Consider the following 115,343-nt stretch of genomic DNA (forward strand, 5'->3'; position numbering starts at 1 on the left):
GCTAAGTTTTTCGTTTCATATTCAAAATTTTCAATTTCTTGGTTAAGGAACTGAATACCTAAAAAGTCAAAATCTTGTGCGACTGGGCGTCGAGTTGCTTGGTCTTCTAGCGAGCCACTGCGCACTACATCAGCGTTTACATTTTCAACTAAGCTGCCGTCACGGTCAACACGAGGGCGGAAAGAAGTTGCTTCTTGTTTTGTGTAGCTTCCGCTCACAACAAAACCAAATCGACCAGCGTCAAGTTCCCAGTTGTCACCATAAGCGCCTGATACGCGTGGCTGAACACCATCAGTAGTTAGGCTACTGTCTTCACCTTGAACTCGCAGTGAGCCAAGTGTTTCAGTTAATTCTAATGGGCGAATAGTACGAAGGTTTACCGTACCACCTACAGAACCTTCAGTGGTTTTAGCTTGTGGTGATTTAGTGATTTCAACACCTGCTATAATTGCAGCAGAAAGGTCTTCAAAGTTCATTCCGCTTCGGCCTGCGCCTGAGCCTACAGTGCCTGCGCCGTTTAATTCTACACGGTTTGAGTTAGTACCACGGATTTGAACACCTGTACCCACACCAGCGGTACGAGTAATTTGAATACCTGTAACGTTTTCTAATACTTCTGCAAGGTTTTGGTCAGGTAGTTTACCAATATCTTCTGCTTGGATAATTTCAACAATATTGTCAGACGAACGCTTTTCTGTAAGTGCGCTAGTGAGTGCGCCGCGGATACCTGATACTTCGATAATTTCAGTTTCTTGATCTGCACCTTGTTGCGCTTCTTGCGCGCTTGCCATTGTTGCTACATTTAATGCACTTGCCGATAGCAAAGCCAAGGTGATTTTTGAAAGTCTGTGTCCCATAGATAACTCCAGTGTGTGTTTCTATGAACTTGTTCGCATGTATAAGCTGACCATTTTGAAAAGTTCATATTTAATATTTTTGTTAAATACAACATATTCTTCACATCAAGCTTGGCTCGCATTACAAAGAACATACATTATGTTTACAATTAAAATTGGAAAGGTCAACCTTTTTACTTACATTTGCGCTTATTATTTGTTCGACATTGGTCTTACCAAATAGCGAATAATTTTTACAATCATTTAGAAAACACCGCAACACTATGTTTATAAAGCATTTCAATGAGAATGCCGCAATATAAAACGGCAAACTAAACCGTTATTCCAAATTTTTATTTTGTAAATATTTTGTTTCTATTTTTGAACTATTTGAATTTAGGTAAGGCAATTGGTTGACCAATTGCACTTGAACATATACTTTAGATTTACAAATTAAATTAACATTTACTACAATTTGGATGATCAATTTAAAGCCCTCACCTTTCCACGTGAATTGAATTGGTAACATATGAATGTAAAAGACGTATTTTGACGGTAAATTTAGGAGGCTAAATATGCGTGAATCTTGGCGATGGTTTGGACCAAATGACCCTGTTTCAATAAAAGACATTAAGCAAACAGGCGCTACTGATATTGTAAGTGCGCTGCACAGTATACCCACCGGCCAAACTTGGCCCATTGAAGATATTCGCGCTCACCAAGCCTTAATAGAAAAAGACAGAAATGGCAACAGCGGTTTAATATGGAGCGTGGTAGAAAGTATTCCCGTTCATGAAGATATAAAACTAGCCCGCTCTGGCCATCAACAATATGTAGATAGCTGGATAAGTTCAATGGAGAACTTAGCAAAGTGCGGCATTAAAACTATTTGCTATAACTTTATGCCGGTCATTGATTGGACCCGCACTGATTTGCAATACAAGTTGCCGAATGGCGCTTACGCACTTCGCTTTGACCAACAAAAATTTGCTGCCTTTGATTTATTTATTCTTGAGCGAGAAAATGCCGAACTGGAGTATACCTCGGCTGAAATAGTGGAGGCCAGAGTCACATTTGAAGCAATGTCAAACAATGAGAAAACCCAACTCACCCAGAACATCATAGCTGGGTTACCCGGCAAAATGACCGACGCCTACAGCATTGGCGATTTTCGTACCATGCTTGCAAACTATAAAGGCGTATCAAGTAATGATTTACGTCAAAACTTATTTTCATTTTTATCGCAAGTACTTCCTAAGGCTGAGGCATTAGGCGTAAAGCTAGCCATTCATCCTGATGATCCTCCTCGCGACATGCTTGGGCTTCCCCGTATTATTTGCACAGCGGCCGATTTAGATATTTTGTTTGAAGCACTACCTAGCCCATCAAATGGAATAACGCTTTGCGTAGGGACATACAGCAGTAGACCTGACAACGACCTTCCCGCAATGGCAAAACAATTTGGCTCGCGTATTCACTTCTCGCATTTAAGAGGTGTATCTAGAGACCCTTCTGAACAGCGTTCATTTTATGAAGCCAGCCATTTAGATAGTGATATTGACATGATTGCGGTTATTAAAGCGCTGTTAGATGAAGAGAGCGTACGCAAGCAAAATAATAATACTGAAGGTGAGATTTTTATACGACCCGATCATGGCCATCAGATGATGGATGACATAGGTAAAACGGTAAACCCAGGCTATTCAGGTATAGGAAGAATGAAAGGCTTAGCAGAAATTCGAGGAGTGATCAGAGCGCTAAGCGCTGATTTGAGCAAATATTAATTTGCACTTTAGATGGTAATAACAATTTATCGACAAGGCTGTACTTATGATGCAAGTAGAAGGAACTGATACACCCAAAAAAGGGCTTAAACAAAAAATAGCGCAATGCTTGGCACTATTTCTGCCGGGTATATTTTTGTTAGGCTTTAATATTGGAACGGGTAGCGTAACTGCAATGGCCAAGGCTGGCGCTGATTATGGCATGACCTTACTGTGGACTATTGTTGCCTCGTGTTTATGTACCTTCTTCATGGTTAACCTTTATGGCCGCTACACTTTAGTAACAGGTGAAACTGCTCTGCAAGCATTTAGAAAACATATTCATCCGGCTGTGGGCATATTTTTTCTTGTTGCGCTAACTACAGGAGTATGCGGAAGTGTAATGGGCGTAATGGGGATTGTGGCTGATATATGCTACGAATGGTCTAAAACGGTGGTTGAAGATGGAATTGCTCCCATTTACTTTGCCGTGTTTTTTGTATCATTGGTTTATTACATTTTCTTTAATGGCAAAACTGAATTTTTTGAACGCAGCCTTGCTGTAATAGTGGCGGTTATGTCAGCCTGCTTTTTAATTAACTTCTTTATAATGATGCCACCGCCCATGAGCATTTTACAAGGGCTAATTCCTAGCATTCCGCCAGTAGACACTCAAGCAAATAAAGGCCCATTTTTAGTTATTGCATCGATGATCGGAACAACGGTTTTCTCAGGCTTATTTATTATTAGAACAACTCTGGTTAAAGAAGCCGGATGGACTTTAGCCGACTATACCAAACAACGAAATGACGCGATATTTTCGGTTGCGTTAATGTTTGTTATAAGCGCTTCAATTATGGCAGCTGCAGCTGGAACCTTGCATGCTGAAGGAATTGGATTGACAAAAGCGTCGCAAATGATAGGTATATTAGAGCCTTTAGCCGGAAGCTTAGCTACATCAATATTTGCATTTGGCCTTATTGCTGCAGGGGTATCTTCCCAATTTCCCAATATACTCATGTTGCCATGGTTAATATGTGACTATACGGGCCAGAAGCGTGATATGACCCTGACTAAATATCGAGTAATAGTCTTATTAATATCGTTGCTAGGATTAGTAGTGCCTATTTTTGAAGCGCGCCCGGTGATAGTCATGATTGTATCTCAAGCGTTTAACGCGGTAATTCTGCCGGTGACGGTAGCCTGCATCTTTTATTTGGCGAATAGAAAAGACCTTATGAAGTCACATAAAAATACAATATTGGCAAATATAATATTGGCCTTTATTTTTATATTTTCAGTGTTTACTTCAATTACGGGGATTAAAGGTGTTTGGCAAATGCTAGCTATTTAGGAAAATGGTGCATATGAGTAAACAACTTACTCATATGCAATCTAATGAATTAATCAGAATTAGAAATGATTAACATTCTTATGAGTACAATGTACCCCACGATTAGTACAACTAAGGGAAAAAAATATTCCATTAAACAAACCTTTTATTATTTATTTTATTATTAAGTAAATGTTAATTATATTTACAATACGCCAAATTCTTGGCGTTCCTTAGTGTACATATTTGACGTATAAATGCAAATCGTGAATTTTAGGCGCAAAATGTTTATATACTTTAGCATAATCACAACATAAGCGAGCTCAAAAAACATGCGTTTTATGCTTAAAAGGATCTATAAGTTCTTGCGATATTAATGCGTATAAGCGCTCTTATTTTCGCGGCTTCCTTGATGGTTGATATAGCTATATCTTGTACGGTAAGGACGAACAAGCAATATCCCCTCAGCAATAGCATTCAACTCTAGTGTTAAGTCGTATTTGTGATGAGCGCCATTTAATTTATTGCCGCATGCTACAAATACGGTATTGGCTAACGGTACTAGTTTTGCACCGCTAGCGCGCATAGTATATGTGTCTAATTAATCTACTTTAATAGTGAATGAGTATTGATAGTCTCGCCATGGTAATGTGTACTTAAATAATGGTGGTGTCATCCAAGAATCTGTTCCAGCAACGCCACGCTGCTTGAAATCTATGTTCACGTAGGCATTGTCTTTTAATGCAATATCGTGCGTATGAGAACCTGTTTTTTGTAAGGTATCGTAATCAAGAATATCCCGGTATTCAGCATTAAAACCAATAGTCGGTGCACCTGTAAAAGTAATTGCTGGGCTTTTGACTTTATTGGTGGAGAAGCTTACCGAAAAAACATCTGAGCGGTGACCGTTTTCTTGTGGCCTCACGTAGTCATGCCCCAGTTCCTTAATCGGCATTTTATACTGGCCGAAAAATGCCGATAATTTACGATCCCAATAGTTTTCAAACGGCCCCCTGCCAAACCATTCTGCCGCATTATAATTGGCATGTAGTTGAAAGCGGTGGCCTATCCGCGGCAAAGCGGCTTGAAAACGATGAGGCGCCGCTAAAAACCACACCGTTACGTCTAGTGCGCCGCTATTATCGAGCGTATATCTTGTGCGATAGCGGCTTTCAACACTCTCTAAATAATGTTCGGTAGTAACTGTGTAAGCCGTGTTATCCGCATGTGATTTAATTGACAGCAGCTTTGCATGTGCGCTTGCATCTAACCAAACAGCACTTTTTTTAGGAAAACCCTCACCAAAGTCGTTATCGGTAGGCGCTCTCCAAAACCATGGAACAATTGGCGACGCTAAAACTGCAAATTCATCTTTCTTTATTTGACTTAGCCAGCCTGTGCTTGTATCAAAAGAAAAACGGGTATTATTGACGCTTAAAAGCCATTCGTCCTCATTCTTAATTAGCGATGGGTTTTGCGTTTCTGAGCGTGTTACTTGAGCGAGCTCTTGGTAAGGATACGACAACTGAACCGCCGCAACTTCATGACCTTTACTAAGTGCTAATGAGGCTTCTTTAAGCTTAAATTTTAGATTTAAATGGTAGCGTACACCCGCTATTAATGTACTTTTGACCGGCACAATTAGCTGTTCTGAATTACGAGCTTCAGTGGAAAGCTGAGAATTGACGCCACTTTCAACCATCACGCCGTCAGCTAGCAGTTCCCAGCGAAGTGCAACGTCGCCTAAATTTGTAAAAAACCGCCTATTTTCAAGCAATATTATATGCTCATTAGGTGAAACAAAGGTTGCTGTAATATCTTGATAAACATGTTTTACTTCATATGCATGTGGGTGTGGTTTTCGGTTTGCATCAAGTAAGCCATTTGCAGAAAAGTTACCGTCATGGTATTGACCTTCAGGTTCAAAATCTCCGCCGTAGCCTTGAAATTCTAGTCCGGATTCTGTGTGCGTAGTAATAGTTTGATCTACCCAATCCCAGATAAAACCTCCTTGCAATGCTTGATGCTGCCTGATCAATTCCCAATATTCATTGAGGTTACCAACAGAGTTACCCATTGCATGCTCGTACTCACACAATATCATTGGGCGGTCGCTACCAATTTCAACAAAACTTTTCATTAAATCTATCGACGCATACATTTGTGCATACATGTCCGTGTGCGCTCGAAGTTGAGCTTGTTCTGACATAACAGGGAGTGATGTACGTTTTTTTAGCCAGGTATACAAATGTTCAATATTGGGACCATCACCACTTTCATTGCCTAACGATAGCATGACTACAGAAGCGCTGTTTTTACTACCTTCATACATATTACGAATGCGGTCTTCATATGCCGCTGTCCATGATGACATATTAACCATGTGTTTTTTGGGGTCGTAGCTGTGCCCTTGATTTGCAGCGCCTATTCCATGGGACTCAATGTTTGCTTCATCAACCACATATAAACCTAGCTCATCAGCAAGCGCATACCACATAGGATGGTTCGGATAATGCGCATTTCTTACTGAATTGATGTTCAAAGACTTCATTAGCATGATATCTTTGCGCATTGACGCTTCTGAAATTACGTGCCCGCTAATGGGGTCATGTTCATGTCGATTCACACCTTTAAATAACACGGCTTTGCCGTTTATGAGAATATTTTTATTTTTTAATTCACTCGTTCTAAAACCAGACCGCAGCCACACTGATTGCTCAACTTTTCCAAATGAATTTAGTAACTGAATAAGAGTGGGATATAAATGAGGTGTTTCGTGTGTCCAAAACTTTATGTTATTGAGCTCAGTTAAATCAAAGTTAGCGCCCCACTGATTACCACCCTGAGTAACTGCAGCGGTTTGCTTCACAACTACCACGCCATTTTGGTCAAACAGAGTAATTGCTACGCGAGCTTTTTGAGGCGCTTTGCCCGTTACTGCTACAGAGGCTTCAAATTGACCTCGCTTGTAATCTGCAGTTAGCGTTGCGCGGGTATCAATATCTTGAATACGCGTAGTAGGTGTACGATATAAATACACATCTCTTTCTATACCACTTAAACGCCACATATCTTGCAGTTCTAAATAGCTGCCATCTGACCAACGATATACTTCTAGTGCCATTACATTTTGGCCAGCCCTTACCACCTCGCTAACATCAAATTCAGCCGCTGTTTTACTGTCTTGTGAGTAGCCAACATAATGGCCATTAACCCATAATTTAAAAGCCGATTTTACCCCACCAAAGTGTGCAATAACGGTATTTTGCGACCAATCGTCCGGAAGCTCAAAATGCTTTATATACCGACCTGTTGTATTAGTAGCATGAGGAATATCACCTATTTCTACTGTGCTATTTTCTGGTATAAAATCGGCCCTCATATTGACATAATTGGGATAGCCATATCCATTTAATGACCAATTACCAGGCACGGCAATAGTCCCCCAATCTTTGCTGTCGTAATTCTCAGTATGAAAATTTCTGGGACCAGAAAAAGGTGAGTCAGACAAACTAAATGACCATTCACCATTTAACTGTAAATAGTCATCGCTTTCCCAAGGTGTGTGTGCAAACCCGCTTTGATCTGCGATATGCGGATAAAAATGCGAACGAGCAGGTAGCCTATTTTGACTAACTATGGTTGGGTCTTCCCACAATTCACGATCAGCATTATGTTTAATAGTTTGCGCATTAACAAAGCTAATACCTGCCAAAAGTATGTAAAGCAAAAAAATTCGATTTAAAGAGTATTGCAGCGACGGCATAGCACACCTTTTTATATATTATTTATCATATAATATATCGTTAAAAAAATTGTGATGCTACACTTGTGTTAAAAAATAGTGTTTTAAGTAAATTGTTTTAACATTACCAATGATAGGTAAGGCTTGACGCGATATGTTAATTTGGTTTGCTGTATTGTGTAATTGCACTTAGTAAAAAGCACAATAAAAATTATTTTATTAATATAATATCAAGAGGTTACATAAATGCATTTTAAAAAATTTGGCGCTTTTATTTCAATTTTACTGCTAGCAGGCTGCGCGGGAGAAATTCCTACATTAGGAGTGGCAACAGGTAAATTAATGCAATGCCCTGACAAACCAAACTGCGTTAATAGCCAAGAGACTAACGAAGAGCACTCTATTGCGCCAATCGTTGGATATAACACTCAAGCAGATACTAAGCAGCAGCTTATAGATATACTCAACAATACAAGTAATGCTGAAATTAAAGAAGTAAAAGATGATTATATTAGAGCAGAATTTGTATCCAAAGTATTTCGTTTTGTAGACGATGTTGAGTTTTATTTTCCAAAAACAGACTCACAAGAAGTCATCATTCATGTACGCTCAGCCTCTAGAGTTGGACATTCTGACTTAGGTGTAAATAGAGACCGAATAGAAGAAATTCGTAGTCAAATGTAAGCTTAGTAGTTTGATTTGAGCACTCAATAAACGCGTCGTTCTTTAAAAACAAGCGTTTAACACAAAATAACCGGCCGATAGCTATAACACCTTGTTATAGTGAACCAAATTAGTCAAATTGTGGTAAACACCTGTATACATTAAGTAAATTACTATTGTTTGATGCTACTTTCCAAGTGTGAAGCGTTTATCAGCGTCTCTTAGTAAATAAAGAGCAAAACATGCCGCCCACATTGGCCAAGCCGCAAAAAATAGCAAGTGGTTGAATGCGTCGATGTATTGAGAAAATGACGATAGTGTTGACCCACCATGAAGTAAAAAGATTAACCCATAGGTAAATCGCTTGGCAATACCGGCAACGAAAGCCAGAACTAATGCCAGTTGTAGCGCACCTAAAATATATACCGCTACTTCTGGCACACCGCCAATTGAGTAGAAATGTTCAAATATTTTGGCACTGTGGCCTGGGTTAACAAATTTATCTAATGTCCATACAAACATAACAATGAAAACAGAAACACGAAGGGCAAGTAAAGCCCAGCTCAGGCGGTTAGATATGTCGTTGGGTTGTTGAGGTTGCATTATAACTCCTATTTATTTATGTAACCCAATAGAACGAGCTTTACCTTATTAACTTTCAAAAGTTTTCATAAAGATTAAAGAGGCTGCTCATGAAATATTTTCGATTGGGTGTCGGTCTTGTCGAGTACGCAAATTTGTAAGGTGAAAAAAATGAGAAATAATTTTGGGCTGGCTATTAGTGCACTTGCGCTTTCTGTTAGCGATGGGCTTTTGGCTCAACAAGTGGATTCACTTGGCGGCACTGATAAGCCTGAAACCCCAAGTATAGAAGTAGTCAAAGTAACAGGGAACACGCAAGCACTTGACCCACGAAATCCGCAAAACAATACGCTCAATGGTATTTTTGGTTCGGGTTTATCACTAACCAATACACCCCGTTCGGCAACGTCATTACCTGCTGATGTAATAGAAGCTTTAAATATAAACACCTTACACGATATTGTTAAAGCGGCGCCCAATGCATATGCATCTAGCGGCTTCGGTACACCTAGTTTACCCAGTATACGCGGGCAACTAGGCGAATTATTTCAAGATGGCATTCGTCGCCAATCAGGTAATAACGGTTTTGGTTTACCGGTTTCCTTCAACAGTGTTGAACAAATAGATGTAGTAAAGGGCCCATCACCAGTACTTTTTGGAAGTACGCAGCGAAACGGTGGCTTTGTGAATCTGCAAACCAAAACCGCGCCTACCATAGGTAGCAAGGGAAAACTTACCCTTCGAGCAGGTCGTTGGGACCAATACTCAGCCCAGTTAGATTATGGCTCAGCTATAGAAGAAGGTGAAAGCGGTTTACGAATAAGTGCCAAATGGTTAAACCACGGAAGCTTTTACGACTACGCTGAACGTGAAAGTAAAAACTTGTTTATTACTTACAGATACACCCCAAGCACTGAAACCACTTGGGACATTAGCGCAGAATATTACGATGCGCAATATCCTGACATAGCGGGTATTAACCGCCCTACGCAAAACCTGATCGACAACAACATTTATATAACAGGGCAAGGCGTTCAGCCCAGCGGGAGCACTGTTCCAGGAGCGGGAGCACTTATTTCACCCACGGGAGAAGTCGTTATTCCGCGAAGCTCAGTGTATACACATCCAGATGATATAAACGGCGCAGAAACAACCGTATTACGCAGTAACGTCACCCATCAATATTCAAATGCAGTAGTGCTTCGAAACATCACGTATTATCAGCATCTTACTCGCGAAGAAATTGCTCAAAACAGCTTTGTTGAAATAATTGATGGTGCAAATACTTTTGAGAATCGCACCGAGTTAGACCTGCAATGGAATAATAATCAAACCACCACCTTCGGCTTGGCATTGCGTTACAACGATGTGTTAGGTTACAGCCAGTTTACCACCGAGGCCGATAGCCCCGTTGATTTGACTGGCCCTTTGAGTAATCGTGAAATTCCTTTAACTGAAGCCCAGCAAGTACGTTTAATTGAGCTTCGCCCGGGTGTATTTGTGTCGCCGGGCGGCCAGTACGATTTAAATAATGACGGTTTAGGTGACTACAATTTATCTGACACCACCGACTCAAGCACATTTCAAACAGGATTAGCCATTCAGCAACGCTCGCAGTGGACAGAATCGTTTTCAACCATAGCGGGCGTAAGGCTTGACTATTACGATGTTGAAGCACGTGATCCACTTGCTCCTGAAGGCCAAGTCAGAGCCTCGGATACTTATAATGACACGCTTCAAAGTGCGCAGCTTAGCGCGATTTACAGCCTTACGGAATCCATTAACGTTTATGCTGCATGGTCAAAAAATGATGCCACGTCAAACAGTATGGCCGGGGGCACTACTCTTAGCGGCACGAACGAAATTAGCGCGGCTAACTTTGCGACTGAAAATACGCTATACGAAGTAGGCCTTAAATACGCGCCTGATAACAATTGGTACGGTGAAGCCTCGGTTTTTCACCAAACTCGGAGTTTACGAAACCGCGATGGAAGCAACAGCGGCGTGAAAACAAAAGGGGCTGAGCTACAATTGTTTTATCAAGGTGATGACGTATGGCTTAATGCTGCTTACAGCTACCTTGACGCGCGCTTTGATGATTCGGCCGCATTTCAAGATACCGCAGTTGTAGCTGATGCTTTTGATAATAGCCGCTTAGATATTATAAACGGTAATGGTGTGGGCTCGCCCTCTTTTGCTGCATTTGCGCCTTCAAATTCTAAAGTACAAGGTATTCCCTCGCAAATTGTGTCGTTAAATGCCAATTGGCAACTTACCCACTACATGCAAGTAGGTGCATCTGCACTCTATACAAAGTCATTCCCACTGGATTTTTTACAAACCGTATTAATTCGTGATCAAATCAACATTGATGTTAATGCCAGTTATCAAGTTTCCGATGACATGCGCTTACGCGTTGATGTGCTTAATATTACTGACGAACAAAATTGGCAGCCTGTATTTGAAGGCGGATATTTTGGCGCAACCTTGGCTATGCCTAATGTTCCACGTCATATTCAGTTAACCATGCAATACGCGTTTTAAGCGCAATTAAGGAAATATTTATGTTTAAGAAAATTGCACTTGTAGCCGTATTGGTTGCTGCCATTTTTAGCTTTTTTTATTTTAATTTAAACACATACCTAACACTTGAAGGTATGAAAGGTTCGCTTGATACCTTTACCCAACAAATTGAACAAAACCCAATAGTGAGTATTGGCGTTTTCTTCGCTGTATATGTGGCGGTTACGGCTTTGTCGTTGCCTGGTGCAGCAATTCTGACGCTGGCAGCTGGCGCCTTATTCGGCCTAACGCAGGGCTTTATTATTGTATCTTTTGCTTCTAGCGTAGGTGCTACGCTGGCCTTTTTAGTGGCACGTTTTATATTGCGTGACACGGTAAGAAAGCGCTTTAGTGAGAAACTCAAAAAGATTGATGAAGGCGTTGAAAAGCAAGGTGCATTTTACTTATTTACCTTGCGTTTGGTGCCAGTGTTTCCGTTTTTCCTAATTAACATGCTGATGGGCTTAACATCAATTAAAACGTGGACTTTTTACTGGGTAAGCCAGCTAGGAATGTTAGCCGGTACCGTGGTATATGTAAACGCGGGTACACAACTTGCGCAAATAGAAAGTTTGTCAGGGATTGTGTCACCGGGGCTTATTTTTTCGTTTATTTTACTGGGTATATTCCCATGGATTGCTAAAGCCATAGTTGCATTTTTTGAACGCCGCCGAGTGTATAAAGGATATAAAAAGCCGGCCAAATTTGATAGGAACCTTATTGTAATTGGCGCTGGCGCAGGTGGCTTAGTTACTAGCTATATTGCTGCGGCGGTGAAAGCGAAAGTTACTTTAGTTGAAGCCGGAGAAATGGGCGGTGACTGTTTAAATTATGGTTGTGTACCAAGTAAAGCTATTATTAAGTCAGCTAAAGTGGCAAACCAAATGCGCAATGCAGAAAATTACGGTTTGGACAACGTTGAACCTAGCATGTCTTTTAAAACTGTGATGCAAAGAGTACACAATGTAATTGCCACAATTGCACCCGTAGACAGCGTAGAGCGTTACACTAGTTTGGGCGTAGATGTGGTAAAAGGTTACGCTAAAATTATTGACCCATGGACCGTTGAAATTAAGCAAAATGATGGCGGCACGCAAATACTTACTACCAAAAGCATTGTAGTGGCCACTGGCGCAAGCCCTTTTGTGCCCTCATTACCGGGAATTGAACAAAGCGGTTATGTAACATCAGATACTTTATGGAGCCGATTTGCGGAACTTGATGAAACCCCCAAACGCATGATTGTATTAGGTGGTGGTCCCATTGGCTGTGAATTAGCACAAGCATTTGCGCGTTTAGGCAGTAAGGTGACGCAAGTTGAACGCTCAAGCCACCTAATGGGCCGAGAAGATAAAGAAGTGGCTGAGTTTGCAGAATCGGTGCTTCATGACAGCGGCGTAAATGTGTTAACAAGCCATGATGCACTTCGTTTTGAAAATAACAACGGCGTTAAAACGTTAATTGTTGAGCACAATGGTAACGAACAGGCAATAGAGTACGATGAAGTCATTGTTGCGGTAGGCCGTAAGGCACGTCTTAACGGTTTTGGATTAGAAGAATTAGGCGTTCGATTTGATCGCACCATAGAAACCGACGAGTATCTACAAACCTTAATGCCAAATATTTTTGCAGCAGGTGATGTAGTGGGGCCGTATCAGTTTACGCACGTTGCCTCTCATCATGCATGGTACGCTGCAGTTAACGCCTTATTTGGCGTATTCAAAAAGTTTAAGGTAGATTACCGTGTTATTCCATGGACTACCTTTATTGATCCAGAAGTAGCGCGAGTGGGTCTAAATGAGACCGACGCATCTGAAAAAGGCATAGATGTTGAGGTAACCCGTTATGAATTTGAAGAGCTTGATAGGGCTATTGCAGAAAGTGCCAGAAAAGGCTTTATTAAAGTGCTAACACCGCCAGGAAAAGATAAAATTTTAGGCGTGACCATAGTGTCTGAGCACGCCGGTGATTTGCTAGCTGAGTTTGTTTTAGCCATGAAACACGACTTGGGCCTTAACAAGATACTGGGGACTATTCATGCATATCCCACATGGGCTGAGGGCGCAAAGGCAACAGCGGGTGCATGGAAACGCGCAAATCAACCAGAAAAATTATTAAGTTTTGTGGAGAAATTTCACACTTGGCGTCGTGGATAAGGGGTAACAATACAATGAAATTAATTAACGCTTTTAATAAAATGCTACAAATGTTTGTATTAACCGCAGTTCTAATACCATCTTTGACACACGCTGAGGATGAATTACATGCGCCATTTACAAGCTTGCTAGAGAAGTATGTATCACCCATCAACCCAATAGATGCCCCAAACGGCAAAACGTTTGATTTTAAGGGAACTAGCACTGAAGTAGATTACGCGGGCTTTAAATCATCACAAGAGGCACTTAAGGTGTATCTTAAAAGCTTAGCCGGTGTGTCACAACAAACTTTTGACCAGTGGGATAAAGCCAGTCAATTGGCTTTTTTAATTAACGCCTATAACGCTTATACCATTGATTTGATTTTAACTCGCTACCCTGAAATATCTTCCATTCGCGATATTGGTAGCTTTTTTTCATCGCCTTGGAAAAAAGAATTTGCCATGTTACTAGGTGAGAAACGTAGCCTTGATAACATAGAGCATGGGCTTATTCGTGAAGAAGGTGTTTATAGTGAACCGCGCATTCATTTTGCCGTAAATTGCGCCAGCATTGGTTGCCCGGCATTGCGTGAAGAAGCTTACCTTGGCAGCCAATTAGATGAGCAGCTTGAGCAGCAAACCCTGCGGTTTTTATCAGATAAAAGCCGTAATTATGCTAAAGAAAACACTTTGTATGTGTCTAAAATTTTTGATTGGTATACAGAAGACTTTGCTATGCAATGGCGCGGTTCATCAAGCTTGAGTGGTTTTTTAGCGCAATACGAAGATGCCTTGTCGCTTAGCGAATCACACGTAAAATTGCTTAAAGAAGAAAGCAGTAACATCAAGTTTTTAGACTACAACTGGGCATTGAATGATAAACAGTAATGTAAACCTAGCGGTGTTAGTTGTTTTTCTGCGACTAACCCTCTTCCCTTTACTGCTTTCATTTTTATTAACCTTTCCTGCAAAACATGTATATGCAAAGCTTGAGCAGCCAGATGTACATCAACGCACAAAGCAGCCAACCACAGTGCAGTTTCATGCATGGGGCGGCAGTGCGCAGGTCAATAGTTATATTGCGTGGGTCAATGAGCAGGTTTCTGCTCAATACGGCATTACTGTAAACCATGTGAAATTAGCCGATACTAGTGATGCGGTGTCGCGTGTGTTGGCAGAAAAATCTGCGGGAAACCACAGCCAAGGTAGTGTTAATTTGATCTGGATTAACGGTGAAAATTTTGCAGCCATGAAACGCCACGGCCTACTACTTGATAATTGGGTAGCAAGTGTGCCCAACTTTGCACTAACGAACCCGTCTAGAAACCCTGCTATGACAAACGATTTTGGCATACCTACGAATGGGCAGGAGGCTCCGTGGGGAAAGGCATCCATGGTGTTTTATTATAATAGTAAATTGGTAAGTAGCCCACCGCTTAACATCAATGAACTACTATCTTTTGCTGAACAATTCCCGGGCCGCTTTACGTATCCATTGCCTAATGACTACCTCGGCATCAGCTTTTTAAAATACGCGGCTATTACTCTAAATGAAGCCCACCGTGATGTGCTTTATCAACCCGTAAATGCACAAGCACTTGCAACAATTACACCGGCACTTTGGCAATATTTAGATGCACTGCATCCCCTTATGTATAAACAGGGTGATTATATGGTGCGTCAGGCTTCACAACTTCAACAATTAATGGGAACAGGCGAACTCCTATTGGCATTTTCTTTCACCGCCTCAGAGATTCCCAGTGCAGTGAATCGCTACGATCTACCACAAAGTATTCGCACCTACGCAATGCAAAACGGTAGTTTGGCAAACGTACATTTTATTGGTATTACTTACAATACCAGCAATGTGACAGCCGCAAAGCAAGTTGTAAACTTTTTGCTGTCACCCAAGGCGCAAGCCAAAAAACAGCAACTGGCGGTGTGGGGAGATGATTCAGTGCTTGACCGCTCGCTGCTGTCAGCATCAAGCAAAGCCCTATTTGAAGAGCCTACACAGCACCCATCGGCCTTAAACAAGGAAAAGTCTGTACCGCTATTTGCTGAGCCACACAGCAGCTGGACCGACGCACTGCGTCAAGCTTGGTTTGAACGTTACGGTGAGCGTTTCTAATGACAGTATTTGAGCGCCTAACACTAAGCGTGCGGCTATTGCTTATAGCGCTATTAAGTTTACCGGTTTTAGCCGGGCTAATAGGTGTTCTGCTACCCGCTTTTGGGTACTTCCCTGCCCTTGATGCTCATTCATTTACCTTGAATGTTTTTAATCAATTGCTTGCGGTAAAAGGCTTAGTCAGTATGCTAGTGCTTTCATTTACAAGTGGCTTTTTAGCCACCATTATTGCCGTTGCCAGTGCATTTTTATTGTTAGCGGTGTTCTATCGTTCTGCGTTTTTAAATAAGCTACAAAGCTGGTTAAGTCCTTTATTAGTTTTGCCTCATGCTGCGGCCGCAATTGCTTTGTTATTTGTGCTTTCGCCCTCAGGCATTGTTGCCAGTGCGGTAGTAAATATTAGTGAAATATTTACTAATACCATGAGTAACTCAGGTGGCATATTGCCGCCAGTTTGGTACTTTCCTTACGACAAGCAAGGCATCTCAATAATACTCGCCTTGGCGATAAAAGAGCTCCCTTTTATATTTTTAATGGCGGTAAGTGTGTTATCGCAACCCCAGCTGAAAACAAAGTTTGATGGCTACTATAATAGTGCTTGTGCGCTGGGCTACTCGCCGGTTGTTGCGTTCTTCAAAACCATTTTCCCAGTGGTGTATCCCCAAGTTCGTTTACCTATTTTAGCCGTGTTAGCCTACGCAACCGCTAATGTCGAAATACCGTTATTGTTGGGGCCAAACAATCCTCCTACCTTAGCGGTAGCGGTGGTGCAGTGGTTTAATCATGTAGATGTGTCTATGCGCTTTCAAGCATCTGCTGCAGCCATGCTTCAAGTGGCAGTCACCCTGCTAGCCATTGCTACTTGGCGAATAGCAGAGCAATTATTTACATGGTTAAAAGATTGGTTTTTTACCAATGGAAACAGACAAACCGGCCAATGGTTCGCGCAAATATTTGCCTACACAATGGTGACTATTTATGCGCTTTTGGTAATGCTAATAGTTGTAAGCACTCTGCTTTGGTCAGTTGCAGGGTATTGGTCTTTTCCTAGCTTGTTACCACAAGGATTTACCTTACTTCATTGGCAAACCACTTTAAGTGCGCTAGCTGAACCATTTAAAAACACAATGATACTTGCTGTTATCGTTAGCGCATTTTCTGTACTTATAGCTACCTTGGCACTAGAAGCTGAAACCGTAAAAGCACTGCCTAATAAGCACTTGAATAAGCTAAATGGCGGGTCAAGCGCGCTTCTTTCTATCACCTTGTTTCTTCCACTACTTGTGCCGGGTGTAGCTTTTTTATATGGCCTGGTATGGTTTCAATTAGCCTACTTTAATGATGCGGTGTGGCTTCATTTATTTGTTAGTCATATGGTTTATGTATTGCCATATGTGTTTATTTCATTAGCCGTGGCATATCGAAAATTTGAGCCTAAATATATTCAAGTAGCCAATGGTATGGGCAAATCACCATGGCAGGTGTTTATACATATAAAGCTACCTCTGTTGTTTGGGCCTCTAATGATAGCCTTTGCACTAGGGCTTGCCATTAGTTTCAGCCAATATTTACCCACCTTGTTGAGTACCGGCGGGCGCATAGCAACAGTTACCACCGAAGCAGTCGCGGCAGCTTCAGGCAGCAGTACAAGGCTTACCGCTGTGTATGTTGTGGTACAAACGATAATGCCAATATTAGGGTTTTTACTAGCCTGGTGGTTGCCAACGGTTTGTTTTAACCCCATGGGGCGTTTTAATCTTCTGAAAATAAGGAAAGCGGCATCATGACATTAACTTTGAACAAGGTGAGCGTGCTTCGATTTAAGCAGCCCTTACTTAACATTGATACAGTGATAAACGCCGGCGAAGTACTTTCTATTATGGGGCCAAGTGGTTCCGGGAAATCTACCTTATTAAATGCAATTGCAGGGCAATTAAGTGCGCCTTTTTCCCAAACAGGCAGTATATATATCAATAATGAATGCATTGACCATTTACCCGCATTTTCGCGCGGAGTGGGAGTGCTGTATCAAGACCCTCTGCTTTTTGAGCACATGAGCGTAGGGCAAAATATAGCTTTTGCTATACCCACTACGCCCGGTTTTTCAAAGCGCCTGCGCAATCAGAAGGTACGTGAAATGCTTGAACAAGTTGGCCTTGAGGATTTACATGACCGCCCTGTACAAACCTTATCGGGTGGTCAACAGGCGCGCATTGCCCTTCTTCGCACATTGGCCGCATCGCCAAAGGTGGTATTACTTGATGAGCCTTTTAGTAAACTTGATACAGCAACTAAAACACACATGCGAAAGTGGGTATTTGAGCAACTTAAAGCCAGCGGTATTCCAACGGTGTTGGTTACGCATGATATTAACGACACCCAAGCTGCACAAGGCCACTTAATAGAGATACAAACATGTTAGATGCGAACATTACCCCTTATATAAAGCCTCTATTAAGGCCAATTGTTGCTGCGCTCAATAAAGCATGCATAACGCCAAATCAAGTTACAGTAGCCGGTTTTGTTATTGGTTTAGCATCGGTACCCGCAATTATTATGGGGTGGTGGGTGTTGGCATTTTTGTGCATAGTCGCTAACCGAGTATTTGATGGTATTGATGGCGAGCTAGCCCGTTATCAGAACAGTAGTAGCAGCGCGGGTGGGTTTTTAGACATTTGCTTAGACTTTTTATTTTACGCTGCAGTGCCCTTGGCTTTTGGTATTGCGAACCCTACTCAGTGGGGTGTGCCGGCCCTTATTTTATTAACCGCGTTCGTGGGAACAGGCAGTAGTTTTTTGGCGTTTGCTGTTGCGGCAGAAAAATTCAATATTGAAAAGCCGCAGTTTGAAAATAAGAGTTTTTATTACATGCAGGGCTTAACTGAGGGCACTGAAACCATACTCTTATTTTTGGCCTTTTGTATTTGGCCGGCATATTTCCCTATTCTGGCCTACTTGTTTGCTGCAGCTTGCGCTGTAACAATCGTAACGCGAGTATACGGTGGCTTTAAAACCCTAAACGCTGTAGAAGGAATAAATAATGATTGTAGTCGCAAAAAGAGTTAACTGTGGATAATTCTGCATTCATTCGAATAAGTGTTTTTTTAAGCATATTTGCCATTATGGCTGTATTAGAGATATGGCAACCGGCTAGGCAGTCTACGCTTAGCCGGTTGCAGCGTTGGAAAGGCAATTTAGGCATGGTGGTATTAGGCGCGGTGTGCTCAAAACTGGTATTACCCGCAAGCCTGGTTGGCGTAGCGCTGTGGGCGAACAGCGCAGGCATTGGCGTGTTCAACAATGTGGACATAAGCAGTTGGCTCGCAATTTTGCTATGCATAGTTTTGTTAGACATCACCATTTATTGGCAACATCGCTTGTTTCATACCATCCCCTTGTTATGGCGTTTTCACAAAATGCATCATGCCGATAGCCACGTAGATACCACAACAGGCCTTCGGTTTCATCCCATTGAAATTGTATTGAGTTTGTTTATTAAAGCGCTTGTTGTGATTGCTTTTGGCGTACCCGTTATGGCAATTGTTATTTTTGAGGTAGGCCTTAACGGGTTTGCTTTATTTAATCATGCAAACATTCGGCTTCCTCAAAAATGGGATGACAAATTAGGCTTGTTTATCATTACCCAGCGTTTGCACCGTATTCATCACAGCCAAAAAAAGGAAGAGTCAAATACTAACTTTGGATTTAGTGTGTCGTGGTGGGACAAGCTTTTTGGTAGCTTTAAATGCCGGGCAGAGAAAAGTGATGAGCAAATCGCAATAGGCCAATTTGACTACCCCCCCACAAAAGAAAATGCAGGTATAGTGGCGCTGTTAAAAATGCCATTTGATCGAAAACCTCAGTAGTCCTTTCTAAGGTAGCTGAAAAATACAGTAACAGTAAGCGTGTAGGTCAAACCCTGGCATCAATAATATTGATTATTCAGTTTCAAATATGACGGTTAGGCCTTCGGGAATATTAGTTGTAGACGACACATAACCAACCGAAAATTCATTTTCTTTAAGAAAGTCGAGCATAAGCTTTTCATTTTGAAGTTCCACTGGCGAAGTTTTGCGTCCGGTGAAACGCATTTGCGCCCAATACGACTGAATACGTGACTCTGTTAAGCCAATAACCTTCGTATTAAACACCACTCGCGCTTGGTTATTTGGGCTTAAGGCAATCACTTTAAAATCGTAAGGGGATACAATTCCCATAAACATATTACGTACCTGTTGACGATTCAAATGAATCGATTTGTCAGGGGTATTAGCAACCACTATCACAGCCTCAGCTTTGCAAAACACACTAGCCGCAGCAAGACTTAAAAACACAAAACCATGCCAAATCTTCATTAAAACACCCACTCTATGCCAAATTGGTACAAAATGGCTTGTCCGTCAAAGCCGCCTAGGTCTTTAAGAGCGTAGTCATTACTAATGGCATCTTTTCCTTTTACGAATGTCATTTCGCCTTTAATAGCAATATTCGTTCGCCAATCCCACCTAATACCAATTTTGGTGCCATTTGCTTTATCATCAGGAAATGCAGCAAGTACCCCTTGGTATGTATAAGCTAGGGTATCAATCTCGGGTGATAATCCAAAAGGAATTTCATTGGGAATGTGGTCAAAATGTAAGTCTTTTTCACTGTAAGAAAGATAAACAGTATAGGGGTAGAAGTTATAACCAACAGAAACATAGAAACTGTCGATATCAGCCACTAAGCCACCCTTGCCAACCATTTTTGCAATTTCACTTCGCACAAAGTAGTCAAGGTTTTCATAGTTTGCGCTAAATTGATAAAACTGAATTAAGCCATTGGCATTAAGCCAGTCAGCGTTTTTATCAAATCCTAATTGCCGTAATATCTCACCAAATTGCGCGGCTTCGTCTTGCTTTATGTTTACATCGCCCTCGTTGTATGACGCTCGCAAAGTAAAGTTGTTATATCCTAAGGTTGCGTTAAACCCCACTAAGCCTATTACCTTAGTGTCAATTTCAGTACTGGCTAAATAAATTTTATCGTCAAAGCGGCCCCAATAAGCTTCGTAATTTATATATCCACCACTTATAGGAAATTCATAGTTAGCTAAAATACCGTCAAAGGTAGAAAAAAAAGCCGTATCATAAAATTGCTGAGGCAAGGTTAGCCAGGGGTATGCGAAGCCTACATCTAAGCTATCACTGTAATTAAAAAAAGGAATTCGCTGGCGCCCAAACTTTATGCGTAACGCATTGTTGGGTTGATATGTAGCATATAGCCACTCCAAACCTGAGTTTCGTTGGTCCTCGGTGTAGGCAACAAATTGAGTGGTCACAGAAAACTTATTGTTAAAGGTGTAGTCTGCTTGTAAACCAAGCAACGATTGCTTATTTACTGATAACTTGTTTGTGTAGCCTGCATACTCGGCATTTTGGTCATCTAAATGCCCTAGAATAAACCTTCCGAAACCCGAAAAGTGTAGTTTATTATCTTCTTCAGCAAGAGATGGAAGGCAAAATAAGGACTGAAGAACAATAACTATTGAAAGGGTCTTAAGCGTGTTATTTGTCAAAGTTTGGAATTGTGTATAGTGGTCTGATGTATATTTAAAATACTATGCATGCGCTATGTGTCAAGGTTTATTAACGCGGCGCATGCTATAAAACTTTGTTTTACAAAAAATTTAAAACTTGTTAGAGCTTATAAAACCTCTATCGAGATATCTAGGAAAATTAGACCATTGCAGAAGTGCTTTAAATCCAAATAACATGTGTTTAATTTTACTCAGCACGAAAAGGACTGCTCTGTATAACTGAAATTAAAAGCCCGACTTGCTGAACAAGACGGGCTATTATGTGCTAGCGATTATATCGCTATTTTCGCTTTAGTGTTTTTAGTTCAATTGTTTATTTTAAGGCAGTGCATGCTGGCAATGGCTTAGCCAAGCTGCTTTCTAAGCTCTGCCATAAAGGTATTAATACGTTCTGCGTTTTTGCCTAAATCACTTTTACCCACTCGAGACTTACTACGAACATCCACAAGCGTATTGTCGCCCTTTTCAGTCAGCCTGATTACCACATCGTCTTTAAAGCCAAACCATGTTGTGGTATCTGTGGCTTCTAGCGTATTAGGTAGAGCACCAGCGGTAACGTTATCCCAACCAAGTGTCGCTATGGCTTTTTCTGCAGCAATGTACACTTCACTTATAGGTTGAGAAAGTAGCTGCGTTTTAATTTCTGGATACGCTTCTAGCTGTTGCTTAGTAATATCACCACCTTCGTAATTAACATCGTTTGGCGCACCTTCGCGAAGCGGTGCAATAGCAACAAACTCAGGAGGGTTTGTAACATCAGTGGTAATGTCGTGAATAGGAGGTACAGTGCTTGCCTTGCTCATCATACTTACCGGCATGGCAACCGCAATTATCGCTAAAACAGCATATACAGCTGTACTGCCCCAGCTAATATTCTTACGATTTATAATTACGTGAAGTACGATAAGGATAATAGCGGCACCGCCAACATAAACCCCGTAGCGTAATGAGGCAAATGCTGTACCTAAACCCACACCTGTGAACTGATACAGCGGGCCAGGTAGTACAACCATCAAAAAACCAAGGATACTGGTTAGTGCGACTAATATTTTCAAGGGAACTCCATTATTTTTGTTTTATATTTTGGACTACTTTAACAGGCATTTTGGTGTTTTGGATTACTTTATCGAAGATAAATGTGCAATGGTGATCCACTCACTTATAAAGTAGCTGCTCCTCAGTTACTCCTGATAAGATATGCCTATTGAAATGAGAAACCTACGTAACTCGCGGTGTAGAAACAAAAAAGCCCCGAACATTTCTGTTCAGGGCTCTTGGAATAATGGTGCCTCGACCCGGGATCGCGACTTACCGAATGGGCAGGAGCACGTGGATTTTCAATTCTAAAAATCGGTATAATTCAGTCTAACGCACTCTCACGCCATTTAATTAAATTGATCAAAAACATATAGATAAATATCATCTCTTCTAACGATTACTAAAATGGATTCTTTAGTAAATTTGAATGTTTCAACAATTGAGAGTTTACCGATACCAGCAATAAATAGAGCAGAGTATCGAGATAAAAAACTACCAGAGTTACGCTTACGAATCACACCGACGGGAATAAAAACGTTCTCCATTTTTAAACGTGTGCATGGCGGCAAACCGGTTCGAGTAACACTCGGTCAGTTCCCAGCCTTGTCTCCTACTAAAGCAAAAATTCTAACGCAGCAATGTTTAGCCGAGTTGGTTAAGAAATGTAAAAAGTGTCTGACGAAGTGTCTAAGGTAATTAGACCATTACAGATATGCGTATACAGATTTTAGTACCTATATAGTTACATCATTGTGCTCTCTTAATGGCTTTCGCTTAATGACCTTTAAAGCATTGGGCGTAGCTACCTATTTTACTCACATCTAGTAAGTATTTTAGTTTGACATGCAAGTGTTTAGACTGATACGGTTTTAGGACATCGTTGCTTGTCAGTGAATTTTATACATCTCGGCAGACAATTGTCAGAAAGAGCCGCTCATTGAAGAAGCGGTGATTTTGCGAAAGCAAATTGAATATAAAAAGGGATATTATGTCATTACTAAAACTCGCTGTTCTTTTAACTTTCTTTGTCACTTTAACTGGCTGTATCGATAAGTCAGAAGAACTAAAGCTTGTGGAGCTTGGCAATAGAGTATTTCTAATAGAAAATGATACAGGCAATATTTATTGGGTGATTGATGGCAAGAAGCGTCTTGTAACAGACCAATCAAGCTTTGAGTATCCAGTTGAAAGCCAATCAATATTCGAACAAGACTTTTCTTTACCAAATCACTTGTATGTAAAGGGGCTTTTCAGAGTCAGATACTCTGCCGTAGATTATATACTCGAGCTTTATGATGCTGACCACATAAAACTGCAGCAGGGCACTAAGGAAAATGACGACAAGCTATCTGGCGCAAGCTCACCTGATTTAGATAGCAATGCAAATATGAAAGCCGAAGAGCTCTTGGCGAGACTAGAAGATTTCAATCTGATACTTACGGATAAAGATGGGTTTACTGTGGCGACTCACATTGTAGACTTTGCTAATAGTGATTATAGCACATTAACATCACCAGACGGCAGAGGTATAGGAATAAGAGTAGAAGGCATTATAAGTAGTCGTAACATAGACTCTACAAAGGTGAAGTCAATTAGTCGTTCATATACTGGCTTTACTTTAGACAATTCTTAAAACGTCATATAGTCCTACGGGGGGATTTTTTTGAGACCTCAATTATGAATGTGTGTACACGACTTTTACTGTCCATAGTTGGTTGTTATAGGTCTAGTTTGGGTATCCTATCGAGCACGTTCTTTGCCTGCTCAAGGAAGCTCCCGTAAACCTCACTAGAGCCCTTTGTAGCTCTACCTGTAATGTAAGTTCTAATGTCATCATGTTCCTCAAGATCTCTAAACATTGTCTCAATACCGTGTATAAAGGCGTGTGTGGGTGGCCTTCCTTCGCGCCCAAAGCCTTCAATTCTATCAAGGTAAGTTGTGAAAGCTTTACGGAACCCACCAGCAGACGTTTGCTCTTGTGTCTTAGGGTTAACGAACAAAGGGGTATTCTTAGGTTTAGAGCGTGCAAACTTTACGGAGCCTAGGTTGATAAGGCTTACTGGTATAGGTAAGTCTCTAGCGGACGCTGCCTCTTTTACTGTGCCCCAAAATGGTAGCAGAGAATGGGTATCCAGTAGAGTGCTTCGTGAGGTGTCTCATCGAGGCCGGTATATTATACCTAAGGTAATATGTGCCATTACGGTTTATCTTTGGAATAGGTATTTCATATTGCATTAAGTACCACTAGTAATTTGTCTTAGTGCATATAAAAAAAGCCCCTGAGAAAACTCAAGGGCTCTTAGAATAATGGTGCCTCGACCCGGGATCGAACCAGGGACACGCGGATTTTCAATCCGCTGCTCTACCAACTGAGCTATCGAGGCAGGAAATGGTGCAATTTGTTTTCAAAATGCTGTATTTCGCTGTGGGTGCGTATTAAACGGATTTTGAGTGCTTAAGTCAATAGCTTTTTGCGCTTTTTATGCGTTTAAGTGGCAAATTTGTTTCAACTGGCTATTTTGTAGGCGGAACGTAACCTTCAATAGTGGGTTCAACACCCTCAAACAAAAATGCGCTCATTTTTTCTTCTAAAAATTTACGATCGTTCGCTTCCATCATATTTAGCTTATTTTCGTTTATTAGCATGGTTTGTTTTTTTTGCCATAGGCCAAACGCTTCTTTTGAAATATTATCAAAAATACGCTTGCCTAAGTCGCCAGGGTACAGTTGAAAATCTAAACCAGGGGCATTCTTCTTTAAGTGTTCACAGTACACTTCTCTACTCATTTGTGTTTCCATTATTTATTAGCGCTTATGCTTAATTAAAACATAGTTTGCAATTGTTTAAAAATTTTCACTGTGGGGGCGGCTAAACCCACTTCGCTTGCTTGGTGCACATCAAACCACAGTTGCTGGTTCTCGTCATCTACTATTGTAGGCTCATTCACATTATTTGAAGGAGCTGCGCCTAATATCATTAACTCAGGCTGAATATCTAAGTGAAAATGGCTAAATGTATGTCTAAAAGGGCTTAGTGCTTCAAGTTTAGTAGCACTATTGTTAATAAGTTGCTGAATGTGGGCCGGTAACTGCGAAGTATCGGAACTTTCATAAAACCCCCAAAGCCCGCCCCATATTCCACTTTGCGGGCGTTTGGTCATTAGCACCCTGCCTTGATAAAAAGGTATGACCATTTTGGTTGTTTTTACGGGAATCTGCTTTTTAGGTTTTTTATGCGGGTACTCGGCCTGCACACCCTGAGCAAAAGCCATGCAGTGGCTTTGCACGGGGCATTCGTCGCAATTGGGTTTTGAGCGCGTGCATAAGGTGGCTCCTAAATCCATCATAGCTTGAGTGTAATCACCGTAGCGCTCACTAGGTTTAAGTGACTCAGCCAATTCCCACAAGCTGTCTTCTACCTTTTTATTACCTGGCCAACCTTCAATGGTATAAAAGCGCGCTAAAACACGTTTTACGTTACCATCCATAATTACATAAGCTTGGTTGTTAGCCAGTGAAAGCACCGCAGCCGCCGTAGATTTGCCTATACCCGGCAAACCTAGCACTTCATCAAAGGTAGCTGGGAACTCTCCATTGTAGTTGTCACGAACTATTTGGGCGGCTTTATGTAAATTTCTTGCTCGCGCGTAGTACCCAAGGCCAGTCCATAAATGAAGTACTTGGTCTTGCTCGGCGTTTGCTAAATCAGTAATGCTTGGAAATTTTTCCATAAACTTAGTGAAGTAAGGAATCACCGTTTTCACTTGTGTTTGCTGAAGCATTATTTCTGATACCCATACTGAATATCGGCTTTTATTTTGTTGCCACGGCAAATGTTTTCGGCCATGTTCATCAAACCATGCAAGCACTTGCTTGCTAAACTGAAATGGGACCTGCTGGCTTGTCATTGTATCAATTTCACCTTATTTACCGCATAAGCATGTTAAAAATCGTTAATTGGTGTAATGATACTCGTATTCCACAGCAATAGACCAATTTTATGCTCGTAAACACCTCAACCTTGCCTGCTATTAAAGCGCCTGTTATTTTTCTTCCGGGTACGCTTTGCGATGAACGTATTTTTATACCGCTTTGGCAGCAAATGAATTTAGACCACCGCTCGTATGTTCCTTTGCAATGGGCTGACACGCTAGAAAACATGTTGGCGCTTACTGCCGATAGGCTAAATAGCTTTAGTGAAAAAGTACATTTGGTGGCATATTCAATGGGGGCCTACGTAGCGGCCTTAGCAGCACTTGATGGTAAGTTTACCCATAACATAGCTAGCCTAAGTTTTATTGGCTACAACCCCTATGGCTTAAGCGAACAAGAAACTCGTAGCCGTATGCAAATGTTAAAAGCAATTAAACAAAAAAAGTTTACAGGGCTTAATAGCGCCAAGTTGCAACAGTATTTTACTCAAAGTGAAATTGATCAAAGCAATAACAACTCCCCCTTGGTTCAAACAGTTTTAGACATGGAATCTGATTTAGGCGCTAGCGCGCTACACGGGCACATTAGCAGCACCACACCGCGTAAAGATTTAGCAAATAAGCTAGCCAAGTTAAGCATTGCGCAGTGTTGGTTTAGCGCCCGGCATGATGTAATTGCACCGGCTACTAAAATTGAGCAATTTTGCAATACAGCCAAGCAAGCCAAACACCATGATTTTACTGATACCGCCCACATGATGCCTTTAACTCGCCCAAATGAGCTTGCGCAATTACTTACCCAGCACATTTTAGCCCACAGCTAGCGCTTAATTGACATAATCAATTGCATTTACAAGTAGTACTGGGATAATACGCGGCTATTATTTAGCCTTATCACCTACGAGTATTACACCATAATGAGTCGCTTTAATTCTGAAGAAGAAGCCCGTGCCGCAGGCGTTTACATATCTAAAGTTAAAAGCTTTGTAAAACGCGAAGGGCGCTTAACCAAAGCCCAAGCAAAAGCTATTGAAGAAAACTGGCCAAGCATGGGCCTAAGCATTGAGCAAGGCTTACTAAACTTAGATGAAGTATTCGCTCGTAAAGATGACAAAGTTCAACGCATACTCGAAATTGGTTTTGGTATGGGTAAGTCATTAGTTGAAATGGCTGCAAATGCGCCTGATTCTGATTTTATTGGTATTGAAGTTCATCGCCCTGGAGTGGGCGCATGTTTAGCATCAGCCCAAGAAGCAGGTGTTACTAACCTTCGCGTGTTTGAACACGATGCAATTGAAGTGCTTGATAAAAACATAGCCGATGAAAGCCTTGACCGCCTTCAGTTGTTTTTCCCCGACCCTTGGCATAAAACCCGTCATCATAAACGCCGAATAGTACAAACTGAGTTTGTTGCCCATATTCGTACAAAGCTAAAAATAGGCGGTGAATTCCACATGGCAACTGACTGGGAACCCTACGCTGAACATATGCTTGAAGTGATGCAAAATGCACCAGGTTTTGAAAATACATCAGGCACTGGGGATTTTGTACCCCGCCCTAATTATCGCCCTATTACTAAATTTGAAGTACGCGGCCAAAAGTTAGGCCACGGTGTGTGGGATATTATCTTTAAGCGAGTTGCCTAATGATATCGCCTCCTAGCCAAATAGTTCTGCGCAACAGTGAAATTTTTGAACAAGGCAACTGGGCATTTATAAACCCCAGCGACGCTGATGTTTTTACGCAAATAAACAATCCGAACATAGTGGGCCTGCATCAGTTTCATCATCATTATAGTGCCTGTGTTAAACAAGCAAGCCAAGCACAGCATTTCGCCGCTGCGTTTGATTCTAAAGCACTGAAACTACCCGCTTTTGATGGCGTGCTTATTTACATGCCAAAAGCAAAACAACAACTTGATATGCTTATTCAAAACGCCGCAGCTTTATTAAAACCAAAGGGCATGCTGCTGGTAGTAGGTGAAAATAAAGCCGGCATAAAAAGTGTGGCCAAACTACTTGAAAAAGTAGGCGAAACCGTTAACAAAATAGACAGCGCCAAACACTGCGCAATATACGCGGTAAGTGTTAAGCAGCCCAAAGCAAGCTTTGAGCTTGACGACTACGCCACTACCCGTGATTACACCATTAATGGCATTACCATAAGCCTTTATACCTTGCCTGGCGTATTTGGCCACAAGCAGCTTGACCCTGGTACCGATTTATTACTCAAGCAATTTCCGGTAGACCCAGTTATGGCAATGAAAGGCGAGTTTTACGACTTTGCCTGCGGCACAGGTGTAATTGCATGTTACTTTGCAAAGGTAGCGCATACCTACCATAAGCGCTTAAAAGTGAGCATGAGTGACGTATCGGCCTTGGCGGTTTACTGCAGTGAAAAGAACGTAGCCTTAAATGAAGTAGAGGCCACTGTACATGCTTGTGACGGTTTTGTTGATCAGTACAAGCGCTTTGACCATATTGTGTCAAACCCGCCGTTTCACGATGGTATTAAAAACGAGTACACCATTACTGAAAACTTCATAAAACAGGCATTTAGTAGTAGTAACCCCTATGCTAACATGACCTTAGTGGCGAATAGGTTTTTGCCTTACCCCGATATTCTAGACAAGGTATTTAAAGGCTTTAAAGAAGTAGCCGCCACAACTAAATATCGTGTATATTCAGTGACGAAACCTAAAAAATAGACGGTACATTAATGCAAATATTATTTGTCATATCTGAAGTTGAAGACATTATTAAAACCGGTGGCTTAGCCGATGTTGGCAAAGCTTTACCGCTTGCGCTTAAAGATTTAGGCCATGAAGTGGTAATAATAATGCCCTACTACAAGCAAGTAGCCGAAGCCTTTGATTTGATAGATGTAGTACCTGAACAGCGACTACGAGTAAATGAACATCATTACTCTTACCATGTGAAAGAATTAGACTTTCATGGCATTCGAACTTACCTAATTGATCACCCTTATTTTTCAGAAGCACAAAGCCCATACGGGGACACCACCCTAGGCAGCAATGCTGAGCGCTTTACCTTTTTATCGTTAAGTGCGTTAAGCGTAAGTGAAAACATTAGTTTTCAGCCTGATGTAGTCCATTGCAATGATTGGCATACAGCCATGACGCCTTACTTTATGCACAGTAATTACATGGCGCGCCATGAGATCATTGGTGACCCTGAGTTTTTTGCGCAAAGCCAATGCGTAATTACCTTGCATAACGCCGCTTTTCAGGGCGTTGAAATGCTAAACAAAGTTGCTTTACTTGACCCAATTGACGCACAAAAAGTGTATACCGATAACGGCCATGTAAATATGCTGAAAACCGGCATAATGTACGCAAACAAAGTATGTCCAGTAAGCCCTACTTATGCCAAAGAAATTACCTCAGTATTAGGCAGCCATGGTATATCAGATGTAATTAACCAAGCACCTGAAAAAGTCACTGGTGTTTTGAACGGCTGTGATTACAGCCAATGGGATCCCGCCACTGATCCACTCATTTGCGAAAATTATTCCGCCAGTGACACAAGCGGAAAGCTTTCTTGCAAACTTAAATTACAACAAGAAGCTGGCCTACCGGTGGTTAAATCGGTACCTGTAATTGGCATGATATGCCGTGTTACGCGCCAAAAGGGTTTTGACTTTATAATGCCTATTCTTGAACAAGTGCTGCGTCATAAAGTACAAATAGTTATTATGGGCACCGGTGATGAAACCATTACTAGCCAATTACATGGTATGAGGCACGCATTTCCCGACAAATTCGCCTTTGTAGAAGCTTTTAAGCCGCAATGGGCGCATTCAATAGAAGCAGGAAGTGATTTCTTTTTAATGCCGTCTGAATTTGAACCCTGCGGCTTAAATCAAATGTACAGCTTAGCCTACGGAACTTTGCCCATTGTGAGAAAAGTAGGCGGGCTTGCCGACACCATTATTGATGCTAGCCACGACAACGGCACTGGATTTGTATTTGAAGACGCTTCAAGTGCTTCGCTATTAAGTACCATTCGAAATGCATTGTTAACTTATCAAGAATCCCCTGGGCGTATTAAACAAATGATTAATTTGGGCATGCGCACACGATTTACATGGGAAAGTGCTGCCTTGCAATACGAAGCGGTATATTTGAAATAAAAGGGCTTTCGCCAGCCAATAATGTTGCTAGCCATAAGGAAATGTTACTTTTTTGAAAGAATTTTGACTTTATTGCCGATAAAATGTCAATAAACCGAAAATGGACTTTCAAAATGTTGTTTTTTTTGAAATACTGGTAATGCGTATAGTAGATATGTGTTATTGATACTAAAGTAGTGTTTTTGAAAGAGTTTTATTGGCTAAGAATTAGCTTTATCTTGTTAAAATTTAAGCTGAACCTTTAGATAGTAAAACGCTCATAAAACCAATTAAGAACGAAAAGAATAACTCGTTTGAGTCAGTCCTACTTGTAATATTCAAGTGCTTGCTGATTTTTACGAAATCAATGTACGCCTTCAATTAGCAGAACAAGTGTAGAGTCCAAATGCAAACGCCAAATATATTAATAGTAGAAGATGAAATAGTTACACGCACCACCCTTAAAAGCTTGTTTGAAGCAGAAGGGTACAATGTATTTGAAGCCGAAAATGGCGAAGAAATGCATGGTTTTTTCCAAAACAACAATATCAACCTAGTTATAATGGATATCAATCTTCCAGGTAAGAATGGTTTGATATTGGCACGCGAAGTACGTGACCGCAAAAATGTAGGGCTTATTTTCCTAACAGGCCGCGATAACGATGTAGATCGTATTTTAGGCCTAGAAATTGGCGCTGATGATTACTTAACCAAGCCATTTAACCCTCGCGAATTAACTATTCGCGCACGTAACTTGTTGTCAAGAACCAGCAACGCTGCTGAAGATGATGATTTACCAAGTAAAGTGAAATTTAACGGTTGGACGCTTGATGGTGATAGCCGCAGCTTAATTTCACCTTTGAACAAAGAATTCAGACTTCCACGTAGTGAGTTTAGAGCCTTACACTTATTCTTAAGTAACCCTGGCAAAATCTTAACGCGTGAGCAACTTATTATGGAAATGACGGGCCGTGAATTGCGTCCTAATGACCGTACTGTTGATGTAACTATACGTCGTATTCGTAAGCACTTTGAATCAGAGCCTAACGAAGAAGAGTTGATTGTGACTATTCACGGTGAAGGTTATCGTTTTTGCGGCGCTGTAGACTAAACAAGCGCGCTAAAAAACAAGTTAAAAAAAAAGACTCTTACGAGTCTTTTTTTTCGCCTAGTTATTCACACACTAAATAACTAGGCTCCTTAGCAGCAAATGCATGCTAAGTCCTACACACACCTTATTGAGCGCAAATTATATTTGCGCTCTTTGCTTGGTCAAACTTAAACGATATTTCGCTAACACTTAAAGTGAGTGCCTGCGAAGTACTTAGTTGAAATGGTACAACCATGTTTTCAAACTTAATGCCCTTATTTACAAAACAGCGAGTATCCACTGTAAAGGTAGCCCACTCGTTTAACGGCAATTCAGCAAGTTTGTCAGCAATGTTGAGTTGCGTACTACAACTTCCCGCTGGATCGCCCTCGCTTTCACAGCTCATACCTAACATAACGGAACTTGGTACTGCAGACTCCAGTTTAACCATAAATGACAACACGGCGTCATTTTGGGTTTGTGCTAGCATGTCTTCTCTGAAGTAGCTCTTACTTGCTATTTGAACACCACTACCCGCTTCGCTAGGGGCAATAGTTAATCTAAAGGCATCTTCTTGTACTAATCTATCAACCGTTCGGTACTGCACCTGATTGAACGAGGCAGTGCTAGCTTTTACCGCTTCTAGTTCATAACCCGATGTCAGCATTAATTCCCAAGGTTTTTGCATAGTGCCAGTAAAGAGTTTTCTATCTTTTACTTCTTCTTCGCTAGCTTCATAGGTTTCGCTTAAGTCGTCTGCTAGCGTATTTTCATCACCGTATGACAAGCCAAAACCGTAAGGTAGTAGTGGTTCATAATCTTCGTCATGCACATTAACGGTTGCTTGCGAAGGGCTAGCAGGCCATGAGAATGACAAACGCCCCGTGAAATCATACTGAACATTGCCAGAAGCATCTTTGAATAATACATCAGCTACAGCACTACCCTCTGAGCCCGGCAACCAAGCGGCTACGAAAGCATCACTGGCATTTAACTCAGCATTTACCCATAAAGGCCTACCACTAATGAACACAGATACAACAGGTATACCTTGGCTTTTAAGCTTTTTAAGTAGCGCTAAGTCAGATTTAACACCACGTTGGTAATCAACGTGCTCTCGGTCACCATGCCCTTCTGCGTAAGGTTCTTCACCAAATACTACAATGGCTACGTCAGGCTTAGTCGTAAAGCTTGCGTCTTCGCTTAAGGTCACGCTGCCCTTGCCAGCTTCTACATGCTGTTTTATGCCATCATAAATAGAACTGCCACCAGGGAAATCTTCATTAGTGTTATTGGTACCCTGCCAAGTAATGGTCCAACCGCCTGACTGCTTTCCAATATTATTCGCAGCATCGCCTGCTACCAATACATTCATACCACTACTAAGAGGTAAAATGTTCTGTTTGTTTTTAAGCAATACTAATGACTCGCGAACCGCCTGCTTGGCGATATCACGATGGCTTTGCTGGCCAATTAACTCGGTTTTACCTGACAATATACGCTTTGCTGGGCTCGGTTTCTCAAATAAGCCAGCGCGTATTTTTACGCGTAATATGCGCGTTACTGCATCATCAATTCGGCTCATGGCAATTTCACCGGAATTCACCTGAGCGAGCAAGTTTTCATACAAAGGCTTCCACGCATCAGTAGGCACCATATAAATATCAAGGCCCGCATTTACAGCTTGAGCGCAATCACTATTGCTACAACCCGCCACTTGACCATGGCCATTCCAATCACCTACTACAAAGCCATCAAAACCCATGCGATCTTTAAGTACGTCTGTAAGTAGGTATTTGTCACCATGTATTTTTTTGCCATGCCAGCTATTGAATGAGGCCATAACCGATTGCGCACCCGCCGTTAGGCCGCCCACGTAACCTTGCGCATGTAGCTTAAACAAATCGCTTTCATTGGCAATGTTATCACCTTGGTCATCACCTTTAACCGTGCCGCCGTCACCAATAAAATGTTTAATAGTGCTAATTACGCGGCTATCACCTAAAAAGTCTTCACTAGGTCGCCCTTGTAGGCCGCGAACAATAGCTTTTGAGTATTCATAAACAATGTCAGGGTCTTCAGAATAGCTCTCGTAAGTGCGTCCCCAACGATCATCACGCACGGTAGCTACAGTAGGTGCAAACACCCAATCTATGCCCGTAACCATTACTTCGGTAGCGGTTGCCTTAGCGATTTCTTCTATAAGCTCTGGATTATTCGCAGCCCCTAGCCCAATATTATGCGGGAACAAGGTCGCACCAATTACATTATTGTGACCGTGTACTGCATCAGTGCCCCACATGGTAGGAATATTAGAGCCATCAAGGCTGTCGTCAATTGACGCCTGATACAAGCTCTCAGCCAAGTTTATCCAATCTTGCGGCGTAGCGTGTTTGTTGTCATTTGGAAAAGCCCCTCCGCCATTTAGGTAAGAGCCGAAACCATACTTACGCATGTCTTCAACCGTAATATCGCGAATTTCCGGCTGAATCATTTGAGCAATTTTTTGCTCTAGGGTCATCCCTTTTAAAATATCAGCCACTCGTGCTTCTACTTCTTGGCTTTGCTTCACTTCAACATCTAGCTCGGGCCAAATTTCAAGACCTGTTTTTGGCATGTTGTTAGAAACATCAACAGCTTCGTTGTTTTGCTGCGAACAAGCTGCACCTAAGAAGCCTGCAACACTTAATACTAATAATGATTTAGCAAATTTCATGATAAATTCTCAAACTTTAATGGTTAGCTGGCTTTGAGCCAACAAGCCCGTAATAGGCAATAAATAAATAACACAGCATTGGCAATACAAACGAAATTTGTAAACCGATGCTATCGGCAATAAAGCCTTGAAGTAAGGGTAATAAGGCGCCGCCCACTATAGCTAAGCAAAGTAGTCCGGAACCCTGCGCAGTACTTGTACCTAAACCATTTAGCGCTAAGCTAAAAATAGTCGGGAACATAATAGAATTGAATAAACCTACCGCGAGTAAAGACCACATTGATACCGAGCCGTCAAAAGTAACCGCAATGCTCACCAGTAATACAACCATGGCCGAATTAAAGGCAAGTACTTTTCCTGCCGCTATTTTTTGCATAACCACAGCACCTATAAAGCGCCCTACCATTGCACCGCCCCAGTAATAGGCAATAAACTTAGACGCTTGTTCTTCGTTGAGTCCTGCAATTTCAGGTTGGCTTAAAAAGCTCACTAAAAAGCTACCTATGGCTACTTCGGCCCCTACGTACAAAAAGATACCCACCACGCCTAAACGTAAATGTTTATGTTCCCAAGCAGAACCTTCGCTAACAGTATCTGTTTGTTTACGTCCTAAATCAGGTAACTTTAAGTAACTAAAAATAGCAGCTAAGGCTAGTAACGCAGAAGCCAAAATTAAATAAGGAAGTTGTACCAACGATGAAGAATCACCTGCAAGTTCAGTTTCCCCTCCATTGCCGCCGCCAAATATTAAGTAGGCACCAAAGAATGGCGCAACCGTGGTTCCTAAAGCATTAAATGCTTGCGTCATAGTTAGGCGCGATGATGCAGTTTGCGGGCTGCCCAGTACGGTTACAAAAGGGTTTGCCGACACTTGTAAAATAGTGATGCCCGATGCCAATACAAATAAAGCAAACAAGAAGAGCCCGTAGGTATGCAAAGCCGAAGCCGGATAGAACAATGCGCAACCAACCGCGGCAATAAGTAGTCCACTTACTATGCCCTGTTTATAGCCAATTTTTCCCACTAACCAACCTGCAGGAACTGACACCACAAAATAAGCACCGAAGAAGCAAAACTGTACCAACATTGCTTGAGTGTACGTTAGGTCAAAAGCGCCTTTAAGGTAAGGGATTAAAATATCATTTAAGCAGGTAATGAAACCCCACATAAAGAACAGTGACGTCAGAGAAACTAAAGAGAACAGATTATTCTGCTGTGCATTTGTGTTGTTATCTGGTGCTAGGTTCGGCTCAGATAAAGGAATGTTTGACGCCATTTTTGCATCACTCCAAAGATTTATGTTATGCGCCAATACCTAGCGCGTTTACTGAAATAGTTAAGCCGCCAGTTAAGGCGGCTGTTTGTGCTTTATACTTACAAGCTAAATCGTACACCCACCGAGTAGCGTGGCCCGTACTGTCCTGCAAATAAGAATTGCTCTTCAAAACGGCCATAGTGCTGTTCGGTTTCGTTGTTCAGGTTAATACCTTCAAAGAAAACCGTTAAGCTTTCGTTTATGTCATAGTTAACACTCAAATCCCACTGGCCAAATTCTTTAGCAAACTGCGGTGGATTATCTGAAGTCCCCTGCCCTTGGCCTTGGCCAATAAGGTAGCTATCACGCCATGCGTAAGTTAAACGAACCGACAAGTCATCGTCTTCATAGAAGCCGGTGAAGTTAGCCGAGTCAGACAAACCAGGAAGTGCATCTTGCGTTGCTAAAATATACGGGTTGTAGTCAACATCACCATCAACTAATGTGGCGTTAATTGATACACCGAAACCGGTGTCAGCAATCAAATGTTGAACAGCCACTTCCAATCCGTTTGTTTTACGTTCTTCAACGTTTTCAGGTGAGCTTAAGCGCCACGTAATTAACGGGTCACTAGCTGAATCTGGCTCAATTTGGCCATCAGCATTGGCATAACCTAGCGCAATCATTTCGTCAAAAATTGCAGTGTCAGTTGCTTGCTCACCGCGGTCATTAATATTGCCTACCGCTTCATTCCAGCGTGCACCTAGGTAAATATCGTGAAGCCCATCAAACTCTACATCCACGGTAGAAGTCTCAATCCAATCATCAACTTGTTTCCAGAACAAACCTACAGAAGCATAGCTTCCCTCTGCGTAGTAATACTCTAAAGAAATATCTAAGTTAGTTGACTGGTAAGGCTTAAGATTGGTGTTTCCACGTGAGCCCGTTCTAGACCCAATTTTAGGGCTACCCGATAGCGCTAAACCGCCTAATAAGTTGCCTAGTGGCGCACGAGTAATACTCTTACCTAAAGACACACGTGAAACTAAGTCATCAGTTAAATCCACACGAATATCAATCATAGGTAATAGGAGGTCGTAGCCACCTGCATTAGATAATTCCTGAACACCTGAGAACGAAGTTATCCACTCAGAGGCTGCAACCCAGTTAACTTGCTCAGCAATGTTGCTTTGCGAAGGGCTTATTACGTCAGTTTCTTCGTAACGAACACCTGCGTTTATTTGTACGTAGTAGTCTTTTACGTCAAATTCCCAAAGCGTATTAATGTAAAAAGACTTAGTTTCTTCTTCAACGCTTGAGGTAGTGTTGGTTGAATAATATGGGTCAACTACGTATTCGTTGCTTCCCACTACATCGGAGGTTAAGTAAGCTGCTTGACGCGCAATTGCTTCGTCAAAATCATATGTCCAATAATAGTTGGGGCTGAGTGACGAACCACCGCCTGAGAACTGGTCAAGGAAACTACCCGTATCATTTAAGGTAAACATGCTATCAGGGAATATAGCGGTAAAGCTTGGGTTAAAACCGGGTCCACCACGCAAGCCTGACCAACCACTTGTGCCGGTTAACACTTGTTTAGTTTGCCCAATTCCAGCTGTAACCTTTATTAACGAAGGCGCAAAGTCAAAATCAGGTAAATATTCAACATCCGCTTGTATCTGCTCAATATCAGACTCACCCGGTGAATGAATAAACTGGCTAAAGTTAGAGTCAATTTCACTCGCAGTTAGCTGATTAGTACCGTTAGTCCAGGCAATTAAATACGCTGGAATGTCACCATTTAAATACGAATATTCTTTGTAATCAAGCGCGGCTGAGCCCAAAATCACTTGGCCGGCACTTTGTAAACCAGCATCTTGTCCATTATCAATGGTAGATTTAGAATCGTGGTAATCAAACGTGAATTTTAGCTCGTCAGTCGCCTGGAATTCTACATTTAAGCCAAATGACTCCATATCAAACTCTGTGGTACTTCTTGATGCGCTAAATGAGCCATCGTCACCCGATATATTGGCATATAAGGCGGTGCCGTTTTCATCAAGTTGATAACTATTGATGTTGTCACCAAAGTTATTCCAAATACCCCAGCCCACTGTGTTGCTGCCGGCCACTACGTTACTCATGGTGTAATCAGCAGTAAACGTTAGATTTTCAGTAGCTGCAAATTGAATGGTGGCTTGTGCGTTTTGTCTTTCACGTTGCACATCTTCAATGGCATAGTTCATATCTTTGGGAAAGAAATACGCCGCCGTAGATTCAAGTACGCCGTCAGCGTTTGGTGTTAAGAAGTTTTGCACTGCATCACCGTTTGCGTCAACTGCACGCGCATCAGTAAATTGCGATGCATCAAGCTCTGGTAAAGCAACATTAGCTTGCCAACCTTGAATATTGGCTGACTGTTTTTGGTAGTCACGGCGCTGGAATGAGCCAGTTAATGACACACCTAGGCGGTCATCAAAAAACGTTTTGCTTACTAGCGCCGCAACTTCAGGCGTAATATCTTCGCCTACTTCGTTTGACGTATCATGACTTGCCTTAGCTGTTAATGAAAACTGCGTACCCGGGTTTGACAAGGGGCGAGCAGTCACAATATTAACCGTTGCACCTAAACCGCCTGTAGGGATATCGGCACGTGATGTTTTGTACACTTCTAGGGCACTTACACCTTCTGATGCGAAGTTTTCAAAGTTGAACGAACGTGAAAAGCCGGTTGATGGCATTTGGCGGCCGTTTAAGGTCACCATGTTAAAATCAGGGCCAAAACCGCGCACTGTGATTTGGCTACCCTCACCGTTTGCGCGGCTTATTGATACACCTGTAATGCGTTGTAACGATTCAGCTAGGTTGGTGTCTGGGAATTTACCCATGTCTTCTGCCACAATGGCATCAACAACACCTTCACTGCTGCGCTTTATGTCTTGCGCTTGTATTAGTGAGCCACGAATACCTTGTACCGCAATAACTTCAACTTCATCCGCTTGCGCTTCGCTAGCTTCTTGAGCAAACGCTGGTATGGCACTAGAAAGCCCTACAAGCAATGAAACAGCAGATGCTAATTTTGTTTTTCTAAACGTTGTGTTTTTCATATTCTGTATTCTCTTATTGTGCGCGATCAGCAGTTACTACAAGATCTTTGATAATCACCGGAGCGTCATTCTCATTTAAATACATTAGGAATGAACTATAGGTGTTAGCCGCATCTTGGGCTGGGATATCAACCACATAACGCGTTAATGTTGTGCCACTTATGGTGACTGAATCAGTACCAAAACTTGGATCAACATCAGGGAACGGGTTTTTCTCAAACAAGAACCTTACGCTTGTAGCCGCTGCGCCTACAGGAAGTGCCGCGCTAAATTCTATGCGGCCACCAGCTGCAAAGTTAAGCGGATAAGCACTTTCGTTAGTATTGGCAAAGCCGCCCCATACTTCTGAGCCGCTCGGGAAGTTGTATTCACTGCTTGCTACATCAAATTCAGCCCCACCAAAGCCTTCGAAGCTAGCTACGTCTTCATTTTGAGACACAATGATATTTTTAATCACTACAGGTGAATCTTGATCAACTAAGTACAATAAGAACGAGCTGTAAGTATTCTCAGCATCTTGGGGCTCAATGTACACAGTGTAAGTACGCTCGGTTAAACCAGAAACTGTTACGGTTTCAGTACTAAATGCAGGATCTACATCAGGGAATGCATTTTTTTCAAAGCGGAAGTTAAGTGCCACATCAGATTCGCCTGAAGGGATAGATGCGGTAAACGTTACTTTGCCACCTGTTGCAAAATTAAACGGATACAAATCAGCATTTACATTGGCAAAACCGCCCCATACTTCTGCGTTTGATGGGAATATATAGGTGCTTGTAGCCGCATCTACAGATGCATTACCAAAGCCTTCCATTGTGGCATGATTATTAGTCTCAGCTTTTACATCTTGAATGTTAACTGTATTGCCCGCTTCGTTAATGTATAACAAGAATGAAGTGTAGGTATTAGCTGCTTCTTGCGGCGCAATATTAACCGTATACGTTTGTAACTGCGTACCTGATATAGTCACCGTTTCGGTAGTGAAGAACGGGTCTACATCTGGGAAGGGTGCGTTTTCAAGTACAAATCGAATGTCAGTGTCAGCTGCGCCTTCTGGGACAGAAGCAGTGAACGTAAGCAAACCACCATGTTCAAAATTAAGTGGGTACATATCAGTATTGGTGTTTGCAAAACCACCCCATACTTCAGCGCCAAGAGGGTAAGTATAAGCGTTGCCATCAACAGTTGCGCCACCGAAGCCTTCAGTGAATTCGGCATAAACTGGCCCGCTTGCCTCTTCGCCGCTTTCAATAGCTACATTGTCCATTCTGAAAACCGCACCATCGCCCATTCCCCAAGTAGGGAAAACCATGATGACGTCAAGTAAGGTTAAATCAACGCCCGCATCGGCAACAGCTTGCAAAGGAATTTGGTAGGTCATCCACTCATCAACAATCGGCGCATCGCCAAACTCTGTGAGTAAAGCAGCCCATTCATTACTGGAACCAGAATTACCATCCGCTTCTATTTTAAAATTCCATTCGGCGTCTGCATCAAGTGGAGCAGAAGTTACTTTTAGGTCAAAAGTAACATAACCATTTTCAATCATACCTAGTGCATTATGCGGTGAGGCACTAGCACCTACGGTAGGGTCGGGTGAAAGAAATTCTGAACGCGTAATGAAACCAAATACTGTTCCACTATTGCCATTTTCTACTGCAAACTGGTAAACGTTGCCGCGGTCTTCATCATCAGCCACTAGTGCAGGGGTAGAACCACCACAACAGTCCCAAGCAGCCCAGTTGACGTTAAGTTCATCGTCAAAAATGGTAATTGGATTTGCGCCACCACCACTTAAACTTGGTGACGGAGCTTGGCCTTCAACTAAGAAACCACCATCTGCTACGTCAGTTTCATAACCAGGTGCAATTGTTTCGCAGCCTTTTCCAGTAGTTGAGTCAATCGCGCATTCATACACTCTTACATAGTCAACTTCTAAAGCTTGGCCTGCGCCTTCAAAAAAGCTAGTGTTAACGCCCGTTTCATTTACCGAAGCAGGCCAAGTACCGCCTACTGCAACATTTAATATAAGGAAAAAGTCTTGGTCAAACGGCGCAGCGGTATAATTGGTTTCCAATTCACCGGTGGCAATATCATAAAGCTCAGCATACCAACCACGATGAGTTAACCCAACTACCTCGCCTGTTGAACTCACGTTCAAGGCTGATTGTCGCTGAGTCGCAAAAAGCTCATTGTTTACATACCAACGAATTTCACCTTCTTGCCATTCAATTGCATAGGTATTGAAGTCATCAGCTGGGCTAGTATCAAAAGAGTAAGATGCGCCTGAGAAGTCACTGCCCGGACCTGCACCATAGTGCAAGGTTCCATATACGCTGGTTTCCGGTGTACCATCTTCACGCATAGCGCCAAGGTTTACCGCTTCCATAATGTCGATTTCGCCCGATTTTGGCCATCCGCCATACACTGAATCGGTTGGCATCATCCAAAATGCAGGCCATGAACCTTGTCCTTGAGGAAGTTTTGCACGCATTTCAATGCGCCCATACTGGAAGTCATTTTTATTCTGAGTAGTTAAACGCGCTGATGTAAAGTCATCATCTTCGCCTGTTGCGCCTTCATTTAGTTTGGCAACTATTTTTAAAGTACCATCAGATACATAGGCGTTTTCAGCTGAATCGGTATAACATTGTAGCTCTTCGTTACCACCACCATCACAATTAATTTCATAATTCCAATTGCTAGTATCAATTGTGCTGCCGTCAAACTCGTCATTCCATACTAAGCGCCAGTCGCTATCAGCATATTCTTGACCTACAGGTTGAACGCTTGGCTGGCTTACATCTACCGCATTAATGTCGGTATTTGTTTCTACATCACCGCCACATGCTGATAAAACCATAACCGAAGCAGCGCCTGCTATTGTGGTGATTTTATTAATTTTAATACTCATTGTGTTAAACCCCAGTTGGAGAACTTCAGAACGTTTATTTTAATTCTAAACAGCTTGTCGTTTTGTGTCCCCGAAACGACAAGTTGCTTTCGTATAATGCTGCTATTTTATGCTTGTTTTGTACTGTTTTTAGAAACAGTGAATTAACACGCTAGTAACATTTGGGGGAGGATAATGCGATATGTTGATATGAGATACAATTCAAATGCGACATAGTGATTTTTTTTTGCGATTAGATCATAAAGGTAATAAATATCGCGACAAAGCGGTAGTTTTTTGCGATGAAAGGTTCAGCATGTTAACAAATGATGAATTTGGTGAAAACTAAGCTGAACGACTTTCTATAATAGTTTTAATGGCTGCATTGTAATTTCGGCTGACTTTCAGCTTAACGCCCTCGCCCATATCAAGCATGCTTTCGTTGTTACCTAATGACTGAATACTCACGATTTTGTTAACATTTACCATGGTGGATTTATGAATGCGTTGGAAGATACGCTCATCTAATTGGCTAATTAGTTTCTTCATAGTGATTCGCAAAATGTAATTTTCCGCGTCGGTGTGTATGCACATATAATCACCGGCTGCATCAATCCAAGCTATATCAGCAACTGACACAAACACTTTTTCGTTATCTTGGTTCTTTATAATTAGTTCTTGTTGATTGGCATTTGGTAGAGGCTTATCGCTACTTAGCCAGTCTTGCAGTTCTGATATATCCATTCCCGACACTTCACCGAGTGCCTGAAGTAATTTAAATTTCTCTTGGTCACGCTCAAGGGGTGTTAGGCGCTCTCGAATACGTTCCATTGTTTGCTGTAAGCGACCTAAATTAACCGGCTTTAGCAGGTAATCAATGGCACTTAGTTCAAAGGCATCAAGCGCATATTCGCTGTGTGCACTTACAAATACCACTAAGGGCATATTGTCAGATTGTAAAGACTGCACAACTTCAAGCCCGTTTATACCGGGTAAATTTAGGTCAATAAACAAAACATCGGGTTGTAACTCTTGACACAGGGCAATTGCACTATCACCGTCTTCTGCTTGGCCAATAACGTGTATATCTGGGATTTTTTGCAAGCGCAGCTTTAAGCCTTCAATTGCTAAAGGCTCATCATCTACAACCATTGCTGATATAAGACTACTAGGCATGTTTCACTTCATTCATAAACGGCATTTCCAAGCTAACCATTGTTCCCCCACTTTCACATTCTCTAAGTTCAACTTGGGCTACATCGTTAAACATGGTATTTAAACGTTCTTTAGTATTATTTAGACCAATACCAAAGCCTTTGCGTGTGTTAGCGCCCGGACTTGGCCCATCATTAAATACGTTCACGACTAAATTATCTTTTACTCGTTTGGCACTCACAATAATATTACCTTGGCTTTTATTCGCCTCAATACCAAACTTAACCGCGTTTTCAACAATAGGCTGAAGTAACAAGCTGGGAACTTTTGCCATATAAGTAGAGGGTTCTACATCTATTGAAACGTTTAAACGCTCGGCAAACCTCACTTTTTCTATAGAAAGGTAAAGCTCCATTACCTCTAGCTCTTCTTTTAATGTACTTTGCTGATCTTTCTTTTGCTCAAGGGAATGACGAAAAAACAAACATAGCTTATCTAACATTTCATTGGCTTTGTCGTTCTCATTTTTGTAAATTAAGGTAGATATAGCGTTTAAAGTGTTAAACATAAAATGAGGATTTAATTGATAACGCAGCATTTCTAACTGCGCTTCTTTTGCTGAGTTTTGTGCACGCAACAACATTTCGTGCTCTTTTTGCAGGCGGCTGTTATAAAGCATTACAAAGAAAATGGCCGTAAACACATACATGGTGGCAACTGAAAACAAAAGCCAGCCACCAAATTCAAGCATATTAAATTTCTCGTACCATACTTGTTGGTGAATAATTGCTTTATATGACGCGAGCTTTATAACATTGAACACGCAACCTAGTAGCGCGGCACTTACAAAGCTTATAGTTAGGGTAAGTCTTAATGAAAGATGCACTATGCGCCTTATCATAAACCAAAGCATACTTGATAAAACAAATCCGCTTAAAGTCTCAATGGCTAAGTTAAGCATTTGCCCGCTAAAATCAAAGCCTGACTGCTCAAACTGCGGGCGAATAATTGCTAAAAAAACCACAACACAATACCCTACCCAACCGCATATCTGTAAGGTCCAAAACTGATTGTTCGGCCTAGAAAACCTGGAGGAGTTAGTTAAGAAGGGAGTATCTTGCAACGATGACAAACTACGCACCTGCTATTTGCATGTTATCTATCAGCACAGAACCTGTTTGCAGCGCGCCGCGCACTTCTTTCTGCTTGCCTACCGCCACAATATTTTTATACATATCTGTTAAGTTACCGGCAATGGTAATTTCATGAACAGGATATTGAATAACACCGTTTTCTACCCAAAACCCTGCGGCGCCGCGAGAATAGTCACCGTTAACGATGTTGACGCCTTGGCCCATTAGCTCGGTAACAATTAAGCCTGTACCTAGTTTTTTAAGTAAGGCTTCATCGCTTTCGCCTGTATCACTCACCATACAATTGTGAATACCACCAGCATGCCCATTTGAGCGCATACCTAGTTTTCTTGCTGAATAGCTTGTAAGTAAGTAATTACACAGTGCACCATCTTTAATAATATCCATATCATAGGTTTGCACGCCTTCGCTATCAAATGATGAGCTGGCTAAACCTTGTTTTAAGTGCGGCAATTCACGAATATTTAACCACGAAGGGAATAACTCCTTGCCTAAGCTATCTAGCAAAAAGCTAGATTTACGGTACAAACTGCCACCGCTAATTGCGCCCACTAAGTGGCCGAATAAACTTGATGCTATGTCACGGTGAAACAATACCGGCGCTTTTAGCGTACCGAGTTTTTGAGCGCCTAAACGAGAGAGCGTTTCTTTTGCGGCCTCTTTACCTACAAACTCTGGAGAATCCAAGTTTTCAGCTACGCGCGAAACGGTGTAAGCATAATCACGCTGCATGTCTTCATCTTTTTGTGCAATTAATACACAACTTAAACTATATCGAGTGCTTGGATATCCGGCATTTATACCGTGGGTATTACCATAAACCTTCACCCCTACATTTGCGTTGTAAGATGCGCCATCAGAATTCACAATAAGCGACGATGAATCTAACCCGGCTTCTTCGCACTTTAACGCTTGTTCTAGCGCATATTCCGCATCTAAAGGTTGAGGATGGTACAAATCTAAATCAGGAAATTCGGTCGCAATTAAGTCAGCATCAGCTACGCCGGTAAATTCATCTTCGTTGGTGTATTTGGCTATTTCAATGGCTTTGCTAACCGTTAGCTTTAAGGCTTCGGGTGACAAATCAGCTGTAGAGGCACTGCCCTTTTTATTACCAACAAACACCACAATGCCAAGGCCACCGTCATTGGTGAATTCTAGAGTTTCAATTTCTTTTAAACGTGTTCCTACCGCTATTCCTTGTACTTTTGACATGCTCGCTTCTGCGGCAGTGGCCCCTTGTTTTTTGGCAAAGCTTAAGGTTTCGTCTACTATATTTTGAATTTCACTGAGGTGCTGCTCTACTTGCATATGATAATTTTCACTATTAAATTGGGCTGGCTATCGTTACAATTCAACTAGTCTACCATTAATTAGCCGAAAAACAGCAGATGTCTAATAACTCACCTGAACAAAATAATTCGCCAAGCGAAAATGACGAGCTTGAATTTACAAGCAAAACGCAACTGAAACAAGCTGCTGATCAGCTTAAAAAGCTGGGGCTTGAATTAGTGGACTTAACGCCAGGTGAGCGTGAAAAAATTCCATTAGACGACGAATTACTTGATACGATAGAATTGTGTACGCGCATAAATCGCAAGAAAGATGGGTTTAGACGCCAGCTACAATTAATTGGTAAAAAGTTACGTTCACGCGATACCGACCCTATTGAACGAGCTTTGGCGCAGTTAAAGTCATCGCATACCGCATCTAATAAACATTTTCATATATTAGAGCGCTTGCGTGATACTATATTGAATAAAGGCGAAGAAGGCGTAAACAAAGCGCTTGAAGAATTCCCGCAGCTTGAGCGCCAACGCTTAAGACAGTTGGTACGAAATGCTCAAAAACAAGAAAAAGAAAATAAACCGCCGGTAGCGGCTCGTGAATTATTCCAATATTTACGAGAAGAAATACCTATGCCTAGCCATTGATGCGTGCTGGTATTTGGTATTTGGTATTTGGTATTTGGTATTTGGTATTTTTAGACGGAACAATACGCTTTATCCTTACAAACATCATTATATAATTTTAACTTGGTTATCATTATAACTTATTGTTTATTTTGACGAATGCAGCATAACCCTACAAGGAGTAAGTTTTGGGTAGTAATCGACATCACCGCACTATTTCACTTGTGCTTGGCACTATGATAATCATTATGGTTATTCTGGCGGGGTATTTCACTATCAGTGATTTGGCCGGCAAGCAAAGTCAAAAACATCAGCAATCGATGTCACCTGTGTTTTCACTTATAGAAAAAGAACTCATAAAGCCCTTGCAAATTGCCGCTACACTAGCCGAAGTAGGCATTTATGATAAATACTTATTGAGCAAACAACCGAATAAAGACGAAGTGGTAAAAGAGCTTGATAAATACTCAAAGAAATTCAATCTTCAATTCTATTTAGCCCACGAAAGATCACGCCAGCAATTTAATTCTGACGGACGAGTATTTGATCTAGTTGAAGGCAAAGTGATTTGGTATTTTGCTTTAAAAGAACAAACTGATTATAAAGTTCAAGCCGTGTTAGGGCAGCGCGATGATGTACACCTATACATTGACGTTCGCCAATATGATGCATTCGGAAACTTCTTAGGTTTCGTTGGTGTAGGCAAATCTTTAAGTGATTTCATCAATTCTTTCGCAAGTTTCAGAGAAGAATACGGCCATGAGTTTGTATTCGTAAATAATAATGACGAAATTGTACTATCATCCCTGCCTGACCTATCACCTAAACAAGCCTTAAGTGAAGACGAACGCATTGGTATAAAAAGCACCGCTGAAATAAGTTGGTTCAATGAATTCACTGATAAAATAACCAGTTCTACTGAACAAAGCGCAGTGGTTAGTGATAACAACTCAGACCTTCTAGTATCAAAGCTCACCCTAGAAAGTTTGAACTGGAATCTTTATATTCTTACTCCACTAGAATCAAGACAGCAAGCTGTTAACGAATCCTTCGCTTTGTATATTGGTATTGGATTGGTGATTCTTATTATCTTGTACCAAATTTTGTATAAATTTATAGATGAGTACACTAATAAGATAAGCCGCCGAATAAATAGAGATTCGTTAACTAACTTAGCAAATAGTGATTACGCTAATTTTTACTTTAATCGCCAAAGAAAACGCAGCCGTCAGATGGCAGTAATTTCATGCGATCTAGATTACTTCAAAACAATAAATGAAAACTATGGCCGCAATGCGGGTGACAAAGTGCTAGCTGAGGTCGCATCTTGTTTTGATAAGCTTATTGATGATACCGGTTTAGTGGCGCGCTGGGATGGCGAAGAGTTCGCAATAATTTTGCCAGAAATGGATGCACAGGAAGCAGAGCAAGTTGCGAAGCTATGCAGAAAATCTTTGCAAGCCTTAAGAGTGCCTTTTGAAGGCAGTGACATTAGCGTAACAGGCAGTTTTGGTATTTTTGCTTCGCGCCAGCACGCTCACAATTTAAATAAAATGATGGACCAAGCTGACAAAGCCTTAAGCAAAGCCAAAAACCAAGGCAAAAATAAGGTAGTTACTGCATTTAGTTAATATATGAATAGGCTTGCAAGTGTTATTTTACTTGCAAGCCTTTTAACTCTTAAACCCTTATTTACTTGGGTTGATCAGGAATTTCTCACCGGTTTTCTTAGCATTATATTTTGCAATGTTTGCCGGCTGCAAAGCTTCTTCAAGTGACAACTCTTCACTAAATTCAATCGCAAATGTAGTATCAATTTCATCAGCAACGCGCTTGTGTAAAGCCAAGACTTGTTTTACATCTAGCTTGCCAAGGAAACGCATGAGCAACCATCCACCAATGTTCCACGTCATGCCGTATGCTCGGTTAAGTACAGTTGGTGAAAAGTCTAAACCGCCATATATGTAAACTTGCTTGTTTTCTGCACTACCGTAGGTGTTAAAGCCCGTTGCATCTTTACTACCCACAGCTTCCATAGCGGTAAGTATATCGCTTACTAAGTTGCCACCGCCTATTGCATCAAACGCAAGTGTTGCACCTGTTTCTTTAATGGCTAGGTATAGCTCTTTTGCAAAGCTTTCACTTGATGAATTAAGCACATATTTAGCGCCTAAATCTTTTAATAATTTAACTTGTTCGTCTTTTCTAACGATATTAACTAAATCAACGCCTTCGGCTATGCATATTTTATTCAGCATAATACCAAGGCTTGAAGCCGCGGCTGTATGAACGAGGGCGGTATGGCCTTCTAAACGCATAGTTTCGACCATGCTTAAGGCCGTTAAAGGGTTTACAAACGAAGAGGCCGCTTGTTTGGGTGAAGTCCCCGCATTGTGAACTATACACGCTTGCATAGGTACACATGCGTACTCGGTATAACAAGCGCCTGTTAGTACGCCCACGGTTTTGCCTAATAAGGCTTGTGCTTGCGGGCTATCACCTGCGGCTACCACCACACCGGCGCCTTCATTTCCAATTGGTAGGGTTTGGTCAAGACGAGGTTTAATGCGCGGTAGCATCCCACTGCCCACTGGCGCAGTAAGCGTTTTAGTTGCGTCATCATATTGCGCTTCACGCAAATCCGCTGGGCCAAACATTGGCCACATATCAGAGGGGTTAATTGGCGCAGCTTCAAGTTTAACAATAACTTCATGGGGCTTAGGTTGAGGTACGTCTACTTCTTGCAAAGAAATGCTTAACTGGCCTTGCGAGCTAATTTGGGTAAAAAGTTGTTTTGATTTATTCATGTTGCGCGTCCACTTTATTTTAAGTTAATACACGCTAGCATGCAGAACTCCAAGTTAACACTTATCTGCATTGCTAGTTGACTATCATTGTTATTCATACTCTAACAATTAATACCTACTATTCAGGTTTTACTACACCGTAGGCATCAGTTCCCCACAAGGGAACCGTAGATAGACTATGTTTAAAACTGCCAGAAGTTTCTTTCGTAGAATAAGAAACGTACATCAACGACTGCGATTTAGCATCGAAGATGCGCCTAACCTTCATGTTTTTAAAAAAGATGCTTTTTGATTTTTTAAATACGACTTCGCCTGAATCGCCCATATCAATATCAGCTAGCATCGCCGCTGTTATTACCCCTGTTTGGCGGCACGCTATAGAGCTATCAGAAGGGTCTGATAAGTCTAAATTGGCTTCAATACTTGAAATGTGACATGTTACTCCAGTCACTATTGGGTCTTGTAGGGCATCTATTTTTATATCTTTTGTAGTAAATAAACCTAGCGAAACATCGCCTACTTCTTTATCGCTACATGCGCTAATAGTTAAAAGGCTGCCGATTAAAAATAAGGGTTTTACAATACTCGTCATTGTTTTCATGCTATTCCTTTTTCGCTTTATTTGCCTCAAATGCCATACCCGTTGAGTAGCGGTTATCAAAGCCTTTCCAAGGAGCACTTAGCCCTCCCTCGGGATTAACTTGATTACTATCGCCTTCTAAATCTAAATAGGTACAGGCTTGTTCGTCAGATTTAAGATAGCAGTTCATCATGGCTAATGAAAAGTGTTCATTTATAGCATTTAAGCGCTGTTGATCCCACGCTGGCTCATAGTGATGACCATAGTCAATTTCAACACTCCAAGCTTCTTTAGGTGCTGGATGCGGCGCAATGTTATGACGCGCATTGTAATAAGTAAGCATGTAGTGATCATTGTTTTGGTATTGCGCATAAATATCTTGTATGCCCGCATAAATTGATACGTCATCTAAATCGCCTGACACAAGCATGCTCGGTACCGTAATATTCGCTAAACTATTGTAGCTGAATATTTTATGTTGTCCGCCCCATGGAGCAAAAGCAATCATAGCTTTCCACTTAGCATCTGTAGCAGGTTCACTCCCAGTAAGCGTGGCTGGATATTGGCCTGCGCTACATGTATTAAGAGCCGCTTTCATACCTTTAATTTTCTCTTCATCTTGGCTTTGTATAAAACTGGCTAATAGTTCTGAAGGAAAATCGTAGCATGCACCTACGGTGTTAATAGCACCATAACCGCCCATGCTATACCCTATTACGCCAGCACTATTTGCTGTCCACTCCACGTCTTGATTAAACGCTGTTTGTGTTGCTTGTGACTCACCAAAGTAATCTAATACAAATTGTTGGTCACGCGAACGGTTAATCAGCGTCGACATAAATCCTGCAAATGGAGCTGTAGCAAAATCAATATCTTCATTGGTTGAATCTGTATGGTCAATACCCACCACCACGTAACCGTGTGAAGCTAGGTGTTCGCCTAGGTAGAACATAATTGTGCGATAACCCGTATAGCCATGCGATATAACTACTAAAGGCCAATCTTGGCTATCGTCAAAAGCTATATCACGCCCTGCGTCAGCAGCGATGCTGAACTTTTGGCCACTACGCAATTCGTTTTCATACGTTGTTTTTGCTTTAGTAGCGTCATCTGTACTAGGGTACCAAACCTCAAGCGTTAAGCTTCTTGGCTCTACTTGCTGGGTAAATACATTCACGTAGTTGGCATTTTCAATTGAGGTAGTACGAACCCCTACATTGTGTTTACCTGGGGTGCTTAATTCGGGCATCATGTCACTGTGAACATTTTGCGAATAAAGGCTTTGCCCTTGCTCGGCGTTTGCCATTTGCATGCTTGCCGCAACAATTAATAAGCTTATTTTACCAAGCCAATTTTTAACAGGGCTTTGCGTCTTCTGCGATGTTTGTAGGGTCATATTGTATGCTCTTATTGTTGTATAAATATTTACTTCTGGCTCTTCAACTTTCAAAGTTTGCACTTAAAATTGAACATCCAAAATATCATTAAGCTCGGGCTATTTTTCGCTATCGTATACTAGGCTCCATTGGCCTCTAATTGTATCCATTATGTTCATAACCCTCATAGATGTGGCCGATGGCATAATGTTACTATGGCAGGTATCGGTTTTAAGGCAGTTGGTCATATGCTGAATTTCAAAGGTAAAGTTTTGATGCTCAGCAAAATCATATTCATGGAACACGGTTTGTTCACCCTCAAGTGTTAGTTCAAAACCTTTAGCCCCTAAGAAAAATGGCACATTGATACTGCCTTTGTCTCCTGAAATTAACGCATAGGTAGGCCCACTCATAGTAAAACCGGCCGACAACTGCGCTACGCCACCGCAGTCATATTCAAGGGTATAAAAGGAGTTTTCGTCTACGCCGGTGTTTGTCATTACCGCCGAACTCGAAATTTTACTGGGTGTTTTTGCAAACACAATGTCAGCCATTGTGATGGGATAAATGCCTAAGTCGAGTAGAGCTCCACCAGCAAGTTTTTTATTGCGTAAACGATGAGTGTCAGGAAGCTTTTTATTTAAACTAAAATTAGCATGCACTGATTTTATTTTACCAATAGTCCCGTTTTCTAATAGCGATTGCAATGCAAGTGTGGCGGGTAAAAAGCGAGTCCAAACAGCCTCGATTAAAAGCAAATTATGATTCGCTGCAAGGGTGTAAACTTCTTTAGCTTGGCGTGCATTTAGAGTAATGGGTTTTTCGCAAAGTACATGCTTACCATGCGATAAACACAATTTAATTTGTTCAAAATGGAAATTATGTGTGGTGGCGATATATATTGCATGAATATTACGATCACAGAGCATAGCTTCATATGAACCATAAGAATTTTCAATATTATGGCTTTGTGCAAAACTGTTTGCTCGGTCTATGTGGCTTGCCGCACATGCAATAATGCTGGCATCAGTTACATCTTGCATAGATTGCACAAACGTTTGTGCAATATGGCCGCATCCAAGCACGCCCCAATTTATGTGTTGCATCGGCAGTTTACCTTCCTGTGGTAGGGCTTGTGTAGTGTTTACTATAGTAACAAGCCCTTAATGTTAGTTTACAAATCTAAAACTCGTAAGCCTTGGCTTGCCTCACAAACATAAATATCAGCTTTGAGAGAAAACTTAGCTTCATACTGATCATTTACTGCTTTAACCACTGTGTCAACATCATTCAGGTCACATAAACAAACTATAGCACCACCAAATCCACCACCGGTTTGCCTTGCCACTCCACGCCCATCAAGGGCGGTATTGCAAATATCTACCAAACCGTTAGTCGCTGGAACGGTAATTTCAAAATCATCTTTTAACGATAAATGCGCTTCAGCCATAATAGAGTACAACTCATTTAACTTGTTATTAGCCAAAGCATCGGCTGCCGCTAATACGCGTTCGTTTTCAGAAATAATATGTTTTGCACGGCGAAAAGTGGTGTCATCCAATTTAGACTTTACATCTAACAGCATATCCATGTTCGCTTCTCTTAGCTTATTTACACCCATAGTGCTAGCGGCTAATTCACATGCTTCACGGCGCTGATTGTATTCACTATCAGCAAGTTTGCGAGGGTAATTTGAGTTAATTACCATTAGTGCTAGATTTTCTGGAATGTGAACCGCGCGGGTACTTAAGTCTTTGCAGTCTATTAATATTGCATGATTATTTTGCGCTTTTGCTGAAATCAACTGGTCCATAATGCCGCATTGGCAATCAATAAAGTTGTTCTCAGCGGCTTGGCCAATTAATGCAATTTGTTGTTCGTTCAAGCCTAGATTGCAACAATGATTTAGCAAGCCACCAAAAGCAACTTCTAGCGCCGCTGAAGATGACAAACCACTTCCCTGCGGCACATTGGATGTAATTAATACATCCATACCGCAAAGTGTATGCCCTGCTTTTTTTAATTCAACCACTACGCCGCGTAAGTAATTACCCCATGCAAATTCACCGGGCTTTATGTCGCCATCAATGCTAAATGATTCGTTGTCACCAGGATATTGCACCGAGCATGCATTAATTATGTTGTCGGCTCTTGGGCTACATAGTATTTGCGTGGTGAATTGTAAGGCGGCAGGTAGCACAAATCCGTCGTTGTAGTCAGTATGCTCGCCAATAACGTTCACGCGTCCTGGCGAAACAGAAAGTGTTTTAGCTTCTTGTGCAAAAATATGGGTAAATGCCTGTAAAAAAGCTTCATCTACTTGGTTTGTTTGGCTTGTGTTATCAAGCATTTTTCACTTCCTCTTTATAATGTACCGAACTTACGTCACGCAGCATTTTTGCGGCCAACTCGGGGGTTAAATCACGCTGGCTTTCTGCCATCATTTCGTAGCCAACCATGTGTTTCTTAACCGTTGCCGAGCGCAGCAAAGGCGGGTAAAAATGCGCATGTAAAACCCAATGGGATTTATCACGTAAATCTGTGGGCGCATTGTGCCATCCCATAGAGTATGGAAAACTACATTTAAAAATATTATCGTAGCGAATGGTGAGCTGGCTTATTACATCAGCTAAGTCGCGTTGTTGGGCTTCATTCATTTGAGTCATATCTGCAATAGGTGAAATTGGCAGAACTAACGTTTCAAAAGGCCACTTTGCCCAGTAAGGCACAAGCACTACCCAATTATCGTTTTGGCAAACAACACGCTCTTGGTCTTGTAATTCTTGTTGTAAATAAACATTTAGCAACGCTTTATTATGCGCATTAAAATAATCAAGCTGCTTGGTATTTTCACGCTCTATTTCGCTCGAGTAATGTTGATGCGCCCATATTTGTCCGTGTGGATGAGGTTGAGAACATCCCATAATTTCGCCTTTGTTCTCAAAAATATGCACACAATTAAATTCTTTGCTTAAGGTTTCGTATTCGTGCTTCCACGTTTTTACCACCGGCACTATTTCATTCACCGTTAATTGCGCTAGCGTTTTATTATGCTTGGGAGAAAAGCAAATAACCTTAGCCATGCCTGTAGCCTCTTGGCTTTCAAACAAAGGATGGCTATGGTCATCATTCACTTCATTTTCAGTTAGCGCACCAAAATCATTTGTAAACACATGGGTTTGTGCGTAATCAGGATTACTTGCACCGTTAACTCGCTCATTTCTTGGACACAAGGGGCACGAATCAACATGCTCTGGTAATTCCGATTCATCAGATGCTTCTGTAGCTCCATGCCACGGGCGATTGTTTCTATGGGGTGATACTAACACCCACTCCCCTGTTAACTGATTTTTACGACGGTGAGATGCTGGTTTTTGCATATGATGAATACCCGCTAAAGAATGAGCTCAAATTAAATACTATTTATATGATAATAAATAAACTAGGTTTGTTAAACTACTTTTTAACATATTGATTGAATGAAAAACACTTCAAGCGCTAATTTATGTGGATTATATGCATAAACACCACTGCAACATATGTAAATTCAGTTTTATTTAAATAACAAAATTTACAAAAAATACACTTATTTTGTGAATTTTTATTGAAAAAAAAGTAAATTTGAAGTATTTATAATATAAATAGGCTAATACCTATTGCTTGTTAAGTCGAGCACACACAACACAAACACAAACATCGGCTTAAAATACGCCTCTATAAAGGAAAGTATTTTAAGTTGAAACAGGGGATAAATATGAGTACAAAAACGATTAAGCGAATAGGTCAATACACCTCGGTTGCAGCAGCTGTAACAGGTGCCTTATTTGCTTCTAGCGCTGCATTAGCTCAAGAAGCTGGCGCTGCAGACGTTGAAATCATTCAGGTTAGCGGAATCCGTTCAAGCCTTAAAGCTTCAATGGACGATAAGAAAAACGCAAGTGTAGTATCTGACGGAATCAGAGCAGAAGATTTAGGTAAATTCCCTGATCTTAACGTAGCTGAGTCACTTCAGCGTATCACTGGTGTATCTATTGATAGAAGCGGTGGTGAAGGTCAGGCGGTAACTATTCGTGGTTTCGGTCCTCAATTTAACACTGTATTAGTAAACGGTCGCCAAATGGCGTCTGAAACTGGCGGTCGTGAGTTTGCATTTGATTCAATTGCTGCTGACATGATTGTTGGCGCAGACATTTATAAGACAACAACTGCTAGTATGCAAGAAGGCGGTATTGGCGGAACAGTTAGCCTACTTACTGCGCGCCCATTTGATTACCAAGGGTTTACTGCTGTAGCGTCTGTTAAAGGTATGTACGAGAGCCTTTCTGAAGAAACTTCTCCAGCATTCTCTGGCCTAGTAAGCAATACATTCGCTGATGACACCATTGGTGTTTTATTCTCTTTGTCACGTCAAGAACGTGAAGTGCAAATTAACCAAATTTCTACTGCAGGCTGGCGCTTAGTAGACACTGTAGGTAACCGCAACGAAACATTATTTAACAATGCTTATATTCCGCGTAACTGGGACCAAAGCGTTGATCAGCAAGAACGTACGCGTACAAACGCTAATTTGGTAGTGCAATTTGCACCTTCTGATGACATCACTATTACTGTTGATGGTACCTTGTCTAAATTTGAAGTAGATTCTGTTGTTACTGACCTAGCTAGCTGGTTTGAACCTGACCGCGTAACAGCAGGTACTATTGATGCAGCCACTGGTACATTACTTACCTTTGACCAGCAAATGGGTGTATCAGGTAACGCGGGTACGGGCGATATGATTGGTTCAGGTAATCCTGCATCAGATTTCGTATCACACACTCGTAACTCTCGTGATGTTACAAACAAAGCGTTTGGTATTAATGTTGATTGGGAAATTAATGACGAGCTAAGCGTTGAACTTGATTTATCTAACTCAAGCGCTGAAAACGACCGTGCTGGCAAAGACCGTTTCAACGTTGTAGGTATTATAAATAACTATTCATTTGATGGAACAGGTTCTGTACCAACCGTTCAGCACGATGGTTTTGAAAACGGTAACTTACCTGATGCAAGCTTATCGCGCCTTCACTATAACGAGAAAGGTAATCAACCTAGCTTTGAAGATGAAATCACAGAAGGTAAAATTGACTTCACTTATAGAAGTGATGCTGACGTATTTACCGGTGCTAAATTCGGTGTGTTCTATCAAGACCGCACAAAAGAAGCTTTCCAGATTTTTGGTAGCCAGTGTGCATTCTGTGGATATGGAACAGCTGCGCCAAATGACGTAATCAACTTCCGTCCATTTACAGCAAATAACTTCTTCCCAGGCTTAATTGATACATTCTACACCTATGACGGTGACGCAATGATTGATTACTTGGCCAGTCAAGATGCACCAATTACGCCTACACGCCAAAACAACGGTTATGAAGTTAACGAGGAAGTATTCTCACTTTACTCTGACTTTACCTTTGAAGCTGAACTAGGTGATATGCCTGTTTCAATTAACATTGGTGCACGTTACTCAACCACCAGTGTAGATGTTGCAGCGCGACAAGCATTCTTAGCTGACATTGTTCCTACTACTGATAGAACATTGTTCGCACGCGTTTATGATGATCCAATCGACATTGTTGGTAGCAGCAGCTACTCATCTTTATTACCTAACGTAAACGTGAAGTTTGAATTAACAGATGACATGGTATTACGTTTTGCAATGTACGATACATTGACTCGCCCTACCATGACAGAAATGTCGCCTGCGACCGTATTTAATGAACCTCGTCGTCAGAACTTAACAGCAAGCGGCGGTAACCCAGCTCTTGTTCCGTTTAAATCTGAAAACTGGGATATTTCATACGAATGGTACTACGGTGATGCGAGCTTGTTCACATTTGCTGTATTTAACAAAGAAATTGAAGACTTCATTACTACATTAACAGGCGCGGAAACATATACGCTTGCTAATCGCGTAGGTCCTGACTTTGTATGTACCTCTGATGATTTATGTGATGACGAAACGTACACAACTTCAGAAGAGCTATTTGGTGCAAGCGAAGTATTCAACGTAACGCGCCCTGCAAATGGTGAATCTGCAACCGTAACCGGTTATGAAGTAGCGGTAACTCATGTATTTGAAAACGGCTTTGGTATTTCTGCAAACGCGACCGTAGTTGATAGCACCGCGTCTTTAGGGGCTGATGCTAGCGAAAGTTTTGCACTTGAAGGTTTAGGTGATTCACAAAACTTGATCGTGTTCTACGAAGCAGATACATGGCAGGCACGTATTGCTTATAACAACCGTGAAGGTTTCTTGCGTCAAATTGACAACGGATTTAACGGTGAACCAATCAATACACAAGGTTTCGGCCAAGTTGATATTAGCGCAAGCTATGACATCAACGAAACGGTAACCGTATTCTTCGAAGGTATTAACATTACTGAAGAAGAACTAGTACAAACAGGTCGTTTTGCGAACCAAACTTATTCAGTTGAAGATAACGGCTCACGTTACGCAATTGGTGTTCGCGCTACGTTCTAAAAACGAGTGTGTGTTTAAAGGTGATAGTAGTAGTGTGCTATCACCTTTTTTTCATTCAATAACTAAGATATTCAAACAACACAAACATTTAGCTAAACGCACTAAATCAACAGTTCTTTTATGCAAAGACACGCGTTATTATCTGCGTTTACCTCAATGTTTTAGCGACTTACTTTAGGTAGTCTTTTTTAGTCGTAATGTACTAGCTTAAAGGATATTTCATGACCACAAATATAAAACAAATTACTATAGTGGGGGGAGGAACAGCCGGTTGGTTAGCGGCTGCAATAATTGCCGCCCACCATAAAAACGCGGCAGTGAGTAATCCCAATGCACCTAATATTCAGGTTACCCTAGTTGAGTCATCTGATATTCCAACCGTAGGCGTGGGTGAAGGTACTTGGCCCACCATGAAAAACACACTGCGTGACATAGGCATAAAAGAATCTGATATGTTTGCCCATTGCTCTGCCGCATTTAAGCAAGGTGGAAAGTTTGTTAATTGGGTGAAAGGCTCGGGGGATTTCTACTATCATCCATTCACCGTGCCATTAGGTTATGGCCGTATAGATTTAGCACCTTACGTAAATAACATCGAAGATTACGCAATTGAATCTAATTACCAACATCATGTATGTGAGGCAAACTTAGCCCCGCGCACCATTTCTGAGGGCGAATATTCAGGCCAATGCAACTATGCTTATCATTTAGATGCTGGCGCATTTGCTGATTTGCTCAAAAATCACTGCCGCAATAAATTAAATGTTAAACACCAAATTGGCACAGTGGAAGGCGTAAGTTTGCACCCAAACGGCGATATTAAGCAGGTTGAACTTAGCAATGGAGAAGCCGTTGGCGGTGATTTATTTATTGATTGCACAGGGTTTAAATCTTTACTACTCGGTGAAGCCCTTGGCGTTAAGTTCAAAGACATGAGCAAATTTTTGTTTAATGACAGCGCTATGGCTTTGCATGTGCCTTACGAAAATAATGATTCTGAAATTACTTCACACACTATTGCTACTGGCCAAAATGCAGGTTGGATTTGGGATATTGGGCTTACCTCGCGCCGCGGTGTAGGCCATGTTTATGCCAGTGAATTTTTAAGTGATAACGAAGCGGTAGAAAATTTACGTAAATACCTTGGCCCACAAGGTGAAAATATTGAACCAAGAAAAATTAGCTTTAAGTCAGGGCACCGCGAAAAATGGTGGCACAAAAACTGTCTAGCCATTGGTATGGCAGCCGGATTTGTAGAGCCTCTTGAGGCTACCGCCATTATGCTAATTGAGATTTCATCGCGCTTTGTAGCCGAAAACTTGCCCCCTAACAATAGCATTATGCCCACTATAGCGAAGCGTTTTAATCAGCAAATGGAATATAAGTGGAGCCGTATAATTGACTTCTTAAAACTTCATTACATGTTAACGAAGCGCCCTGAACCCTACTGGCAAGCGCATACTAATCCTGATTCTATACCTGAAAGCTTAAAAGAAGATTTAGCTATTTGGGGTTACCGCGGGCCTACTCATGCTGATTTTGAATCAGCCATAGAATTGTTTCCCGCAGCTAGTTATCAGTATGTGATGTATGGCATGGGCTTTAAACCTGATTTTAGCCAGCAAGACCACTTATACAACCAACAGCAACAAGCCGACATTATAAAACAGCGTAATCAACAACTCACCCAGCAGATGCTTGAGCGACTACCAAAGCATCGTGACTTTATCACCAAGTGGTTGATGAACGCGCAGCAACATTAAACACACTACAGGATACACACACAACTATTATGGCAACACTTACCGAATTAAGCAGTAAATCCCACGCCTCTTTAAAAGTGGCACCGGGCGTACAAATTAAACACGCTGAAAAGCAACACGTTATGCATCTACAAGCCGCAGAGCTTGCTAATGCAGCAACGTCTTGCCCGGTGTTTATATCTCGTAACGCCAATACCGGCGCTTATGCCTTCTCGGCCATGACCAGTTTCGAAATTAATCAAAACTTGTTTATTCAAGAGGGTAAATGGCAGGGCGTATTCCAACCTAAAAGCTTGCGCACTTTTCCTTTGTTTTTAATGCAAAGCAAAGGCGAAAATAAAGGCTTTACCGTAGGCTTTGACGCCGAAAGTAACAACTTTTCTGAAACCGAAGGTACCGTGTTATTTGAACAAGACGGCACAGCAAGCCAGTATTTAAGTGAAGTCACGCGTATGCTTGAAAGTGACATAAGTGCGATTAGACAATCTTATGAATTCGCCAAAACCTTAGAAGAGTTTGGCCTACTAAAAGAAATTGATATTCAGGTGCAATATGCAGCTGGCACGGCCAATACCATTAAAGGCCTTATGACAATTAACGAGGAAGCGCTACAAAGTTTAAGTCCTGAAAAGCTAGCCACTTTAGCCAAAGCCGGCTATTTAATGCCAATACATGCTTTGCTTATGTCTTTATTTAACTTAAATGTGCTGGTCAATAAAAATAACGCTATCGAGGGCAAAGCCCAAGTGAGCGCAGTGAAAATGGAAGTAAGCAAAGAATTTACTCCCGCTTAAGTAACGTAATAGCGCATGCTCGCTTAATTAACTAAAAAGAAGAACAACGATGTCAGACAACATGATCCAAATTGGCGTATTTTTATTCGTAACAGTACTCATTGCCTTTTTAACCTACCTTCATTGCAAAGGCAAAGGCCACAGTGAAGCGAATCAAACCAAAGAGTACTTCTTAGCAGGCGGAGGCTTGGCTTGGTACTTTGTGGCGGGTTCTATTACCTTAACCAACTTAAGTACTGACCAGCTCGTAGGCATGAACGGTAATCAAATGGCTTTGCTTGCCTTGTGGGAGCTATCTGCGGTTATAGGTTTAGTTTTACTCGCTAAGTTATTTTTACCTATTTATTATAGATTCAACTGTACTACCACCACAGAATTATTAGAATTACGCTATAACAATAAGCATATTCGTGCGGTTATTAGCATGTTGTTCTTTTTAGGTAGCGCGTTAATCTTTTGCCCAGCGGTAATTTATAGCGGCTCTTTGTTTATGCAGAAAATGTTTAACATTGATTCGCAAATGGTAAGCGTTACAGTAGGCGCAAGTGAATTCGCGGTAGATTTAATGATTATTTATATTTCAACCGTATTTGCCGTTGTTGGCGCAATGTACGCTATTTTTGGAGGTTTACGCGCAGTAGCTGTATCTGACACATACTCAGGCGTTATATTACTAGTTATGGCCTTAGTCGTCACGTTTTTAGCCTTAAACGCAATCGACTTTAGCTTTGAAGGTATTCCTGCCGAGCGCTTAACGCTTATTGGTGATGACGAATCCCCTATTCCTTGGCATACATTATTAACCGGCATGATATTTATTCAAATGTTTTATTGGGGAACTAACCAGGTTATTACTCAGCGCGCCATGGCTGCACCCAACATTAAAGAAGCCCAAAAAGGTGTGTTTGCCGCGGCTGGTATTCGTTTAGCCATTGTACCGGCCATTATAGTAGTGCCGGGCATTGTTGCATTTAAACTTTATGGCGATATTGGTGATGCTACCTACGGCACTATTGTGGGTGACTTACTGCCACATTATTTGAGCGGCGTATTTGCAGCTGCAATGGCAGCCGCTGTATTAACTACTTTTAACAGTAACCTAAACTCAGCCACCGCTTTGTATGTGTGTGATGTTCACCAAGCCTACTTTAATAAGACACCTAATGTGCCTAAGTTGAGCGGCCTAGTAACGGCGGTTATGACAATTCTAGCGCTGGCACTGGTGGTGGTTTACGCACAAGCAGAAAGTATCATTAACTTAATTCAGCAACTTTATGGATTATTGAGCATGCCTATATTGTCAGTATTTATATTAGGGCTTGCCTTTAAAAATGTGCATGCAACCGCAGGTTTGTTCTCAGTTATATTTGGCGTAATTCTATACTTCTTATTATCATTTGATGTAACGCCTTTTTACGCACCTTTTGGCCTGCACTACATTCACTTAATGTTTATTACCTTAGTGTCGTGTATTACTCTGGCTTTATTGCTTAACTGGGTAATGTATGGACAACGCCCGCAAATATCGTGGGTTGGAAACGAAGCGTAAATATCCTTTAGTTTTAACCGTATAAAAAGCGCACTCTTTGTAGTGCGCTTTTTTTTATCACCAAATTAGCAACTCATATAAAATCAAACGCAATACATCACATTTGAAAATGTAATTCATACTTTTATATAATTTTTATTATTTATTATTCCTCCGTATAGTTCACCCTAAGAAATAAAGGAAGAGGAAATACACATGCAACTTTCAAACTTTAGCTCAGCTGCAAAAGAAATACTGCTTACGAGCATAGCCGCGCTACTAATTTTTGCCGTGGTAGCAACACAAACCGCTGATGCAAACACTTTTGAGCAGCCCAAAGATGCTACACGCCTTGTTGAAGCAGTCAGCTTAGTGACCGAGCTAGAACAAGACGTAGTTCAAGCAAAAGTTATTTTAGCGAAAGCTCAACAAGCATATGAAAACGGTGAGCTGAGTACCGCTGAAATATTTGAAGTAACGGTTAAATACCATGCTATTGAAAATACGCTAGTTGAATCTCGCGTAAAATTGTTAGCCAAGTTGGCTCAATATAAAGACACATTAGGCGGCGATAGTCTTGATGCACAACTAATAGTGGCTGACTAAGCATAAATTTAAAGCCTAAGTACGATTTTACATAGGCATAAGTGAACTAATTTGTTACCTTTTACGTCTTAACTACTACATGAAAAGTATTCACAAAAGGTAATTATGATAGCTAAGCTTAAAGCTTTGTTCAGCGCAGAAGCCAAAACCGCCTCTCCCGAGGAAAAACAAAAACAGTTACAGCAAGCCTGTGCCGGTTTGTTTTTTGAAGTAATTCGCGCTGACTTCGAACAAAGCCCTGAGGAAATTAACAAAGTTAAAGAAATTCTTCATCAGCAGTTTTCCCTTGCCAATGAAGACTTACAAGAACTCGTTGATGACTCAAAAAGCAGCGCTAAGGAAAACATTGCCCTGCATCCTCTTACTTCTCTTATTAATGACAATTACGAGTACGAAGAACGAGTAGAGTTAATTTCACTAATGTGGGAAATTGCATACGCTGACGGAAATTTAGATAAGTACGAAGATGGCGTAATAAGAAAGGTAGCTGACTTGCTATATGTTCGCCATAGTGACTTTATTAAAACTAAGTTGGCCCATGCAGAAGCAGGCAATGCATCATGATTTTGCAAGATTCCTTTGGACGACAATTTACTTATTTGCGCTTATCAATAACCGATATATGTAACTTTAAGTGCAACTACTGCTTGCCCGATGGAAACATCTGTCTTAGCCCGAAGCCAGAGTTAACCCTTAAACAAATTGAAACCTTAATTAGCGCGTTCGCTAAACTAGGTACCCGCAAAATACGCATTACTGGTGGCGAGCCAGCTTTGCGAAAAGACTTGGTCGATATTATTTCGCTATGCAAACAAACCCCGGGTATTGAGCACGTTGCGCTAACTACCAACGCCTACAAGCTAAAGCGTGATGTTGCAAAATACTATGAGGCTGGACTTGATACCTTAAGTGTAAGTGCTGATAGCCTAGACCCAAGAATGTTTGCCGCTATTACGGGTAAAGATAAGCTAAATGACATATTAGATGGCGTTGAAAAAGCCCTTGATTTAGGCCTTCCTACGGTAAAACTAAATTCGGTGTTACTTAAAAAGTTTAACGTAAGTGAGCTACCGCGGTTTTTAGATTTTGTTAAACATCGTAAAGTAACATGGCGCTTTATAGAACTCATGCAAACCGGCACTAATAAAGAATACTTTGACGCTAACCACGTAGCGGGTGAAGACATTCAAGCTCACTTGTTAGCATCTGGCTGGCAGAAAATTATAAAGCCTGTAGATGCGGGCCCAGCACGAGAATTTAAACATCCAGATTATGCCGGTAAGATTGGCTTGATCATGCCATATAGCAAAGATTTTTGTGATAGCTGCAATCGCTTGCGCGTATCATCAGTAGGCAAAGTGCATTTATGCTTATTTGCTGAACAAGGTTACGACATAATGCCTTATTTAGAAAAGGGTGATGTGAATGGCACCATTGAAGCGCTGCAAAACATGATGAGCGCAAAAAGCGTTAGCCACTATTTGCACGAAGGCAAAACAGGTGCCACCACGCATTTTGCTATGCTAGGTGGCTAAGCTCACTGCTTCTTAGTTTTTCTGATATCGGCTCGAAAGCTTATTATATAATACGTCAGCATAGTTGCTAGCGGTGCTATCGCACTCAGTCATGGCTTCAACAAGATGCTCGTTATCTTCGCGGCCTTGCCAAATTTTAATGTATGTTCCTTCCTTATAACCGTGATCTTGACGGAAGAAATTCAGAATATTCTTACCCACATATTGCTCGAACAAGTCATTGGCACTCATTTGTGCCTGCTCTACAATTTTTACAAATAAAGGGACATCAAAGCGCTTTGCTGCGCACAGACCCGCCATTAGTTCTAAATTAGCCAGTAAATCCTGTTCGTTAAAATTATAGTCAGTGCCGTCAAAAGTAACACTTGAACCACCTGCTTCTAGTGCTTGCTCTATCACACTTGCCGCGGTAGCTATTTCACCATTGTGCGTAATAATTAAATGCGACAAGGCAAAGTGCCATATATCCACTAATTCCATTTGCACTTGAGGAAGGTCAAGCTTTTGTGCTTTCCACCATTTCCAACCGTGATGGTCCATAGCTTCAACCGACTCAATTAATGCCGCGCGTAAGTAGCCATAACCTGCGTTTAACCAATCAGGATTAACTTTTTTATTCATGGCATCTTGAAGATCGAGCATAATTGCCAGTTGTGTGCTGCTTAGCATGGTGCTTCCTTTGAGTAGTGTTATGAAAAAAATAAGACTAGCTTTTATCGCTAATTTACTGGCAAATATAGTAATACGAAGCGCTTGGAATCACCACCCTAATGTATAAAAGCGATGTGTAAATTTGGTAAGAATAAGGTAATAGCGAAGTGTTTATAAATACACAGGGGAAGCAAGCAAAGAAGCCACACACGCTCCTTCACTTGCTGTTGGAAACACTTATTTAGGGTAGCGAGCTTTGCGCATTGCACGCTCAGTTAAACGCTGTGAGCTACTTAACGATTGTTCTACCGTCATTCGGCCAGTTAAGGCTGCAGAGAACTGCTGGCCTACCGCTGTACCAATTCCTTGAAACTCAGGAATAGCAACAAATTGCACACCTACATACGGCACTGGCTGTACACTAGGATTAACTGGGTCGGCAGTTTGAATTGAATCTAGTGTAATTTGAGCAAACGGAGCTGCATCCATATACTCAGAGTTGTTATACAAAGATGCACGTGTACCTGGTGGTACTTTCGCCCAGCCTTTTTTACTCGCAACTAACGAAGAATATTCTTTAGACGTTGCCCACGAAATGAACTTCATCGCCGCATCAGACTTTTTACTGCTTGAAGGAACTGCAAGCGTCCACGCCCATAACCAGTTACCACGTTTACCTAAACCTGCGTCAGGCGCTAAAGCAAAGCCTACTTTATCGGCTACTTCAGAGTCTTTTTCATTTGTTACGAAGGCACCTGCAACGGTAGCATCTATCCATATTCCGCACTTACCCGTTTGGAATAAAGCAAGGTTTTCGTTAAAACCATTTGCAGAAGCGCCAGGAGGGCCTGACTCTTCCATTACATCTACGTAATATTGAAGTGTGTCTTTCCATGGCTGCGTATTAAATTGGGGCTTCCAGTTTTCATCAAACCAGCGAGCTCCAAATGAATTAGCCATAGAGGTAATTAAAGCGACGTTTTCGCCCCAACCTGCTTTACCGCGTAAACAAATACCATAAACGCCAGAATCACGATCAGTCATGGCTTTTGCGGCTTTGCGAATAAAGTCCCAAGTAGGCGCTTTAGGCATTTCTAAGCCCGCTTTTTCCATTAAATCAGTACGGTACATAACCATTGAGCTTTCGCCATAAAAAGGAGCAGCAAATAGTTTGTCATCTACCGACAATCCACTTCTAATGGCTGGTAATAAATCATCTACGTCATAATTTTCGCCTAATTGATCAAGCTCTTTTAACCAACCTTGTTTACCCCAAATTGGCACTTCATAAGTACCAATGGTCATAACATCGTATTGGCCACCACTGGTAGCTACATCAGTGGTCACACGTTGGCGAAGAATGTTTTCTTCAAGCGTCACCCACTTGAGCTCTATACCAGGATTTTTGCTTTCAAAATCACTGCTTAATTCTTTCATGGTAATCATATCGCCGTTATTTACGGTGGCAATAGTGATGGTTTCAGCGGCTAACGAAGCTGTACTAAATGTTAACGCTGCACACGCTAGTAAAGATAATTTTTTTAACATCGGGTATTCCCCTTTTTATGTATATTTAGCATTGAATCAAGTAAAACGGGCCGGCACTTACCGGCCTGTTCTATTAAAATTTAACAGATATTTCTGACGTAAATCCATCAAACCCACGGCCAATTTGACCACCTGAGTTTAAGCCTTCATCTTGATCAACGTATTCAAATTTCCATAAGGTTTTTTCATTAATCCAGTAACCGGCTGATACTTGTATACGTTCCACTTCATTATCGGTTTGTTCTATAAGGTCAGATGTATTTTCAGCATGCGAATAACGCGCCGCAACAAAGAATTTGTTAGGTATAATGTACTGCTGTGCTTCTAATGTGTAGTAGGCAACCGAAGACTCACCTTCAATTACACTAACAGAATCAAACGTAGTACCCGATGCATCTGCCACTCCGTTTGTGCCAAAATATGTAATACCAGCAACGGCATTGCCATCAGCATCAGCGAAGGTATAGTCATCAGACGTTTCACCAATCATGAATATTACGCTGGTTTCTGGTGAAGGTTGATAAGCCAAGTTAAGTTGAATAATAGATTGATCTAAGCCCGGTAGAGCCCCTACATGGGTATCACGCTCACTAGAAGCTGAGGCTGAAAAGTTATAGTTTTCGCCATCACCAAAGCGATAGTTAGTAGTAGTTAAACCCGCTAAGCTAGCAACGCCGTCTTCAAATATAAGTTGATCGCCTTGGTTGGCTTGGAAAAAGTTTAAACCGGCTTTAAATCCACCTTCAAATTCTAAGGTACCTTGAATACGGAAGTTAAAACCGCGGTCTTCTTGAAAGGCTTCGCCAAAACTTGATGTAGTCATATGGCCCGCTACATTATATTTTTTAAGAATTCCGCTGTCTAAAGATTCGGTATAGCTTAATTGAATACCGTTTTCAGCCGTAGCGTAATCAGTAATACCATTACCAATAAGTGCATTTGCTTGGTTGTCTGCGCCGTCTTGGAAACCTTTAAACTGGAAAGGTGATGCGCCAATATTACCTAAGCGTAGGGTTAAGTCTGCGTTTTCACGAGGTGCGCCCGACAAACCTAATAATTCAAATTCAATACCCGCGAAATCTTGGTGAAAAGAAAAATCGCGATCGCCATTGTTGCCAAAATCATTGGGCTCTTCTGCAATATCAACATCGGCAGTAATATAGTCAGTGATTTTAAACTTCAATTGTAAGTTAACGCGCAAACGCCCAAATCCCGACGACTGCTCTTCGTCTTCAGGACGAAATGCGCCATCTTTGGCTTGAATACTTTGATAGTTTTGAAGTGCTAAGAAGTTTACTTGTGCGCGGCCATCAAGAAATTCGTTGGCATTGGCGTGTAATGGGAACGAAGCTGCCGCGATTGTTGCAATGGCGCCAAGGGTTCCAATAGTAGCATTTGATTTTGAGCTGCTGATTGCCTGTTTTATAGAAGACAAAAGCGGTTTTTGTTGTGTGTTGTTTAACATATTGAACTCTCTAATTTTATTTTCAAACTATTTTGTTTTTAGATAAAACCAATGAATATCTAAAACGCTTCCTAGCCAACCGCCGGAGCACAAACATCACGAGCTGAGCCGCTGACACCATCTGGTCATTTGCTTAGGTGCTGAGCATATTCCCTCAATAGTGTTATTTCGTCAACCATTTTTTTTACATTTAATTATCATAAAAGTGCAAAATATAATTTTATTTATAATAATCAATGGTTTGATAGCGCACCATTTTGTAACAAAGTTAACGACTCGTTTTCCAATAAAGCGCTGTTTGCAATGCTTGAAAAAGCGTTTACGAGAGTTTTTGTGAATAAATACGAAACCAACCCGTGTTTTAGCGGTCAATATTTCAACCCCTTATAATGTGTAAGATGCGAATTTGCATACGATTGATCTAAACCGGTTTGATACAAGCGAAGAAAATTTGTTTTCTTTAAATGGGAAAACTAGAAAACCTGTGCGATTAAAAAAAGTCGTATTTGTTGCTTTATCAATAGTGTTACATTTAAGCGTTATTACGATGTTCATCGTTTACGGGCCAACAGCGCTAGAGCCTATTCAAGATGCGTCTACTTCTTTAAAGAGCTATGTAGTTATGAAGCCCTTACCTATTCAGAAAGCTAAATTAGAAATTGCAAAGCCTGAAATAAAAGTCTCTGAAACAAGCCAGCTTCAAACAATAGAGCCACAAATAAATGCGCCTGTTCTTAAGCAACAAGTGCTAGAAGTGCCTCAAATTGAAAATGCTGAAGTAAGCGCATCGTTAGAAGAAAAGCAGAAGCTAGATATGACACAGAGAGAAAAAAGCGAACCGCCAGCTAAAAGTTCACAAGTACATAGCGCTCAGACACAAAGCCCACAAACTACGAACTCTGCAATGGTTAACACACCAATTGATTTAAGCGAAGCAATTGGCAAATACCAAAAACAAATACACAGGGCAAAAGTACAGAGTATGGCAGAGCAAGCAGCTAAAGCTTATCGAAAGGCGAAAACCTCACCTGAAATTAACACTGCCACGACAGTTAGTTACGAAGAGCGCTCTGCTGCTTTGCGTAAAATTGAAGTGGATTGTGCGAACGTGCTTAAAAAAGGACTGAGCATACTTTCTTATTTAGGTGGCGGCACCGTAGACTGTCGAAATAATAATAATTTTCAGGAGTACATTAACAAGCACTTAAACAACCTTCCCCTTGAAGAAGAGCAGTAAGTTATGCTCTGGTATTACTTAAAACGTGCCCTTTTCTAATAAAGGTAACACATACTTACTAATACGAACTTTGGGCCGCTAGTGAAGACGCATCCTTATTTTGAGGTGTATACAATATACTGTGCAGGCCGGTATAGTAAATTTCAGGTAAATCAATGCCATCAAACAATTTAGTAATTTCGTCTTTTTCTTCATACAACTTTCGTAAAACAAAAAAGCACTGTGCTTCTACTTCACCTAGCAATAAATAAAACTCTTCTAATTCAGCACAATGCTCTTCGCACAAAGACTCTTTAATATTATCCAACCACTCTTTTTGCGTACTATTTAGCACACCCGTTTCATCAATATTATATTTCACTTGTTTCAACAAAGCCCACGGCTTAAAGCGAACTGAGTCGGTAAGCTTATCGTGATGTTGCTTGTAAATATCAGAGAACATGTCAAACCACAAATTAAGGCGCGCTAATTTTTCACAACATTTATTCACCAAGCCTCTTAATTCGTTAGTCGAAAAAGCAGGTTCGTAAGGGAGCTCTCCTTTTTTCATAATTCTTAAGAGGGCATTATGCACCTGAGGTAAATGCGCGCTAGTGGGCACGCGTAATATGGCAAAAATAATCTGTATTGAAAATTTACGTTCGGCTAAAAGTTTTGTATGAAATTTAGTTAGCCTTTCAGCTATCGATATTATCTGCCCTTCTACGCATAACTTATCAGATGACTTTCCAAATGGATAACCAAATCCATCGGCTCGCTCATGGTGCTCAAGGACGGCGCGCTTTACGATTGTAGGCAAGCCGGGAATTAAGCTGGCAAAATGAGCAGAAACCACCACGTGCCCGTGAAATAACTTAAGATCGTCATGACTCAGTTTGTCTTCGTTGTTCACAATATCTGGCGACAAATGAAGCAAACCTATATCTGATATCATATTAGCTAAAAACACATCTTTGGCTTGTTGCAAGGTCAAGCCCAGTTCTAACGCAAGGTTAGCCGCCAGCACTCCTGTTGTAAGTAAGCGCTCAAATCGGTCAGGGTAAATAGATGAAAACACGGTGAGCTTATCTTGTATAAGTTTATATTTACTGAGCTGTGACATTATTTCGGATGCTAACTGAAACAAGCCATTTTTTTTACTCTCTTCAAGCAACCCTTTTTTTATCAAACGGTCTTCATACATTTTATATACGCTGGATTTAGTGAGCGAGTATGACAGTCCAAGACTTTCATCAATAGGCTTTAACAATTTGTGCTTTGCAATTTTACGCGCCGTTTCATGGCACAGCCTAGTTCCGGCTGCCGCCACTAGCGCGCCGTTTTTGTTTTGGATATTTTCAGAGACAGATACCGCATTGGTTTCGTTAATCTTAGCGAGATGTTTGACGTAATGCGTATTATTCAACTGTGTTTCCCATTTAGGCGCTAGATTCAAAGCCTAGGCATTCATTAAGGTAATCAGCATCGCAATATACAAGATATTTAAATATGAGTGCGGCCAATTGTGTTATGAGCAGTTATACCTGTATCTATTTATTGATAACTAATTTAGTCAAAAGTCTAATGTTTTCATACTTTTCATTTAATAACCGGCTAAATGATCATGAAAAACACGTTTAGGTTTGTATAGGGTATGAAACACCCTTCATTAAAATGGCAGCACGTTTGAAGTAATGGGTAAATCAATATCAAAATTGCTGTTCCCGTACATCCCTTCTTGGTCTCCCTCTTGTGCTTCTATTTTAGCAGCATCAGCGCGAAGCTTGTTTGCCATTTGTATATTAGGCTCAACGCCTAGGCCATGTTCATACATAAGGGCTAAAGCTTCCATGGCAGGCACGTAATTTTGCGTGGCGGCCTGTTGAAAATATTGTAAAGCCTCACCATCATTTTGTTCAGTCGCATTTCCGAGCAAATGTTGCATTCCTAACATAAACGCCGCACCTGCATGATTATTCGCAGCGGCTTCCTCAAGTAAGTCAAAAACTTGATCAGTCATTCCCTCGTTAGCAGCTAACATATTGGCTAATTGAAATTGCGCTCCTGCATGCCCTTGTTCGGCTGCCATTTCATAATAGTCCATGGCGGCTTGCGCATGACTAGCAGAATTCGTCGACAATGATTCATGCTGCATTGCTAACTCGAATTGCGCCTGAGCATCGCCATTTTGTGCCATTTCAAGTAAAGATTCACCCTGTGAGCCTTCACCTTGCTCTCCCTCATTCGGCATCTCTTGAGAATTCTCTTGCCCACTGCCTTCAACGCTATCTTGCGCATCACCTTCCATATTTCCATCAAGTTGCTCTAGCTGCGCTTGTGTAAATAAATCAGCAATAGCATCTGAAAGTTGATCTGGGCTAGGTGCTGAGCTTGACGGCTCATTTGATGACGATTCATCGGTTTGAGGCTCACTATTACCTGAAGGCTCTGTTTCTAAAAGTTCTTCTTCCTCAGGCGTTTGTGATTGCGACGTACTTACAGCCCCGGTGCCTTGAGGAGGCGTTTCAGGAGGCGTATCGTCATTCGAAGTTTGACCTTGATCGCTACCTCCGCCTCCGGTTAAAGCTTCGTCAGCTCTCACCAATCTATAACGCCGTTTTTTACCAAAAAGTTGAGCAATAAATTTGAGTATATGGCCATTTTCTATAAATTCTAATTCACATAGTACGCGTGGGTTACTGCCTTCTTTGCACAAATCATTATTTTGAAAATGCGTATTTATGTTAAGCGTCTCAAGGTTCGTTTTGAGCGCGTTATTGTTAGGTATGTTGAAAACTATACGCTTCACAGTGCCATCTTTATGTAAAACCACTTCCACAGAGTAATTACTTTGCTTGCCTGCTGTGTTTAGTGTTTTGCGTTTGTAATTATGCATTAACTTGTTAGAAGGCCGCCCACCCTCAAACCCTGCTTTGACTAAGTCTTTGTGTAGCAAATTAAAATCTTCTTTGAAAGTGATGCCGTCTACTGAAAAACTCAATACCATTTCTTCAGTATACTGACCATACGCTTGCACTGGCACACCAGCGTGTACAAGGAACAAACTTATAATCATTAAAATGCGCCTCAAACAATTCATCTGTTTTACTCTAGATTAGGGTCGTATATGCTTATCAAATCAAGTCTATACTGCCATTTCAACTCTGTAGGCTTTGAGCCTTGCTGAACAAGGCGTTGCATTTGAGTACACATATACTGAGTGTCATTAGTGCGTTTACAATCAATTTCTCGTACTCGTTTGTCACCATATTCACAGGTTTCGCTAATACTTTCTCGGCTAATATTTGAATCAGAGCAGCGTTTATAGTTTTCTATTTGCGTTTTATCCATGGGCTCAGGTTTACCATTTACGACACTCGCACCAGTTATATTAAGACGAATAGAATGTAAGCCAGTGTCAGGGTTAAGCAAAAACAATTTGGTTTCTTTATAGGTGTACTCCTTATCTAAATAGAAAACATTGGCAACAAACAAATTGTTAAACGCCCCAGAGTTTGGTTCGCTTTCATCAGCACCTATTGCCGCCACTTCCAGCCGAGCCTGCATGTCTTCAAGCTCTGCCTCAAGCTCTTCTACTTGCTGCTGTAAACTTGCCACTTCTATATTTTCTCTAGGTACCGGTGGTGGCAGGTCAGGCATATCTATTTCTGGTATACTTTCTACTACTTGAGGCTCAGCCACATTTTGCCCATCATTTATTGGAGCGCTTGCCATGTCGGGCTTTACGGGCGTCATTAATGACACAAAAATCATAATGAATAGCAAATCTAAAAGCGGCGTTAATTGAACTATCGGTCGTTTTTTTGTGCTCATAATATCAGTCCATTCTATAGGCGTGTTTTACGACAAATACACTGAGTTGATAACATCTTTATATTCTTTGCTATCTCCAATTGAGCGTTCAATTTTAGGATGTAAAGCGCTTTCTATAACCATAAATACCACCGACAAGGCTATACCTAAAATAGTGGTTTCCATGGCCATTACAAATGCTTCACTAATTTGTTCGGCAGCCGCTACGCCTGATTTCATATCGGTTTTAGCTATAGCGATAACTGTGCCTAAAATTCCTAAGAGTGGAAACACCTGCACTAAGGTAGACATTACGCTGGCATACATTTCCAAACCAAAGTAACGATTTTCGGCAGAGCGTTCTGCTAGTTTTCCTGCATTTTGTCGTATAATCAGTCTGGCACTTTCGTCATGCTGAATCTTGTTAGTTATAAAGCGAAGCGTAGACTCAATTTTCTCATGAAGGTGCAGACCTGAGTCTTTATCAGGGCTATCATTAAAACCTTTCAACAAATTATCGGTCGCATCCGACAACCTATTGGCTTGGTTCTTCAACTTAATGTAAATAGCGCCAACTAAGTACAACTCGGCCAGAGCAAAGGCGTACATTATGTTGTAAATATTGGCGTCCATAAAATGGTAGACCGTATTAACGAATTCATTTTCACTCATGATGCCTCCTAGGCGATATAAGTTTTAAATTTTAAAAATTTGTTGTTAATCAGGCACTAAAAATGTAGCCCCAGGGGAATATTCTGTTATTACGCGAATAAAATCACCAGGGCTGTTAGCTTTCCAATCTACTTGTACTGTGAACTCGTCAAGTATTTTGACTCTATCAGTAACCTCTAAGCCCCTGGCCTCTGGATTTAAATATTTCACGCTGGTGTTTGCTAAAATGTCACTTTCTCTCAAGGTTTTCATTTGCGTCATTACGCCAAGCACTTTTGCATCAAATGTTACCTTTGCTTTTTGGGAAAGACTCTTTGCCGGGTCAAAAAACACATAATGACTTGCCACCACGGTGCCTGCTGCAATTCTATTTTTTGTACGTGACTTAGAATTTGGCGCAATATTTACTTTTAGTTCTTTCGCTAAGGTAATATTTTGGTCTTCATCAAAGGCATATAAGTGAGCTTGTGTAAATGTATCTTGCCCCACTGTATTGGCCGGGCGTGACTGACTAAACGGCACTTGTAACTTAATGAATTTAGCGCCCATTTTTAAGGAGTTACCGCCGGTGATTTGCCCAGAAACTACCGTGGCACCTAGTTTTGGAGCTGCGATTAATAAACCGAAGAGCAATATACTGAAGTAATAACGAATCTGCATAGCCGAACAATCCTTTTCGATTAACCTTGCAATTAGTACAAATAATAATCAACCGAGTGTGAAATACAATGGAAAACACCAATATATTTAAATTTTTGTTGAGACATTTACGTTAGACGGATAACTGATGAAAAAGGAACAAAAACTATTATCGAGAATAGTTGCGTATAGCGTGACTGTCTAAGCCTATACGAGTTAGTAAGGCATTAAATCTTGGATCGTCGCGCAAGGGCTGTAGCCTTGGGTCGTTTCGTGTAAACACTAAGCAATTTGAGCGCGCTTCTACTGCATCGTTCAAATGCTCAAATGCCTTTTCTTTATTATTTAATAGAATGTAATTCACCGCTGATTCGTAAGGGCATATGTAGCTATTTAGATTATTAGCTTTGTCTAATAGCGGTTGAATTTTCTCAGTTTGTCCTGCCCAGCCAAATGCCTGTGCTAAAGCAAGATAAGCAAAGGCAGATTGGGGGTCTAATTTAACGCCTTCTTTGGCTAAGGTAATAGCGCGTGGGTATTGTTTTGCTATGGAAGCGGTAACACTGGCGCCGCTGTATATCATGCCTGTTTTAGGGTGAAGGCGCATTTGATCAGAGCTCCAAGTCAATGCCGCCTCAACCGATCCTGACATCATAAGCGCCCAATTTCCCCAATCAGCTATTTCCACGTTTAGCGGGTCTAATCGCTTGGCTACATTCAGCGCATTAATTACTTTTTCTTTTTCACCTATTGCTGCGTAATACATGGCAAAACCTAGTTCGGTTTGTGCTAATGATGGATCTATTGATTTAGCAGTATTCAACATATCCCAAGCATCTTGCCAACGCCAGGCAAGTACATAGGCTAAACCCAATGCTGAGTATGCTTTTGCTGATTCTGAGTTAACCGCCAAAGTTTCAAGTACCGAATCTATAACATTGGGTAAAACATTTGCCGGAGTTTCGAAATAAGACATGATTAAGCGATAGGCATTTGCCTTAGCTATATACGCCTCTTCAAAATTAGGATCAAGTTTTACTGCCTGAGAAAATAACTCTATTGCACGGCGCAAAGACTGATGCTCAAGTAAGCTTACTTGTTGCTGCCCCGCAATATAATATTCATATGCTTGAATATTGTTAGTAGGTAAGCTACCTAACTTTGCAGGCGAAGTTTTATTTCCCCCTCCCTGCGCTGGTGTCAACACTCCCTTATTTTGGAAGCTTATTGGACCAAATACCCATATTCCTACAAGGCCAATAATAACAACTACGGGTACGGCTATTCGGACTAGAAATTTATTGGCATTGGGAACCTGTAACTTACCGATTTCATCCTCATTCATTTCATCTATTTGCGCAATAAACTGATACCCTCTCCCCCTGATAGTTTTTATAATATCTTGACGTTCGCCATTATCACCCAACACTTTTCTTGCACTTTTAATATGATTACTAAGCGTAGTATCAGAAACTTCGCGCCCGTCCCAAATTTCGGTGAATAGTTCATCGCGCGATATTAAGTTTTCACGATGTTCAATCAAGTACACAATGAGATCAAATACTTTTGGTTCCACACTTATGGGTAAACCCGCGCTTGTAATAGAATACTGCTGAGTATCAATTTCATAATTATCGAGTTGGTATTTCATACGCTTAATTCAAGTTGCTCAATTGTAAACAATATTTTTTGTGTATAGATACTTTACCCATAAATACTAGCTCAAGTCATAACCATAATTAGCTTGTTATCAAAAGATTAGCGAATAGTTATCTAATGATGCCTATTTATTGCTTAAAACTTAGCCTACCCTCAGGTAAGCAATTTCACAAGCGTCATACTCCTAATTCCTTGTTGGCTAAATATATAAAAAAGGAAATTATGATGCCTTCTATATTAGAGATATTGCTAGACCCCATTTCGCTTGGATTACTTTTTTTATACGCGCTACTTATGGTTATTGAGGCAATTGCGCCTGCAAGAAAACTTCCCAAGGTTAAAAACTGGATACCAAGATCAATGCTCACCTTTGTGTTCTATTTTTTCTTGTCTGTGTACCTACCTTTATTTTGGGACAAACACTTAGCGCATTACCAGTTATTTAATTTAGAATCCATGAACGTATATCTAAGCGCACTGCTTGCTTTACTCGTATTTGAATTTCTACTTTACGTTTGGCACCGGAGTATGCATCAAAGTCGTATTTTATGGCGTACGTTTCATCAAATGCATCACAGCATTGAGCGAGTAGACACCTTTGGCGCATTTTATTTTAGCCCATTGGACATGATTGGGTTTACTTTGTTGGGAAGTTTAAGCTTGGTATTAATAGTAGGTGTTAGTGCACAGGCGGCTACTTACTTTTTATTCATTACAATGTTTTTGGCTATTTTCCAGCATACCAATATAAGCACTCCTCAATGGCTTGGGTATTTTATTCAGCGACCTGAAAGCCACACCGTGCATCATCGCAAGGGCGTGCATCGCTTCAACTATTCAGACTTACCTATATTTGATATTGTTTTTGGAACGTTTAGAAATCCCAAAAATTTTGAGGGTGATGTTGGGTTTTATAATGGCGCGTCTAGCAAGATATCTAAAATGTTATTGTATCAAGATGTCGCAAGAGATGAAAAAACGTAATTAAAATATTATGGAGTTATTTTAAAGTAGGAAGATTTGTAAAAACTAGGAATTGGGAAAGTAAAATAGCCAATGGTACAGAAACCATTGGCTATACAAATATTGTGCTAAACCTAAAGCTTAAAGTGGTACTACTTTATTTGCACATGGACCTTTTTGGCCTTGACCAACTTCAAACTCTACTTGTTGACCGTCGTTTAATGTTGCATAACCGCCACCAGATTGAATTTCTGAATGGTGTACAAACAAATCTTTGCTTCCGTCTTCTGGAGTAATAAAACCGAAACCTTTGTCTGCATTAAACCACTTAACTGTACCTTTACTCATAACTATCTTTATCCTTGGTGAAAAATATAATTCTGATAAGTTATCACCATCACATAATCAGAATTTGAATTTTTAAATGCTTGTTACCACTAAATACGAGCATTCTGCATACTGCTGTTCGGGTAGTATAATACTTATTTCAATTATTTTCCGTTTTTCTTTTTAATATTTACTGCCTTTCTTGCAATTTTTAGCAAATCAGGGGAAATATCATCAGCACCATCTTTAATTAATTTGCTCACATCACCTGATGAAAAAAGCGATCCGCGCTCAGATTTTATATCTAACGAGCGAACGTAATCTTTTGTTTTTCCAGTACTTAAGCAATCAATGTAGAACAAAATGATTTCTTCGTTGACACTTTTTGCAGGGCGCTTTAACACCTCAACAGTGTAAGATAACTCGGCTATTTCTTGTTCAAGAGATAATATTAATTCTTCTGTATTGGCGTAAGGTTTATACACGTATTTGGCTCTTTATTGTAAAAATTATCATTTTTTTAGTGACTACCACATCAAATCGTCAGGTACTACGAAGTCAGCATAAGGGTCATCTTCTTCAAGCACGTCTTCTTCAGCTGTCTTATTTTCAATAATAATGCTGCTATCACGAAGGGCTATTTTTTTAGCGACTGAATTAGGAATCACCACAAAGCCATCTTCAAATTTTACTACCGCCAAAATCCCCTTAAGTAATTGATCTCTAATATCGGCCGGTACATACAAAAAGTGAATTTTACTGCCTTGGGTAAAATTATATTTAATATCGGTGGCTTTACTTAGGTCAAGCTTGTTCATTTGAATAAGCTGTTTTATTTGCGCTTGAATTTCTTTGTTTTGATTTTGTTCTTTTTGTTGCTCATTGAGTGCTTTAGCCCGCTCTTGCTGCTCAGCTTTACTCGCCTCTACTCCGGCTTTTACTTCGCGCGCTAAAGTGCGAGATTTCTTTTTACTCTTTTGTGCTTTCGTCAATTTTTTTTCATTTACCAAGCCAGCTTTTAAAAGTTGATCTTGTAGAGATAATTTGGCCATGCTTTCCTCATGCGGTAACGCAAATCTATGCGCGCTAGTTTATCGTTAGCTTGTCAGCAAATAAAGTTAATAATATCTATCCTTTGTAAACGTGTTCCTAATGTAGCCATAAAACCTAATTTTGGAATATACAGCGAACACTAAAAAAAAATATTATAAATTCCGTATTTATATTGCGCTACAAATAATATTTTTGATGCTCACTAAGCCATTCAATTACATGACAAAAATTGGCTACTATATAAAGTTAGGTAAATCGAATAGCGGCAGTGCTTCTTTATTTAGCTTAAAAATTACACTTTTGGCTGAATATTTGTTCGCTTTTTAATCGACAACTGATAAACTGTCGCTAAATAGATACATGTTGCACGTACTATGCGGTGTAGCGTGACATAACCTGCTAAGGCATGTAGACCTCGTCTAGTTGTTCATTGTAGTAGTAATAATTAAAAAGAGAATTGATATGAATAAAAAGATAAGTAGCGCATTTTTTAGCGTGATGTGTGTGTTAGGAGCTAGTTCACAGGCCGCAACTATTAGCGTGTTTGATACGAACTTAGCCTTTCACGAAGCGGCCTTTTATAGTTCTTTAACGCTAGGCTCTTCTTTAACCGAAGATTTTGACTCTTTCACACCCGTTGATGCTCAGTACCAGCGTTATAACGCTCAAAATAGCTGGCTGGTTTCGAGCAATTCAATCAATACTTCCGTTGGCGTATTTACCAACACAATTGCTGGCCAAGCCGGTAAAAATACAAATTCAGATAATTTGATGATTGAAAGTGAAATTACGGGTGAACATGGACGAGAATCACTCGCGTCAAGCGCAAGTGATTATTGGCTCGACAACAACGACGCTAGCCAAGTGCAATGGGATATTGTTGGAAACGGCTTGTTCAATTCTATAGGTTTCTTTTTGTCAGACGTAAACGACATTAACGCTCGTTTGAACTTTATGTTTGGTCAAGATACTCAACTTAACACTGGCACACGGTACGCTGACGCCAAAGTAATTTTCGTAACAATTACTGATTTTGCAGCGGTAAACAGTGCCAGCCTAATTTTTGAAAATTGTAAAAATGTTGCTTGTGCTTCTTTATCTGGCAGCGATGGTTGGGGCATTGATGACATTACATTAGGATTAACCCAAACTAGCTTGGCAGCTGGCCCGCTTAATTTTGCGAATCAAGTGCCAATAAAAGAAACGGGGCTACTGGTAGTTGCTGGCTTAGCGAGTATTTTTTATATTAGAAAACGCAAGCTGTTATCACGCAACTAAAACAAACAGCCATCGCAAGCGCCTTTTAAAGGCGCTTCGCCTCTCCCCCCCTAAGCGCCAGCTCTTTTACCTTCTATTATTGTACCTTCAGTAAGCGAACTATTATAAATAGTCGATTCCCGTACTTACTTGCAAACAACCTAATTAGCATATTTATATGATTTATTTACACAAGCGTTAAATTTGTGTAAATTACTCGCATTCTGGATGCGTACTATTTTTGAAATTATATTTACTCAATTTTAGCTATGTACGCTTATTTATTAGTGCCTAACAAGAGTATGTTTATGTCTAACCTAGCCCAATATGTTCATTTACGCAGCCAACAAGCTAGCCTTATTATTGATTGCCGTCGCAATACCCCTGAGGTTTTGTATTGGGGCAAGGTTCTGTCAAAAAATACCTGTCCAGAAATGTTAGGTATTTTACAAACACGCCAAGAAGCAAAATGCGCTTTGGTTGAAGAAGTCCCTATTAGTTTATCACCTTGTTTAGGCAATGGTTTTACTGGCCAACCCGCACTTGATTTATTTGACAACGGTATTGCGTGGTCTGTTGGCGCAAGCTTGCAAGCAATAAAACAAGATAATGACCAGTCAGTTGTTTTTGTGTCATTTGATGAAACAAGGCAAATTGAACTTACTCACACAATAGACTTAGATTTTGATACTAACGTAATATGTGCAAGTACACGCATAAAGAATTTGGCTGATTCATTGCTTAACGTAAATTATTGCGCCGCCCCCACTTTCAGCATGCCTGATCACATCAGTAAAGTGCTCTCGTTTGAAGGGCGTTGGTCAATGGAGTTTCAGCAAAACAGTATAGATTTATTCTTAGGTGCGTTTGTACGCGAAAATCGCAAAGGTAAAACCTCTCACGATAACTTCCCAGGTGTTATTTTGCATAGTGAGCATGCCAATGAAGCTAGCGGAGAATGTTATGGCTTTCATTTGGGATGGTCTGGTAATCATAGAACGCGCGTTGAGCTTCTTCCTGAACAAAGAACCTATGTACAAATGGGCGAGTTATTAGGTGCCGGTGAAGTACAACTAAAACAAGGCGAAAGCTATACCAGCCCTAGCCTATATTTGAGCTATTCAGCCGCAGGTTTTGGTGAGTTATCACACAATTACCACCGCTTTGTTCGCCAACAAATTTTAAGCAGCAACATCACCAAAGTGCCGCGCCCTGTGCACTACAACACGTGGGAAGGTATTTACTTTGACCACAATATAGATACCTTGAAAAACTTAGCCAATATTATGGCCAATGTAGGCGCAGAACGATTTGTATTAGATGACGGATGGTTTAAGGGCCGCCGCGGTGACAACGCCGGCTTGGGTGACTGGATAGTAGATGAGGCAATTTACCCTAATGGTTTATCACCTATTATTGACCACGTTAACGACTTAGGTATGGCCTTTGGTATTTGGTTTGAGCCTGAAATGGTTAACCCTGACAGCGACCTATTCCGTGATCATCCTGAGTGGGTACTTTCTACCGAAGGCAATCCACAAATAAAATTTAGACATCAGTTAGTGCTTGATTTAACGCGTACAGAAGTGTGCGATTACTTATTTAAACAAATGAATGATGTGCTTAACGACTATCCGCAAATATCTTATATTAAGTGGGATATGAACCGAGATATTAACCATACTGGTGACGGCCAAGGTAAGAGTGCAATTCACGCACAAACACTTGCGGTTTATGCTCTAATTGACCGCGTTAAAGCTGCGCATCCGCACGTAGAAATTGAAAGTTGTTCATCAGGCGGTGCACGTATTGATTATGGCGTGTTGGCGCATACTGATCGTGTTTGGACCTCTGATTCAAATGACGCCCTTGACCGCCTAATGATTCAGCGCGGCTGTTCGTTCTTCTTCCCCGCTGAAATTATGGGTTCTCATGTAGGCCCGCGTGATTGCCATATTACTGGCCGTCGTATTTCTATGGAAATGCGAATCGCAGTTGCAATGTTTGGTTCTATGGGCATGGAAATGGACCCACGCGAACTTGATGAAGAAGATATAGCCTGCTTACAAGCTGGCCTTGGCATTTACAAAGATTACCGTAGCCTAATTCATTCAGGGCGTTTATATCGTGCTGACTTAAACGGTAATTCGGTTGACTTTGGCGTAGTAGCTGACGACAAGAGCTTGGCCTTGTTTGCGTATAACAGTGTGGTAGAAACCCGCAGAACTATGCCGCGTAAATATCGCTTTGCAGGATTAGACCCAGATGGGCTTTACACCCTAGACCTAGTTTGGCCTAAAAAATTATTCGAATATTCGAAGTCAATATTGTCAGTAATTGAAGGGCAAACGTTTAGCGGCGAAGTGTTAATGAACTACGGAATGCAGTTGCCTGTAGTATTCCCACAAACTAGCTTAATATTTAAATTAACTAAGCAATAGATTACTTAAGTTGAGCGGCCTAAAATATCTTGTTTTGGCCGCTATACAAATGATGAGTCGGGAACCGTAACACGCGGTTCTTCTCTTCCAAGCTTATCACTTAGTTGATACACGAATACATTTCCAGCACGCGGCTGTTTAGCAAGTTGTGCCTTTGGCAGGTTTTCCTGCGCACTGGTTATAAACAAATGGTCCATATTGGGCCCTCCAATTGCCACACAAGCCCCCTGCGTCACTGGAATAGGATATCTAAACAATTCTTGCCCTTCAGAATTCAAGCATACTACGCATGCGCCGCCCCAAAGCGCAATCCAAACATTGCCTTGAGTATCTACGCAAGCGCCATCTGGAAAACAGTGTTTTTCGAATTTGGCAAATAAACGCTGGTCAATAATATAGCCGTCTTCATCTAGCTCATACTGATACACTTTATGGGTGCTTGAATCGCTGTGGTACATAACACTGGCATCGTTATTAAAACAAAGCCCATTAGATATATGAATCCCCGAAAGAGTGTGCTCAATGTGTACCTGTTGTATAGGAGAACCCTCAGGCAAGGAATCAAAATGGGCACTATAAAGCGCACCTTGTTGCTTTACATCTAGTTTGGCGTAGTCACCATTACTTACCATGGTACCAAACCAATACCGCCCTTTAGGGTCGCATTTACCATCGTTCATTCGGGTATGCGGATTTTCTTTTTCAATATCAGCCACCCATTGCATTTCGCGGGTTTTATAATTGAATAATGCAAGGCCTTGCTCAAAGCCTGCCATTAGCCATTCTTTACGCTCAGTGAATGCAAATGTGGCAAGCTTGTAAGGTAAACTAATGGTTTGGTGAATTTGCGTGTCAAAATGCCATATATGTAGCAATTTATTGTGAATGTCGGTCCAAAAAAGCGCTTGCTCTTGTGTACACCACAACACATTTTCACCCAGTATATTTTGACAAGGAATTTGGTAAAGGAATTGTTTAACTAACAAAGTACTGCCCTATTATCTTTATTATTAATTTACGACCATTCTTGCGCTAAAAAGCGCTGGCGTACAGCCGCAAAACCTAACACCGTGGCTTGTTTACCATGAAAGCAATCTACCGCACTGCTCTGTTTTTTAATTACGCGTTTAAACAAATCACTTATATGGCTTTCACCAATAATAATAACGCGCTCTACTTCTTTAATATCCCACTCTTGTGCGTACATGGCTGCGCGTACATCACTACCTATTAATAGGCCTGACAAATAAGAATTGGCAGCGGTAGGTGTTAATTGTTCGAAAAGCTGCTTTGTACGTACACTAAATAAACCGTGTATGAGATTACCTGATGAACTACCTAAAGTGAAATCTGCACCTAAATCAAACGAGTTTGCATCAAACACATCGCTAGGTGCTTGAATAAGAATACTAGAGTGCGTAAGTAAATCAAATAATTCACCGGTCATCGCGGTTTTAAACATTTGAATAACGCCGTCTTTCACTAAAATCCACTTTGTATGAGTACCCGGTAAACAAATAAGATAAGTACCATTTCGGTGGGATGCGCTTGCTTCTAACCATCCTAATACTTGTAACTCTTCGCTGCGCATTACGTCAAAATGCCCATTTGCAAGGGTGCAACTTAGTCCCGGTACAATATTAATATTATGCCCTTCGCACTCAAAATTTACCAAGCCAGTTACTATGTCGGCCGGCTCAACTGGACAAGGTACATAGGGTGATTGATGCCAGCCAATAGATGAGCCTATTTGCCCACCCATTATTACGTCTAATGTGCCGTAGTCATCACGCCATTTTTGCGTGATTTGTAAAAAGGTACTGGCGAAATCAAGTTTATTTTTTTGTACGCCAGCGCACTCTGCTTCATCTAGCACTTCTACGCTTTTATTCGCTAATGTACAGCACAAAGCAGCTTTTAATCGTGAGGTTCCCCAATCTATTGCTATATAACATTGGTCGCGTTTTGCTTGAAACATAACTAAGTGCGTCCTCCGTCAATATTAATACCTTGGCCGGTGATCATAGCCGAATCATCAGATGCTAAGAATAGAGCTAAAGACGCAACTTGCTCAGGCAGTAAACGCTGTTTTAAGGCCATGGAGTCAAGCCACTTTCGCTCTTCATCTTCGGTTAACCATGTTTCAAGTTGTTTTTCGGTGGCCACCCAACCCGGTAAAATAGCGTTCACGCGAATGTTGTGATCACCAAAATCTTTGGCGAGGGCTTTGGTCATGCCCATTAAACCAGCTTTTGCTGTCACGTAGCCGGTCATTTGCTTCTGCCCAATGAGCGCATTAATAGAGCTGAAATTAATAATACTGCCGGCATTGCGTTTCTTCATTTTAGAGAACGCGGCTTGCGAGGCAAAAAATGCAGGATCTAAGTTTACATTCATGCATTTATGCCAATCGTAGGCAGATATATTTTCCACCTGATGCCTATTGTCATTCGCAACGTTATTCACCATCACATCTAAACGATTGAAGTGATGATAAGCGTCACAAATAGCGTCTTGAAGCAATTCAGGTTTGGTTACATCGGTATTTCGATACCACAGTTTCTCAGCGTGGGAACCTAAGGATTGAATTAAAGCTTGTGCGTTGTTTTCGTTAATATCAATGAATGCGACCTTCGCTTGCTGTTCAACAAACGCACGCACCATTGCCGCTCCAATGCCTGAAGCACCGCCGGTTATGAATACAACTTTGTCTTGTAGACTTTTATAAAGAGTTGTCACCAAATACTTCCAAATTTTGCCGTTTCTGAGGCTAGATTAACACCAAGTTTACAACTTCACCATATACCAATTTCAGTACCAAAATTAATTGACCCAGTTTAGGTTTAATGAATACCTCATGCATAGCAAAAAGCGCTCGGGATTATGCTTTCACGTATATTTTCACTATCATTGCTATCTATTTAGTGATTAATATGATAATTAGTATTAAAGAACTTATTATTTTTTTAACAAGTTAAATAACACTTAGCTACCTTAGAAGTATTGCATCATTATGAAACAAGCACAAAACTTGACACAACAGTTAACGCACAAACTTGGACTGGCAATTGTAAACGGACATTACCCTGTTGGTGAGGGCATGCCCTCAGAGGCAAATTTATGTGCGGAGTTTGAAGTAAGCAGAAGCTCCACGCGCGAAGCGGTTAAGATGCTGTCAGCTAAAGGCTTAGTATCCTCGCGCCCCAAGCAAGGCATTAAAGTATTGCCCGAAAGTAACTGGAACATGTTTGACACTGACGTCCTTTCTTGGATTTTACAAAGTAAACCTTCATTAAAGTTGTTAAAAGAATTTACGCAGGTGCGCTTTGCAATAGAGCCTTTAGCGGCCGAACTTGCAGCAAAAAATGCCACTCCAAAGCAACTACAAAATATAGAAAAAGCACTCAATAGGATGGCCGATGCCGAAGATGGACTAGACGACCCTCTAGATGCCGATATTAGTTTTCACAATGCTATTCTTGAGGCTAGCGGCAACCGATTTTTTCTTCAGTTGACACAATTTATTAGTACCGCATTACGTGTTTCCATTCGCTATACCAATCATATAAAAGGCGTTAAAAATGCCGATGTAAATGCGCACGCTTTAATATTTCAACACATCAAAAGTGGTGATTCAGAAGGCGCTAAAACCTGCGTATCTGAAGTTTTAGAGGAAGCTTTAGGGCTAATTGAATCAAAGCTCTAAGTCTTCGGCGTGAGCATATAGGCGGTCAATTAGTTTACTCAGCATTTCTTGTTCGTCGCTTTCAAGGCATGCAAGTAAAGTATCTTCATATTCGTACGACAACGGCACTATTTCTTCGTAAACCGCATAACCGGTTTTAGATAATTGAATTTGTGAGCGCCGTTTATCTTCTTTAGCTATTTGGCGCTCAATTAAAGCTCGCTTTAACAACTTGCTAATTGCTCTGCTTATTAATGACTTTTCTATTTGCGTTTTTGCAGATATTTCATCAGCCGATGCCCCAGGATACTCGCCTAATACCGCCATAATTCGCCATTCGGTAATTGAAAGCGCAAATTTATTTTGGTACGCCTGTGCAACCAGAGTGCTCACCTTATTCGACAATATAGACAACCTGTATGGAAGATACCGCTCTAAGGTAAGTAATGGAGTTGCTTGTTTGCTCATAAAGGCCTCAATTATTATTTATTAAGCTGGGTAGCGCAGTAATTTATCATATATTCATACGCAAATATTAACCATCATTTACAGCCTATAATTGGTCTTAGCTTGACATTAGTTGCAATAGCAACTAATTTAGTTGTTATTGCAACTAAATTGAAGGTAAGAGATATGGCTGATTTATTTGAAAATCCGATGGGCTTAGATGGTTTTGAATTTGTGGAGTTTAGCTCACCGGAAAAAGGCATGTTAGAACCGGTATTTATTGCCATGGGGTTTACTCACGTTGCCAATCATAAATCAAAAGATGTGGCCCTATGGCGCCAAGGCGATATCAATTTTATTACTAATTATACTAAAAATAGCCCTGCATTTTACTATGCACAAGAGCATGGACCATCCGCTTGCGGCATGGCTTTTAGAGTAAAAAACGCCCAGCATGCCTACAAATTAGCACTTGAGAAAGGTGCTCAGCCTATTGATATGCAAACCGGCGCTATGGAACTTAAATTACCCGCAATAAAGGGGATTGGCGGTGCAGCATTATATTTAATAGACCGCTACAAAGAAGGCGAAACAATTTACGACATAGATTTTGAGTGGATTGAAGGGCTTGATATCCATCCCCAAGGTTGCGGGTTCCATACGCTTGACCACCTTACCCACAATGTATATCGCGGACGGATGGCCTATTGGGCTAATTTCTACGAAAGTTTATTTAACTTCCGTGAAATTCGCTATTTCGATATTAAGGGCGAATACACGGGTTTGTTGTCAAAAGCCATGACTGCGCCCGATGGCAAAATAAAGATTCCTTTAAATGAAGAGGCCGGTGCTAGTGGTGGTGGGCAAATAGAAGAATTTTTGATGGAATATAATGGTGAAGGTATTCAGCACATTGCATTTGCATGTGATGACTTACCCGCTTGCTGGGACAGATTAAAAGCCATGGGCATGGAATTTATGACGCCTCCACCTAATACCTACTACGAAATGCTAGAAGAGCGTTTACCCGGCCATGGCGAACCAATTGATGAATTAAAAGCGCGCGGGATACTTTTAGATGGCACAACCGAATCTGGAGAGCCTCGCTTACTACTACAAATATTCTCAGCGGCAATGCTAGGCCCTGTGTTTTTTGAGTTTATTCAGCGTAAACAAGATGATGGTTTTGGTGAAGGTAACTTCAAGGCATTATTTGAATCAATAGAGCGCGACCAAGTAGCGCGAGGTGTTGTGGGTGCTACAAAGGAAACTGCGTAATGATAGCCTTAAGCCGAATTCATCATGTTGCCTACAGATGTAATGATGCAAAAGAAACCGTGGCGTTTTATCAAAAAGTATTAAACATGGAGTTTCAGCTTGCGATTGCTGAAGACAAAGTGCCTTCTACTCAAGCGCCCGACCCTTACATGCATGTGTTTTTAGATGCTGGAAATGGAAACGTTCTCGCTTTTTTTGAGTTACCTAATTCACCCGCCATGGGGCGTGATGGCAACACACCAGAATGGGTTCAGCACATAGCATTTGAAGTAGCAAATGAAGAAGCTTTGCAAGCGGCAAAATTACACTTAGAAAGCGAAAATGTAAGTGTGCTTGGGCCTGTTGATCATGGGATCTTTAAATCACTATACTTCTTTGACCCTAATGGCCATAGAATTGAGCTAGCCGCAAATACAGGTACACCCGCTATGATGAAAGAACTTAAGCGTGTGGCCCCTGCGATGTTAGAAGAATGGTCAATAACTAAACAAGCGCCGAAACACGCAGAATGGCTACACAATGGCCAAGGTTTCAAGGCGAAGTAAAGCCTTACTAACAGGATTGAATAAATGAAATTAGCTAGTTTAAAACACGGCCGTGATGGCCAATTAGTCATTGTGAATAAGAATTTAACTAAGATGTGTAGCGCGCAAGTAGCAGCTCCTACTCTTCAGTATGCGCTCGATAATTGGGACCAAGTGATAGGCAAGCTTCAAGATTTATACCAGCAGCTAGAGAGTGGAGAAATTGAAGGTGAGCGCTATGATCCTACGCGCTTTGCGTCACCATTACCGCGCGCATTTCAATGGGCTGATGGCAGTGCTTATGTAAATCATGTTGAATTGGTGAGAAAAGCCCGTGGTGCTGAAATGCCTGAAAGTTTTTGGACTGATCCGCTAATGTATCAAGGCGGGTCTGATACCTTCTTAGGCCCAACAGACGATATATTAATGCCACAAGATGAAGGCTTTGGTATTGACTTTGAGGCCGAAGTAGCTGTTATTACCAATGACGTTCCTATGGGCGTTAGTGCTGATGACGCCTTAAATTATGTTCGCTTGGTAATGATTATGAACGACGTATCGCTTCGAGGTCTTATTCCTGGCGAATTAGCCAAAGGTTTTGGCTTTTTTCAATCTAAACCTTCCAGTGCTTTTAGCCCTGTATGCGTAACACCTGATGAGCTCGGGGACGCATGGCAAGGCGGAAAACTTCACTTACCCTTAGTCACGCATTTTAATGGCAACAAGTTTGGTGAACCGAACGCGGGGATTGATATGACCTTTCATTTTGGACAATTGATTGCTCACGCTGCTAAAACGCGCCCTTTGAGCACCGGAACAATAATTGGCTCAGGCACCGTATCAAATAAGTTAAATGGCGAAGCAGGCAAATCTATTGACGAGGGTGGTGCAGGCTACAGCTGCATTGCCGAGGTACGCATGATTGAAACCATTAGAACGGGCCAAGCAAAAACACCGTTTATGAAGTTTGGCGATTATGTGAGTATTGAAATGTTTGATAACAATCATCAATCTATCTTTGGCCAAATATCACAAACAGTAAAACAATATTAAAGTCTACCTTTGATAAAGCAAACGCTTGTTCGTATTACTAATTACAAGCGTTAGCCTTATCACGACTTTGGTTTAACGCAATTAAAAAGCCGTTTAAAAGTAAATTGGGCTGCACCGCATTATTCTCTTGCTTGCCTTGAGTTTATCAGGTAAAAAGCACCAAATTTCTACTAGGCCACTTAAGTGCAAGCCAAAAAGCAACTTACTCACAACAGTCAAACCCCACTAGATTCGTTATTTGAAAATATTGCCCAAGATATTATTGAACAGGGATATAGCATTCAACGTAAAGCCATTCCAAAAGAGTTAAGTGATATTCTTTACTTTCATCTAAGTAATATGGCCGAATATAAGTTTAGTGATGCCAGTATTGGCCGGCAGTTTAGCCAGCAGTTAGATGAAACTGTGCGCAACGATACAATATCGTGGATACACGGAAACAGCCCGGCTGGTGCTCAGTGGCTAAGCTGGACACAAGCCTTACAAAGTTACTTAAATCGTAGACTGTTTCTTGGTTTATTTTCGTTTGAAAGTCATTTCGCTCATTACGCAAAAGGACATTTTTACAAGCGCCATTTAGATGCATTTAAAGGACAAGCCAACCGAGTATTATCTTTGGTGAGTTACCTCAATCCTGATTGGAAATCGAGCAACGGGGGGGAACTGGTTATCTATAAAAGCGCTAGTGATCAAATAGGTACGAAGGTTTTACCTGAATACGGCACTATTGTAGTATTTTTAAGTGAAGAGTTTGAGCATGAAGTAAAACAAGCTTTGCAAGACCGATACTCAATAGCCGGCTGGTTTAGGGTGAACACAAGCACCGCTGACAAGATTGATCCGCCATTATAAAAGTATTTACGCTGCATGAAACTCTTTGTGCGCATTTTTATTTTATGCCTGTTAAGTTCGTGTTATTTTATACCTTTCAATTATAGTAAAGAGCTAGTAATGCCTAAAGCCAGTGAAATAAAAAAGAATGCCGCCATTGAGCACAATGGGAAAGTATTTTTAGTTAAAGATATTAAGAAATTAACCCCAAGTGGCCGAGCAGGTGCAAGCTTATATCGCATGCGTTTGTATGAAGTATCTACTGGCGCTAAAGCTGACGAAAGTTTTAAAGCTGACGAAATGATTAACACCGCAGAATTTCATAAAAAGAAAGTGATGTTCTCGTACGTTGATGGCACCGAATATGTATTTATGGACAATGAAGATTACACGCCATATTCATTAGACAAAGACGTTATAGAAGATGAGCTTTTATTCATTACCGAAGAAACGGAAGGCTTAAACGCCCTAATGGTAGACGGCCGCCCAGTTGGCATAGAATTACCTGCCTCAGTTGATTTAGTGATCACCGAAACTGACCCGTCAATTAAAGGCGCATCAGCAAGTGCTCGCACCAAGCCAGCCACCTTGAGTACAGGCTTAGTGGTGCAAGTACCTGAGTACATTGCCGCAGGCGAAAAAGTTAAAATTAATACCGCTGAGCAAAAATTTACTAGCCGCGCTTAATCACTTTTCTTAAGTGTTTCAGGTAACATAAATTGTAATGTGGGCATAACCTTATGCGCCAATTTGGCATCATCTTGCGTATATTCGTGCCCACTTTCAACTAAAACATTCACCCCTATTCCCGCATTAATACCCGCTTGAACATCTGACACTTTGTCGCCAAACAATATGGATTGACTCAAGTTAATTCCATGGTCTTTTTGGGCTTGAAGAATCATGCCAGGCTTTGGTTTTCTGCATTCACAGTCAATGTTATACGGCGGTAAGCCTTCTTTTTTATGATGCGGGCAAAAATATACATGAGTAATATTTACGCCTTTTCCGGCAAATGCTTTTAGCATCCAGTCAGTTAATTCTTGAAATTGCGCTTCGGTGTAATAACCACGGCCAATCCCCGCTTGGTTCGTAATAATGATGAGTGCAAACCCTGCATCTTGGTATTGCTTGCAGGCATCAATTACACCATCTATGAATTTAAAATCTTCAATTTTATAAAGGTAGTTTACTTCTTTATTAATAACGCCATCGCGGTCAATAAAAACAGCTTTTTGTAAAGTATTAGAAGAAGACAAAATAATTCCTGTGAGTTAAATGCGCTTTATGCATAGATGATGTAGCCACTGCCAGTGATTGATTATTTAAATCAACGAGTGTAATTATATCGGTATTATACGTTTTAGCTTGCCAAATATGTACAATAACATGCTGCTTTTAGGTTAAGCTAAATGCTTGTTCGGCAAAAGTTTCGCCATTAATAAGTATGCTTATTTTATGCTTACCTGAATAATATTTTCGCGTAGTTACCGTTTTAAAACTATGCTTTTTAGTTAACGTAAGTCCGCCATTATTTACCGGCAAAACTACACTTTTCCATTTAAACACCTTTGGACTCAAGGTACCATTCGCTTTTTGATGATGCACCACGTAATCAATTAATAGTTTTTGTGGGGTACTAATTGCATTTTTAATGTGTAATGTAATGACTTGTTCATTACCCTTAACTACTAAAGTATGCGCCAATGTTAGTTCCAGCTCTTGAATGCTAGCCGGTGCATATCCCAACATATTTAATACAGTTACATTGCCTTTTTTAATAAGTGTTCTACAAGCATGCTTTAGCAGTTTTTGCCGAATAGGCTTATCATCTTGCCACCACTTTAGGGCTATATTGGCCACTAAGTCAGGATGATGCTTTGCTATATCATTTAAACTATTCGCCACCGAGCGCCTTACATATTCAGACTCATCATCTTTTAACTGCTCAAGCAGTGGTAATATTAGCTGAGGGGACTGCACAAAAGCGTGTAGGCGAAGTCCCCAAGGTAGCAAAGGTCTGCTGCCTTCTGATACTAAACGCCTAACATGTAGGTTACTGTCATGCGCCCAAGTCTCCAACACAGCAAGGGTTTTGCATTGCAATTGTTCTAGCAACGGTCTAATGGCAAACTCAGCACTAAAGCGCTTAGTGCATTCTTTTAAGCTTTGCATGCCAAGTTCAAAACGCTCATCAGGTAGCAGTAAAATCGCATCTGAAATGTATTGCACCACCGGCATAATTGTCCAGCCTGCAATGTAGCCTTCAGCATGCTCAAAATTAAGTGTTTCGCCTTGTGAAGGCTTATCTAAAGCGCTTTCAATAATTTGCGTGGCCTTGGTGAAGTCTTGCGGCATGTGCACTAGAAGGGCCTTAGTTATTTGCTTTGAGCGCGCCTTCATTTCTAATTTGGCTAAGCCTGCGCTAGCCATTTTTATAAATTCTTTTAGATTAAAACTAGGATCGTAACTGACTAAAACTTTTGCCAAGTGGGTAACAGTTTTGGTATTAAATTTATCTTTAAATAACTCTGCCATGCTTTTTACAATGCTTTTCGGGTAGGCATAACAACATTGGCAAATATTAAACCAGCCACTAAAGACATGAAGATAACAAACGTTTCTTGACCTATATGTTCTGCTTGAACAAAATCTTTACCCGACACAAATGAATTCAGGCCAATATAGGTTTTAGAACCCGGCACAAGCACGATTAAACCCTGCATTAAAACAATACTAGTTGGGGCGTTGGTAATACGCGAAAACACATTGGCAAATACACCTACTGCAAATGCGCCGGCAAAAGTCCCTAAGCCAAACTCTAAATATTTTGCTGCCCAGTAGGTGGAAAAGTAGCCCACGAACCCACAAGTGATAGCCCAATGAGCATGCTTTAAACGAATATTAAATATAGGAACCAGCGCAGTACACAGCACCAAAACAGCCACGAATAATGACCATTCAGGCAAGCGAATCAGTGGGTTATGCTCTATTTCACTAAATAAAGCGAAGCCAAGTGATATACCTAAAAACGCGCCAAAATACAGTTTAAATAACTGCATTAAAGCATCCATAACACGGGCTGTACCGCTTACCACGTTTCGTGATGACAATTCAGCAAGGCCTATTGCTAGGGCTAAACCTGGAATGAATATAATAATGGAAGAAAGTACTACTAAACGAATGTTAATACCCGGTTCTAAGTAATGAGCAATTGCACATGCTAATACACCAGCTACTAAGGCTACCGCGGGCTCAAGCATGTAAGCCACTCTTCTAGAATGCTGTGACCAAAACACAAATAGGTACATTACAATACCAATGGCTCCGGTAGCTACAGCATCTAACAACGATGCCCCCATCAATACAGAAAATGCACCGGTTGCAAAGCAAAATGCGGTTCCCATGCCCAAGGGGTGCATAAATTTTATTTCTTGGTCTATGTAGGTTAAGCGCTCATCAGCTTCAATGAGTGATAATTTACCGTCTATTAGCGCACTAACCAGCTCATCGGTTCGCGCTAAAGAGCCTAAATCAAGCTCGCCAGGTTGTACTCTGGCTGCATGATTATACTCCTCTTCATGTTTGTCACTCCAAATCACGAATGTAAGCGAGGTAGGGGTGGAGATAAAACTAGCGTTAACATTTAGGTAAGCTGCAACTTCATTTAGGTGAGCTTCTAGGCGAAAGGCCGGCGTTCCGTATTTGTGCAGCATTTTGCCAAGCTTAACGATAAATCGACGGGTGTGGATAAAATCTGTTTTGTCCAATATAAATCTCAATAGGTACTAAATAGGCCTCGCCTTAAAGCGAGTAAGGAACGTTATACTTTTCGAATATTTGCTTTACTTTCCCGTCTCTTATAACAGAAAACAAGGCTACATCGAAAGCTTTTTGAAAATCATCAGCGTATGGAAAGTTGCCTGAGCGAATGCCAGGCTCGGAATACCCTACATATGCAAGTTGCCTATCTAGTTCTTCAAAAACTTGAATGTTATGAATAGGCGCTGAATTTTTGTGCGCCTCAGTGTCGGCTAATACCTGTTGGTATGATGCTAATTCCGTTACCGCGCAATCTACAACGGTTTTATTTACGCCGCGCACCATTAATTCAATATTGGGAAACTCAAAAAATTGGATTTCATCAGCATAGTTATTGCGAATACTTGCTCCGACCCAACCATCGTACCCCCCAATAATACCTATAGTTTGTGTCACATAGTCTTCAGGCCACACGTCCCCTTTTTTTATAGACGACTCATTGTTGCAAATTGTTACCAGGCTTTCTTTATATAATGGGTGGGAGTATGGATACAAATATGGCCAGTCATGGCCATGAAAGTAAGCGCCAGCTAAGGCAAAGTACTTCCCTTGCTTTAGCAATTTTTTCCCCGTAGACCAAGGTTTAGCTTCAATCACAACCCTATAGTCTTCAAGCTGTTGGTTCACCAAACTAATTATATCTACAATAATACCCGCTGGCGCTTCGTCTTGCTCAAAGCTATAAGGTTTAAAATTTGCATCCACTATAAATGTTACCAATGTTTTAGGCACTGGCTCTTTTGAATCAAGCTTCTGTTGAGCGAACAAATAGGGTGACGCAAACGTTGAGAACGTTAGCATCATGATGTAAATTAAGAGGCTAAAAAATGAACTGTTCATATGGCAAGCGTATGCGACCTTGGCTACTGGGTCAAGGAAATAAGCTTCTCAATTTGAAATTGCGATAAAGCATGATATTGTAAAGCACTGATGATTAATTCATCAATTTCCTAGCTTTGGAGAATACATGATGAAAGTATGCTTGTTGGTAATTCTACTACTAGGCAATATCACCATTAGTCAGTCCCAAGAATCGTGGGTTGTGTATTCGCGCAACTATTATAATCCCTATCTTCAAGAGCAGTTAAGTGCAATAGCAAGTAAACTAACAAGCACTGATCAAACGTTTGAATTTGTGCCCTCTGCCGACATGGAGCAAGGTCGTGCTTTTGCTGAGTTACAAAAGGGTAACATAGATATATTTATTGGTGCCCCCACTCGTTTACGGGAAGCACAAGCTAGGTTAATTCCAGTTCCCCTTGATAGAGGCTTACTTGGCTTTCGGATTTGTTTAATTCAAAAAGGAGATAAGCGGTTTCAAAACATTACTTCCATTGCGGATTTTAAGCTTAAGCCTTTAAAGATTGGCGTTGGTAGTCATTGGCCTGACAGGCAAATATACGAAGAAAACGGCTTAAAAATTGTGGCCAGTCCGGTACGTGAATCACTTTTCACCATGCTACACAATAAGCGCTTTGATTGTTTTAGTAGAAGCGTAAACGAAATATCGAACGAATTTACTCAGTACAAAGATCTAAATATTGAGATTGACCAAGATAATGTATTGATTTACCCCCTTGGCGACTTTATATTTGTTAATCAACATAATAGAGTGCTAGTTGAACGCCTTGAACAGGGTTTACAAGAGACAATAGAAAGTGGTGACTTTTTATCTATTTTTAACAAATATTATGCTGACGAACTTCGCAAATTTACAGTGTTTGAAAGAAAAATTTTGTTTCTACGTAACAACAATTTAAGTAACGCGGCAGCTCAGGGGATTAATAAATATGGCATTGCGAGTTTTTTACATGAAGCCATTAAATCTCATCCCACTCAAGCTTCGTCGTTGAGCAAAGTATCAAATGAATAAATGTTTTGTATCATGTCTGCTTTTAATGGCCTCACTTTCCTCCTTAGCTAGCCAAAAAATAGTGGTATGGCAGGAAAACTATAATGACCCATTTATTTTGCAAAGTCTGCAAAACATAGCGTCATTAGCCTCTTCAGAACTGGGTGACTATGAGTTTGTAGCGTCAAAAAAAATGAATGCTAGCGAGGCATTTAAAGCCTTAGAAGCCGGAAATATTGATTTGTTTGTGGGCGGAATTAACAGCAACAGAGAAGTAAATGCCACCCCTGTTTATGTGCCACTTGATAGAGGTTTGCTCGGGTACCGAATTTGCTTAACCAACAAAAATAAACCGCTTAATGTTTCGTTTCAAACACCTATGCATGTTATTCAAGAATCTATAAGCGTGGGTATTCTTGAGAACTTGATTGATACAAAGGTGTACCAAGAAAATGGCTTTAAGGTGTCTAGTGGTAAATCATACTCTAGCTTAGCCAATATGCTTAAAAACCAAGTTTTTGACTGCTTCTCTCGTTCCATTAATGAAATCAATTTAGAAGCGTTGTCGCTGCAAGTGCAAAAAGAAGACCGCAAACTAATCGAAATCGATAACAAGATGATTTTTATTTATCCTAGCGCAAATTTTATATTTACAAACAGTAGTAATAAAATGCTACATGGGGGCTTAAGCATAGGCATTGGACGCGCCATAGAAAATGACTCGTACTTTAGTATTTTCAATAAACATTACGCCAACATATTGTTAAAGCATGGTATTTATGAGCGGAAACTAATTTTCATGTCTAACTACGACATGTCGTACCAAGCGCTCTCTGCAATAAACCGATTTGGCATCGCTAGCTTTCATCACCCCGCTTCCGCAATTCAGACTGAAAGGTACCTAGACAAAACAGAACTAAGGCTCAGTGGCAATAGTAACGCAAGCCCGTAACTAGCTAGTTACTCAGTACCGTGAATGGCACGAAGCTCGTTTAGCGCTTCAACTGAAAAGCCTTGGTCATAAAAATATGTAATAACTCCGGTACTATCTAATAACATTACCCGCGCGTTGTTAGGGTTAATATTGCCAGTAAAGCGCTGTATGGCATCACCATCTTCATAAACCGTAATTACGCCTTTCCATAAAGATTTTGGAATACCTTTGCGCATCCCGTTGTCGATCATTGAACTAAACATGCGTGGCGCCATGCCCTGAATAGTAGGAATTTCATATACCGGTAATTGAGTCGAGGTCATATCTAACCCAATTAACCAGCGGTCAATATCAAACTGTGCATCTTGCTTATAGCCGAATATCAGCAGTGTGTTTTGGCCTGAAAAATCTTCGGGAATAGAAAAATTTTGCCCAGCCAAACTACTCCCTTTTACGTCAATCATTTTGTCACCGAGCTTAAGCTCACCTGGGTATTCGTAACTTGCACAGCCTCCTAAGGCAAAAAGGCTAATTAACAGTAATGCGAGTAGTGATTTCACGTAGCGTCCTTTGATTAAAAATATAAGCGAATTTAGAGGTAGGATACGATGCAAGGTTATTTATGGATTAAAGTAATTACAATGTAAAGTAAGGTGCAAAAAGCAAAATAGATGTACTCACCTATCGTTTATTTTTGGCCATAAGCGCAAACTGTTCAGGCGTATTAATATTGCTTAGCTCGCTTGCATCGTCAACTGGCAAGTAAGCCAGCGGAAATTGCTTCAAAAAGCCGAATACCGACAGCGAGCGCTTCGTTTCGTGCGCGTGCAGTACCGAGTCTAAATAGTGTCTAGCTTGCCTTGTGTTGTGAATATAAAGAGGGAAGCTAAATTTGTGCGCTGCGCTACCATCTAATAAATTGTGCCGCTTAGCCGCTTGCGCGCAGTAGTTTATTTGTTCAGCCTGAGCTAAATCAATCATGGTATTTATGGTCGTGGGGAATATTAAAATTTGATCTACAGGCAAAACCACTATGTTTAAATCGGTAAATTCATGCATAGCGGCGTGAATACCTGATAACGGCCCTTTGTTAGGGATAATGTCTTTTACTTGGTGCTTGCATTCAAGTGCGCGACTCACTGCAACGTTGGCGACTTTGCTTTGCATCAAGATACCTTGAGCGCGAGCTAAAAGTGTTGCGCCATCAAATTCTAAAAGCGCTTTGTCAGTCCCCATTCGTGATGACTTACCGCCGGCTAACACTAAGCCTAAGGACGCTTTTGAATCCATGTATTGATCCGCTTAAAAAGTTATCTATATATTATTATTAAAATTATATATAAATTTTTTGTGTTTATACAAACAAAGCGCTAATCTGGTAACAATTATTTAACACTTTTCCAACCACTAGAAGAGAAACGTATGGCTTTTAATCAAGAACTTACTGACGAGTTAAATCTAATTTTAAAATATCCAAATAACAGTTTGATGCAAGGCTTGAAGATTCATCATGATGCTGAACCGGCTACAGTAGCCGCAGCACAACGCCTTTTCGACAAAGGCATAGTGAGCCAGCCTGACGGCGGTTATTTAACAAACTTAGGTTATGACCTTTGCGAACACGCCAAGATATTGCAATCGGCACTGGCTAATTAAATCTAACCACCGGTTACAGGCGGAAAAAACGCGACCTCATCAGAATCTTTAATGCTTGCACTTTTGCTACTTAAGGTTTGATTAACGGCCACTAGCACATCAGATTCAAGCAGTGCAGTCCAATTTTCTCCTTGTTGCGATAAGGTAACAAGGAGATCTTCGACACAGCTTTCATTTTGCAACTGAAACTCTAAATCAGACATCCCAACAGCTTCACGCAAACTTGCAAAGAAACGTACTGTAATCATATAAAATTGCCGACTCATTTAAATACTCAATATAGTTTAATAATATACGTATTGGTCAATATTTTATATGGCTAAATTGCTAAGCACATATTGAAAAAAAACTCACCCAACTAAAACCTTGTAATAAACACTTCTCTATCCTTTAGTATAATTAACGTATTCATCCATTCGTAAGTCTACATTAGTGTAATTTTTTGCACTTCTTTTTAACAAAGAGTTGACAAACACACTTACAATTTGGGAGTATGCCCACCATTGGGGCAAATGCCCATTAATTGTTAAATTATTTCGTGGTCGAAGAAAGACCTTAAAACCTTTATCTCGTACTTTCGTTAATGTCTAGTTGAGTAGGTACTCAATAGTAATAGTAATAGTAAGTACTTTGGAATTTTATATGACTTTACAAGTTCACAACCAAGAAATCGCTAATATTAGCGAAGAGCAATTACCCATTGCACAACATAAGCTAAAGGGCTGGAAGCATTTCCTTGGTATTTACGCAGGCGAACATGTAGCCGCAACCGAGTTTGTTTTCGGCGCTACATTTGTTGCTTTAGGTGCAACAATGACCGATATTTTGCTTGGTCTGTTAATAGGTAATATTCTGGCTGTATTGAGCTGGACCTTTATTACCACCCCAATTGCAGTAGAGACCCGCCTTAGCTTATATACCTACTTGCAAAAAATAGCCGGCAACTCCATGACCAAGCTATACAATTGGGCAAATGTTATTATATTTACCGTAATATCTGCGGCCATGATCACGGTTTCAGCTACGGCCGTGCGATTTGCGCTCAATATACCAGCTCAACTCAATTGGTACCCTACTAACCCTTGGTTTGTTGGCGTTGTGCTTGCTGTGGGCATAATTGTGGTATTCGTTGCCATGTATGGCTTTAACGCGGTGTCTAATTTTTCAAGAATTTGCGCTCCTTGGTTACTAGTTATGTTCGTAAGCGGCCCTTTAATTTTAATGCCCGCTTTAGCAGATTCAGTCATTGGACAAACTGGTTTGAGTAGTTGGTCTGACTTTATGCACATAGGTAGCGTAAGCGTATGGACAGGCTTAGACGCAAGCGGTGAACCTGGCATTGGTTTATTAGAAGTAATTGGCTTTTCATGGGCGGCAAATACCATTACCCATGTGGGCTTAATTGACATGGCCTTGCTACGATACGCGAAAAAACGCTCTTATGGACTGTGTACTTCTGCGGGTATGTTATTTGGCCACTACATCGCATGGATTTCCGCCGGTATTATGGGCGCAGGAACCGCGGTAATTGTGCAAAAGTCGATTGTTGAACTTGACCCAGGTGACGTTGCCTTTCAGGCCTTGGGTTTGTCTGGCTTGGTAATAGTAATTGTGGCCGGCTGGACAACCGCTAACGCTAATTTGTACCGCGCTGGCTTAGCTGCCCAGGCTATATTTAAAAACCATTCACGAAACAAAACAACATTAATGGTAGGGCTAGTGACTGTAGTCATAGCTTGCTTCCCCTTTGTATTTACAAAGTTGCTACCGCTTTTGACCTATGCAGGGCTATTAGTTGTACCCGTAGGCGCCATTGTATTTGCGGAACATTTTATTTTTCCTCGTATTGGTTTTACCCGATATTGGGTGGCCTATAAACAGCTTACGCATAGTAAGCCTGCTGTATTAGCTTGGGGTTTAGGGCTGGTGTTTGGCTTTGGTTTAAATGCCCTTGATATTTTATCGTTTTACTACTTATTCATTCCTACGTGGTTCTTTACCATTATTGTGTATGTTGTATTAGCCAAACAACACGGTGCAAATAAACAATATCCGGAAGAAGAAGCAAAAATGAAACTGTTTGATGAACGCGTGGTTGTTCACCAAGCAAACCAAGCGGCTCAAGAGCCAGAAGAAGTAGTTCATGTATCTAGGTTAACTAAACTGCTTAGCTTCACGGCCCTTACCAGTTTGCTTGTTACAGTTGCTTTTGCAATTAATACCATGTTTTTTAGTGACAACATTCCCGCATACGAAAGCAATCGCGATATGTTTTTTAATGTTGGCATAAGCTGCACATTGATTTATTTCGTGACGGCATACTGGGCTATGCAAAGAAAAAAGGTTAACACCGCCGAAGCGCCGGAGAATTTATCATGAGTAATGTTTCGTCATTAAACCAAACTGCAGCAATTGCGTTAAATCAAAAGAACTTAACGCAGCTGCCAAGTTCGGTCAAAGTTCCCTCGTATAACAGAAATGAATTACGTACAGGTATTGTGCACGTTGGCGTAGGTGGATTTCATCGTTCTCATGAAGCGTTCTACACTGATGAATATATACAAACCAGTGGAGATTTGTCGTGGGGTATTTGCGGAATAGGGCTAAGAGAGGGTGACCGAAAAATGCAAGGCTTGCTAAAGCAGCAAGATAATTTGTATACCCTATTGGTAAAGCATCCTAATGGCTCGGCACACGCCCAAGTAATAGCTTGCTTGACCGACTTTTTGCTAGCTGGAGATAATCCTCAAGCGGTTGTAGATAAAATGGCGCATGCTGATACAAAAATAGTATCGCTCACCATTACCGAGGGCGGTTACAATTATGACCCGGTTACAGATGCATTTGATTTTAGCCACCCTGATGCAATTTTTGATCTACAAAACCTTGCCGTAAATAATGCTTGTTTAGATGTAAATAAGCCTCCTCGCTTAGTTTTCACCTATTTAGCAGCTGCACTTAAAGTGAGAAAAGAAGCAGGCGAAAAAGCTTTCACCGTGCAATCTTGTGACAACATCCAACATAATGGAAATATGACGCGCAACATGCTACTTGCCTATGTTGAGCACTTTGACCCAGAGCTTGCCAAATGGATTAGTGAAGAAGTGTGTTTTCCAAACGCAATGGTTGATCGCATCACACCCGCAACCTCCCCTGAAGATACACTGTTTCTTAAAAACAATATGCAGCTTGTAGATGCTTGGCCGGTAGTTTGCGAGCCGTTTGCCCAGTGGATAATTGAAGATAAATTTAGTGATGCACGCCCATTATGGGAAAAAGTAGGTGCACAGTTTGTGAGTGACGTAACGCCTTACGAAAAAATGAAGATTCGTTTGCTTAACGCAGGCCACTCGGTGTTAGGTATTCTGGGTTCTATTGAGCATCAAACAACCATTGATAAAGCCGTAAGTACGCCTATATTTGGCCAATATTTACGTTTATTTATGGATACTGAAGCCACGCCAGCGCTTGACCCTGTTGAGGGTATTGATATTAATGAATACAAAGATATTTTATTCGAACGTTTTGCTAACCCAAATATTAAAGATAAGCTAGAAAGAATTTGTTTAGATAGCTCATCTAAAATCAATACTTTCCTAGTGCCTACAGTGCTTCATAATTTACAAACTAAGGGTAGTATTAAACTTGCGTGTTTGGTGTTAGCTGCTTGGTGCTACTACAGTGACAAACGTGTAAATGATAAGGGCGAGGCATTAGATATAAATGACCCACTCGCTGATGAATTACACGCATGTGCTAAACACACCCAAAGCAATAAGCTTGCATTTTTAGACATGGAAGCTGTATTTGGTGAACTAAAACAAGACGAAAGATTTGTTGCCGAGTACGAAAAGCAAGTAAGCGCTTTATATGCGAGCAATAATATTGTGACGCAAATGCGCGAACTTATAAGCACTTGCAAATAGCACCTACAAATAGCACTTACCCGCTTTACTGCAAAACATTAAAAAGCAATCTGGCCCTACAGATTGCTTTTTTGTTTACAGCTCTGTTTTACAATCAATGTCTGCAAAATGCGCATGTAAGTTTTGCAGGGTTGTTTGCGCTATGTGCGAAAGAGCTACGTCAGTGAAATAACCCTGATGCCCTGTAACCAACACATTGGGGAAAGTTAACATTAATTGAAACACGCTATCTTGAATAATAGTCCCTGACATATCTTCAAAAAACAACTCCCCTTCTTGCTCATATACATCAAGGCCTAAATAGCCTATTTTTCCTGAATAAAGCGCGTCTATGGCCTCTTGAGCATTTACTAATGCGCCTCGACTTGTATTAATAATCATAACGCCATCTTTCATTTTATTTAGGCTTGAAGCATTGATTAAATGTTTTGTTTCGGGCGTTAAGGGGCAATGCAAACTAATAATATCTGACTGCGCGTACAGCGCATCTAGTTCAAGGTATTCACATCCCCAAGCACTTACTTCCTCTGATGGGTAAGCGTCATAGCATATAACCCTGCATCCAAATCCCCTCATAATTTTAACAAAGGCCTTGCCTATTCTTCCGGTACCAATACAGCCTACAGTTTTACTTGATACATTAAACCCCATTAAGCCTTCTAATGAAAAATTACCCTCTTTAACTCGGTAATGGGCACGGTGGGTTTTTCTATTCAAGGCCATAATTAGGGCTAAAGCATGCTCGGCTACAGAATCAGGGCTATAATCGGGTACGTTATAAACGTGAATGCCCATGGCATGAGCGCAATCAAGGTCAACATTATTATAACCTGCGCAGCGAAGCGCAATGGCTTTGATGCCGTTTTCTTTTAGTACCTGTAATACAGATTCATCGAGTTTATCATTTACAAAACATGAAACCGCATCGAAGCCATTAGTTAAAACCGCCGTTTCTTCACTTAAGCGTGATTCGAAAAACTCTAGGCTTAATTCAGACGCTAAGCCTAACGCTGTGTTTTCATTGTTTAGGGTTTGTTTATCGTATGATTTGCTTGAAAATACCGCTATTTTCATAATGGTGCCTTTAGTTAACAAAGAATAGATGAGGGTGAATTCTGTCTTAAATCGTTAATGAGTCTAGTGCAGATGTGTGGCAAAGTGAATGGAAAATTGCTGCTTAATTACTCGTTTTACTGGCAGGCTGATGCAAATCAAACCTAAGGGCTATAGATCATCATAAAAAGAATAAATCCCCCAAGCTAATGGCTTGTATTGCACTAGCACCTATTTCTGTTTAGTCTAAATCTAACTTAACATTAGATTAACAAAGAGAGCATTATGAATTTTGCAGAGTTTGCGGCTTCAAGAAAAAGCGTAAGAGGGTTTACCAAACAAGCCGTTACTAAAGAAACCATAGACGCAATCATAAACGCGGCGAAATGGGCTCCTTCATCTTATAATACACAAACTTGGAAAATTCATGCCGTTGCCGGTGACGTACTGAACAAGATTCGCGAAGGAAATACCCAAAACACCTTGGCAGGCAAGCCCCATGTAAGAGATTTTCCATACAAAGAAGCGTATGAGGGCGTTCATAAACAGCGCCAAATTGATGTAGCTATTCAACTATTTGAAGCAATGGGAATTGAGCGCGATGATAAAGAAAAACGCATGGATTGGATGATGCGTGGTTTTCGCCAGTTTGATGCGCCGGTTTCTTTAGTGTTAACGTATGATAAATCATTAGAGCCTGCTGGCGTTACTCAGTTTGGATTAGGATCGTTGGCTTATGGCATTGTGCTAGCCGCATGGGATTTAGGCTTGGGCTGCGTAATTAATGGACAAGGTATTATGCAATCAGCGGTGGTACACGAGCACGCGCAAATACCCGACAACGAAGCAATCATGATTTGTATTGCCTTAGGCTACCCTGACAAAGACTTTCCCGCTAATGATGTACGTTCGGTACGCGCAGATAACTCTGAATTTGTTCGTTATCATGGTTTTTAATGTTCCCCATCGGTATTTGTTTTATACTGCCAACAACAGCACCGGCTAGCTTATAAACAAATTGCGTGAGCGTTTCTATCAAGCTCCTACTTACATGTTTGTACGCATAGTAATTACGTGCATTAGGAGCCATATATGAACTATCAATTTATTCGCGACATTAGCGGGCAAGCCCTAGCTAAATTTGATATGGGCGGTGAAACCTTTGCACAATGGTTTTCAGAAGAACTCGGTAACGATAAAGCAAAAATCGACGCTCTTTTACATGCCATTGAACAGCTCAATAACAAGCAAATAAACACCTTTGAATTACCCGGTAAAGAAATCCATTTACGTATGAATGATGATGAAGTGGAAGCTGTATCAAAATACTTAGATAATGATGATTTTGAAAGCCAAGCCGAAGATTTACCTGAAGGTACACAAGTGTACGATCAGGAATCAGCTTCGGGCTGCGGTTTAGAAGACTTTGCCCAAGTGCTTGCGTCGTGGAAAGACTTTATTTAAGCTCGCCAAGCTTCTTTTGGATAAGAGCATGGTGCTTGCTTTGCCATTGTTGCAAAGTCATGTTTGCATCAGTATCTGCGCGGTGTTTAGCTATGGCATAAACCTGTGCAATGTCCGCTTGCGGGATCACAGCAGTGCCCTCTTCATCAGCTACTATAATATCACCAGGCTGTATACTTACGCCGCCGCAATGAATATTAATCTGCATAGATTCCACAGATTCTTTCTTACCTGGTTTTGGCATTACACCTTTAGCAAAAACAGGAAATCCTAGTTCACGTACTTCGGCTAAATCGCGAATAACACCATCTATTACAAATCCAGCAATGCCTCTATTTTGTGCAATAGCACATACATTCCCGCCCGCTAGGGCAAAGCCATCGTCGGCCTGAGCAACAATTATATCGCCGGGCTTGGCTGCATAAATAGCGGCGTGCAACATAAGGTGATCACCCGCTTCGCATTTTACCGTGAATGCTGGGCCTGATATACGGCCCATGTTTTGATGCAAAGGACCAATGCTGTAGTGCATAAATTGGCTACGCGGTAGAGCGTCGGCGTAATCGCAGGGGCTAATATCGTTCATTTCACTAATAGTGGGTAAGTCGCTCATAATTTTCCTCTTTTACACGCGTAAATTCTTACGACTTCAATTACTGATTAATTTCAAATGTGATAGCTTCAACCTCAGCTAAAGTAGGTAGAGCCGACATAGCACCTAAGCTTGAGCATACAAGCGCACTTACCTTACCGGCAAACGCAACAAAACTAGCCATATCGTTGGCGTAGAATGTGTTGTCAGCAGGATGCTGCGATAGTTGGTACAACACCGCACCAATGAAAGAGTCACCGGCACCTGTTGTGTCTACCGCTTTTATTTTATATGCCGGTACTCGCGTACTTTTACCATTTTGAGAAATAAGACAGCCGTCACCGCCTAAGGTCACTAATACAATTTTTACGCCTAAATCATGGAAATATTGGCAGCCCGCTTCCATATCATTTGTTTTGGTAAACAACTCAAGCTCTTCGTCACTTACTTTTACAATATCAGCCATTTTAAAATAGGGCGTACAAGCTTCAATGAACTCTGCCTCTTTGCCTTCCCATAATCCAATTCTAAAATTAGGGTCAAAGCAAATCGTATTTCCATTTTTGTGCGCGGCTTTCGTAATCGCTAAATAAGTATCATTGAGTGGCCCACCTAAAAGTGCTGTTGCTGAGCCTATGTGCAAAATACTGTCAGAGCTCAAAAAGCTAAGGGCTTCTGCATCTAAAGAAAGCTGTTCATCAGCCCCTCTATTAAATGCAAATTCACGTTGGCCATCATCCGCTAATGAAACAAATGCCAATGTAGTAGACATTGGCAGAACAGAAACGTAGTTTGTATTTACATTATATTGCGCAATTTCGTTTACCAAGAAGGTGCCAAATGGGTCGTTTCCAACGGCGGCTACCAAATGCGCGGTACCTCCTAATTTACCAATCGCAGCGGCCACATTCGCTGGTGCTCCACCGGACTTTTTCAAATAGTTAACGCCATTAACTAAACCTTGGTTAGTATCTGTACAAACCATATCTATGAGCATTTCACCAATGCAAACTACTTTCATACTTTTTTTCCATTAATTGTTAATTTGGCCGATAAGACAATAGAAATAATTTGTAGCACAAACAAAATTGAGTACAACTCGCCTAATACTCTGTTTGAGCGTTAATTTTTTCTGGCAATTGCCTAAGTATACCTCGCTTTTGCACAAGGCTAAATAAACAAGCTGAGCTAATTTTAGTTAAATTTAAAATTTACTTTTTACACCGTGTAACAATTTTTTAGCCTTGTACTCAAGCGAGTTGATATTTTATTGCTAGATTGCGTTTAGCCCCTGTATACTCAGGCGCTGAGTTTTTTAATGATGGTTATAAATGCCAATTAGTGTGTAAGAGGAACGTGTAGAAATGTCAGTGTCGAAAAAACCGCAAAAGAATAATAATGCGGAAAATCGTTCACGTACTATTGAGACCCAAAATATTTTGGGCCAAATGCCTGACTTAAGCCATTCGCATATTCGTGTACTGGCTCGTTTAATCGACCTCGGTTGTTTTATCATTGCCCTTAATGGCATTATTTGGTCAGCCATTTGGGTAAAATTAGACTCTATTCCTATGTCGGCTGTTAGTATCTGTTTCTTATTTTATGCCTTGGCTACCTTTCAAATATCCAGAAAAGGAATGTACAACCGCGCTTTTTCTTTCATGCTTATAGGCGTAACGTTTTGGCTTATCTTAGTGGCAGTGGTCGCCTCGGGGCCAGGATTAGGTTATGGGGGAGCGGTACATGGTTTCTTTTTAACTATGGCGGTTTGTTTATATTTCGTGTTAGAAAAGTACTCTAACGCAGTCCGTTTTTCTGCGTGCAGCACTATGTTGCTGTTGTTTTTAGCATTCCATATTCCGTTTTATGATTTTACACCACTAATAGTTATGCCCCCTAACGAACACTTGTTAGCAGGCCAAATTACTTGGATATCAGTACTTGTTTCTACCCTGCTTTTTGCCATATTCTCAAGTAAACACTCGGCTTATGATAGGCGCATCACATACAGCCATGATGGTCTAAACAAGGCTTTTTTGGCAACCAATCAAAATAAGCATGCCAGTTACATTCAAGATCAGCAAAAAGAAAGAATGGTAGCTCAGGCATTACCTAATTGCTCAATTCTATTTATTGGCCTGCCAAATTTAGCCCAAGCAATAGCGCAACACGGTGACAAATTTGTGTGTGAGCAACTAAACGCACTTATTGGTGAATTTGATAACCTTGTTTACGAATATGAACTTGAAAAAATTGATACTGTGCAAAGCACCTATATGGTATCGGTTATTGCCAACGGTGACCCTGCACAAGGGGCAGAAAAACTAATTCGCTTTGCCATTGAATGTAAAAAAATAGCCAGTAGTTTAGGCAGTATTGACGTTCGAATGGGTATACATTCTGGCTCAGCCACTATGGGCGTGGTAACTAAGCTCAAATCGGTATATTCCATATGGGGAGAAAACGTTGACTTCGCTCACTATGTCCAAGAAGCTGGTAAGGTCAACGAAATCACCGTGTCGGAAAAAACTATTGAGCAATTGAATCGCGTTCACAAATTCTCGCAAAACCACAAGCACCTAGAATTAAATTCTAGGCCGGTTGGGATTTATCAGCTCGTTTCATAAACGTGTAAAGCTCACGCTTATTCCTTAGCAAATATTTGATTTTCTAAGGTGTGGCCGTTTACGAGTTGTCGATAATGCCAGCCTTGCTCGTGGCACATTTTTAAAATTTGTAAATCAAGCTTTTCGCGTTCAGAAGTATCGGTATTATATGCAATTACATATTCTTTACTTTGGCTTTTATAAACCTCATCCACCCCTATAAGACTTTGAAGCTGTGAAATAGCCTGCTCATGCTCTTCGCTTAACATCAAAGTAAAGTGATGCTTCTTGGGTTTGTTTGTTGCTGAGGTATTGTGCTGTTGAAGTACGCCGTTATTCAAGTGCAAAACTTGCGAACACAAGCGTTCTAACTCACTCAAATCATGCGAGCTTAAAATGAAGGTAGCCTGCTCTGACAAATCGCTAACCAACTCTCTAATTTGCCTAGCATGGATTGGATCTAAGCCTGCATTGGCTTCATCAAGCAATACTATTTCAGGCGAACCAATCAAGGCTTGAGCTATTGTTACGCGTTTGCGCATGCCGTGGGAGAGGTCTTCTGATGCATGCTTAGCCACATCTGACAAACTCACTAATTCAAGCACTCGAGTGGCCTCTTGAATACTCTCTTTGCGGCTAAAACCTTGCAGTTTTGCATAAAATGCTAATTGAGTAATAATATTAAAACGTGGATCAAGCTGTGCATCTTGTGGCAACGCACTCACTCGGTTGATTAAAGCAGGATGCCCCGGCACGTGGTTTAAAATTTCAACCTTGCCCTCATAGGATTTTATATATCCACACAGAATACTAAATAGAGTGGTTTTGCCTGCACCATTCGGACCAACCAATGCAACCGGTTTACCGCGTTCAATGGTAAAATTAACAGAGTCTAAAGCGCGTTTTGCGCCGTATGTTTTACTTAAATTTTGCGCTGAAATTAAGGTGCTCATATTGAACTCCTTGCTAAAATACGTTCGGCTAAGAAAAGATATATCACCGTTTGCCCTAAGGTGATAGCCGCTACCACTGCGGTAGATATGCTTAAAGATTTCATTTGGTTAATTTGCACGCCTGGAAAAATATAATCCAAGAAATTAAGAGCCGGAAATTGCCAAACAAGCATTTTTACAATAAAGCCACCGGCAATAAAGAAGATGATTACGCTAACCACCGTTAAACGCGGTGAGCGAGCAAAAGTATTAAATAAACTCATTAGCGCAACATAAGGACACAAGGCAAGAATAATATTAAGTGAAATGAAATCACTCATATGAAGCCCTTGGCTAACAAGGCTTCCATCTCGAAGCGCAACCAAGATTAAAGTAGAAGAAAGCGTGAGCGCTATTAAGATAGTGAGCACTAGCATTTGCCCTAAAAAGCGGCCAAGTAATAATTCTAAGCGCGAACTCCGCAAAACCAAAAACCTTATTGTACCTCGCTCTCTATCCCCCACCGTTTGGTCATTGCACATCAAAATGCAAAGAGTGGGAAAGCAAAGTAGTGCAATTAGCCAATAAACGGATAACTCAGCGACCTGCCAATTCAGCACGGCCTCTATGCCGATAGTATTTAATAAACCACTCGCAAATGCAGCGAAATCAGGTGATGCAATAACAGCCACTGACTCACTAATAAGAAAGCGCAATATTAGTAACCAAACGAGTGAAAATGCGCAAAGTGCAACTAGGCCGCGCTTGCTGGCAAACAAACGTTTCAACTCAAATGTGCTTATATGCCACAAACGATGCAAGTTGAGGTAACTACTTAATTCCATTTTCTATCCTTTTTGCTAGGTATATTTTCAACATACAGTAGTGTAGTTTAGCATGCTTGGTTTACTTAACCGTAACCAACAAATTTAAGCGTATAAGAAAATACATAAATATTTCATTAGTGTAACGAAATAAGTGAACGACACTAGCAAATGCAATGTCTGTATGTATACTCTTAAAATATCAGGTATTTTTTGTACTTTGGACTTATCCCAAGGAGACTACACGTGTTGCTTTCTCACAGTAAACAATTTCTTTTCGTGCATATTGCTAAAACGGGCGGCACGAGTATGCGCGATGCATTATCGCAATATAGATGGGGACATAGATATGCCTTAGCCCAATTTATTTGTAATAAAATGAGTCAACTGTGTGGGCACAAAATAGGCAGCCGCTTTCCACGTCATTCTCGCATAATCGCGGCCAAAGAAATGCTACCTGAAGAATATTTTGAAGGGCTATTTAAGTTTGCGGTAGTAAGAAACCCATGGGATTTACAAGTTAGTTCGTTTCATCATATTAAACGTGAGCGCCCTCAAGTAATGCAAGGCCATGACACTTTTGAAAGCTTCATGCGCTGGAAGTTCGACCCTAGCCGTGAGTATCAATATCATATTGATACCTCGTTGCAGCTACAAACTGATTACCTTGTTGATTTACATGGTAACTTGCTGACCAATTTTATAGGCCACTATGAAAATTTACAAAGTGATTTTGATCATGTGTGCAAAACGCTTGGCATTCCTTCAAAGAAAATGCCGCACAAGCGAAAAGCCGCAGACCGTGCCAGTTATCACACTTACTATACTGATGAAATAAAAGCGCTGGTTGACAAGCATTTTGCCAAAGATATAGAAATACTCGGTTATCAATTTGACGAACAACACGCGAAAACATAACGAGGGGGTAACATGCAGCCAAGCGAGGAAGCTAGTGGTGCACAAATAAATAGATAACGCAGCTCACTTCACGTAAAGCTGCGCTTTAACCTTATTTAACTCGCTTGACTCGAATAGCGCGGCTACTTCCTTCTTTTTTAAGTAAAAATGAATTTAGTGCGCCACGTGTTACTACCACTGTGTCATCGCTTTTGATGCGCAAACGCTCCGAACTAGTTTGCCGCCACACCTGTTCGTTATCAAGTGTGATTACAAGCTCTCCATGCGGTGCTTTTTTAACGTTTGCGACTAAGGCCGTGATTGAATCTGAATCACTTATAATCACTTGTTTATGTTCAAGGCCAAATACATCCACTTTTACTTTATTCTGATCTTCATTGGTTTGCGGCACTGTTACCAAAGGCTTGCTTGCCGCTACGGGAGCAGGAGGTAAGCTAACAATACTTGGCGTATTGGTAGGCGGAGCTACCGTAAGCTTAGGCTTTGCGTCACTTTTGAGCACAATCTGCGAAGCAAGCTTATCAAAACATGTTAAACGCTTTTGGTTATCGCTAATCACTTTACATTCAAGTAATTCGTTAACACTAGGTGAAGCTTGCATGGCTATTGTTTGGCCGCTTGCTGCAAATAAGCTAAGCAGTAGTAAATTCTTCATTATTGTTCCTTTCCTTTTTTTGCGAAGCAATTACGCTTGAGCTACTACTTTATTTTGTATACAACACCATCTTTCATTACAAAGCTCACTGACTCCAACAAGGTGGTGTCTTCTAAAGGGTTGCCCTTCACCGCAATAATATCGGCTAAAAAGCCCTCTTTAATTTGGCCAAGCTGCTCTTCTTGCTGTAATAAAGTAGCGCTGTTTATTGTTGCAGCCTGTATAGCTTGTAGTGGCGTCATACCAAATTTCACCATACGTGAAAATTGTTTACCGTTATCACCGTGGGGGTAAATGGCGGCATCTGATCCAAATACCATTTTAGCGCCGGCTTTAACGGCTCTTCTAAAGCTATCGCGCTGCGCTTTTGATACTAATTTTTCCTTGTTAATATTTTCCTCGGGCACGCCATTCGCTTCGCCGAAAGCAAGAGTGTACTCAGTATTATAAATATCACATGATAAATACGTATTGTTATCAAGCGCTAGTTGAATCGCCTCTTCATCCATAAAGCTGCAATGTTCAATTGAATCGATACCTGCTCGAATTGCCGCTTTAATGCCACTAGTACCGTGCGCATGTGCCGCAGCAATCAGTCCGCGCATGTGAGCTTCATCCACTGCAGCGCGAATTTCATTTTCGGTTAATTGCTGAATCCCTACTTTAGTGCCTTTTGAAAATACGCCACCTGTTGCACAAACCTTTATAGTGTTAGCGCCATATTTAATGTTTTCACGGACTTTTGCTCTGACTAACCATGGGCCATCAGCCACGCCACCTGACAAACTCTTAGCCTCGGGTGGCGAGAAATTATCATCACAATGCCCGCCAGTTACGCCCACAGAATATCCTGCAGCCCAAATTCTAGGGCCGGGAATTTCGCCGGCATTTATGCCATCGCGCACACCAATAACAGAGTAACCTTTGGCGCCTAAGTTTCTTACGCTTGTAAAACCTGCCATGAGTGTAGTTTTAGCATTCTTAACCGCTTTCACTGTCACTCTGGGGACTGAGTTACCTTTTGCAGCTAAAAAGTTGTCGCCCGCATCGCCGGTTAAATGCACGTGCATATCCATTAAACCAGGTACTAATGTCATACCCTTTAAATCTATTACTTGAGTGTTGGCGCTGTCAATTTCACCCTGTTTGGAAATTTTAACAATGCGTTTATCGTCTATCAAAACCGATACATTCTTTATCGTTTTACCTGCCGCCACATCAAGCATGGCATCAGCATTTATTAATATTTGTTTTGCGAATACGGGAATAGTGCTGACTAAAAAGAGAATTAAACCAAAAACTATATTTGTTATTATTTTCATTTGTTTTCCTACGCTTAATAGCGCTTTTGTGAATCATGTTGTAAGCAGTGTATACGTTCAAGCCTTGTATGTGAATGTTAGCGCTGTTGTTTGATACTATTGATATGACACACGTCATTATTTTAAAAAACAGCTTAGCATAGAGTAAAATACAGCAATAAGCACATATCGTATTCGTAAAACAAGCGTTTTTGCCTCAATTATTCGCCCTCCCCAATTGCGAACAAGGTGCTGCACCAAGGCCAAAGTAAAAGCAAAAACGCAATAGTCACACCTCACTTTGAGCAGAGCCTACTATATACAAGACAGCGCATGGGAAAGACGTTAATTCTTTTCTTACAAAATAACATTTTAACCCTCTAATTTTATTGCATTTATTATAAAAGCCAACTTTATTGATAATTAAATGTAAATAAAACGATTGACGAATTAACATAATTAAGGGATTATGCTCACATCTTGAGCATATGACCAATTAAAACCATAAACCCAAGATAAGTGCAAAGTCTGAATTAGCTATAACAGGCAAGTTAATGCAAGTCGAAGTGAGTATTTTCGGCAAAATTATATAGCTATAGGATTAGGTTTAATTGGTATGCAAGTGTCTTTTACTTGTTCATTTAATTTTTAAAAGGTTTAGCTTATGGCCACAATGCAATCTCGTACATTGGCAAAGATGATGCTACTTCCGTCAGTCATACTTCTTCTGGCGTGGATGATAGTTCCTCTTTGCATGACCTTGTACTTCTCATTTCTTGACTACAACTTGCTTATTCCCGGTGACAATGAGTTTATAGGGTTTTTAAACTATGAATTCTTTTTAACCGACCCAGCATTTGTAGAATCATTTTTTAACACTTTATTTCTAGTTGGCGGTGTATTGCTAATAACCATATGTGGCGGGATTGGTTTAGCAATATTATTAGACCAAGCCATATGGGGCAGAAACTACGTACGAATTATGGTACTAGCACCTTTCTTCGTTATGCCTACCGTATCGGCCTTAGTGTGGAAGAACATGTTTATGAATCCTGTAAACGGTTTATTCGCTCATTTGGCAGAGTTTTTAGGCTTCACGCCTATTGATTTCTTTGCGCAGATGCCGCTGTTGTCAATCATCATAATTGTGTCGTGGCAGTGGCTACCATTTGCTGCGTTAATTTTACTGACCGCAATACAATCGCTAGATCGTGATCAATTAGAAGCCGCCGACCTTGATGGCGCAGGCCCTTTCAGTAAGTTTATTTACATTGTGTTGCCACATTTAATGCGCGCAGTAACTGCGGTTATCTTAATTGAAACAATATTCTTGCTGTCAATTTTTGCCGAAATTTTAGTTACCACAAGCGGCGGCCCAGGTTATGCCTCAACTAATATAACTTACCTTATTTATACGCAGTCTCTATTGCAGTTTGATGTAGGCGGTGGTTCAGCTGGCGGCATTGTGGCAGTCATTATTGCGAACATTGTAGCTATTTTCTTAATGCGCCTTATTGGCAAGAACTTGGAGGGGTAAGTCATGTCGATGAACTCTAGTAAAAAATCACAAGTGATTTACACCATTTTAGCTTGGAGTATAAGTGGCCTAATCTTCTTTCCAATCTTATGGACATTAATCACAAGCTTTAAAACAGAAGCTGAAGCCATTTCCGCTACGCCTAGTTTGTTTATGTTCGAATGGACCTTAGAAAATTATGCTGACGTGCTTGCACGCTCACCTTATTTTGACCATTTCTGGAACTCAGTCGTTATTTCAATTGGCTCAAGTTTACTGGGCTTATTAATCGCAATACCTGCAGCATGGTCTATGGCTTTTGTGTCAACCAAGCGCACCAAAAACTTATTAATGTGGATGCTATCAACCAAAATGCTGCCTCCTGTTGGAGTGCTAATTCCCATTTACCTTTTGTTTAGGGACTTTGGTTTGCTTGATACCAAGTTAGGTTTGGTCATAGTTATGACTCTTATCAACTTGCCAATAATGGTTTGGATGCTATATACCTACTTTAAAGAAATTCCGAATGAAATTCTTGAAGCATCAAGAATGGATGGCGCGACTATTGGTGAAGAAATATTTCATGTTTTATTACCAATTGCCTTACCAGGAATAGCCTCAACGCTTTTATTAAATGTCATTCTTGCATGGAACGAAGCATTTTGGACACTTATTTTAACCGCAGCCAACGCAGCACCACTTACTGCTTTTATTGCCAGTTATTCAAGCCCCGAAGGCTTATTTTACGCCAAGTTATCGGCTGCTTCAGCCATGGCCATTGTGCCAATTTTAATACTAGGTTGGTTTAGTCAAAAACAATTAGTGCGCGGATTAAGCTTCGGCGCAGTTAAATAGGAGAATTATTATGGGTAGCATCACTTTAAAACAAGTAACAAAAAGCTTCGGTGACGTAAATGTTATTAAACCGCTTGATTTGGAAATTAGAGACGGTGAGTTCATCGTATTTGTAGGTCCATCTGGCTGCGGAAAATCTACTCTGCTTCGCATGATTGCGGGCCTTGAAGACACCTCTAGCGGCGTAATTGAAATTGACGGTAGCAATGCTACTGATACACCGCCAGCTAAACGTGGACTGGCTATGGTATTTCAGTCATATGCTTTATATCCGCATATGTCGGTTAGAAACAACATCGCATTTCCCTTGAAGCGTGCCAAAGTGCCACAAAATGAAATTGACGCAAAAATTGAGTCAGCCGCGAAAATACTAAATTTAGGTGACTACTTAGATCGAAAGCCGGGGCAACTTTCTGGTGGCCAGCGACAACGCGTTGCCATTGGCCGCGCTATTGTGCGTCAACCTTCGGCCTTCTTGTTTGATGAGCCACTATCAAACCTTGATGCATCGTTGCGTGTGAATATGCGCTTAGAGATTTCAGAGCTACATAAAAGCCTTGATACAACTATGATTTATGTTACCCATGATCAAGTTGAAGCTATGACAATGGCTGACCGAATTGCGGTATTTAACGCAGGCGTTATTGAGCAAGTTGGCACGCCTTTAGAATTGTATCAGCATCCTGTAAATCGTTTTGTAGCGGGGTTTATCGGCTCTCCAAAAATGAATTTTATTGAAGTAGCCGCTTCAGATGATGACCCAACGAGTTGTTTAGGCGTTCGTCCTGAGCATTTAACTATTACCAACGAGCGTGGTTTGTGGACGGGCAAAGTGGGCGTGGTAGAACATCTAGGATCTGAAACGTTCTTACACGTGCACATAGACGGTATTGGGACGTTGACCGTGCGCGACGATGGCGACTGCAAAGTAGAATACGGCGATATAGTTAACCTAACTGCCCCGCAAAACAGAATTATGCATTTTGATAGCGCTGGCAATACAATCGCAGAAATGTCGTGGGGCAATGACGCTACTACCGCTTCCACAACAACGCAAAGAGCATAATTTATGGCTACTCGTTTACATTATAATTCACTATCGAGCTTAGCTGCTGAGGTTCAGCGCCCCTGTTACAATCGCGATAGTCTATCGCCAGGCATAGTGCATATTGGTGTGGGCAATTTTCATCGCGCACACCAAGCAATGTATATGCATAAATTGTTTACCATGGAAGAATCTTTAGACTGGGCGATTGTTGGCGCGGGCACAAAATCGTATGACAAAGTTATGCGCGATAAACTTATTTCTCAAGATTACTTAACAACAGTTGTAGAACTGGATGCAAAGGGCCTCACAGCGCAAATTTGTGCCTCAATGATTAACTTCATTGAAGATGATGAAGCACTTCTTATTGAAGCTCTTTGTCAAAAAGAAATTAGAATAGTGTCGCTGACTATTACCGAGGGCGGCTATTACATGGATGACAAAACCGGTAGTTTTGATATTAATCATCCTGACATTCAGCATGACATTGCCAATTTTGATGCCCCTAAAAGCGTGTTTGGGATATTAATTAAGGCCTTGGAAGGCAGGCGTGCTAACAATGTAGGTGCATTTACGGTAATGTCTTGTGACAACATTCCCCACAACGGCAAGGTTGCTAAACGTGCTGTTATTGAAATGGCTGC

102 protein-coding genes and 1 tRNA gene (2 of these 103 running past the window's edge) are annotated in these 115,343 nt (G+C 41.0%); 49 read left to right on the forward strand and 54 right to left on the reverse strand.

Translation table 11 applies throughout. From position 1 onward, the window contains the following. Window positions 1–857, reverse strand: the 5' portion of a protein-coding gene (locus ACOI22_RS08825) for a TonB-dependent receptor (protein ID WP_420671657.1). 2,176 nt of this gene lie to the left of the window's left edge; 857 of the gene's 3,033 nt are visible here — the first part of the coding sequence; its start codon is at window positions 855–857; its stop codon lies off the left edge, out of view. 554 nt (window positions 858–1,411) lie between these two features. On the opposite strand from ACOI22_RS08825, the gene uxuA reads away from it, so the two are divergent. Both uxuA and ACOI22_RS08835 read left to right on the forward strand, forming a co-directional pair. Beyond that, window positions 1,412–2,620 carry a mannonate dehydratase gene (gene uxuA / locus ACOI22_RS08830; RefSeq protein WP_420671658.1) on the forward strand — a complete coding sequence of 403 codons (1,209 nt, stop codon included), beginning with the start codon at window positions 1,412–1,414 and terminating at the stop codon, window positions 2,618–2,620. A 46-nt stretch (window positions 2,621–2,666) separates the two neighbouring features. Then, window positions 2,667–3,953 (forward strand): Nramp family divalent metal transporter, encoded by a 1,287-nt coding sequence (locus tag ACOI22_RS08835; RefSeq protein ID WP_420671659.1) that lies wholly within the window; start codon window positions 2,667–2,669, stop codon window positions 3,951–3,953. Window positions 3,954–4,305: 352 nt separating this feature from the next. Here ACOI22_RS08835 and ACOI22_RS08840 read toward each other — a convergent pair whose 3' ends face one another. Both ACOI22_RS08840 and ACOI22_RS08845 read right to left on the reverse strand, forming a co-directional pair. Beyond that, entirely contained in the window at window positions 4,306–4,518 is a 213-nt protein-coding gene (locus tag ACOI22_RS08840) for a hypothetical protein (protein ID WP_420671660.1), read from the reverse strand. 15 nt (window positions 4,519–4,533) lie between these two features. Next, window positions 4,534–7,698 carry a glycoside hydrolase family 2 TIM barrel-domain containing protein gene (locus ACOI22_RS08845; protein ID WP_420671661.1) on the reverse strand — a complete coding sequence of 1,055 codons (3,165 nt, stop codon included), beginning with the start codon at window positions 7,696–7,698 and terminating at the stop codon, window positions 4,534–4,536. Between the two features lie 225 nt (window positions 7,699–7,923). Here ACOI22_RS08845 and ACOI22_RS08850 point away from each other — a divergent pair, with 225 nt between their 5' ends. Continuing rightward, complete coding sequence (locus tag ACOI22_RS08850; RefSeq protein WP_420671662.1) at window positions 7,924–8,361, forward strand: DUF1499 domain-containing protein; 438 nt, start codon at window positions 7,924–7,926, stop codon at window positions 8,359–8,361. Window positions 8,362–8,526: 165 nt separating this feature from the next. Here ACOI22_RS08850 and ACOI22_RS08855 read toward each other — a convergent pair whose 3' ends face one another. Next, window positions 8,527–8,943 carry a hypothetical protein gene (locus tag ACOI22_RS08855; RefSeq protein ID WP_420671663.1) on the reverse strand — a complete coding sequence of 139 codons (417 nt, stop codon included), beginning with the start codon at window positions 8,941–8,943 and terminating at the stop codon, window positions 8,527–8,529. A 150-nt stretch (window positions 8,944–9,093) separates the two neighbouring features. Between ACOI22_RS08855 and ACOI22_RS08860 the strand changes: the two genes are divergently transcribed. The 8 genes from ACOI22_RS08860 to ACOI22_RS08895 are packed head-to-tail and all read left to right on the forward strand — an operon-like array spanning window position 9,094 to window position 19,618. After that, complete coding sequence (locus ACOI22_RS08860) at window positions 9,094–11,466, forward strand: TonB-dependent receptor (protein ID WP_420671664.1); 2,373 nt, start codon at window positions 9,094–9,096, stop codon at window positions 11,464–11,466. 20 nt (window positions 11,467–11,486) lie between these two features. Further along, the gene (locus tag ACOI22_RS08865; protein WP_420671665.1) at window positions 11,487–13,640 is read left to right on the forward strand and encodes an FAD-dependent oxidoreductase; all 2,154 of its coding nucleotides are present in this window, start codon (window positions 11,487–11,489) and stop codon (window positions 13,638–13,640) included. A 14-nt stretch (window positions 13,641–13,654) separates the two neighbouring features. Then, window positions 13,655–14,509 (forward strand): DUF547 domain-containing protein, encoded by an 855-nt coding sequence (locus ACOI22_RS08870; RefSeq protein ID WP_420671666.1) that lies wholly within the window; start codon window positions 13,655–13,657, stop codon window positions 14,507–14,509. Further along, window positions 14,496–15,752, forward strand: coding sequence for an ABC transporter substrate-binding protein (locus ACOI22_RS08875; protein WP_420671667.1), 1,257 nt, complete (start codon window positions 14,496–14,498; stop codon window positions 15,750–15,752). The genes ACOI22_RS08870 and ACOI22_RS08875 overlap by 14 nt, the downstream gene beginning before the upstream one ends. Then, a complete protein-coding gene (locus ACOI22_RS08880) occupies window positions 15,752–17,539 on the forward strand; it encodes an ABC transporter permease (RefSeq protein ID WP_420671668.1) in 1,788 nt (595 codons plus the stop codon). The genes ACOI22_RS08875 and ACOI22_RS08880 overlap by 1 nt, the downstream gene beginning before the upstream one ends. Beyond that, window positions 17,536–18,174, forward strand: a complete 639-nt coding sequence (locus ACOI22_RS08885) for an ATP-binding cassette domain-containing protein (RefSeq protein WP_420671669.1) — start codon at window positions 17,536–17,538, stop codon at window positions 18,172–18,174. Before ACOI22_RS08880 ends, ACOI22_RS08885 begins: the two co-directional genes overlap by 4 nt. Then, a complete protein-coding gene (locus tag ACOI22_RS08890) occupies window positions 18,168–18,818 on the forward strand; it encodes a CDP-alcohol phosphatidyltransferase family protein (protein WP_420671670.1) in 651 nt (216 codons plus the stop codon). Before ACOI22_RS08885 ends, ACOI22_RS08890 begins: the two co-directional genes overlap by 7 nt. 2 nt (window positions 18,819–18,820) lie before the next feature. Beyond that, window positions 18,821–19,618, forward strand: coding sequence for a sterol desaturase family protein (locus tag ACOI22_RS08895; RefSeq protein ID WP_420671671.1), 798 nt, complete (start codon window positions 18,821–18,823; stop codon window positions 19,616–19,618). 72 nt (window positions 19,619–19,690) lie between these two features. On the opposite strand, the gene ACOI22_RS08900 is transcribed toward ACOI22_RS08895, so the two are convergent. The 3 genes from ACOI22_RS08900 to ACOI22_RS08910 all read right to left on the reverse strand — a co-directional run bounded on the left by ACOI22_RS08900 (window position 19,691) and on the right by ACOI22_RS08910 (window position 22,385). Beyond that, a complete protein-coding gene (locus ACOI22_RS08900; RefSeq protein WP_420671672.1) occupies window positions 19,691–20,107 on the reverse strand; it encodes a hypothetical protein in 417 nt (138 codons plus the stop codon). After that, window positions 20,107–21,279, reverse strand: coding sequence for a porin (locus tag ACOI22_RS08905; RefSeq protein WP_420672348.1), 1,173 nt, complete (start codon window positions 21,277–21,279; stop codon window positions 20,107–20,109). Before ACOI22_RS08905 ends, ACOI22_RS08900 begins: the two co-directional genes overlap by 1 nt. Before the next feature lie 395 nt (window positions 21,280–21,674). Then, window positions 21,675–22,385 (reverse strand): DUF1499 domain-containing protein, encoded by a 711-nt coding sequence (locus ACOI22_RS08910; protein WP_420671673.1) that lies wholly within the window; start codon window positions 22,383–22,385, stop codon window positions 21,675–21,677. 971 nt (window positions 22,386–23,356) lie between these two features. On the opposite strand from ACOI22_RS08910, the gene ACOI22_RS08915 reads away from it, so the two are divergent. Further along, window positions 23,357–24,001 carry a hypothetical protein gene (locus ACOI22_RS08915; RefSeq protein ID WP_420671674.1) on the forward strand — a complete coding sequence of 215 codons (645 nt, stop codon included), beginning with the start codon at window positions 23,357–23,359 and terminating at the stop codon, window positions 23,999–24,001. A gap of 85 nt (window positions 24,002–24,086) precedes the next feature. Here ACOI22_RS08915 and ACOI22_RS08920 read toward each other — a convergent pair whose 3' ends face one another. From ACOI22_RS08920 to mutY, 4 genes are all read right to left on the reverse strand, one after another. Then, window positions 24,087–24,368 (reverse strand): hypothetical protein, encoded by a 282-nt coding sequence (locus tag ACOI22_RS08920; RefSeq protein ID WP_420671675.1) that lies wholly within the window; start codon window positions 24,366–24,368, stop codon window positions 24,087–24,089. A gap of 308 nt (window positions 24,369–24,676) precedes the next feature. After that, window positions 24,677–24,752 (reverse strand) — tRNA-Phe (locus ACOI22_RS08925). Window positions 24,753–24,882: 130 nt separating this feature from the next. Continuing rightward, a complete protein-coding gene (locus ACOI22_RS08930) occupies window positions 24,883–25,155 on the reverse strand; it encodes an oxidative damage protection protein (protein ID WP_420671676.1) in 273 nt (90 codons plus the stop codon). Between the two features lie 35 nt (window positions 25,156–25,190). Continuing rightward, complete coding sequence (gene mutY, locus ACOI22_RS08935) at window positions 25,191–26,276, reverse strand: A/G-specific adenine glycosylase (RefSeq protein WP_420671677.1); 1,086 nt, start codon at window positions 26,274–26,276, stop codon at window positions 25,191–25,193. Between the two features lie 92 nt (window positions 26,277–26,368). On the opposite strand from mutY, the gene ACOI22_RS08940 reads away from it, so the two are divergent. The 5 genes from ACOI22_RS08940 (at window position 26,369) to arcA (ending at window position 31,542) form a co-directional block, all read left to right on the forward strand. Further along, window positions 26,369–27,124 (forward strand): alpha/beta fold hydrolase, encoded by a 756-nt coding sequence (locus ACOI22_RS08940; RefSeq protein ID WP_420671678.1) that lies wholly within the window; start codon window positions 26,369–26,371, stop codon window positions 27,122–27,124. Window positions 27,125–27,217: 93 nt separating this feature from the next. Next, on the forward strand, window positions 27,218–27,946 hold the full coding sequence (gene trmB / locus ACOI22_RS08945; protein WP_420671679.1) for a tRNA (guanosine(46)-N7)-methyltransferase TrmB: 729 nt from the start codon (window positions 27,218–27,220) through the stop codon (window positions 27,944–27,946). Next, window positions 27,946–29,007: a methyltransferase gene (locus ACOI22_RS08950; RefSeq protein WP_420671680.1), complete on the forward strand. Its 1,062-nt coding sequence runs from the start codon at window positions 27,946–27,948 to the stop codon at window positions 29,005–29,007. Before trmB ends, ACOI22_RS08950 begins: the two co-directional genes overlap by 1 nt. Window positions 29,008–29,018: 11 nt before the next feature. Further along, a complete protein-coding gene (locus tag ACOI22_RS08955) occupies window positions 29,019–30,452 on the forward strand; it encodes a glycogen synthase (protein ID WP_420671681.1) in 1,434 nt (477 codons plus the stop codon). Window positions 30,453–30,837: 385 nt separating this feature from the next. After that, window positions 30,838–31,542 carry a two-component system response regulator ArcA gene (arcA, locus tag ACOI22_RS08960; RefSeq protein ID WP_420671682.1) on the forward strand — a complete coding sequence of 235 codons (705 nt, stop codon included), beginning with the start codon at window positions 30,838–30,840 and terminating at the stop codon, window positions 31,540–31,542. Window positions 31,543–31,666: 124 nt separating this feature from the next. On the opposite strand, the gene ACOI22_RS08965 is transcribed toward arcA, so the two are convergent. The 7 genes from ACOI22_RS08965 to pmbA form a co-directional block, all read right to left on the reverse strand. Continuing rightward, on the reverse strand, window positions 31,667–34,237 hold the full coding sequence (locus ACOI22_RS08965) for a glycoside hydrolase family 3 protein (protein ID WP_420671683.1): 2,571 nt from the start codon (window positions 34,235–34,237) through the stop codon (window positions 31,667–31,669). A 16-nt stretch (window positions 34,238–34,253) separates the two neighbouring features. Continuing rightward, complete coding sequence (locus ACOI22_RS08970) at window positions 34,254–35,513, reverse strand: sugar MFS transporter (protein ID WP_420671684.1); 1,260 nt, start codon at window positions 35,511–35,513, stop codon at window positions 34,254–34,256. A 98-nt stretch (window positions 35,514–35,611) separates the two neighbouring features. Beyond that, complete coding sequence (locus ACOI22_RS08975; RefSeq protein ID WP_420671685.1) at window positions 35,612–38,599, reverse strand: TonB-dependent receptor; 2,988 nt, start codon at window positions 38,597–38,599, stop codon at window positions 35,612–35,614. Window positions 38,600–38,612: 13 nt separating this feature from the next. Next, a complete protein-coding gene (locus ACOI22_RS08980) occupies window positions 38,613–41,513 on the reverse strand; it encodes a glycoside hydrolase family 16 protein (RefSeq protein ID WP_420671686.1) in 2,901 nt (966 codons plus the stop codon). Window positions 41,514–41,837: 324 nt separating this feature from the next. Continuing rightward, a complete protein-coding gene (locus ACOI22_RS08985) occupies window positions 41,838–42,668 on the reverse strand; it encodes a LytR/AlgR family response regulator transcription factor (protein WP_420671687.1) in 831 nt (276 codons plus the stop codon). Then, the gene (locus ACOI22_RS08990) at window positions 42,661–43,779 is read right to left on the reverse strand and encodes a sensor histidine kinase (RefSeq protein WP_420671688.1); all 1,119 of its coding nucleotides are present in this window, start codon (window positions 43,777–43,779) and stop codon (window positions 42,661–42,663) included. Before ACOI22_RS08990 ends, ACOI22_RS08985 begins: the two co-directional genes overlap by 8 nt. Before the next feature lies 1 nt (window position 43,780). After that, window positions 43,781–45,112, reverse strand: a complete 1,332-nt coding sequence (pmbA, locus tag ACOI22_RS08995) for a metalloprotease PmbA (RefSeq protein ID WP_420671689.1) — start codon at window positions 45,110–45,112, stop codon at window positions 43,781–43,783. 80 nt (window positions 45,113–45,192) lie between these two features. Here pmbA and yjgA point away from each other — a divergent pair, with 80 nt between their 5' ends. Together yjgA and ACOI22_RS09005 are read left to right on the forward strand one after the other, a co-directional pair. Beyond that, window positions 45,193–45,735, forward strand: a complete 543-nt coding sequence (gene yjgA / locus ACOI22_RS09000; protein ID WP_420671690.1) for a ribosome biogenesis factor YjgA — start codon at window positions 45,193–45,195, stop codon at window positions 45,733–45,735. Between the two features lie 167 nt (window positions 45,736–45,902). Beyond that, entirely contained in the window at window positions 45,903–47,345 is a 1,443-nt protein-coding gene (locus ACOI22_RS09005) for a GGDEF domain-containing protein (RefSeq protein ID WP_420671691.1), read from the forward strand. A gap of 57 nt (window positions 47,346–47,402) precedes the next feature. Here the strand turns inward: ACOI22_RS09005 and ACOI22_RS09010 are convergent, their stop codons facing one another. The 6 genes from ACOI22_RS09010 to ACOI22_RS09035 all read right to left on the reverse strand — a co-directional run bounded on the left by ACOI22_RS09010 (window position 47,403) and on the right by ACOI22_RS09035 (window position 53,857). Further along, window positions 47,403–48,521, reverse strand: coding sequence for a zinc-binding dehydrogenase (locus tag ACOI22_RS09010; RefSeq protein ID WP_420671692.1), 1,119 nt, complete (start codon window positions 48,519–48,521; stop codon window positions 47,403–47,405). A 118-nt stretch (window positions 48,522–48,639) separates the two neighbouring features. Continuing rightward, window positions 48,640–49,113, reverse strand: coding sequence for a CreA family protein (locus tag ACOI22_RS09015; protein WP_420672349.1), 474 nt, complete (start codon window positions 49,111–49,113; stop codon window positions 48,640–48,642). A gap of 10 nt (window positions 49,114–49,123) precedes the next feature. Then, complete coding sequence (locus tag ACOI22_RS09020) at window positions 49,124–50,497, reverse strand: alpha/beta hydrolase family protein (RefSeq protein WP_420671693.1); 1,374 nt, start codon at window positions 50,495–50,497, stop codon at window positions 49,124–49,126. Window positions 50,498–50,596: 99 nt separating this feature from the next. Continuing rightward, window positions 50,597–51,583: a Gfo/Idh/MocA family protein gene (locus ACOI22_RS09025; RefSeq protein WP_420671694.1), complete on the reverse strand. Its 987-nt coding sequence runs from the start codon at window positions 51,581–51,583 to the stop codon at window positions 50,597–50,599. A 68-nt stretch (window positions 51,584–51,651) separates the two neighbouring features. Beyond that, window positions 51,652–52,827: a galactokinase gene (gene galK / locus ACOI22_RS09030; protein ID WP_420671695.1), complete on the reverse strand. Its 1,176-nt coding sequence runs from the start codon at window positions 52,825–52,827 to the stop codon at window positions 51,652–51,654. Then, a complete protein-coding gene (locus ACOI22_RS09035) occupies window positions 52,820–53,857 on the reverse strand; it encodes a UDP-glucose--hexose-1-phosphate uridylyltransferase (RefSeq protein ID WP_420671696.1) in 1,038 nt (345 codons plus the stop codon). Before ACOI22_RS09035 ends, galK begins: the two co-directional genes overlap by 8 nt. A 374-nt stretch (window positions 53,858–54,231) precedes the next feature. Between ACOI22_RS09035 and ACOI22_RS09040 the strand changes: the two genes are divergently transcribed. The 7 genes from ACOI22_RS09040 to moaA all read left to right on the forward strand — a co-directional run bounded on the left by ACOI22_RS09040 (window position 54,232) and on the right by moaA (window position 63,226). Continuing rightward, the gene (locus tag ACOI22_RS09040; RefSeq protein WP_420671697.1) at window positions 54,232–57,000 is read left to right on the forward strand and encodes a TonB-dependent receptor; all 2,769 of its coding nucleotides are present in this window, start codon (window positions 54,232–54,234) and stop codon (window positions 56,998–57,000) included. A 221-nt stretch (window positions 57,001–57,221) separates the two neighbouring features. Beyond that, entirely contained in the window at window positions 57,222–58,763 is a 1,542-nt protein-coding gene (locus ACOI22_RS09045; protein WP_420671698.1) for a tryptophan halogenase family protein, read from the forward strand. Between the two features lie 29 nt (window positions 58,764–58,792). Beyond that, window positions 58,793–59,557, forward strand: coding sequence for a SapC family protein (locus ACOI22_RS09050; RefSeq protein ID WP_420671699.1), 765 nt, complete (start codon window positions 58,793–58,795; stop codon window positions 59,555–59,557). Window positions 59,558–59,606: 49 nt separating this feature from the next. Continuing rightward, the gene (locus ACOI22_RS09055; RefSeq protein WP_420671700.1) at window positions 59,607–61,106 is read left to right on the forward strand and encodes an SLC5 family protein; all 1,500 of its coding nucleotides are present in this window, start codon (window positions 59,607–59,609) and stop codon (window positions 61,104–61,106) included. A gap of 195 nt (window positions 61,107–61,301) precedes the next feature. Beyond that, window positions 61,302–61,691, forward strand: a complete 390-nt coding sequence (locus ACOI22_RS09060) for a hypothetical protein (protein WP_420671701.1) — start codon at window positions 61,302–61,304, stop codon at window positions 61,689–61,691. Window positions 61,692–61,796: 105 nt separating this feature from the next. Beyond that, window positions 61,797–62,255, forward strand: a complete 459-nt coding sequence (locus ACOI22_RS09065) for a TerB family tellurite resistance protein (RefSeq protein ID WP_420671702.1) — start codon at window positions 61,797–61,799, stop codon at window positions 62,253–62,255. Next, window positions 62,255–63,226: a GTP 3',8-cyclase MoaA gene (gene moaA, locus ACOI22_RS09070; protein ID WP_420672350.1), complete on the forward strand. Its 972-nt coding sequence runs from the start codon at window positions 62,255–62,257 to the stop codon at window positions 63,224–63,226. The genes ACOI22_RS09065 and moaA overlap by 1 nt, the downstream gene beginning before the upstream one ends. A 12-nt stretch (window positions 63,227–63,238) precedes the next feature. Here moaA and ACOI22_RS09075 read toward each other — a convergent pair whose 3' ends face one another. The 3 genes from ACOI22_RS09075 to ACOI22_RS09085 form a co-directional block, all read right to left on the reverse strand. Next, window positions 63,239–63,895: a dUTP diphosphatase gene (locus tag ACOI22_RS09075; RefSeq protein WP_420671703.1), complete on the reverse strand. Its 657-nt coding sequence runs from the start codon at window positions 63,893–63,895 to the stop codon at window positions 63,239–63,241. Window positions 63,896–64,114: 219 nt separating this feature from the next. Beyond that, window positions 64,115–65,425, reverse strand: coding sequence for an ABC transporter substrate-binding protein (locus ACOI22_RS09080; protein ID WP_420671704.1), 1,311 nt, complete (start codon window positions 65,423–65,425; stop codon window positions 64,115–64,117). Between the two features lie 73 nt (window positions 65,426–65,498). Next, entirely contained in the window at window positions 65,499–66,890 is a 1,392-nt protein-coding gene (locus ACOI22_RS09085) for a hypothetical protein (RefSeq protein ID WP_420671705.1), read from the reverse strand. Window positions 66,891–67,296: 406 nt separating this feature from the next. Here ACOI22_RS09085 and ACOI22_RS09090 point away from each other — a divergent pair, with 406 nt between their 5' ends. Continuing rightward, window positions 67,297–68,127 carry a hypothetical protein gene (locus tag ACOI22_RS09090; protein WP_420671706.1) on the forward strand — a complete coding sequence of 277 codons (831 nt, stop codon included), beginning with the start codon at window positions 67,297–67,299 and terminating at the stop codon, window positions 68,125–68,127. Between the two features lie 58 nt (window positions 68,128–68,185). On the opposite strand, the gene ACOI22_RS09095 is transcribed toward ACOI22_RS09090, so the two are convergent. The 6 genes from ACOI22_RS09095 to ACOI22_RS09120 all read right to left on the reverse strand — a co-directional run bounded on the left by ACOI22_RS09095 (window position 68,186) and on the right by ACOI22_RS09120 (window position 74,881). Next, window positions 68,186–69,532 (reverse strand): HD-GYP domain-containing protein, encoded by a 1,347-nt coding sequence (locus ACOI22_RS09095; protein WP_420671707.1) that lies wholly within the window; start codon window positions 69,530–69,532, stop codon window positions 68,186–68,188. A gap of 243 nt (window positions 69,533–69,775) precedes the next feature. Beyond that, on the reverse strand, window positions 69,776–71,182 hold the full coding sequence (locus tag ACOI22_RS09100; RefSeq protein ID WP_420671708.1) for a tetratricopeptide repeat protein: 1,407 nt from the start codon (window positions 71,180–71,182) through the stop codon (window positions 69,776–69,778). A 29-nt stretch (window positions 71,183–71,211) separates the two neighbouring features. Continuing rightward, window positions 71,212–71,940 (reverse strand): DUF5320 domain-containing protein, encoded by a 729-nt coding sequence (locus ACOI22_RS09105; RefSeq protein ID WP_420671709.1) that lies wholly within the window; start codon window positions 71,938–71,940, stop codon window positions 71,212–71,214. A 27-nt stretch (window positions 71,941–71,967) separates the two neighbouring features. Continuing rightward, window positions 71,968–72,591 (reverse strand): MotA/TolQ/ExbB proton channel family protein, encoded by a 624-nt coding sequence (locus tag ACOI22_RS09110; protein WP_420671710.1) that lies wholly within the window; start codon window positions 72,589–72,591, stop codon window positions 71,968–71,970. 45 nt (window positions 72,592–72,636) lie between these two features. Further along, entirely contained in the window at window positions 72,637–73,251 is a 615-nt protein-coding gene (locus ACOI22_RS09115; RefSeq protein ID WP_420671711.1) for a hypothetical protein, read from the reverse strand. 148 nt (window positions 73,252–73,399) lie between these two features. Then, the gene (locus ACOI22_RS09120; protein ID WP_420671712.1) at window positions 73,400–74,881 is read right to left on the reverse strand and encodes a winged helix-turn-helix domain-containing protein; all 1,482 of its coding nucleotides are present in this window, start codon (window positions 74,879–74,881) and stop codon (window positions 73,400–73,402) included. A 230-nt stretch (window positions 74,882–75,111) separates the two neighbouring features. On the opposite strand from ACOI22_RS09120, the gene ACOI22_RS09125 reads away from it, so the two are divergent. Beyond that, a complete protein-coding gene (locus ACOI22_RS09125; RefSeq protein ID WP_420671713.1) occupies window positions 75,112–75,873 on the forward strand; it encodes a sterol desaturase family protein in 762 nt (253 codons plus the stop codon). Between the two features lie 120 nt (window positions 75,874–75,993). Here the strand turns inward: ACOI22_RS09125 and ACOI22_RS09130 are convergent, their stop codons facing one another. From ACOI22_RS09130 to ACOI22_RS09140, 3 genes are all read right to left on the reverse strand, one after another. Continuing rightward, window positions 75,994–76,200 (reverse strand): cold-shock protein, encoded by a 207-nt coding sequence (locus ACOI22_RS09130; RefSeq protein WP_420671714.1) that lies wholly within the window; start codon window positions 76,198–76,200, stop codon window positions 75,994–75,996. A gap of 143 nt (window positions 76,201–76,343) precedes the next feature. Next, window positions 76,344–76,664 carry a hypothetical protein gene (locus tag ACOI22_RS09135; RefSeq protein ID WP_420671715.1) on the reverse strand — a complete coding sequence of 107 codons (321 nt, stop codon included), beginning with the start codon at window positions 76,662–76,664 and terminating at the stop codon, window positions 76,344–76,346. Between the two features lie 42 nt (window positions 76,665–76,706). Further along, complete coding sequence (locus ACOI22_RS09140) at window positions 76,707–77,231, reverse strand: DUF2058 domain-containing protein (RefSeq protein WP_420671716.1); 525 nt, start codon at window positions 77,229–77,231, stop codon at window positions 76,707–76,709. Window positions 77,232–77,694: 463 nt separating this feature from the next. Here ACOI22_RS09140 and ACOI22_RS09145 point away from each other — a divergent pair, with 463 nt between their 5' ends. Beyond that, window positions 77,695–78,510: a hypothetical protein gene (locus tag ACOI22_RS09145; protein WP_420671717.1), complete on the forward strand. Its 816-nt coding sequence runs from the start codon at window positions 77,695–77,697 to the stop codon at window positions 78,508–78,510. Between the two features lie 287 nt (window positions 78,511–78,797). Further along, window positions 78,798–80,930 (forward strand): alpha-galactosidase, encoded by a 2,133-nt coding sequence (locus ACOI22_RS09150; RefSeq protein WP_420671718.1) that lies wholly within the window; start codon window positions 78,798–78,800, stop codon window positions 80,928–80,930. A 41-nt stretch (window positions 80,931–80,971) separates the two neighbouring features. On the opposite strand, the gene ACOI22_RS09155 is transcribed toward ACOI22_RS09150, so the two are convergent. Genes ACOI22_RS09155 through ACOI22_RS09165 form a run of 3 tightly spaced genes read right to left on the reverse strand, consistent with a single transcriptional unit; the run spans window position 80,972 to window position 83,669 of the window. After that, the gene (locus ACOI22_RS09155; protein WP_420671719.1) at window positions 80,972–81,916 is read right to left on the reverse strand and encodes an SMP-30/gluconolactonase/LRE family protein; all 945 of its coding nucleotides are present in this window, start codon (window positions 81,914–81,916) and stop codon (window positions 80,972–80,974) included. Between the two features lie 29 nt (window positions 81,917–81,945). Beyond that, complete coding sequence (locus ACOI22_RS09160; protein WP_420671720.1) at window positions 81,946–82,908, reverse strand: 2-dehydro-3-deoxygalactonokinase; 963 nt, start codon at window positions 82,906–82,908, stop codon at window positions 81,946–81,948. A 2-nt stretch (window positions 82,909–82,910) separates the two neighbouring features. After that, window positions 82,911–83,669: an SDR family NAD(P)-dependent oxidoreductase gene (locus ACOI22_RS09165; RefSeq protein WP_420671721.1), complete on the reverse strand. Its 759-nt coding sequence runs from the start codon at window positions 83,667–83,669 to the stop codon at window positions 82,911–82,913. A gap of 274 nt (window positions 83,670–83,943) precedes the next feature. Between ACOI22_RS09165 and ACOI22_RS09170 the strand changes: the two genes are divergently transcribed. Further along, window positions 83,944–84,636, forward strand: a complete 693-nt coding sequence (locus ACOI22_RS09170; RefSeq protein WP_420671722.1) for a FadR/GntR family transcriptional regulator — start codon at window positions 83,944–83,946, stop codon at window positions 84,634–84,636. Here ACOI22_RS09170 and ACOI22_RS09175 read toward each other — a convergent pair. Further along, window positions 84,625–85,083, reverse strand: coding sequence for a MarR family winged helix-turn-helix transcriptional regulator (locus ACOI22_RS09175; protein ID WP_420671723.1), 459 nt, complete (start codon window positions 85,081–85,083; stop codon window positions 84,625–84,627). The genes ACOI22_RS09170 and ACOI22_RS09175 overlap by 12 nt on opposite strands. A 165-nt stretch (window positions 85,084–85,248) precedes the next feature. Here ACOI22_RS09175 and hppD point away from each other — a divergent pair, with 165 nt between their 5' ends. The 5 genes from hppD to yeiP all read left to right on the forward strand — a co-directional run bounded on the left by hppD (window position 85,249) and on the right by yeiP (window position 89,435). Beyond that, a complete protein-coding gene (gene hppD / locus ACOI22_RS09180) occupies window positions 85,249–86,340 on the forward strand; it encodes a 4-hydroxyphenylpyruvate dioxygenase (RefSeq protein ID WP_420671724.1) in 1,092 nt (363 codons plus the stop codon). Further along, the gene (locus ACOI22_RS09185) at window positions 86,340–86,885 is read left to right on the forward strand and encodes a VOC family protein (RefSeq protein ID WP_420671725.1); all 546 of its coding nucleotides are present in this window, start codon (window positions 86,340–86,342) and stop codon (window positions 86,883–86,885) included. Before hppD ends, ACOI22_RS09185 begins: the two co-directional genes overlap by 1 nt. A 24-nt stretch (window positions 86,886–86,909) precedes the next feature. Continuing rightward, window positions 86,910–87,917, forward strand: coding sequence for a fumarylacetoacetate hydrolase family protein (locus ACOI22_RS09190; protein ID WP_420671726.1), 1,008 nt, complete (start codon window positions 86,910–86,912; stop codon window positions 87,915–87,917). Between the two features lie 183 nt (window positions 87,918–88,100). Next, window positions 88,101–88,769: a 2OG-Fe(II) oxygenase gene (locus ACOI22_RS09195; protein WP_420671727.1), complete on the forward strand. Its 669-nt coding sequence runs from the start codon at window positions 88,101–88,103 to the stop codon at window positions 88,767–88,769. 99 nt (window positions 88,770–88,868) lie between these two features. Then, window positions 88,869–89,435 carry an elongation factor P-like protein YeiP gene (gene yeiP / locus ACOI22_RS09200; protein ID WP_420671728.1) on the forward strand — a complete coding sequence of 189 codons (567 nt, stop codon included), beginning with the start codon at window positions 88,869–88,871 and terminating at the stop codon, window positions 89,433–89,435. On the opposite strand, the gene gmhB is transcribed toward yeiP, so the two are convergent. The 4 genes from gmhB to ACOI22_RS09220 all read right to left on the reverse strand — a co-directional run bounded on the left by gmhB (window position 89,432) and on the right by ACOI22_RS09220 (window position 93,410). Continuing rightward, a complete protein-coding gene (gene gmhB, locus ACOI22_RS09205) occupies window positions 89,432–90,007 on the reverse strand; it encodes a D-glycero-beta-D-manno-heptose 1,7-bisphosphate 7-phosphatase (protein ID WP_420671729.1) in 576 nt (191 codons plus the stop codon). The two genes, yeiP and gmhB, sit on opposite strands and share 4 nt — an antisense overlap. 139 nt (window positions 90,008–90,146) lie before the next feature. Further along, a complete protein-coding gene (locus tag ACOI22_RS09210; protein ID WP_420671730.1) occupies window positions 90,147–91,286 on the reverse strand; it encodes a DNA alkylation repair protein in 1,140 nt (379 codons plus the stop codon). 5 nt (window positions 91,287–91,291) lie between these two features. Further along, the gene (locus tag ACOI22_RS09215) at window positions 91,292–92,518 is read right to left on the reverse strand and encodes a threonine/serine ThrE exporter family protein (protein WP_420671731.1); all 1,227 of its coding nucleotides are present in this window, start codon (window positions 92,516–92,518) and stop codon (window positions 91,292–91,294) included. A 34-nt stretch (window positions 92,519–92,552) separates the two neighbouring features. Further along, window positions 92,553–93,410 (reverse strand): substrate-binding periplasmic protein, encoded by an 858-nt coding sequence (locus ACOI22_RS09220; RefSeq protein WP_420671732.1) that lies wholly within the window; start codon window positions 93,408–93,410, stop codon window positions 92,553–92,555. Window positions 93,411–93,537: 127 nt separating this feature from the next. On the opposite strand from ACOI22_RS09220, the gene ACOI22_RS09225 reads away from it, so the two are divergent. Next, complete coding sequence (locus ACOI22_RS09225; RefSeq protein ID WP_420671733.1) at window positions 93,538–94,443, forward strand: substrate-binding periplasmic protein; 906 nt, start codon at window positions 93,538–93,540, stop codon at window positions 94,441–94,443. A 25-nt stretch (window positions 94,444–94,468) separates the two neighbouring features. After that, complete coding sequence (locus ACOI22_RS09230) at window positions 94,469–95,374, forward strand: hypothetical protein (RefSeq protein WP_420671734.1); 906 nt, start codon at window positions 94,469–94,471, stop codon at window positions 95,372–95,374. A gap of 8 nt (window positions 95,375–95,382) precedes the next feature. On the opposite strand, the gene ACOI22_RS09235 is transcribed toward ACOI22_RS09230, so the two are convergent. Next, a complete protein-coding gene (locus ACOI22_RS09235) occupies window positions 95,383–95,916 on the reverse strand; it encodes a hypothetical protein (RefSeq protein ID WP_420671735.1) in 534 nt (177 codons plus the stop codon). A 121-nt stretch (window positions 95,917–96,037) separates the two neighbouring features. Next, complete coding sequence (gene mobA / locus ACOI22_RS09240) at window positions 96,038–96,646, reverse strand: molybdenum cofactor guanylyltransferase (RefSeq protein WP_420671736.1); 609 nt, start codon at window positions 96,644–96,646, stop codon at window positions 96,038–96,040. 132 nt (window positions 96,647–96,778) lie between these two features. Between mobA and ACOI22_RS09245 the strand changes: the two genes are divergently transcribed. Further along, window positions 96,779–97,012 carry a TIGR02647 family protein gene (locus tag ACOI22_RS09245; protein WP_420671737.1) on the forward strand — a complete coding sequence of 78 codons (234 nt, stop codon included), beginning with the start codon at window positions 96,779–96,781 and terminating at the stop codon, window positions 97,010–97,012. A 2-nt stretch (window positions 97,013–97,014) separates the two neighbouring features. On the opposite strand, the gene moaD is transcribed toward ACOI22_RS09245, so the two are convergent. Continuing rightward, window positions 97,015–97,260: a molybdopterin converting factor subunit 1 gene (gene moaD / locus ACOI22_RS09250; RefSeq protein ID WP_420671738.1), complete on the reverse strand. Its 246-nt coding sequence runs from the start codon at window positions 97,258–97,260 to the stop codon at window positions 97,015–97,017. Between the two features lie 394 nt (window positions 97,261–97,654). On the opposite strand from moaD, the gene ACOI22_RS09255 reads away from it, so the two are divergent. Beyond that, window positions 97,655–99,391, forward strand: a complete 1,737-nt coding sequence (locus ACOI22_RS09255) for a purine-cytosine permease family protein (protein WP_420671739.1) — start codon at window positions 97,655–97,657, stop codon at window positions 99,389–99,391. Further along, the gene (locus tag ACOI22_RS09260; protein ID WP_420671740.1) at window positions 99,388–100,938 is read left to right on the forward strand and encodes a mannitol dehydrogenase family protein; all 1,551 of its coding nucleotides are present in this window, start codon (window positions 99,388–99,390) and stop codon (window positions 100,936–100,938) included. Before ACOI22_RS09255 ends, ACOI22_RS09260 begins: the two co-directional genes overlap by 4 nt. 75 nt (window positions 100,939–101,013) lie before the next feature. Here the strand turns inward: ACOI22_RS09260 and ACOI22_RS09265 are convergent, their stop codons facing one another. Beyond that, on the reverse strand, window positions 101,014–102,012 hold the full coding sequence (locus tag ACOI22_RS09265) for a 2-hydroxyacid dehydrogenase (protein ID WP_420671741.1): 999 nt from the start codon (window positions 102,010–102,012) through the stop codon (window positions 101,014–101,016). Window positions 102,013–102,276: 264 nt separating this feature from the next. On the opposite strand from ACOI22_RS09265, the gene ACOI22_RS09270 reads away from it, so the two are divergent. Further along, complete coding sequence (locus tag ACOI22_RS09270) at window positions 102,277–102,948, forward strand: nitroreductase (RefSeq protein ID WP_420671742.1); 672 nt, start codon at window positions 102,277–102,279, stop codon at window positions 102,946–102,948. A gap of 135 nt (window positions 102,949–103,083) precedes the next feature. After that, on the forward strand, window positions 103,084–103,455 hold the full coding sequence (locus tag ACOI22_RS09275) for a YacL family protein (protein ID WP_420671743.1): 372 nt from the start codon (window positions 103,084–103,086) through the stop codon (window positions 103,453–103,455). On the opposite strand, the gene ACOI22_RS09280 is transcribed toward ACOI22_RS09275, so the two are convergent. Together ACOI22_RS09280 and ACOI22_RS09285 are read right to left on the reverse strand one after the other, a co-directional pair. Then, window positions 103,448–104,068 (reverse strand): RraA family protein, encoded by a 621-nt coding sequence (locus ACOI22_RS09280; RefSeq protein ID WP_420671744.1) that lies wholly within the window; start codon window positions 104,066–104,068, stop codon window positions 103,448–103,450. The genes ACOI22_RS09275 and ACOI22_RS09280 overlap by 8 nt on opposite strands. A 40-nt stretch (window positions 104,069–104,108) precedes the next feature. After that, window positions 104,109–105,068 (reverse strand): carbohydrate kinase family protein, encoded by a 960-nt coding sequence (locus ACOI22_RS09285; protein WP_420671745.1) that lies wholly within the window; start codon window positions 105,066–105,068, stop codon window positions 104,109–104,111. Between the two features lie 343 nt (window positions 105,069–105,411). On the opposite strand from ACOI22_RS09285, the gene ACOI22_RS09290 reads away from it, so the two are divergent. After that, the gene (locus ACOI22_RS09290) at window positions 105,412–106,674 is read left to right on the forward strand and encodes an adenylate/guanylate cyclase domain-containing protein (protein ID WP_420671746.1); all 1,263 of its coding nucleotides are present in this window, start codon (window positions 105,412–105,414) and stop codon (window positions 106,672–106,674) included. Between the two features lie 17 nt (window positions 106,675–106,691). Here the strand turns inward: ACOI22_RS09290 and ACOI22_RS09295 are convergent, their stop codons facing one another. Together ACOI22_RS09295 and ACOI22_RS09300 are read right to left on the reverse strand one after the other, a co-directional pair. After that, complete coding sequence (locus ACOI22_RS09295; RefSeq protein ID WP_420671747.1) at window positions 106,692–107,606, reverse strand: ABC transporter ATP-binding protein; 915 nt, start codon at window positions 107,604–107,606, stop codon at window positions 106,692–106,694. Beyond that, complete coding sequence (locus tag ACOI22_RS09300; protein ID WP_420671748.1) at window positions 107,603–108,430, reverse strand: ABC transporter permease subunit; 828 nt, start codon at window positions 108,428–108,430, stop codon at window positions 107,603–107,605. Before ACOI22_RS09300 ends, ACOI22_RS09295 begins: the two co-directional genes overlap by 4 nt. A gap of 225 nt (window positions 108,431–108,655) precedes the next feature. Between ACOI22_RS09300 and ACOI22_RS09305 the strand changes: the two genes are divergently transcribed. Next, window positions 108,656–109,327, forward strand: coding sequence for a sulfotransferase family 2 domain-containing protein (locus tag ACOI22_RS09305; protein ID WP_420671749.1), 672 nt, complete (start codon window positions 108,656–108,658; stop codon window positions 109,325–109,327). A gap of 91 nt (window positions 109,328–109,418) precedes the next feature. On the opposite strand, the gene ACOI22_RS09310 is transcribed toward ACOI22_RS09305, so the two are convergent. Continuing rightward, complete coding sequence (locus ACOI22_RS09310) at window positions 109,419–109,982, reverse strand: hypothetical protein (protein WP_420671750.1); 564 nt, start codon at window positions 109,980–109,982, stop codon at window positions 109,419–109,421. Window positions 109,983–110,026: 44 nt separating this feature from the next. Next, the gene (locus ACOI22_RS09315; RefSeq protein WP_420671751.1) at window positions 110,027–111,304 is read right to left on the reverse strand and encodes an amidohydrolase family protein; all 1,278 of its coding nucleotides are present in this window, start codon (window positions 111,302–111,304) and stop codon (window positions 110,027–110,029) included. 643 nt (window positions 111,305–111,947) lie between these two features. On the opposite strand from ACOI22_RS09315, the gene ACOI22_RS09320 reads away from it, so the two are divergent. The 4 genes in view from ACOI22_RS09320 to ACOI22_RS09335 are tightly spaced (at most 10 nt apart) and all read left to right on the forward strand, a layout consistent with a single transcriptional unit that may run on beyond the window. Then, window positions 111,948–112,820 (forward strand): carbohydrate ABC transporter permease, encoded by an 873-nt coding sequence (locus ACOI22_RS09320; RefSeq protein WP_420671752.1) that lies wholly within the window; start codon window positions 111,948–111,950, stop codon window positions 112,818–112,820. 3 nt (window positions 112,821–112,823) lie between these two features. Then, on the forward strand, window positions 112,824–113,654 hold the full coding sequence (locus ACOI22_RS09325) for a carbohydrate ABC transporter permease (RefSeq protein WP_420671753.1): 831 nt from the start codon (window positions 112,824–112,826) through the stop codon (window positions 113,652–113,654). Between the two features lie 10 nt (window positions 113,655–113,664). Further along, the gene (locus tag ACOI22_RS09330) at window positions 113,665–114,720 is read left to right on the forward strand and encodes an ABC transporter ATP-binding protein (RefSeq protein ID WP_420671754.1); all 1,056 of its coding nucleotides are present in this window, start codon (window positions 113,665–113,667) and stop codon (window positions 114,718–114,720) included. A 3-nt stretch (window positions 114,721–114,723) separates the two neighbouring features. Further along, window positions 114,724–115,343 carry the beginning of a mannitol dehydrogenase family protein gene (locus ACOI22_RS09335; RefSeq protein ID WP_420671755.1) on the forward strand. 850 nt of this gene lie beyond the right edge of the window, so 620 of the gene's 1,470 nt are visible here — the first part of the coding sequence; its start codon is at window positions 114,724–114,726; the stop codon falls past the right edge of the window.

Origin of the sequence: Glaciecola sp. 2405UD65-10, assembly GCF_048820975.1 — a bacterium.
GTDB lineage: Bacteria > Pseudomonadota > Gammaproteobacteria > Enterobacterales > Alteromonadaceae > Glaciecola.

Bases quoted from the DNA above. Each gene is read 5' to 3' on its own strand.
- ACOI22_RS09315 (WP_420671751.1), bottom strand. From the start codon at position 111,304: ATGAAAATAATAACAAATATAGTTTTTGGTTTAATTCTCTTTTTAGTC.
- ACOI22_RS09310 (WP_420671750.1), bottom strand. From the start codon at position 109,982: ATGAAGAATTTACTACTGCTTAGCTTATTTGCAGCAAGCGGCCAAACA.
- ACOI22_RS09055 (WP_420671700.1), top strand. From the start codon at position 59,607: ATGTCAGACAACATGATCCAAATTGGCGTATTTTTATTCGTAACAGTA.
- ACOI22_RS09025 (WP_420671694.1), bottom strand. From the start codon at position 51,583: ATGCAACACATAAATTGGGGCGTGCTTGGATGCGGCCATATTGCACAA.
- ACOI22_RS09285 (WP_420671745.1), bottom strand. From the start codon at position 105,068: ATGAAAGTAGTTTGCATTGGTGAAATGCTCATAGATATGGTTTGTACA.
- trmB (WP_420671679.1), top strand. From the start codon at position 27,218: ATGAGTCGCTTTAATTCTGAAGAAGAAGCCCGTGCCGCAGGCGTTTAC.
- ACOI22_RS08965 (WP_420671683.1), bottom strand. From the start codon at position 34,237: ATGAAATTTGCTAAATCATTATTAGTATTAAGTGTTGCAGGCTTCTTA.
- mobA (WP_420671736.1), bottom strand. From the start codon at position 96,646: ATGGATTCAAAAGCGTCCTTAGGCTTAGTGTTAGCCGGCGGTAAGTCA.
- ACOI22_RS09050 (WP_420671699.1), top strand. From the start codon at position 58,793: ATGGCAACACTTACCGAATTAAGCAGTAAATCCCACGCCTCTTTAAAA.
- ACOI22_RS08850 (WP_420671662.1), top strand. From the start codon at position 7,924: ATGCATTTTAAAAAATTTGGCGCTTTTATTTCAATTTTACTGCTAGCA.
- ACOI22_RS09330 (WP_420671754.1), top strand. From the start codon at position 113,665: ATGGGTAGCATCACTTTAAAACAAGTAACAAAAAGCTTCGGTGACGTA.
- galK (WP_420671695.1), bottom strand. From the start codon at position 52,827: ATGCTTGATAACACAAGCCAAACAAACCAAGTAGATGAAGCTTTTTTA.
- ACOI22_RS09275 (WP_420671743.1), top strand. From the start codon at position 103,084: ATGAACTATCAATTTATTCGCGACATTAGCGGGCAAGCCCTAGCTAAA.
- yeiP (WP_420671728.1), top strand. From the start codon at position 88,869: ATGCCTAAAGCCAGTGAAATAAAAAAGAATGCCGCCATTGAGCACAAT.
- ACOI22_RS08985 (WP_420671687.1), bottom strand. From the start codon at position 42,668: ATGCCTAGTAGTCTTATATCAGCAATGGTTGTAGATGATGAGCCTTTA.
- ACOI22_RS08950 (WP_420671680.1), top strand. From the start codon at position 27,946: ATGATATCGCCTCCTAGCCAAATAGTTCTGCGCAACAGTGAAATTTTT.
- ACOI22_RS09010 (WP_420671692.1), bottom strand. From the start codon at position 48,521: ATGAATAAATCAAAACAACTTTTTACCCAAATTAGCTCGCAAGGCCAG.
- ACOI22_RS09125 (WP_420671713.1), top strand. From the start codon at position 75,112: ATGATGCCTTCTATATTAGAGATATTGCTAGACCCCATTTCGCTTGGA.
- ACOI22_RS09110 (WP_420671710.1), bottom strand. From the start codon at position 72,591: ATGAGTGAAAATGAATTCGTTAATACGGTCTACCATTTTATGGACGCC.
- ACOI22_RS09140 (WP_420671716.1), bottom strand. From the start codon at position 77,231: ATGGCCAAATTATCTCTACAAGATCAACTTTTAAAAGCTGGCTTGGTA.
- ACOI22_RS09290 (WP_420671746.1), top strand. From the start codon at position 105,412: ATGTCAGTGTCGAAAAAACCGCAAAAGAATAATAATGCGGAAAATCGT.
- ACOI22_RS09020 (WP_420671693.1), bottom strand. From the start codon at position 50,497: ATGACCCTACAAACATCGCAGAAGACGCAAAGCCCTGTTAAAAATTGG.
- arcA (WP_420671682.1), top strand. From the start codon at position 30,838: ATGCAAACGCCAAATATATTAATAGTAGAAGATGAAATAGTTACACGC.
- ACOI22_RS09300 (WP_420671748.1), bottom strand. From the start codon at position 108,430: ATGGAATTAAGTAGTTACCTCAACTTGCATCGTTTGTGGCATATAAGC.
- ACOI22_RS09035 (WP_420671696.1), bottom strand. From the start codon at position 53,857: ATGCAAAAACCAGCATCTCACCGTCGTAAAAATCAGTTAACAGGGGAG.
- ACOI22_RS08930 (WP_420671676.1), bottom strand. From the start codon at position 25,155: ATGAGTAGAGAAGTGTACTGTGAACACTTAAAGAAGAATGCCCCTGGT.
- ACOI22_RS09160 (WP_420671720.1), bottom strand. From the start codon at position 82,908: ATGTTTCAAGCAAAACGCGACCAATGTTATATAGCAATAGATTGGGGA.
- ACOI22_RS09325 (WP_420671753.1), top strand. From the start codon at position 112,824: ATGTCGATGAACTCTAGTAAAAAATCACAAGTGATTTACACCATTTTA.
- ACOI22_RS08835 (WP_420671659.1), top strand. From the start codon at position 2,667: ATGATGCAAGTAGAAGGAACTGATACACCCAAAAAAGGGCTTAAACAA.
- ACOI22_RS08870 (WP_420671666.1), top strand. From the start codon at position 13,655: ATGAAATTAATTAACGCTTTTAATAAAATGCTACAAATGTTTGTATTA.
- ACOI22_RS08900 (WP_420671672.1), bottom strand. From the start codon at position 20,107: ATGAAGATTTGGCATGGTTTTGTGTTTTTAAGTCTTGCTGCGGCTAGT.
- ACOI22_RS09115 (WP_420671711.1), bottom strand. From the start codon at position 73,251: ATGCAGATTCGTTATTACTTCAGTATATTGCTCTTCGGTTTATTAATC.
- ACOI22_RS09040 (WP_420671697.1), top strand. From the start codon at position 54,232: ATGAGTACAAAAACGATTAAGCGAATAGGTCAATACACCTCGGTTGCA.
- ACOI22_RS09265 (WP_420671741.1), bottom strand. From the start codon at position 102,012: ATGAAAATAGCGGTATTTTCAAGCAAATCATACGATAAACAAACCCTA.
- ACOI22_RS09320 (WP_420671752.1), top strand. From the start codon at position 111,948: ATGGCCACAATGCAATCTCGTACATTGGCAAAGATGATGCTACTTCCG.
- ACOI22_RS09175 (WP_420671723.1), bottom strand. From the start codon at position 85,083: ATGAGCAAACAAGCAACTCCATTACTTACCTTAGAGCGGTATCTTCCA.
- ACOI22_RS09295 (WP_420671747.1), bottom strand. From the start codon at position 107,606: ATGAGCACCTTAATTTCAGCGCAAAATTTAAGTAAAACATACGGCGCA.
- ACOI22_RS08875 (WP_420671667.1), top strand. From the start codon at position 14,496: ATGATAAACAGTAATGTAAACCTAGCGGTGTTAGTTGTTTTTCTGCGA.
- ACOI22_RS08955 (WP_420671681.1), top strand. From the start codon at position 29,019: ATGCAAATATTATTTGTCATATCTGAAGTTGAAGACATTATTAAAACC.
- ACOI22_RS09080 (WP_420671704.1), bottom strand. From the start codon at position 65,425: ATGTTAAAAAAATTATCTTTACTAGCGTGTGCAGCGTTAACATTTAGT.
- ACOI22_RS09075 (WP_420671703.1), bottom strand. From the start codon at position 63,895: ATGCTAAGCAGCACACAACTGGCAATTATGCTCGATCTTCAAGATGCC.
- ACOI22_RS08860 (WP_420671664.1), top strand. From the start codon at position 9,094: ATGAGAAATAATTTTGGGCTGGCTATTAGTGCACTTGCGCTTTCTGTT.
- ACOI22_RS08975 (WP_420671685.1), bottom strand. From the start codon at position 38,599: ATGAAAAACACAACGTTTAGAAAAACAAAATTAGCATCTGCTGTTTCA.
- ACOI22_RS09185 (WP_420671725.1), top strand. From the start codon at position 86,340: ATGATAGCCTTAAGCCGAATTCATCATGTTGCCTACAGATGTAATGAT.
- ACOI22_RS08970 (WP_420671684.1), bottom strand. From the start codon at position 35,513: ATGGCGTCAAACATTCCTTTATCTGAGCCGAACCTAGCACCAGATAAC.
- ACOI22_RS09255 (WP_420671739.1), top strand. From the start codon at position 97,655: ATGACTTTACAAGTTCACAACCAAGAAATCGCTAATATTAGCGAAGAG.
- ACOI22_RS09230 (WP_420671734.1), top strand. From the start codon at position 94,469: ATGGCCTCACTTTCCTCCTTAGCTAGCCAAAAAATAGTGGTATGGCAG.
- ACOI22_RS09260 (WP_420671740.1), top strand. From the start codon at position 99,388: ATGAGTAATGTTTCGTCATTAAACCAAACTGCAGCAATTGCGTTAAAT.
- ACOI22_RS08880 (WP_420671668.1), top strand. From the start codon at position 15,752: ATGACAGTATTTGAGCGCCTAACACTAAGCGTGCGGCTATTGCTTATA.
- uxuA (WP_420671658.1), top strand. From the start codon at position 1,412: ATGCGTGAATCTTGGCGATGGTTTGGACCAAATGACCCTGTTTCAATA.
- ACOI22_RS08885 (WP_420671669.1), top strand. From the start codon at position 17,536: ATGACATTAACTTTGAACAAGGTGAGCGTGCTTCGATTTAAGCAGCCC.
- hppD (WP_420671724.1), top strand. From the start codon at position 85,249: ATGGCTGATTTATTTGAAAATCCGATGGGCTTAGATGGTTTTGAATTT.
- ACOI22_RS09245 (WP_420671737.1), top strand. From the start codon at position 96,779: ATGGCTTTTAATCAAGAACTTACTGACGAGTTAAATCTAATTTTAAAA.
- ACOI22_RS08845 (WP_420671661.1), bottom strand. From the start codon at position 7,698: ATGCCGTCGCTGCAATACTCTTTAAATCGAATTTTTTTGCTTTACATA.
- ACOI22_RS09100 (WP_420671708.1), bottom strand. From the start codon at position 71,182: ATGATTATAAGTTTGTTCCTTGTACACGCTGGTGTGCCAGTGCAAGCG.
- pmbA (WP_420671689.1), bottom strand. From the start codon at position 45,112: ATGCAAGTAGAGCAGCACCTCAGTGAAATTCAAAATATAGTAGACGAA.
- ACOI22_RS08940 (WP_420671678.1), top strand. From the start codon at position 26,369: ATGCTCGTAAACACCTCAACCTTGCCTGCTATTAAAGCGCCTGTTATT.
- ACOI22_RS09065 (WP_420671702.1), top strand. From the start codon at position 61,797: ATGATAGCTAAGCTTAAAGCTTTGTTCAGCGCAGAAGCCAAAACCGCC.
- ACOI22_RS09145 (WP_420671717.1), top strand. From the start codon at position 77,695: ATGAATAAAAAGATAAGTAGCGCATTTTTTAGCGTGATGTGTGTGTTA.
- ACOI22_RS09105 (WP_420671709.1), bottom strand. From the start codon at position 71,940: ATGAGCACAAAAAAACGACCGATAGTTCAATTAACGCCGCTTTTAGAT.
- ACOI22_RS09120 (WP_420671712.1), bottom strand. From the start codon at position 74,881: ATGAAATACCAACTCGATAATTATGAAATTGATACTCAGCAGTATTCT.
- ACOI22_RS08980 (WP_420671686.1), bottom strand. From the start codon at position 41,513: ATGAGTATTAAAATTAATAAAATCACCACAATAGCAGGCGCTGCTTCG.
- ACOI22_RS09170 (WP_420671722.1), top strand. From the start codon at position 83,944: ATGAAACAAGCACAAAACTTGACACAACAGTTAACGCACAAACTTGGA.
- mutY (WP_420671677.1), bottom strand. From the start codon at position 26,276: ATGACAAGCCAGCAGGTCCCATTTCAGTTTAGCAAGCAAGTGCTTGCA.
- ACOI22_RS09085 (WP_420671705.1), bottom strand. From the start codon at position 66,890: ATGTTAAACAACACACAACAAAAACCGCTTTTGTCTTCTATAAAACAG.
- ACOI22_RS09130 (WP_420671714.1), bottom strand. From the start codon at position 76,200: ATGAGTAAAGGTACAGTTAAGTGGTTTAATGCAGACAAAGGTTTCGGT.
- ACOI22_RS08865 (WP_420671665.1), top strand. From the start codon at position 11,487: ATGTTTAAGAAAATTGCACTTGTAGCCGTATTGGTTGCTGCCATTTTT.
- ACOI22_RS09045 (WP_420671698.1), top strand. From the start codon at position 57,222: ATGACCACAAATATAAAACAAATTACTATAGTGGGGGGAGGAACAGCC.
- ACOI22_RS08890 (WP_420671670.1), top strand. From the start codon at position 18,168: ATGTTAGATGCGAACATTACCCCTTATATAAAGCCTCTATTAAGGCCA.
- ACOI22_RS09150 (WP_420671718.1), top strand. From the start codon at position 78,798: ATGTCTAACCTAGCCCAATATGTTCATTTACGCAGCCAACAAGCTAGC.
- ACOI22_RS08840 (WP_420671660.1), bottom strand. From the start codon at position 4,518: ATGCGCGCTAGCGGTGCAAAACTAGTACCGTTAGCCAATACCGTATTT.
- yjgA (WP_420671690.1), top strand. From the start codon at position 45,193: ATGTCTAATAACTCACCTGAACAAAATAATTCGCCAAGCGAAAATGAC.
- ACOI22_RS09015 (WP_420672349.1), bottom strand. From the start codon at position 49,113: ATGACGAGTATTGTAAAACCCTTATTTTTAATCGGCAGCCTTTTAACT.
- ACOI22_RS09270 (WP_420671742.1), top strand. From the start codon at position 102,277: ATGAATTTTGCAGAGTTTGCGGCTTCAAGAAAAAGCGTAAGAGGGTTT.
- ACOI22_RS08915 (WP_420671674.1), top strand. From the start codon at position 23,357: ATGTCATTACTAAAACTCGCTGTTCTTTTAACTTTCTTTGTCACTTTA.
- ACOI22_RS09280 (WP_420671744.1), bottom strand. From the start codon at position 104,068: ATGAGCGACTTACCCACTATTAGTGAAATGAACGATATTAGCCCCTGC.
- moaD (WP_420671738.1), bottom strand. From the start codon at position 97,260: ATGATTACAGTACGTTTCTTTGCAAGTTTGCGTGAAGCTGTTGGGATG.
- ACOI22_RS09060 (WP_420671701.1), top strand. From the start codon at position 61,302: ATGCAACTTTCAAACTTTAGCTCAGCTGCAAAAGAAATACTGCTTACG.
- ACOI22_RS09210 (WP_420671730.1), bottom strand. From the start codon at position 91,286: ATGGCAGAGTTATTTAAAGATAAATTTAATACCAAAACTGTTACCCAC.
- ACOI22_RS09190 (WP_420671726.1), top strand. From the start codon at position 86,910: ATGAAATTAGCTAGTTTAAAACACGGCCGTGATGGCCAATTAGTCATT.
- ACOI22_RS09225 (WP_420671733.1), top strand. From the start codon at position 93,538: ATGATGAAAGTATGCTTGTTGGTAATTCTACTACTAGGCAATATCACC.
- ACOI22_RS08855 (WP_420671663.1), bottom strand. From the start codon at position 8,943: ATGCAACCTCAACAACCCAACGACATATCTAACCGCCTGAGCTGGGCT.
- ACOI22_RS09220 (WP_420671732.1), bottom strand. From the start codon at position 93,410: ATGAACAGTTCATTTTTTAGCCTCTTAATTTACATCATGATGCTAACG.